Source organism: Moraxella nasicaprae, from assembly GCF_025643275.1.
In the GTDB taxonomy this organism is placed as follows: Bacteria; Pseudomonadota; Gammaproteobacteria; order Pseudomonadales; family Moraxellaceae; genus Moraxella; species Moraxella nasicaprae.
Map to the genome: position 1 here is coordinate 460920 of NZ_CP089977.1, position 115343 is coordinate 576262.

At 43.5% G+C, this 115343-nt stretch carries 125 protein-coding genes, 7 tRNA genes and 3 pseudogenes (1 of these 135 only partly in view); 76 read left to right on the plus strand and 59 right to left on the minus strand.

The features are described from left to right. Positions 1-72: 72 nt before the first annotated feature. Complete coding sequence (locus tag LU297_RS02010) at positions 73-558, minus strand: FKBP-type peptidyl-prolyl cis-trans isomerase (RefSeq protein WP_263076749.1); 486 nt, start codon at positions 556-558, stop codon at positions 73-75. A gap of 397 nt (positions 559-955) precedes the next feature. Here LU297_RS02010 and LU297_RS02015 point away from each other — a divergent pair, with 397 nt between their 5' ends. Continuing rightward, the gene (locus LU297_RS02015) at positions 956-2716 is read left to right on the plus strand and encodes a M61 family metallopeptidase (RefSeq protein ID WP_263076750.1); all 1761 of its coding nucleotides are present in this window, start codon (positions 956-958) and stop codon (positions 2714-2716) included. Positions 2717-2722: 6 nt separating this feature from the next. On the opposite strand, the gene LU297_RS02020 is transcribed toward LU297_RS02015, so the two are convergent. Together LU297_RS02020 and LU297_RS02025 are read right to left on the minus strand one after the other, a co-directional pair. Then, positions 2723-3496 (minus strand): pseudouridine synthase, encoded by a 774-nt coding sequence (locus LU297_RS02020; protein WP_263076751.1) that lies wholly within the window; start codon positions 3494-3496, stop codon positions 2723-2725. 87 nt (positions 3497-3583) lie between these two features. Continuing rightward, the gene (locus LU297_RS02025) at positions 3584-5665 is read right to left on the minus strand and encodes an OmpA family protein (RefSeq protein ID WP_263076752.1); all 2082 of its coding nucleotides are present in this window, start codon (positions 5663-5665) and stop codon (positions 3584-3586) included. A gap of 266 nt (positions 5666-5931) precedes the next feature. Between LU297_RS02025 and LU297_RS02030 the strand changes: the two genes are divergently transcribed. Beyond that, positions 5932-6537 carry a rhomboid family intramembrane serine protease gene (locus LU297_RS02030; RefSeq protein ID WP_263076753.1) on the plus strand — a complete coding sequence of 202 codons (606 nt, stop codon included), beginning with the start codon at positions 5932-5934 and terminating at the stop codon, positions 6535-6537. Positions 6538-6589: 52 nt separating this feature from the next. On the opposite strand, the gene LU297_RS02035 is transcribed toward LU297_RS02030, so the two are convergent. Beyond that, a complete protein-coding gene (locus LU297_RS02035; protein WP_263076754.1) occupies positions 6590-7651 on the minus strand; it encodes an enoyl-CoA hydratase/isomerase family protein in 1062 nt (353 codons plus the stop codon). A 176-nt stretch (positions 7652-7827) separates the two neighbouring features. Here LU297_RS02035 and yaaA point away from each other — a divergent pair, with 176 nt between their 5' ends. Further along, on the plus strand, positions 7828-8607 hold the full coding sequence (yaaA, locus tag LU297_RS02040) for a peroxide stress protein YaaA (RefSeq protein WP_263076755.1): 780 nt from the start codon (positions 7828-7830) through the stop codon (positions 8605-8607). Further along, positions 8607-9431 carry a thermonuclease family protein gene (locus LU297_RS02045; protein WP_263076756.1) on the plus strand — a complete coding sequence of 275 codons (825 nt, stop codon included), beginning with the start codon at positions 8607-8609 and terminating at the stop codon, positions 9429-9431. Before yaaA ends, LU297_RS02045 begins: the two co-directional genes overlap by 1 nt. Before the next feature lie 49 nt (positions 9432-9480). Here LU297_RS02045 and ftsH read toward each other — a convergent pair whose 3' ends face one another. Together ftsH and LU297_RS02055 are read right to left on the minus strand one after the other, a co-directional pair. Next, a complete protein-coding gene (gene ftsH, locus LU297_RS02050; protein ID WP_263076757.1) occupies positions 9481-11370 on the minus strand; it encodes an ATP-dependent zinc metalloprotease FtsH in 1890 nt (629 codons plus the stop codon). Positions 11371-11504: 134 nt separating this feature from the next. Then, the gene (locus LU297_RS02055; protein WP_263076758.1) at positions 11505-12137 is read right to left on the minus strand and encodes an RlmE family RNA methyltransferase; all 633 of its coding nucleotides are present in this window, start codon (positions 12135-12137) and stop codon (positions 11505-11507) included. A gap of 136 nt (positions 12138-12273) precedes the next feature. Here LU297_RS02055 and LU297_RS02060 point away from each other — a divergent pair, with 136 nt between their 5' ends. The 3 genes from LU297_RS02060 to LU297_RS02070 are packed head-to-tail and all read left to right on the plus strand — an operon-like array spanning position 12274 to position 13642. Then, positions 12274-12591 (plus strand): YhbY family RNA-binding protein, encoded by a 318-nt coding sequence (locus LU297_RS02060; protein ID WP_263076759.1) that lies wholly within the window; start codon positions 12274-12276, stop codon positions 12589-12591. A gap of 53 nt (positions 12592-12644) precedes the next feature. Beyond that, positions 12645-13190 (plus strand): DOMON domain-containing protein, encoded by a 546-nt coding sequence (locus LU297_RS02065; RefSeq protein WP_263076761.1) that lies wholly within the window; start codon positions 12645-12647, stop codon positions 13188-13190. 11 nt (positions 13191-13201) lie between these two features. Next, positions 13202-13642: a hypothetical protein gene (locus tag LU297_RS02070; RefSeq protein WP_263076762.1), complete on the plus strand. Its 441-nt coding sequence runs from the start codon at positions 13202-13204 to the stop codon at positions 13640-13642. Between the two features lie 65 nt (positions 13643-13707). On the opposite strand, the gene LU297_RS02075 is transcribed toward LU297_RS02070, so the two are convergent. Further along, complete coding sequence (locus LU297_RS02075) at positions 13708-14385, minus strand: CHAP domain-containing protein (protein WP_263076763.1); 678 nt, start codon at positions 14383-14385, stop codon at positions 13708-13710. A 218-nt stretch (positions 14386-14603) separates the two neighbouring features. On the opposite strand from LU297_RS02075, the gene LU297_RS02080 reads away from it, so the two are divergent. Further along, positions 14604-15113: a hypothetical protein gene (locus LU297_RS02080; RefSeq protein ID WP_263076764.1), complete on the plus strand. Its 510-nt coding sequence runs from the start codon at positions 14604-14606 to the stop codon at positions 15111-15113. A gap of 340 nt (positions 15114-15453) precedes the next feature. Here LU297_RS02080 and lpxC read toward each other — a convergent pair whose 3' ends face one another. Both lpxC and LU297_RS02090 read right to left on the minus strand, forming a co-directional pair. Next, a complete protein-coding gene (lpxC, locus tag LU297_RS02085; RefSeq protein ID WP_263076765.1) occupies positions 15454-16356 on the minus strand; it encodes a UDP-3-O-acyl-N-acetylglucosamine deacetylase in 903 nt (300 codons plus the stop codon). Between the two features lie 62 nt (positions 16357-16418). Continuing rightward, the gene (locus LU297_RS02090; protein ID WP_263076766.1) at positions 16419-16643 is read right to left on the minus strand and encodes a hypothetical protein; all 225 of its coding nucleotides are present in this window, start codon (positions 16641-16643) and stop codon (positions 16419-16421) included. Between the two features lie 29 nt (positions 16644-16672). On the opposite strand from LU297_RS02090, the gene LU297_RS02095 reads away from it, so the two are divergent. After that, positions 16673-17053 (plus strand): DUF4377 domain-containing protein, encoded by a 381-nt coding sequence (locus LU297_RS02095; RefSeq protein WP_263076767.1) that lies wholly within the window; start codon positions 16673-16675, stop codon positions 17051-17053. Positions 17054-17109: 56 nt separating this feature from the next. Here LU297_RS02095 and efp read toward each other — a convergent pair whose 3' ends face one another. Further along, complete coding sequence (gene efp / locus LU297_RS02100; RefSeq protein ID WP_263076768.1) at positions 17110-17679, minus strand: elongation factor P; 570 nt, start codon at positions 17677-17679, stop codon at positions 17110-17112. 154 nt (positions 17680-17833) lie between these two features. Between efp and epmB the strand changes: the two genes are divergently transcribed. Both epmB and LU297_RS02110 read left to right on the plus strand, forming a co-directional pair. Next, on the plus strand, positions 17834-18874 hold the full coding sequence (epmB, locus tag LU297_RS02105; RefSeq protein WP_263076769.1) for an EF-P beta-lysylation protein EpmB: 1041 nt from the start codon (positions 17834-17836) through the stop codon (positions 18872-18874). Between the two features lie 191 nt (positions 18875-19065). After that, positions 19066-19142, plus strand: a tRNA-Val gene (locus LU297_RS02110). Between the two features lie 48 nt (positions 19143-19190). On the opposite strand, the gene LU297_RS02115 is transcribed toward LU297_RS02110, so the two are convergent. Beyond that, positions 19191-19355 (minus strand): hypothetical protein, encoded by a 165-nt coding sequence (locus tag LU297_RS02115; protein ID WP_263076770.1) that lies wholly within the window; start codon positions 19353-19355, stop codon positions 19191-19193. A 466-nt stretch (positions 19356-19821) separates the two neighbouring features. Between LU297_RS02115 and LU297_RS02120 the strand changes: the two genes are divergently transcribed. From LU297_RS02120 to LU297_RS02140, 5 genes are all read left to right on the plus strand, one after another. Then, entirely contained in the window at positions 19822-19959 is a 138-nt protein-coding gene (locus LU297_RS02120) for a hypothetical protein (protein WP_263076771.1), read from the plus strand. 382 nt (positions 19960-20341) lie between these two features. Beyond that, positions 20342-20704, plus strand: coding sequence for an MliC family protein (locus LU297_RS02125; protein WP_263076772.1), 363 nt, complete (start codon positions 20342-20344; stop codon positions 20702-20704). Between the two features lie 192 nt (positions 20705-20896). Next, positions 20897-21367, plus strand: coding sequence for a hypothetical protein (locus tag LU297_RS02130; RefSeq protein WP_263076773.1), 471 nt, complete (start codon positions 20897-20899; stop codon positions 21365-21367). A gap of 14 nt (positions 21368-21381) precedes the next feature. Beyond that, on the plus strand, positions 21382-21837 hold the full coding sequence (locus tag LU297_RS02135; protein WP_263076774.1) for a DUF2799 domain-containing protein: 456 nt from the start codon (positions 21382-21384) through the stop codon (positions 21835-21837). A gap of 137 nt (positions 21838-21974) precedes the next feature. After that, entirely contained in the window at positions 21975-22364 is a 390-nt protein-coding gene (locus tag LU297_RS02140; protein ID WP_263076775.1) for a hypothetical protein, read from the plus strand. A 92-nt stretch (positions 22365-22456) separates the two neighbouring features. On the opposite strand, the gene LU297_RS02145 is transcribed toward LU297_RS02140, so the two are convergent. Beyond that, complete coding sequence (locus tag LU297_RS02145; RefSeq protein ID WP_263076776.1) at positions 22457-23104, minus strand: DedA family protein; 648 nt, start codon at positions 23102-23104, stop codon at positions 22457-22459. Positions 23105-23349: 245 nt separating this feature from the next. Here LU297_RS02145 and LU297_RS02150 point away from each other — a divergent pair, with 245 nt between their 5' ends. Continuing rightward, positions 23350-24246, plus strand: coding sequence for a LysR family transcriptional regulator (locus LU297_RS02150; protein ID WP_263076777.1), 897 nt, complete (start codon positions 23350-23352; stop codon positions 24244-24246). 61 nt (positions 24247-24307) lie between these two features. Here the strand turns inward: LU297_RS02150 and LU297_RS02155 are convergent, their stop codons facing one another. Both LU297_RS02155 and LU297_RS02160 read right to left on the minus strand, forming a co-directional pair. Next, entirely contained in the window at positions 24308-24742 is a 435-nt protein-coding gene (locus LU297_RS02155; protein ID WP_263076778.1) for an META domain-containing protein, read from the minus strand. Continuing rightward, entirely contained in the window at positions 24739-25602 is an 864-nt protein-coding gene (locus tag LU297_RS02160; RefSeq protein WP_263076779.1) for a glycosyltransferase family 2 protein, read from the minus strand. Before LU297_RS02160 ends, LU297_RS02155 begins: the two co-directional genes overlap by 4 nt. Before the next feature lie 319 nt (positions 25603-25921). On the opposite strand from LU297_RS02160, the pseudogene LU297_RS10100 reads away from it, so the two are divergent. After that, a pseudogene (locus LU297_RS10100) lies at positions 25922-27767 on the plus strand (monovalent cation:proton antiporter-2 (CPA2) family protein). 203 nt (positions 27768-27970) lie between these two features. Here the strand turns inward: LU297_RS10100 and LU297_RS02175 are convergent. After that, a complete protein-coding gene (locus tag LU297_RS02175) occupies positions 27971-29296 on the minus strand; it encodes an aldehyde dehydrogenase family protein (RefSeq protein ID WP_263076782.1) in 1326 nt (441 codons plus the stop codon). 142 nt (positions 29297-29438) lie between these two features. Here LU297_RS02175 and LU297_RS02180 point away from each other — a divergent pair, with 142 nt between their 5' ends. Then, positions 29439-30314, plus strand: coding sequence for an AraC family transcriptional regulator (locus LU297_RS02180; protein ID WP_263076783.1), 876 nt, complete (start codon positions 29439-29441; stop codon positions 30312-30314). An 83-nt stretch (positions 30315-30397) separates the two neighbouring features. Here LU297_RS02180 and LU297_RS02185 read toward each other — a convergent pair whose 3' ends face one another. Further along, positions 30398-31240, minus strand: a complete 843-nt coding sequence (locus LU297_RS02185) for an N-acyl homoserine lactonase family protein (protein ID WP_263076784.1) — start codon at positions 31238-31240, stop codon at positions 30398-30400. A 130-nt stretch (positions 31241-31370) separates the two neighbouring features. Between LU297_RS02185 and LU297_RS02190 the strand changes: the two genes are divergently transcribed. Continuing rightward, complete coding sequence (locus tag LU297_RS02190) at positions 31371-31931, plus strand: TetR/AcrR family transcriptional regulator (protein WP_263076785.1); 561 nt, start codon at positions 31371-31373, stop codon at positions 31929-31931. A 60-nt stretch (positions 31932-31991) separates the two neighbouring features. Here the strand turns inward: LU297_RS02190 and LU297_RS02195 are convergent, their stop codons facing one another. The 5 genes from LU297_RS02195 to kdsB form a co-directional block, all read right to left on the minus strand. Continuing rightward, complete coding sequence (locus LU297_RS02195) at positions 31992-32231, minus strand: hypothetical protein (protein ID WP_263076786.1); 240 nt, start codon at positions 32229-32231, stop codon at positions 31992-31994. Positions 32232-32446: 215 nt separating this feature from the next. After that, positions 32447-32860, minus strand: coding sequence for a MarR family winged helix-turn-helix transcriptional regulator (locus LU297_RS02200; protein ID WP_285894530.1), 414 nt, complete (start codon positions 32858-32860; stop codon positions 32447-32449). A gap of 82 nt (positions 32861-32942) precedes the next feature. Next, positions 32943-33767, minus strand: a complete 825-nt coding sequence (locus LU297_RS02205) for an ion transporter (protein ID WP_263076787.1) — start codon at positions 33765-33767, stop codon at positions 32943-32945. A gap of 16 nt (positions 33768-33783) precedes the next feature. Beyond that, a complete protein-coding gene (locus LU297_RS02210) occupies positions 33784-34809 on the minus strand; it encodes a DNA polymerase III subunit (RefSeq protein WP_263076788.1) in 1026 nt (341 codons plus the stop codon). Positions 34810-34817: 8 nt separating this feature from the next. Further along, a complete protein-coding gene (gene kdsB / locus LU297_RS02215) occupies positions 34818-35579 on the minus strand; it encodes a 3-deoxy-manno-octulosonate cytidylyltransferase (RefSeq protein ID WP_263076789.1) in 762 nt (253 codons plus the stop codon). 363 nt (positions 35580-35942) lie between these two features. Between kdsB and LU297_RS10040 the strand changes: the two genes are divergently transcribed. Further along, entirely contained in the window at positions 35943-36062 is a 120-nt protein-coding gene (locus LU297_RS10040) for a WG repeat-containing protein (protein WP_285894534.1), read from the plus strand. A gap of 147 nt (positions 36063-36209) precedes the next feature. Here LU297_RS10040 and lpxK read toward each other — a convergent pair whose 3' ends face one another. From lpxK to rsmG, 6 genes are read right to left on the minus strand one after another with little or no spacing between them, the layout of a single operon-like run. Then, positions 36210-37220 carry a tetraacyldisaccharide 4'-kinase gene (gene lpxK / locus LU297_RS02220; protein WP_263076790.1) on the minus strand — a complete coding sequence of 337 codons (1011 nt, stop codon included), beginning with the start codon at positions 37218-37220 and terminating at the stop codon, positions 36210-36212. A 3-nt stretch (positions 37221-37223) separates the two neighbouring features. Continuing rightward, the gene (gene msbA / locus LU297_RS02225; RefSeq protein WP_263076791.1) at positions 37224-39014 is read right to left on the minus strand and encodes a lipid A export permease/ATP-binding protein MsbA; all 1791 of its coding nucleotides are present in this window, start codon (positions 39012-39014) and stop codon (positions 37224-37226) included. Between the two features lie 11 nt (positions 39015-39025). Beyond that, entirely contained in the window at positions 39026-40000 is a 975-nt protein-coding gene (locus LU297_RS02230) for a ParB/RepB/Spo0J family partition protein (protein WP_263076792.1), read from the minus strand. A 10-nt stretch (positions 40001-40010) separates the two neighbouring features. Beyond that, complete coding sequence (locus tag LU297_RS02235) at positions 40011-40439, minus strand: hypothetical protein (protein WP_263076793.1); 429 nt, start codon at positions 40437-40439, stop codon at positions 40011-40013. 11 nt (positions 40440-40450) lie between these two features. Next, positions 40451-41233: a ParA family protein gene (locus LU297_RS02240; RefSeq protein WP_263076794.1), complete on the minus strand. Its 783-nt coding sequence runs from the start codon at positions 41231-41233 to the stop codon at positions 40451-40453. Positions 41234-41267: 34 nt separating this feature from the next. Next, positions 41268-41945: a 16S rRNA (guanine(527)-N(7))-methyltransferase RsmG gene (rsmG, locus tag LU297_RS02245; RefSeq protein ID WP_263076795.1), complete on the minus strand. Its 678-nt coding sequence runs from the start codon at positions 41943-41945 to the stop codon at positions 41268-41270. A 328-nt stretch (positions 41946-42273) separates the two neighbouring features. Here rsmG and LU297_RS02250 point away from each other — a divergent pair, with 328 nt between their 5' ends. Further along, positions 42274-44598 (plus strand): ATP-binding protein, encoded by a 2325-nt coding sequence (locus tag LU297_RS02250; protein WP_263076796.1) that lies wholly within the window; start codon positions 42274-42276, stop codon positions 44596-44598. Beyond that, positions 44585-45175, plus strand: coding sequence for a hypothetical protein (locus LU297_RS02255; protein ID WP_263076797.1), 591 nt, complete (start codon positions 44585-44587; stop codon positions 45173-45175). Before LU297_RS02250 ends, LU297_RS02255 begins: the two co-directional genes overlap by 14 nt. A gap of 14 nt (positions 45176-45189) precedes the next feature. Here LU297_RS02255 and LU297_RS02260 read toward each other — a convergent pair whose 3' ends face one another. Further along, the gene (locus tag LU297_RS02260) at positions 45190-45792 is read right to left on the minus strand and encodes a 4'-phosphopantetheinyl transferase family protein (protein ID WP_263076798.1); all 603 of its coding nucleotides are present in this window, start codon (positions 45790-45792) and stop codon (positions 45190-45192) included. Positions 45793-45991: 199 nt separating this feature from the next. On the opposite strand from LU297_RS02260, the gene nth reads away from it, so the two are divergent. Together nth and argS are read left to right on the plus strand one after the other, a co-directional pair. Then, positions 45992-46639, plus strand: a complete 648-nt coding sequence (gene nth / locus LU297_RS02265; RefSeq protein WP_263077309.1) for an endonuclease III — start codon at positions 45992-45994, stop codon at positions 46637-46639. 109 nt (positions 46640-46748) lie between these two features. Further along, the gene (gene argS / locus LU297_RS02270) at positions 46749-48476 is read left to right on the plus strand and encodes an arginine--tRNA ligase (RefSeq protein WP_263076799.1); all 1728 of its coding nucleotides are present in this window, start codon (positions 46749-46751) and stop codon (positions 48474-48476) included. Between the two features lie 76 nt (positions 48477-48552). Here argS and LU297_RS02275 read toward each other — a convergent pair whose 3' ends face one another. Beyond that, a complete protein-coding gene (locus LU297_RS02275; protein WP_263076800.1) occupies positions 48553-49395 on the minus strand; it encodes a helix-turn-helix domain-containing protein in 843 nt (280 codons plus the stop codon). A 348-nt stretch (positions 49396-49743) separates the two neighbouring features. Between LU297_RS02275 and LU297_RS02280 the strand changes: the two genes are divergently transcribed. The 4 genes from LU297_RS02280 to LU297_RS02295 all read left to right on the plus strand — a co-directional run bounded on the left by LU297_RS02280 (position 49744) and on the right by LU297_RS02295 (position 52983). Continuing rightward, entirely contained in the window at positions 49744-50607 is an 864-nt protein-coding gene (locus LU297_RS02280; RefSeq protein WP_263076801.1) for a cysteine hydrolase family protein, read from the plus strand. A gap of 241 nt (positions 50608-50848) precedes the next feature. After that, on the plus strand, positions 50849-51814 hold the full coding sequence (locus LU297_RS02285; protein ID WP_263076802.1) for an SLAC1 family transporter: 966 nt from the start codon (positions 50849-50851) through the stop codon (positions 51812-51814). Positions 51815-51929: 115 nt separating this feature from the next. Beyond that, positions 51930-52631: an AzlC family ABC transporter permease gene (locus tag LU297_RS02290; protein WP_263076803.1), complete on the plus strand. Its 702-nt coding sequence runs from the start codon at positions 51930-51932 to the stop codon at positions 52629-52631. After that, positions 52624-52983 (plus strand): AzlD domain-containing protein, encoded by a 360-nt coding sequence (locus LU297_RS02295; RefSeq protein ID WP_263076804.1) that lies wholly within the window; start codon positions 52624-52626, stop codon positions 52981-52983. The genes LU297_RS02290 and LU297_RS02295 overlap by 8 nt, the downstream gene beginning before the upstream one ends. Before the next feature lie 47 nt (positions 52984-53030). Here the strand turns inward: LU297_RS02295 and LU297_RS02300 are convergent, their stop codons facing one another. The 3 genes from LU297_RS02300 to LU297_RS02310 form a co-directional block, all read right to left on the minus strand. Continuing rightward, a complete protein-coding gene (locus LU297_RS02300; protein WP_263076805.1) occupies positions 53031-53576 on the minus strand; it encodes an NADPH-dependent FMN reductase in 546 nt (181 codons plus the stop codon). Positions 53577-53690: 114 nt separating this feature from the next. Beyond that, entirely contained in the window at positions 53691-54380 is a 690-nt protein-coding gene (locus LU297_RS02305) for a pirin family protein (protein ID WP_263076806.1), read from the minus strand. A 25-nt stretch (positions 54381-54405) separates the two neighbouring features. After that, positions 54406-54831 carry a DoxX family protein gene (locus LU297_RS02310; protein WP_263076807.1) on the minus strand — a complete coding sequence of 142 codons (426 nt, stop codon included), beginning with the start codon at positions 54829-54831 and terminating at the stop codon, positions 54406-54408. Between the two features lie 133 nt (positions 54832-54964). On the opposite strand from LU297_RS02310, the gene LU297_RS02315 reads away from it, so the two are divergent. The 22 genes from LU297_RS02315 (at position 54965) to dut (ending at position 67914) form a co-directional block, all read left to right on the plus strand. Further along, on the plus strand, positions 54965-55855 hold the full coding sequence (locus LU297_RS02315) for a LysR family transcriptional regulator (protein ID WP_263076808.1): 891 nt from the start codon (positions 54965-54967) through the stop codon (positions 55853-55855). 163 nt (positions 55856-56018) lie between these two features. Next, on the plus strand, positions 56019-56768 hold the full coding sequence (locus tag LU297_RS02320) for a YebC/PmpR family DNA-binding transcriptional regulator (protein ID WP_263076809.1): 750 nt from the start codon (positions 56019-56021) through the stop codon (positions 56766-56768). 77 nt (positions 56769-56845) lie between these two features. Continuing rightward, entirely contained in the window at positions 56846-57082 is a 237-nt protein-coding gene (locus LU297_RS02325) for a hypothetical protein (RefSeq protein ID WP_263076810.1), read from the plus strand. Next, on the plus strand, positions 57069-57440 hold the full coding sequence (locus LU297_RS02330) for a type II toxin-antitoxin system VapC family toxin (RefSeq protein WP_263076811.1): 372 nt from the start codon (positions 57069-57071) through the stop codon (positions 57438-57440). Before LU297_RS02325 ends, LU297_RS02330 begins: the two co-directional genes overlap by 14 nt. Positions 57441-57448: 8 nt before the next feature. Next, positions 57449-58990, plus strand: coding sequence for a threonine ammonia-lyase, biosynthetic (gene ilvA, locus LU297_RS02335; protein WP_263076812.1), 1542 nt, complete (start codon positions 57449-57451; stop codon positions 58988-58990). Then, positions 58987-59511 carry a GNAT family N-acetyltransferase gene (locus tag LU297_RS02340; protein WP_263076813.1) on the plus strand — a complete coding sequence of 175 codons (525 nt, stop codon included), beginning with the start codon at positions 58987-58989 and terminating at the stop codon, positions 59509-59511. Before ilvA ends, LU297_RS02340 begins: the two co-directional genes overlap by 4 nt. Beyond that, positions 59508-59912, plus strand: a complete 405-nt coding sequence (locus LU297_RS02345; RefSeq protein ID WP_263076814.1) for an ASCH domain-containing protein — start codon at positions 59508-59510, stop codon at positions 59910-59912. Before LU297_RS02340 ends, LU297_RS02345 begins: the two co-directional genes overlap by 4 nt. 38 nt (positions 59913-59950) lie before the next feature. Continuing rightward, positions 59951-60373, plus strand: coding sequence for a GNAT family N-acetyltransferase (locus tag LU297_RS02350; protein WP_263076815.1), 423 nt, complete (start codon positions 59951-59953; stop codon positions 60371-60373). A gap of 13 nt (positions 60374-60386) precedes the next feature. Then, on the plus strand, positions 60387-60791 hold the full coding sequence (locus LU297_RS02355) for an RNA-binding S4 domain-containing protein (RefSeq protein ID WP_263076816.1): 405 nt from the start codon (positions 60387-60389) through the stop codon (positions 60789-60791). A 21-nt stretch (positions 60792-60812) separates the two neighbouring features. After that, positions 60813-61262, plus strand: coding sequence for a low molecular weight protein-tyrosine-phosphatase (locus tag LU297_RS02360; protein WP_263076817.1), 450 nt, complete (start codon positions 60813-60815; stop codon positions 61260-61262). Positions 61263-61331: 69 nt separating this feature from the next. Then, complete coding sequence (gene murB / locus LU297_RS02365) at positions 61332-62390, plus strand: UDP-N-acetylmuramate dehydrogenase (RefSeq protein WP_263076818.1); 1059 nt, start codon at positions 61332-61334, stop codon at positions 62388-62390. Between the two features lie 143 nt (positions 62391-62533). Continuing rightward, positions 62534-62854 (plus strand): hypothetical protein, encoded by a 321-nt coding sequence (locus LU297_RS02370; RefSeq protein ID WP_263076819.1) that lies wholly within the window; start codon positions 62534-62536, stop codon positions 62852-62854. Then, positions 62835-63092, plus strand: coding sequence for a hypothetical protein (locus LU297_RS02375; RefSeq protein ID WP_263076820.1), 258 nt, complete (start codon positions 62835-62837; stop codon positions 63090-63092). Before LU297_RS02370 ends, LU297_RS02375 begins: the two co-directional genes overlap by 20 nt. 126 nt (positions 63093-63218) lie before the next feature. Beyond that, a complete protein-coding gene (locus tag LU297_RS02380) occupies positions 63219-63920 on the plus strand; it encodes a YdcF family protein (protein WP_263076821.1) in 702 nt (233 codons plus the stop codon). Positions 63921-64014: 94 nt separating this feature from the next. Continuing rightward, positions 64015-64105 (plus strand) — tRNA-Ser (locus LU297_RS02385). A 30-nt stretch (positions 64106-64135) separates the two neighbouring features. After that, positions 64136-64226, plus strand: a tRNA-Ser gene (locus LU297_RS02390). A gap of 53 nt (positions 64227-64279) precedes the next feature. Next, the gene (locus LU297_RS02395; protein WP_263076822.1) at positions 64280-64930 is read left to right on the plus strand and encodes a LysE/ArgO family amino acid transporter; all 651 of its coding nucleotides are present in this window, start codon (positions 64280-64282) and stop codon (positions 64928-64930) included. Between the two features lie 34 nt (positions 64931-64964). Continuing rightward, on the plus strand, positions 64965-66026 hold the full coding sequence (gene rsgA, locus LU297_RS02400; protein WP_263076823.1) for a ribosome small subunit-dependent GTPase A: 1062 nt from the start codon (positions 64965-64967) through the stop codon (positions 66024-66026). Between the two features lie 113 nt (positions 66027-66139). Continuing rightward, complete coding sequence (locus LU297_RS02405) at positions 66140-66550, plus strand: rhodanese-like domain-containing protein (protein ID WP_263076824.1); 411 nt, start codon at positions 66140-66142, stop codon at positions 66548-66550. Between the two features lie 74 nt (positions 66551-66624). Next, positions 66625-66882 carry a glutaredoxin 3 gene (gene grxC, locus LU297_RS02410; RefSeq protein WP_263076825.1) on the plus strand — a complete coding sequence of 86 codons (258 nt, stop codon included), beginning with the start codon at positions 66625-66627 and terminating at the stop codon, positions 66880-66882. A gap of 37 nt (positions 66883-66919) precedes the next feature. Then, positions 66920-67366, plus strand: a complete 447-nt coding sequence (gene secB / locus LU297_RS02415; RefSeq protein WP_263076826.1) for a protein-export chaperone SecB — start codon at positions 66920-66922, stop codon at positions 67364-67366. Positions 67367-67449: 83 nt separating this feature from the next. Continuing rightward, a complete protein-coding gene (dut, locus tag LU297_RS02420) occupies positions 67450-67914 on the plus strand; it encodes a dUTP diphosphatase (protein ID WP_263076827.1) in 465 nt (154 codons plus the stop codon). Positions 67915-67964: 50 nt separating this feature from the next. Here the strand turns inward: dut and LU297_RS02425 are convergent, their stop codons facing one another. Both LU297_RS02425 and LU297_RS02430 read right to left on the minus strand, forming a co-directional pair. Further along, the gene (locus LU297_RS02425; protein ID WP_263076828.1) at positions 67965-68960 is read right to left on the minus strand and encodes a hypothetical protein; all 996 of its coding nucleotides are present in this window, start codon (positions 68958-68960) and stop codon (positions 67965-67967) included. A 28-nt stretch (positions 68961-68988) separates the two neighbouring features. Continuing rightward, on the minus strand, positions 68989-69360 hold the full coding sequence (locus tag LU297_RS02430; protein WP_263076829.1) for an ArsC/Spx/MgsR family protein: 372 nt from the start codon (positions 69358-69360) through the stop codon (positions 68989-68991). A 112-nt stretch (positions 69361-69472) separates the two neighbouring features. Between LU297_RS02430 and leuS the strand changes: the two genes are divergently transcribed. From leuS to LU297_RS02475, 9 genes are all read left to right on the plus strand, one after another. After that, positions 69473-72097: a leucine--tRNA ligase gene (leuS, locus tag LU297_RS02435; RefSeq protein ID WP_263076830.1), complete on the plus strand. Its 2625-nt coding sequence runs from the start codon at positions 69473-69475 to the stop codon at positions 72095-72097. Continuing rightward, on the plus strand, positions 72094-72609 hold the full coding sequence (locus LU297_RS02440; RefSeq protein ID WP_263076831.1) for an LPS-assembly lipoprotein LptE: 516 nt from the start codon (positions 72094-72096) through the stop codon (positions 72607-72609). Before leuS ends, LU297_RS02440 begins: the two co-directional genes overlap by 4 nt. A 23-nt stretch (positions 72610-72632) precedes the next feature. Then, complete coding sequence (gene holA / locus LU297_RS02445; RefSeq protein WP_263076832.1) at positions 72633-73619, plus strand: DNA polymerase III subunit delta; 987 nt, start codon at positions 72633-72635, stop codon at positions 73617-73619. Positions 73620-73718: 99 nt separating this feature from the next. Continuing rightward, positions 73719-75032, plus strand: coding sequence for an efflux RND transporter periplasmic adaptor subunit (locus LU297_RS02450; RefSeq protein WP_263076833.1), 1314 nt, complete (start codon positions 73719-73721; stop codon positions 75030-75032). A 7-nt stretch (positions 75033-75039) separates the two neighbouring features. Continuing rightward, on the plus strand, positions 75040-77025 hold the full coding sequence (locus LU297_RS02455) for a MacB family efflux pump subunit (RefSeq protein WP_263076834.1): 1986 nt from the start codon (positions 75040-75042) through the stop codon (positions 77023-77025). Between the two features lie 143 nt (positions 77026-77168). Then, a tRNA-Lys gene (locus LU297_RS02460) sits at positions 77169-77244 on the plus strand. Between the two features lie 44 nt (positions 77245-77288). Beyond that, positions 77289-77364, plus strand: a tRNA-Lys gene (locus LU297_RS02465). Between the two features lie 4 nt (positions 77365-77368). Then, a tRNA-Asn gene (locus tag LU297_RS02470) sits at positions 77369-77444 on the plus strand. 126 nt (positions 77445-77570) lie between these two features. Continuing rightward, a complete protein-coding gene (locus LU297_RS02475) occupies positions 77571-77876 on the plus strand; it encodes a CopG family transcriptional regulator (protein ID WP_263076835.1) in 306 nt (101 codons plus the stop codon). 60 nt (positions 77877-77936) lie between these two features. Here the strand turns inward: LU297_RS02475 and sppA are convergent, their stop codons facing one another. From sppA to ccoN, 11 genes are all read right to left on the minus strand, one after another. After that, positions 77937-78947 (minus strand): signal peptide peptidase SppA, encoded by a 1011-nt coding sequence (gene sppA / locus LU297_RS02480; RefSeq protein ID WP_263076836.1) that lies wholly within the window; start codon positions 78945-78947, stop codon positions 77937-77939. Between the two features lie 207 nt (positions 78948-79154). Continuing rightward, entirely contained in the window at positions 79155-81608 is a 2454-nt protein-coding gene (locus tag LU297_RS02485; protein ID WP_263076837.1) for a ComEC/Rec2 family competence protein, read from the minus strand. A gap of 77 nt (positions 81609-81685) precedes the next feature. Then, a complete protein-coding gene (gene ispD / locus LU297_RS02490; protein WP_263076838.1) occupies positions 81686-82381 on the minus strand; it encodes a 2-C-methyl-D-erythritol 4-phosphate cytidylyltransferase in 696 nt (231 codons plus the stop codon). A 68-nt stretch (positions 82382-82449) separates the two neighbouring features. Next, a complete protein-coding gene (locus LU297_RS02495; RefSeq protein ID WP_263076839.1) occupies positions 82450-82836 on the minus strand; it encodes an FtsB family cell division protein in 387 nt (128 codons plus the stop codon). 14 nt (positions 82837-82850) lie between these two features. Then, positions 82851-84167, minus strand: coding sequence for a phosphopyruvate hydratase (eno, locus tag LU297_RS02500; RefSeq protein WP_263076840.1), 1317 nt, complete (start codon positions 84165-84167; stop codon positions 82851-82853). Positions 84168-84268: 101 nt separating this feature from the next. After that, positions 84269-85120, minus strand: coding sequence for a 3-deoxy-8-phosphooctulonate synthase (kdsA, locus tag LU297_RS02505; protein ID WP_263077310.1), 852 nt, complete (start codon positions 85118-85120; stop codon positions 84269-84271). A 199-nt stretch (positions 85121-85319) separates the two neighbouring features. Next, positions 85320-86951, minus strand: a complete 1632-nt coding sequence (gene pyrG, locus LU297_RS02510) for a CTP synthase (RefSeq protein ID WP_263076841.1) — start codon at positions 86949-86951, stop codon at positions 85320-85322. A 160-nt stretch (positions 86952-87111) separates the two neighbouring features. Further along, entirely contained in the window at positions 87112-88179 is a 1068-nt protein-coding gene (gene ccoP, locus LU297_RS02515) for a cytochrome-c oxidase, cbb3-type subunit III (RefSeq protein ID WP_263076842.1), read from the minus strand. Then, positions 88176-88349 carry a cbb3-type cytochrome oxidase subunit 3 gene (locus tag LU297_RS02520; protein ID WP_263076843.1) on the minus strand — a complete coding sequence of 58 codons (174 nt, stop codon included), beginning with the start codon at positions 88347-88349 and terminating at the stop codon, positions 88176-88178. The genes ccoP and LU297_RS02520 overlap by 4 nt, the downstream gene beginning before the upstream one ends. Beyond that, positions 88349-88987, minus strand: a complete 639-nt coding sequence (ccoO, locus tag LU297_RS02525) for a cytochrome-c oxidase, cbb3-type subunit II (RefSeq protein WP_263076844.1) — start codon at positions 88985-88987, stop codon at positions 88349-88351. Before ccoO ends, LU297_RS02520 begins: the two co-directional genes overlap by 1 nt. A 10-nt stretch (positions 88988-88997) precedes the next feature. Next, a complete protein-coding gene (gene ccoN, locus LU297_RS02530; protein ID WP_263076845.1) occupies positions 88998-90470 on the minus strand; it encodes a cytochrome-c oxidase, cbb3-type subunit I in 1473 nt (490 codons plus the stop codon). A gap of 581 nt (positions 90471-91051) precedes the next feature. Between ccoN and LU297_RS02535 the strand changes: the two genes are divergently transcribed. The 3 genes from LU297_RS02535 (at position 91052) to LU297_RS02545 (ending at position 93861) form a co-directional block, all read left to right on the plus strand. Beyond that, entirely contained in the window at positions 91052-91435 is a 384-nt protein-coding gene (locus LU297_RS02535) for an SCP2 sterol-binding domain-containing protein (RefSeq protein WP_263076846.1), read from the plus strand. Positions 91436-91708: 273 nt separating this feature from the next. Continuing rightward, complete coding sequence (ccoG, locus tag LU297_RS02540; protein WP_263076847.1) at positions 91709-93139, plus strand: cytochrome c oxidase accessory protein CcoG; 1431 nt, start codon at positions 91709-91711, stop codon at positions 93137-93139. A gap of 113 nt (positions 93140-93252) precedes the next feature. Next, positions 93253-93861, plus strand: a complete 609-nt coding sequence (locus tag LU297_RS02545) for a FixH family protein (RefSeq protein ID WP_263076848.1) — start codon at positions 93253-93255, stop codon at positions 93859-93861. 75 nt (positions 93862-93936) lie between these two features. On the opposite strand, the gene LU297_RS02550 is transcribed toward LU297_RS02545, so the two are convergent. From LU297_RS02550 to LU297_RS02560, 3 genes are read right to left on the minus strand one after another with little or no spacing between them, the layout of a single operon-like run. Continuing rightward, complete coding sequence (locus LU297_RS02550) at positions 93937-94911, minus strand: LysR family transcriptional regulator (protein WP_263076849.1); 975 nt, start codon at positions 94909-94911, stop codon at positions 93937-93939. 37 nt (positions 94912-94948) lie between these two features. Beyond that, complete coding sequence (locus LU297_RS02555) at positions 94949-95341, minus strand: hypothetical protein (protein WP_263076850.1); 393 nt, start codon at positions 95339-95341, stop codon at positions 94949-94951. Further along, on the minus strand, positions 95338-95838 hold the full coding sequence (locus LU297_RS02560) for a L,D-transpeptidase (RefSeq protein ID WP_263076851.1): 501 nt from the start codon (positions 95836-95838) through the stop codon (positions 95338-95340). Before LU297_RS02560 ends, LU297_RS02555 begins: the two co-directional genes overlap by 4 nt. Before the next feature lie 222 nt (positions 95839-96060). Here LU297_RS02560 and argG point away from each other — a divergent pair, with 222 nt between their 5' ends. From argG to LU297_RS02590, 6 genes are all read left to right on the plus strand, one after another. Then, a complete protein-coding gene (argG, locus tag LU297_RS02565) occupies positions 96061-97404 on the plus strand; it encodes an argininosuccinate synthase (protein ID WP_263076852.1) in 1344 nt (447 codons plus the stop codon). A gap of 142 nt (positions 97405-97546) precedes the next feature. Then, on the plus strand, positions 97547-98608 hold the full coding sequence (gene pyrC, locus LU297_RS02570; RefSeq protein WP_263076853.1) for a dihydroorotase: 1062 nt from the start codon (positions 97547-97549) through the stop codon (positions 98606-98608). After that, positions 98605-99273, plus strand: a complete 669-nt coding sequence (gene rnt / locus LU297_RS02575; RefSeq protein ID WP_263076854.1) for a ribonuclease T — start codon at positions 98605-98607, stop codon at positions 99271-99273. The genes pyrC and rnt overlap by 4 nt, the downstream gene beginning before the upstream one ends. A gap of 2 nt (positions 99274-99275) precedes the next feature. Beyond that, positions 99276-99764 carry a YajQ family cyclic di-GMP-binding protein gene (locus tag LU297_RS02580; protein WP_263076855.1) on the plus strand — a complete coding sequence of 163 codons (489 nt, stop codon included), beginning with the start codon at positions 99276-99278 and terminating at the stop codon, positions 99762-99764. 163 nt (positions 99765-99927) lie between these two features. Then, a tRNA-Glu gene (locus tag LU297_RS02585) sits at positions 99928-100003 on the plus strand. A gap of 131 nt (positions 100004-100134) precedes the next feature. Next, positions 100135-100602 carry a hypothetical protein gene (locus tag LU297_RS02590; protein WP_263076856.1) on the plus strand — a complete coding sequence of 156 codons (468 nt, stop codon included), beginning with the start codon at positions 100135-100137 and terminating at the stop codon, positions 100600-100602. A gap of 31 nt (positions 100603-100633) precedes the next feature. Here LU297_RS02590 and LU297_RS02595 read toward each other — a convergent pair whose 3' ends face one another. From LU297_RS02595 to LU297_RS02610, 4 genes are all read right to left on the minus strand, one after another. Further along, complete coding sequence (locus LU297_RS02595) at positions 100634-101668, minus strand: type I glyceraldehyde-3-phosphate dehydrogenase (protein ID WP_263076857.1); 1035 nt, start codon at positions 101666-101668, stop codon at positions 100634-100636. A gap of 3 nt (positions 101669-101671) precedes the next feature. Continuing rightward, a complete protein-coding gene (locus LU297_RS02600; protein WP_263077311.1) occupies positions 101672-103513 on the minus strand; it encodes a helix-turn-helix domain-containing protein in 1842 nt (613 codons plus the stop codon). A 158-nt stretch (positions 103514-103671) separates the two neighbouring features. Then, positions 103672-104232 (minus strand): NAD(P)H-dependent oxidoreductase, encoded by a 561-nt coding sequence (locus tag LU297_RS02605; protein ID WP_263076858.1) that lies wholly within the window; start codon positions 104230-104232, stop codon positions 103672-103674. 24 nt (positions 104233-104256) lie between these two features. Then, entirely contained in the window at positions 104257-104748 is a 492-nt protein-coding gene (locus LU297_RS02610; protein WP_263076859.1) for a nuclear transport factor 2 family protein, read from the minus strand. Positions 104749-104884: 136 nt separating this feature from the next. On the opposite strand from LU297_RS02610, the gene LU297_RS02615 reads away from it, so the two are divergent. Further along, positions 104885-105235, plus strand: coding sequence for a winged helix-turn-helix transcriptional regulator (locus tag LU297_RS02615; protein ID WP_263076860.1), 351 nt, complete (start codon positions 104885-104887; stop codon positions 105233-105235). Positions 105236-105299: 64 nt separating this feature from the next. Here LU297_RS02615 and LU297_RS02620 read toward each other — a convergent pair whose 3' ends face one another. After that, the gene (locus LU297_RS02620) at positions 105300-105959 is read right to left on the minus strand and encodes an NAD(P)H-dependent oxidoreductase (protein WP_263076861.1); all 660 of its coding nucleotides are present in this window, start codon (positions 105957-105959) and stop codon (positions 105300-105302) included. Beyond that, positions 105956-106195, minus strand: a complete 240-nt coding sequence (locus LU297_RS10105; protein WP_432806276.1) for an oxidoreductase — start codon at positions 106193-106195, stop codon at positions 105956-105958. Before LU297_RS10105 ends, LU297_RS02620 begins: the two co-directional genes overlap by 4 nt. Before the next feature lie 504 nt (positions 106196-106699). Here LU297_RS10105 and LU297_RS02625 point away from each other — a divergent pair. From LU297_RS02625 to LU297_RS02640, 4 genes and pseudogenes are all read left to right on the plus strand, one after another. Beyond that, positions 106700-107707 carry a TonB-dependent receptor plug domain-containing protein gene (locus tag LU297_RS02625; protein WP_263076862.1) on the plus strand — a complete coding sequence of 336 codons (1008 nt, stop codon included), beginning with the start codon at positions 106700-106702 and terminating at the stop codon, positions 107705-107707. Between the two features lie 18 nt (positions 107708-107725). Continuing rightward, positions 107726-108943, plus strand: a pseudogene (locus tag LU297_RS02630) (TonB-dependent receptor); the annotation flags it as partial. 71 nt (positions 108944-109014) lie between these two features. Next, positions 109015-109869, plus strand: coding sequence for an SbmA/BacA-like family transporter (locus LU297_RS02635; RefSeq protein ID WP_263076863.1), 855 nt, complete (start codon positions 109015-109017; stop codon positions 109867-109869). A 116-nt stretch (positions 109870-109985) separates the two neighbouring features. After that, entirely contained in the window at positions 109986-110876 is an 891-nt protein-coding gene (locus tag LU297_RS02640; RefSeq protein WP_263076864.1) for an ATP-binding cassette domain-containing protein, read from the plus strand. A 53-nt stretch (positions 110877-110929) separates the two neighbouring features. Here LU297_RS02640 and LU297_RS02645 read toward each other — a convergent pair. Beyond that, a pseudogene (locus LU297_RS02645) lies at positions 110930-111590 on the minus strand (IS1595 family transposase). An 83-nt stretch (positions 111591-111673) separates the two neighbouring features. Between LU297_RS02645 and LU297_RS02650 the strand changes: the two are divergent. Together LU297_RS02650 and LU297_RS02655 are read left to right on the plus strand one after the other, a co-directional pair. Then, positions 111674-112588, plus strand: coding sequence for an ATP-binding protein (locus LU297_RS02650; RefSeq protein ID WP_263076865.1), 915 nt, complete (start codon positions 111674-111676; stop codon positions 112586-112588). Beyond that, a complete protein-coding gene (locus tag LU297_RS02655) occupies positions 112575-113096 on the plus strand; it encodes a MarR family winged helix-turn-helix transcriptional regulator (protein ID WP_263076866.1) in 522 nt (173 codons plus the stop codon). The genes LU297_RS02650 and LU297_RS02655 overlap by 14 nt, the downstream gene beginning before the upstream one ends. A 214-nt stretch (positions 113097-113310) precedes the next feature. Here the strand turns inward: LU297_RS02655 and LU297_RS02660 are convergent, their stop codons facing one another. The 4 genes from LU297_RS02660 to LU297_RS02675 all read right to left on the minus strand — a co-directional run. Next, positions 113311-113865: a DUF924 family protein gene (locus tag LU297_RS02660; RefSeq protein WP_066804712.1), complete on the minus strand. Its 555-nt coding sequence runs from the start codon at positions 113863-113865 to the stop codon at positions 113311-113313. 114 nt (positions 113866-113979) lie between these two features. Then, positions 113980-114312 carry a DMT family transporter gene (locus LU297_RS02665; protein ID WP_263076867.1) on the minus strand — a complete coding sequence of 111 codons (333 nt, stop codon included), beginning with the start codon at positions 114310-114312 and terminating at the stop codon, positions 113980-113982. Positions 114313-114501: 189 nt separating this feature from the next. Further along, on the minus strand, positions 114502-115341 hold the full coding sequence (locus tag LU297_RS02670; RefSeq protein ID WP_263076868.1) for an ABC transporter six-transmembrane domain-containing protein: 840 nt from the start codon (positions 115339-115341) through the stop codon (positions 114502-114504). Continuing rightward, positions 115342-115343: a 2-nt sliver of a MarR family winged helix-turn-helix transcriptional regulator gene (locus LU297_RS02675; protein WP_263076869.1), read on the minus strand. It continues 436 nt past the right edge of the window; only 2 of the gene's 438 nt are visible here; its start codon lies beyond the right edge, outside the window — the gene reads right to left on this strand; its stop codon straddles the right edge of the window (only 2 of its three bases are visible, at positions 115342-115343).

Below are 115343 nucleotides of genomic sequence, written 5' to 3' on the forward strand. Positions count from 1 at the left end.
TTGCAAAACATCACGCTCATCATAAAAAAATCCCAAACCGCAGACGGCTTGGGATTGATTATTGGCATCAGATTAGTGATGATGACCGCCAGCACCGTGAGCATGCCCGTGAGCAATCTCATCAGCAGTTGCTGCACGCACTTCTACAATCTCAACATCAAAGGTCAGCTCAACACCAGCCAATGGGTGATTGCCGTCAACCACCACCACATCATCAGTCACATCTTTGACAGTAACTAGCATGACATGACCATCATCAGTTTGTGATTGAAACTGCATACCAACTTCAATGGTATCTACGCCTTGAAAGTTTGCACGAGGCACTTCTTGAACCGCTTCGGCAAGATATTCGCCATAAGCGTCAGCAGGTGCGATGGTGGCGACAAATTTATCGCCCGCTTGCTTGCCTTCCATTTGTTTTTCAAGACCTGGAATAATGTTGTGATGACCGTGCAAATATGCCAATGGCTCGCCACGAGATTGGTCAAGCACTTCGCCTTCGGCATTGGTCAAGGTGTAATTAAATTGTACAACGGTATCATTAGCAATGATTGTCATAAAAAATCCTTAATAAAACGCCAACCAAGCACCACGCAAACTATTTGGGTGAGCTAAATTTGGCAAAAGTTAATTTCATTATACCAAAAAAGCTGACAAAAAGGATAATAATTACAAAAAATTTGCCATAACCATCTCTTGGCTTATGGGTGCGAATTTGCTATGATGACAAAGTTTAGATGGATTTTATGCTCAACTCCATTCAAAACCAGCCAAGGTTTTTTTGTTTATGACAAACTTAAAAAACCCAACAAAAAACCGTGCCACTCTTTGACCGACTTAGAGCGAACAGTTTTTTGTCTGATTTTGAGATGAGATTAAGCATAATAAAATCTGATACAGATAATCAAAATAGCAATGACACTAACAGAAAATTATTGAATCACGCAGGTATGACATGAATTATCTCATCAATTTTCAGCGTTTTTATGAACATTTGGCAGATGTACAATGCCAATTCATCGCACCAACGGATGCACCAAAGCTATGGATGCCCACTTGGATTGCTGGCAGTTACATGATTCGTGAATTTAGTAAGCACATCACGGCAGTGTATTATCAAATTGGACAGCAAACCTTTAAGGCGAACAAAACCAACAAAAACACCTTTGAGCTGACGCACGCCAAGACAGGCGATGACATCAGAGTGCATTATGAGGTGTATTGCTATGATTTGTCAGTACGCACAGCATTCATCGACCACACTCGTATCTTTGGTAATTTTAGCTCCTTGTTGCTATTTTTGGAAAATCATCATAAAGATACAGCCAGCCTACAACTAAGCGTGCCACAGAGCTTTTTGAACCAAAATCCCGATACGCTCATCGCTTGCGGTCTGCCTCATCAAAGCAAGCAAACAGATGAAGGCATCACATACACCCTGCCTGCCCTACCTGCCTTTGATTATACCGACTATCCTTTTGAGATTGGCACACAAGTGCAGTTTGAATTTGCACCAAACAATCAAGGCAAAAATATTCGCCATCGCTTCTTTTTGGCAGGTCGCCATCACGCCAACCTGACCAGATTGCAAGCAGATTTACAAAAAATCTGCCAAACTTACATCACTTGGCTGGGCGATGTGCCATTTGATGATTATACCTTTATGACAATGGTAACAGGTAGTGATTATGGCGGTTTAGAACACCTTAATTCCACCGCCTTGGTCAGTCCACGCACCGACATGCCAGCGATGAATGAACCGCAGATACCAAGTGCTGACTACCAGCGATTCTTGGGTTTGTGCAGTCATGAATACTTCCACGCTTGGTGGGTCAAATCAGTGCGTCCTGATGTGATGATGGATAACGATTTGCAACAAGAGGGTTATACGCCACTATTATGGGTGTTTGAGGGCTTTACCTCTTATATTGATGATTTGATATTATTGGCATCTGGTGTTATTGATAAGTCAAGCTATCTAAAACTATTAGCAGCCCAAATCAATCGCTATGAACAAACAGATGGTCGCCATCATCAAAGTGTTGCTGAATCTAGTTTTGATACTTGGATTAAGCTATATCGACCTGACGAAAATTCCAGCAATCAGTCCGTCAGTTACTATAACAAAGGAGCATTGGTTGCTTTGTTGCTGGATTTGACTTTGCTAGAACAATCTGCTGGCAAATACCGCTTGTTTGATGTCATCAAAACTTTCTACGATAAAGCAAAACATGCTGGTGGTTTTTTTGGCATGACCACCCAAATCATGGGCGAAGTGGTCTCATCCATGATTGGTCAGGAAGTCTGGCAATCATTTTATGCAGACTATGTCATTGGCACAGCACCACTGCCCATCGCTGACATGCTGGCAAAAGTACACATCACCACCGACATCAGCACAACAGCCAAGCCTTGGGGTATGAGTATTGATGAAAATAAATTTGGTATAAAAATCAAACAGTTGCATAGAGATAGTGCTGGCAGTCTAGCAGGTCTTTCTGCCAATGACATCATCATCGCCATCGATGGTATCAAAGCCAGTCAGGCGGTGCTTAGTCATGCCATCACACGCCAAAATCACGATAAAAAAGCCATCACCGTACACGCATTTCGCCGTGATGAATTGATGACTTTTTATGTGGCACATAAGCCCACTCAACATCAGCAAGTCAAACTCTCAGGCGATGGTGATGCTTGGCTTAAATTTAACTTTTAGGCAGCATCACATCTTAGCGTTTGACTTTTTGTAGCGAATCACTCGACTACCCTGTCTTTTTTGCAGGGTAGTTGATGGTTTGTTGGTGTAAGCCTTTGATTGTCGGGTTGTTTTATCTTGATAAAGGGCTGATTTTTTCTGCCCAATATGTCGCTTATCATCACAAGGATTGATGCCCAACGCCAATAATTGCTCATCACTTAGGTAAAACCGACAGCTTTCGCCAACCGCCAAATTTGCCAGTGTCCAATCGCCCACTTGGGAGCGAATCAGCCTTAAACACGGCAAGCCAACTGTCGCCACCATGCGGCGAACTTGACGATTTCTACCCTCCATAATGCTGATTTTTAGCCAAGCAGTTGGAATATTGGCACGCTGCCTGATGGGTGGATTACGCTCCCATAGCTTGATGGGCAAATCTTGTTCCAAAATATGCTCCACTTTGGCTGGTAAAGTCATGCCATCTTTGAGCAACACTCCCTGTCTAAGCAGTTGTAACTGCTCATCTGTGGGCAGGTTTTCCACTTGCACCAAATAAGTTTTGGCGTGCTTTTGACTGCGTTGATTGGTGTTTTTGGCATTTGGCGGCGTGGTGATGGCATGATTTAATCCACCGTGATTTGTCAAAATTAACAAACCCTCACTATCTTTATCCAGTCTGCCAGCCACTCTAAGACTTTTGTCATCAAAAAAATCCGCCAAAGTCGCCATCGTAGCAAACTCTTTGCGAAATTGACTATGCACACCGTAAGGTTTGTTAAATAAAATCACGCTTGCCATCATTGCTCCAAAAATAAAACACCCAAACGGTCATCATACCGTCTGGGTGTGATTTTGGCAAGATATATCAATCAAGCCAATTTAGCATTATTGTACGCTAAATTCGATGCGGCGGTTCTGGAAACGACCTTCTGCGGTGTCATTGCTCGCCACAGGATTGTCAGGACCTGCACCTTTGGTGCTCAAACGGTCAGCTGCAATGCCTTTTGATACTAGGTAATCACGCACTGCTGTCGCACGAGATTCTGACAATTTTTTGTTATAAGCAGCAGAACCTTGGCTGTCTGTATGACCTGTAATCAATAGCTTCACATCAGGCAAAGCGGTCAATTTGGTCACTGCCAAATCAAGAATTTCTTTATTTTCTGCTGGAATGGCATTTGAGCTGGTTGCAAAGTTGATGATTTGCATATTCAATGCTTTTACCACATCTTCGGCAGTGGCGTTATCAGCCAAGCCAGTTAGAGCTTGTTTTGCACTCTCATTGCCTGCTTTGGCAGCAGCTTCTGGATCTAGTTGCTGTGCTGGTTGGGTGGTAGCTGGTTGAGCATTTTGAGCATCAGATGCAGGCTGAACCTCAACCACATAATCGCTTGGCAAGCCAGCCTTAGCAGTTTCTACCAATTTGGCAGCAGCAGCTGGGTCTTGGGCAGAGAATTGAACAGTCTTATCAGTCACAGTCACGGCAGCGTTTGGTGTGCCTTTAACAAAACCAACAATGTTTGCCAACTGGTCAGCAGCCATCAATTGAGTACCAAAGTTTTCTTTGGCTTCAACTTGACATACATCGCCAGCAAATAGTGAGCCAACGCTGTTTTTGATTGATGCAAGAATGCTGTCATCACCTGCTTGGGCTTGACACGCTTGCAAAGCACCAGCGGCATCAGTTGATGCGGTGAATACTGCTGGCATTTTGCCTGCTGCCATATCTGCGGCAACAGCTGGCAACTCTTCAACAGTAAAATCTGCTGGCAAGATGCCCTTAGCACCTTCAATCAGTTTGGCGGTGTCAGCAGTACTGCCTGCACCAAAACGCACCACTTTGTCAGCGATAGACAATTTCGCCTCTGGCACGCCTTTCATCAAGCCAAACAAGGCTGGCAAATGCTCGGCAGCTGGCATGGTTTCGCCATGACCTTCTGTCACGCCCAAATCTTTACAAGCATCAGTACCAAATGCGGTCGCAATCGCTGTGCTGATACTGCCAACAACGCCTTGTGAGCCGACTTTGGCATCACAGCTGGCAACTGCTTGACCTTGTGCATCAAGTTGCAAATCCAAAGTCGCTGGTGTCGCTGCAACCGCTTGGCTATCAGCTTGAGCTTCTTGGTTGGCGGTAGGAGCAGCAACTGGTGCTGGTTTCTCTTGACAGCTGCGAAGCAACAGCCACGCCAACCCACCAAAAATAATCAAACCAATGATTGGCAATAGATTTTTCAAAAATCCACCTTTTTGCTCGCCAGAAGCAGCTGTGGTGGCAGCCGTATTTACATGGGTAGCGGCTGGTTTTTGCTCGGCTTTTGGTGCAACATCAGCTTTTGGTGCAGTAGCATTAGCGGCAGCAGCTACGCCTGCGGTCGTTGCAGCGGCAGCAGCAACTGGGGCGGCTACGCTGGTCGTGCTTTGTGTGCTTGTGGTGGTGCTGTGAGCATTACCCAAGCCAGCAGCTGACTCGTCAGACTTAGCAAAACCTGAAACCAAAGTTGCACCGCCAGCCAACAGACCTGCTGGCAATAGTGAACCTGCCCATGCTGGCAATGCACCACTAAAACCTGTGATGGCTTGCTTGGCATAATCAGCCACAGAAACATTACCTGCAAATTCTTGAATTTTTGCCAAACCAGCAGGTGCTGCTGCATTCAACAATGATGATACAGATTGGGTAGGTAGATTAAATTCTTTGGCAAGTTTATCTTGCAAGTCAGCAGTTTGATTGATGGTACTACCGTTATTTAATACCGCATCAAGCAAATTTTTGCCATAATTGGCATCATCTTTTGCCAAAGATGCCAAACGCTCGGCAGCATTGCCCTTGGTTAAATGAGCCACAAAAATTGGATAAAATACAGATAACAATTTTGCTTTAACGCCTTGTTCACCTGCCACATCGCTGGTCGCTGCCAATACTTGTGGCGTGACCAATTCGCTTAATTTTTCAAATAGATTCATCATTGTTCCTAAAAAAGGTTAAATTCTCGTGCCTTACAATTCATCGACAATTTTGATGGTTTGCTGACACTGGCGACTATTTTGACTGATTTTTTATTAAGATAAAAGGGCTGGCAACAATAGATAAACAAAACTTTGGCATAATCAACAGTTTATATTCATATCGTTACAAAAAACACACACAATACGACCACGAAAGTTGGTAAAACCTTCAAAAACTGCTATACTCTTTTCATCTTATTATTATCGCCAGTGAAACCAAATATATGAGTCACACCATCGCCATTATCATCATCACCGTTCTAGTCAGTCTTGCCGCCTGGCAATCTCGCCCCTTATTTGAACGACTGATTTTTTGGTCGCCCGCCATCAAAAAAGGTCAAATCGATCGATTTTTGACGCATGGTTTTATTCATGCTGATGGCATGCACTTGCTGTTTAATATGTTTACGCTGTATTTTTTTGGGCAGGCGATAGAAATTTTTTATCTAAGTAAATTTGGTAATTTTGGCTTCATTGGTTTTTATATTGGTGCAATCATCGCTGCCATCATACCCACTTTTTTACGCCACAAAAACAACGCTCGATATTATAGCTTAGGGGCATCGGGTGCGGTATCAGCGGTATTATTTGCGTTTATTTTGTTTAAGCCATGGCAAACCCTGTACCTATTTGCTGTATTACCAATTCCTGCCATCGTCTTTGCAGTTGCCTACACGGCATATAGCATCTATGCCGACAAACGAGGGCGTGATAACATCAATCACTCCGCCCATTTGTACGGAGCTGTCTTTGGGGTAGTGGCTACGCTGATTATTGAACCAAAGCTGATTGGTCATTTTGTACAATCTTTGCTCCACCCAAATTTCTAAAACACCACAATAAAGAAAAAAGCACGAAACCATTGTTGCGTGCTTTTTTTGATTACCAAGCCACAAAATGCTCTTTGATGTGCGACTTAGGCAGGGTATCTAGGGTGTACCGCCATTTTGGCTGTTTATCTTTATCAATCAATAAAGCTCGCACCCCTTCATAAAACTCGCCATAATGACAGCAACGCACCGCCACCACCAACTCCATTGCCAACGCCTCATCAAAAGTCATGGGCTTGTCATGGAAAATCTCCCAAGCCAATGCTGCCGAAGTGGGACTACCTGCCTGATAATTTTGGATTGCCTGAGCAAGATAAGCATTGTTTTGGTACTTTTCCAAGCCAATCAAGCTGGAAAATTCTTGCAAACTTGATGCAGCCATCAACTCATCAATCAACTGTTTTTGCTCCCAAGCCCAGCCCTCGCCCAGCACACGCTCATCATGCAAAGTTGTCAAAATCCTACTGACCGTATGATGATTGGGATTTTCTTGCCAATTTGCCTGTTGTAGAGCGATGATGAGCTTATCATAATCATCACTTGCCATGGCAAAATCCGCCACACCAAGTTTAAGAGCATCTGCACCATTAAACCTTGCCCCTGTCAGACCAAAAAACAATCCCATCTTGTCAGGCATTTTTTTCAAAAAATAAGACGCTCCTGCATCAGGAAATAGCCCAATACCAATCTCAGGCATTGCCATCATGGTGCTTTGGGTAACAATGCGATGACTGGCAGGCGTTGCCAATCCCATACCACCGCCCATCACAATGCCACTTGCCCAGACGATGATGGGCTTGGCATAATGCCCAATCTGCTGGCACAAACCATATTCGTGACGAAAGAATTCCAATGCTGTCGGATTGGGGAAAATGGCAGGGTCATAGGCATGATACAGACTTCGAATGTCGCCACCAGCACAAAAAGACTTTTCCCCTTCGCCACGAATGATGATGGCAAGCAGGTCATCGTCTGTTGCCCATTGTTGTAATAGCTGACTGCTTTGTTTGACCATTTCCAAATTTTGGGCATTGAGAGATTTGGGATTGTCCAGCGTGATGACACCGATTTTTTTGCCGTGATTTAGCGTGATGTATCCTTGTTTGATACTCATTTGGCACTCCTTTTTGTCTTGATTTTTTTAGATTATACCGACTTACCCAACAAAAGACCAGCCAAAATTTGAGCGATTTTAGCCAGTCAATCATGCTGTTTGATAATCTTGGGTTGGCAATTTATCAATGTTTGCTATAATAAATCCATCATTAGTCATCAGTTGGAAAATTTATCATGTATTTCTTACTTTCCCCCGCCAAAAATCTCAACGAAAAAGACTCAGTGCCTGTTTCATTTTCATCATACAGTCAGCCAGAACTGATTGAACAAGCCATCATCTTGATGCAAGCACTCAAACGCTGTGATAGTATTGATTTACAAGAGCTGATGCACATCTCTGATAAAATCGCCCAGCTTAATGTCGCTCGCAACCAAGCGTGGAGCTATCCTTTTGGCGATAATGCCAAGCCTGCCGCTTATCTGTTCGATGGCGATGTTTATACAGGTTTGGATGCTTATCATCTAAGCAAAGATGAGATGCTATACTTAAATGAACATCTGGGCATTTTGTCAGGCTTGTATGGTTTATTAAAGCCACTGGATTTGATGCTGCCTTACCGCCTTGAAATGGGCACAAAGTTTAAAACCCAGCATGCTGACAACCTTTATCAATTTTGGGCAAATACCATCACCGACCTCATCAATGCTCGCCTGCGTGCTGGTCAATATGACACTTTGGTCAATTTAGCATCAAGCGAATATTATGGTGCGGTCAATCCAAAACTGATTGACGCAACCATCATCACGCCACGCTTTGAAGACCAAAAAAATGGTCAGTACAAAGTCATCAGTTTTTATGCCAAAAAAGCTCGTGGTCTGATGGTTAATTATGCCGCCAAGCACGGACTGACCAATCCTGACGACTTGAAAAATTTTGACAGTGAAGGTTATTATTTTTATGCCGATGGCAGTGATGAGACCAACTGGATATTTCGCCGTGATGAGCAGTGCTGATGGCAAGAAAACCGCTTAGACCACCACCTGCCAAAAGCACCCTGTCATCAACACTCAACCACATCGTGCGATGGCTGATTGGGGTGCTGTTTATTGTGTTTGGCATCACGCTGTCTGTGGTTAATCTGGGGGCGGCAGCATTGTGGCTCATTGCAGGATTGGTGCTGCTGCCACCGATGGCAAAATACTTTACCCTATCTTCCGCCAAACTTTATCTTACCAGTCTAAGTTTAATGATGGTAGGCTTGCTGGTGGCGGTGATTGATGGGGTGAATAAACAGTCAGACAAAACAGTGCTTGATACCATCCAAGAGCTTGGCACAACGCTACAAACAACAGCACCGCCCAAGAGTAGCCCAAGCAAAACAACCCAAACAAGCAATCCTAAAACCAATCACAAAACTCACAAAAATAGCATTCATTGTAGAATTGTCAAAGTATCTGATGGAGATACTGCCACTTGCCTTAGCGATGACAAAACCCAGCTTCGCATTCGCCTATGGCAAATTGATGCTCCCGAAAAAGGTCAGCCATTTGGCAATGCCGCCAAACAAGCATTGGCAGAGTTGATTTTTGACAAACAAGTGATGCTAAACATTAGCAGCACCGATAAATATGGTCGCTATGTTGGCGAGATTTTTGTCGGTCAGCAAAATGTTAATAAGCAGATGGTCAAAATTGGCATGGCTTGGGCATATCGTGAATACCTAAAAGACGATAACTATCTGCGTTTGGAACAGGATGCCAGACGACAACGCCTTGGATTATGGATTGATAAAAATCCTGTTTACCCAAGCGATTTTCGTAAACAAAAGCAAAATTAACACCATAACAAAAAACACCCTAACTTAGGGTGTTTTCTTTGTTATCCAATCAGACTGGTAGTGGTGGCGGTAGCTCATTTTGAGGAGCTTGCACCACAGGCACTTCATGCTGATATTCTTTTGGCTCTCTTGGTGTTTCGCCATTCATAATTTGCAAGAACTGCTCACGGTCAATGGTCTCCCATTTCATCAATGCTTCGACCATGGCGTGCATCTTATCATGATTCTCATCGATGAGCTGATACGCCACATCGTATTGAGCCTCTAAGATACTTCTGATTTCATCATCAACTTTTTGTTGAGTCGCCTCAGAAATCGTACGAGTGCTTCCACCTAGATAGCCACCATGTTCTTCGGCTTCATAGACCATCACGCCCATCGCATCAGACATACCATAGCGAGCTACCATAGCACGAGCCATTTTGGTGGCTCTTTCAAAGTCATTGGACGCACCTGTTGATTTGCGATTAACAAAAATCTCTTCGGCAATACGACCACCGAACAAGATGGACAGCTCATTAAGCATCTTATCTTTATAGTTGCTGACCATATCATCTTCTGGTAACTGCCAAGTCACCCCAAGTGCCCAACCTCTTGGCATGATGGTAACTTTATGGACAGGGTCTGTGCCTGGCAACAAGTGAGCCACCAATGCATGACCTGCCTCATGATAAGCAGTAGCACGACGCTCTTCCTCTTTTAGTACCATTGACTTTCTTTCAGGCCCCATGTATAGCTTGTCTTTGGCATCTTCAAAGTCATTCATGTCCACACTTGTCTTGTTGCGGCGAGCAGCAAATAAAGCCGCCTCATTAACAAGGTTGGCAAGTTGAGCTCCACTAAATCCAGGTGTACCACGAGCTAAAGCATTCACATCGACACCGATGGTCTGTGGTAGCTTTTTAAGATGTACATTAAGAATTTGCTCACGACCTTTGATGTCAGGCAGACCAACTGATACTTGGCGGTCAAAACGACCAGGACGAAGTAGTGCCTTATCCAAGACATCAACACGGTTGGTTGCGGCGATGACGATAACACCATCATTGCCCTCAAAACCGTCCATTTCAACCAGCAATTGGTTGAGTGTCTGTTCACGCTCATCGTGACCACCGCCCATGCCAGAACCACGATGACGACCAACTGCATCAATCTCATCAATAAAGATGATGCACGGAGCGTTCTTTTTGGCTTGGTCGAACATGTCACGCACACGGGACGCACCCACACCCACGAACATTTCGACAAAATCAGAACCTGAAATGGAGAAAAATGGCACCTTTGCCTCGCCTGCAATGGCTTTGGCAAGCAATGTTTTACCTGTACCAGGAGGCCCTACCATCAGCACCCCTCTTGGAATGGTTGCACCAAGTCGAGTGAATTTGGCAGGGTCTCTTAGAAAATCAACAATCTCCACCACTTCTTGCTTGGATTCTTCACAGCCAGCCACATCAGCAAAGGTCACTTTGATTTGGTCTTCTGACAGCATTTTGGCTTTTGATTTGCCAAAACTCATTGGGTTGCGACCGCCACCCATGCCAGAACCGGCACCACCGCCCATGCCTCGCATGAACAGCCAAAACAGACCAATGATTAGCAAGATTGGAAAAGCTGCAATCAACAACTGCGAGCCTAGACCTTGTTTTTGCGGTGCTGTGCCTTGCACTTCGACTTGGTGCTTACGAAGCAGTGGCATCAATTCATCATCACTGATGGCAGGACGCACCGTTTCAAAGGATTTTCCATTGACTTTCGTGCCTGTAATCTCTTCACCGTCAATGACCACATCTTTGATTTTACCTTCGGCAATTTCGCTGACAAATGCTGAATAATTCATTGAATCAGTTTCAGCATTCATGCGGTCTAGGTTGCCAAACACAGCAAACAAAATACCGAAAATCACCAGCCACAATAAAGTGGTTTTAATTCTATCACTCAAACCTTCTTATCCTTTAAGCGATACACGCTTATCTGTCGTGGACAATGTCAAATTTAATCTCATCATAGATTAACACAATTTTAGAATAAATAGGGGCAATTTTTTTTACTTTCAAGTCAATTGATGACTTTGATTTATTTAATTGCCACCCAAAACATCTCTTTGGAGCGTGGACGAGAAGCAGCAGGTTTAATACTTTTAATCTTACTAAACTGTTTTTGCATATTGGCTCTAAGTTCTTGCGAGCCTTCGCCCTGAAAAACTTTCATGATTAATGCACCGCCTTCTGGCAACACTTTTAGAGCAAAATCCACCGCAAGCTCACACAAATACATCATTCGTGGCTGATCAACCGCTGACATACCAGAGGTATTGGGTGCCATGTCTGACAACACCACATCGACCCTGCGACCACCCACCTCGTCCATGATTTGATTAAACACCTCTTCTTCTCGAAAATCCCCTTGGATAAAGGTAACATTTTCCAGCGTATCCATTGGCAAAATATCAGAAGCAATGAGCGTGCCAGTATCGCCAACCAGCTTGCCCGCCACTTGCGACCAACTACCTGGTGCAGAACCCAAATCCACAACCGTCATGCCTTTTTTAATCAAGCCTGTTTTTTCGTTGATTTCTAGCAGCTTATAAGCCGCTCTGGCACGATAACCCTCTTTTTGGGCTTTTTGGACATAAAAGTCATCGATATGTTCTTTCATCCAAGCACGGCTGGATTTGGAAAATTTTTTATTTTTAATGCGAGTTGCCATTGTGTTGATTTCTCTATCATTTGTTTAATCGATTAGTTTACCATTATTAACGACATTTTTGTAAAAATTCTGCTATAATAAAGGAGATATATGACAAATTTTTGTCCACTTTTCCAATCATTCATCTGGATATTTCATGAGCAAAAAAATAAAAATGCAAGACATTAAGGCGTTGCGTGGTATTGGTCATCGCCTAAATCCCATCGTTACTGTTGGTGCTAATGGTCTTAGCCCAACTTTACTTGAAGAGGTTTCTCGTGCCCTACACGACCACGAACTCATCAAGATTAAAATCCCAGCAGGTTCTAGCGAAGAACGCAAAGAATGTGCCGATGCCATCGCCCAAGCCACCGATTCTCAGGTCATTCATCACATTGGGCGTATGGTGCTATTGCTAAAAACCAACCCAGATGCCAACGACAAATTATCTAATTTGAGTCGTTTTGGTTTTTAAGATTTTTCATGCCCAAAAGCCGTCTTTGTGCGGCTTTTTATTGGATTGAAATGATGCTGATTAAACTAACTCCGCATTTAAACTTAACAAATCTACCCATCGTACAGACCAACATCACACATCAAGACAATCAGCTGTTGGTGTCATTTTGCATTCATCATCACGGTCTTGATTTACCCAAGTTTGATGAACGACAAAATCATAGGGCGGATTTTTTATGGGAAGAAAATTGCCTAGAACTGTTTTTATCAGATGAGCGTTTATCGCCCAGCTATGTTGAAATCAATCTAAGCCCTGATGGTCGCTATGCCATCTATCAGCTCGATGGTTATCGCACCCCAAGCACCTTGCCGCCGCCATCTACGGACAAGCTACAAGTCATCTGGAAAAATATTCAACAAAATCAATTACTTAATAATGGATTGATGATGGATAATTATGAGGTCGTGATAACTTTACCTGATGGCTTTTATCCCCATCATCTCAATCCAACCGCCATTTTATACATCGATGGACAGCCCATCTATTATGCCCATCAGCACGCCACACCAGCTGATTTTCATCAGGCTGACTGCTGGGTAAATTTGCAAAACCATTAAGGAATCTTTTGATGATAAAAAAATTCATACCAGTTACACTACTTACTATCTCTGCATTAACCAGCAATCTGGCAATGGCAAACTGGCACAACATTCCAAAAGTGCAATACCTCATGCAAAATCTTGACGATAGAGACAGTATTGTTACTAATTATGCCAATGAAGCCTTACTTGAATCCATCAATGACTCTCTTCAATACTCAGAAGGTGGTATTTGCAGTCCTTGGGATATGCTTGGTGGGGTTGATTTTGATGCAGATGCGGTCAGTTCATCAGTGGAGTTTAGTATTACTGATGAGGGCTGGGTGCGTGCCGACTATCAGGCATTTTATGATTCAGATTATAGCACCAACTATTTTGCATTTGATGATAATGACTTGATTAACGACATTTATGATGCAGATGGATACTCATTTAGGGTATCAGTGCATGAATGTATTGAAAATCTTTAATCAGCCAAACCAACACCACAAAACAAAAAACCAGACCGTCAAGTCTGGTTTTTTTATTGATGCACTTATTTGTCGTTCATCGCTAGATAAGTACCTTTGTTAGCAGAAGCATCTAAATAACGAGCATCACGCCATACACTATACCCATTATGCTGGGTATATGGGCTAAACTTTGGCTGACGAAAATCAGAAACCCACTGATTACCATCATAAATCTGAATATGACCATGTGGATTTTTTGCAGAACGGTTAAATACCGCCACATCGCCCACCTGTGGTACATAATTATTGTTGCTGATTTTTACAAAGCCAGCATTGGCAAGCGTACCATTGGCATACATATAGGCAGATGGTTGAGGGGTAAATTCATAGCCAGCAGCTTGTAAGGCACGGCGTACATACAAAGCACAGCGACCTTGTGATTTGCCGTGTGCAGCACGAGCAGCTAAGTTGGCAGCAACACTTGGGGCACTATTGCCTGTCAGTTGGGCAACGATACCAGATGATGATACAAAGTTGCTGCTAAATTGATTATTTGCAGAAGCAAAATTAGAACTGTGATTGATTTGAGAAGATTTTGTTGCACGGTTGTTTTGACTAATCAATTGATTGATTGTACTATCAATATCATTATCAACAATTGTGGCAACATAATCTGAGCTATTTGAATACGCACTTTGTGATGCACCTAATTGTGCAACGGTCAATCCAGCGACTGACATCAGCCAAAATACTCGTTTCATTTAGTTTCCTCGCACTCATAAAACCTCAACCGCAAAAGCCCCGTTGTGTCTTACTCGTGTCTGTATGGGTTGTTTTGTTTAAAGCTTGTGGACGCAACACACACTCCCTAGTGTGCTAGAAAAATCTCATCAAACATAACATTTTTCTCATTAGGCGTGATACACTTGCTCTGCGGACACCATGTCCATAGATTCTTTTCTTTTTATTAAGGTGAGATATGTCCAATTCCACAAAAACCCACAATGCTTTGGCGGTCTTTCAACAGCCTAATCATCTTGCCAGCGAAGCAGAAAAAAAAGCGGTCGGTGCTCACATTCCCAGACACATTACACAAAAGTATGAACTTTTGCAAAAACGCACACAGCAGGTTCGTCAAGCATTGACTGGCATTTTGCCAGAATCTTTGCTACTCGACTGCCATGTGGTCAATGTCTCAGAAACCGAGCTTACCGTGTCGCTTACTTCGCCAACAGCGGTCAATCATCTGCGTTATGTGATAATGAATTGTGTTCAAGCTTTGCACGCATATGATTTGTGTTTTTGTCAATTACAGCACATCAAGGTCATTTTAGCCCCTGACACACCCAAACTGGACGCTCGCCAAAATCATTCAAAAAGAATCCTAAGCGAAAACACGAAGCGGATTATAGCAGACTCTGCACGCTTTGTCACGAACGACAGCCCCTTACAACAGGCTTTGTTACGACTTGCCAGCAACAATGATTGATTTTCAGCCAATAGTAACTACATAAAATTTTTAATTATTCTACATCAATAGATTTGTAATCAGTTTATGGTTGTTTTGTAAAGTTTTGTAAACATCAAAACATACGCAAACCTGTTTTCATGCTGATTCTATCAGGCAAAATAAGTAGTTATTTATATAAAAATTATTTTAAAATCAATAAGTTATATATAAATTCTCAATCAAATTGTCCAAATGACGATAAAATTCTGTATGATTTTTAAACAAAATCAGTACACGAATGTATATTACTAATTTTTTGCTTAATAATAAAGTAAAGGCAGACTCCATAAAGAATCTGCCTTTATTAGCCATCAAAATCCTAAGCATCGACATAGACAATGGGGCAGGATTCTTTGTCATAAAATGTTACAATTTGATAACAATTTTCATCGGCAAGCACGGCACGAATCAGTGCATTATTCACAGCGTGTCCTGATTTATAAGCAGAGAATTTTGCCAAGAAAGGGTGTCCAATGACATACAAGTCCCCTACCGCATCAAGCATCTTATGACGCACAAACTCATTAGGATAACGCAGTCCTTCGGCATTAACCACCGAAGTCTCATCAAGCACCACAGCATTCTCCAAACTGCCACCCAATGCCAAATTATGCCTTCTTAGCTCTTCTAGGTCTTTTAGGAAGCCAAAAGTTCTGGCACGACCGACCTCTTTGGCAAAATTGGCAGTATTAAAATCAAGGCGAGTCTTTTGGTCTGTTGCCGCAATGGCAGCATGACTAAAATCAATCTCAAAATCCATCAAAAAGCCATCATCATAAGGTTCTAATTTTGCCCATTTATCGCCATCACGCACCTCGACTGGCTTGATGATTTTGATGAATTTTTTAAGAGCGTCCTGCTCCACAATGCCCGCTTGGTCAATCAACACCAAAAACGGTGCAGCACTGCCGTCCATGATTGGAATCTCAGCAGAATCCACCTGAATGCGTAAATTATCCAAGCCATAAGCAGCAACCGCTGATAACAAATGCTCAATCGTGCCAACTTTGGCATCGCCAGAGATGAGATTGGACGACATCAAAGTATCATGAATCGCCAATGCATTCATCGGGATATCCACACCCAAATCGGTGCGTTCAAACACGATGCCAGTATCAGCGTCCGCAGGGGCGAGCGTCAAAGTCACTTTTTGACCACTATGAATACCGATGCCTGTCGCTGTGATGGGCTGAGCAAGGGTTCGCTGATATAATTTTGTCATGATGATACTCAAATACTAGATAAGGGCATTGCCCAAATTATTACAAAATATGTCAGAATAGTTTACCATTTTTGGCAATCTTTGTCATCATATCTAACCACAGCTTTTCTAATAGTTGTGTGTTGTTTTATTGATGATTTGTGAATTTTTGATGGAAAAATCGCCTCTTTTTTCTTATTTTGATGATAATTTTTAACATAAACACAACAAAAAGTAAGAATTGGTCTTGCTTTTTGTTTCTTTTGTTCATTATAATTGATGGGTAATTTTCCTGCCAACTTTGGCATTTTTACCATCAACCGATAAGGAACATCAAATGCGTATCCATAAAATCGCCCTATCTGCCATGACCTTAGGTCTAGCTGTTGTTGCCACAGGCTGTGCAACTGTTTCTCAATCAAAGCAACCCATCGCTGCTGGTGCAGGCTTTGTGCCAAGTTTTCAGGTAGAAGTCCTGCCACAACGAGCCGCTTGCGAACGCAAAGGCTATGATGGCAATTTAGTACAAACCACCTGTGTGCAAATTCGTCATGCTGGCAGTGATGAAGTTGTACTGCTAAAAACCGCCATTCAGGGTTTTGTCGCCACCGAGGGTGTGCATTATGTGCTAGACTTACGCCAAATCCCAACACCACGCACAGATTATGCAACACAACAGCCAATCTGGGCGTTAAATAAAATCATCAGCCAACAATAATATTGGCACAAAAAAAAGACAATCTTGGTGATTGTCTTTTTTATACTCATCATACATCAGACACGAGACAAGTATTCACCTGTACGAGTATCCACTTTAACCACTTCATTTTGTTGAACAAACAATGGTACACGCACAGTTGCACCTGTTTCTAGGCGTGCTGGTTTACCACCGCCACCAGAAGTATCGCCACGCAGACCTGGGTCGGTCTCAACGATTTCTAGCTCAACAAAGTTTGGCGGTGTGACTGACAATGGAGCACCGTTAAACAAAGTGATGGTGCAAAGTGCGTTTGAGTTTTCTTTTAGCCATTGAGCCGCATCACCCATCGCTGTCTTGTCCGCTTGCATTTGCTCAAAGGTCTCTGGGTGCATGAAGTGCCAAAACTCACCATCGTTGTACAGATAGTTCATTTCGGTATCAACCACATCAGCACCTTCTAGCGTATCGCCAGATTTGAAAGTTTGTTCAAGCACTTTGCCAGTACGCAAATTGCGTAGTTTTACACGGTTAAATGCCTGACCTTTGCCTGGCTTTACATACTCATTTTCGATGATTGAGCATGGGTTGCCATCAAGCATTACTTTTAAGCCTGCTTTAAAGTCATTGGTAGAAAAACTTGCCATAAAAACACCTTTTATCAACAAAAGTACGCCAAGCCTTAAACTTGGCAATGAAAAAATGAGCCTTTATCAAAAAATACGCTATAATACACACGCAATTTTGATATAAAAACATTGCATTATATAAAGTTTCTATGATTTTTGTCAAAAAATAACCATGAATTCTTCAAAAATTTTTCACAGCCAAACTCAAAATAACCCAAACGACCCAGAAAACTGGCAAAAAGAGCTGGCCTGCGGCATTAGCGACATCGCCACATTATACCAAATGTTGGGCTTATCGTTACCAGACGATGTTCATACACCCAAAAAATTTCCCCTAAAAGTACCGACCGCTTTTGTCGCCAAAATGCAATATGGCAACGAAAACGACCCTTTATTACGACAAATTTTACCCAGCAGTCAAGAGCAACAGCTCATTGATGGTTACACCACCGACCCTTTGGCTGAAAATCATCACAACCCCATCAAGGGGCTTTTACATAAATACAAAAATCGAGTGCTTTTGACCGTCACAGGAGCGTGTGCGGTGCATTGTCGCTACTGTTTTCGTCAGCATTTTGATTATTCGGCAAACATACCCACCAAAACCGTTTGGGATGAAATCATCAATTATATCACCAATCATCAAGAGCTGACCGAAGTTTTGCTCAGCGGTGGCGACCCACTTAGTGTCAGCAATCGCAAACTGACTGATTGGTTTGGCACGCTATCAAACATCGCTCATATCAACACCATTCGGCTACACACTCGCCTGCCAGCGGTTTTGCCAAATCGCATCGATGATGCCTTACTGGATTTACTTGCCCATACCAATAAATCTGTGGTCATGGTGCTGCACATCAATCACCCCAACGAAATTGATGATGTACTCAAAGAAAAATGTCGTCTGCTTCGTCAAGCTGGCGTTACCTTGCTCAACCAGACCGTACTACTCAAAGGCATCAATGATGATGTTCAGACACTTTGCAAACTTAGCCATACGCTGTTTGAAGTAGGTATTTTACCCTATTATTTACACATTTTAGACAAGGTGCAAGGTGCGGCACATTTTGACATCAGCATCGAACAGGCGGTCGATTTGTACTGGCAATTACTCGAAAACCTGTCTGGCTATCTGGTACCAAAGCTGGTGCAAGAACTGCCCAATCGCCCTTACAAAACTCCTGTCAATATTCATCAGTCAAGATTAACATAGCAATACTGCCGTGCGATTTAACCATGTGGGCAACACCATCTGATGCAACTTGATTGGTTTATTAACAAACAAATCAACTAGGCGTGATGGTTTTTGTCCAAGATTTTTGGGCATTGGCGAATATTTTTTTGTATTTTTTACAAAAAACACTTGCAAAATACCAAAACTTTGGTAGAATAGCCATCACATTTAGGCGTATAGCTCAGTTGGTTAGAGCACCACCTTGACATGGTGGGGGTCGATGGTTCGAGTCCGTTTACGCCTACCATCTTTGAACTCCTTAAAATCAATAATTTTAAGGGGTTTTTTCTTTATCTCAAAGAAAGTTCTTACAAAATAAATACCGTTCATGTTTATGCAAACCACAACCACCGACAATACACAGCAAGATTATTAAAAAAATAACAAAGCCAAAACCCATCACATCAGCACCACACCAAATAGCCACACCATCAAGACCACCAAATTTAGCCCAAATCATCTAGGTATCATCAATAAAAATCTGTGGAACATTGTTTTATTAAAATGATTTATATATGTTAATTTTACTAAAACAATCGCACACTTTTTTCTCTTTTCAATCCTTACGGCATTGGCAAAACCTTGTAATAACTTTATTTGGCTGCTTTTCCACAAAAACTGTGGATAACTTTGTGGAAAAGTAATGATTTTTTGTTGGCAAACCCCTAATTTCAAGGCTTGACACAGAATTGTACAAAATTTGTACAATTTGTTAATAAAATAAAAATTATTGAATATCAATAACTTATAATATATTTTTCAATGATGATTGACTTTTTTAAACCAAAGATATTTTACTTAGTCGCATGTCTTTAACACCATGTTTCACGGAGAAAAACTATTTTAAAGCTGTGGATAATTTTTCAATCAATCTTAGATTATCTTTATGAACTTGGTAGATTTACCAATTCATCAATGTCAATCTTTTGATGACAATCCACTTCTTGACCTGTCCATCAGAACATCAATTATGGGTGATTTATTTGGTGGTGCATGCCCTAAATGGCTTACTCACCGCATTCATTATTGGGCAATCTGGTGGCTGTTCTGCTGTATCGTATTGAATAAAAGCACGCATATAATCATTGAGCAAAGCCAACCTGCCAGAAAATAGCCGTGTCAATGGAATATCTATCTGCATGGCACAATAAAGCTGTGCGTTATGCTTACATCAAACAAAGCAATGCTAAAAATCTGGCAAGTTTATTACATTTTTTCAACCATTTTGGCGTGCTTAGTAATACAAATGAAAACCATTGTCATTATAATCAAAAACACGCATCAATGCGTACCGCTTTATTCATATATTCATCTTTGATAATACAGTAAGGAGATTTTTGATGAAAAAATTATTCGCTCTAACCGCAGTCGCAGTCGTCGCCATCACAGGTTGTGCCAATCAAAACACCAGACACCCAGATGCACCCACATCATCATGATGGCAAAATGCACGCCCATCACCATCATGGACACCATCACAAACATCATGACAAACATGGCAAGCCACATCGCCCGCAGCACTATGCTTGTGATGCCAATGCAACCGTGCAAGCCAATTACAATCCAGACGCTGACAATGTTCAGCTTAGCGTTACCGCCCCTAGTTGGAATCTGACCAATCAAGCATTGACGCTTAACGCTGCACCAACAGCATCTGGCATGCGTTTTGTCAATGGCAATGATACAAATAGTTTTGAATGGCATGTCAAAGACCCTATCGGCATGCTGACCGTCAAGACAGGTGGACAAGAACACACGCTAAACTGCGAACTGACCGCACCAGTCAAACCAACCCAAGCAAAATCCTAAGAGTGATTGAACACCAATATGCAGGCATACACCAATGTCTGCATTTTTTATACGCAAAATCATGGAAAGATTGAATGAATATTAGGCAAAAGATACCAAATCTAAACGATTTTTTGGACATTTATTATGACAAATGGCAACCTTTGGCATTATAATACCCTTTATCTTTTTTATCATATCAGTGGTATTATTATGAAAACGATTGCTAAACTTGGCATATTGACCACCCTACTTGGTCTAAGTGCCTGCTCGACTGTCAATTTACCAGAATTGCCAAGTCTATCAAAAAAATCCACCCAAAGCTCTCTGCCAGCCATCACAGTCAAATCAGGTACACAGTCATACAGCCGTTTTGATGCTCAAACAGGTAGTGTTGCCATTGATTATGTGTGTAACGAAGGAGCGGACATCACTGCTAAGCACCAAAGTAGCGGTCAGCTGACCTTGTTGGCAAGCATTCCTAGCTGGAACATTCCAAAGCAAGAGATTGCTTTTGAGCCAGATACCACCAAATCAAACGCCAAAAATGGCAATCGCTACACCAACAAAACCAATCCAAAAAGCCTGTATGTCTGGCAAACCAAAGGCACAGATGGTGTACTAAGTGTGGTGATTGATCGTCAAACTTATCAAATTCAATGCAAGGCATTGGCGACCAAATAACACAAGGTCCATTTATGAAAAAAATCATTCTACTTGGGCTAACCGCACCATTGTTACTGTCTGCTTGTGCCACTACTCAAAGTGCCAACAAGCCTGCATTGGATTGTAACCACCTAGACTGGCAAGCCATTGGGGTGCAAGACGGTCAGGCTGGTCGTTATCCCTACGAAATCAGCCGCCATCAAAAAAGCTGTCCTGCCATCAAAATCGACAGCCAAGTCCGTGCTGACTGGGAGGCTGGTCGTACACAAGGTCTAAAACATTACTGCACCAAAGCCAATGCCTACGCCTTGGGTCAATACGGTCATCAATTAAACCAAGTTTGTCCAGAAGAAGGTTTGCTTGAAATCCAGCAATCACACGCATTGGGCTACCAGCAGTATTATCAACGCAATCAACTTAATGACTGGTTCCATCGTCCATTTTATTTATTTCCTTGGGAAGTGGATCGTCGTTATTACTATTGGTAATCGTCAATCTATTGGCAAGTGTTATCTTATGTAAATAAGATTTGCTATTTTGTATAAAAGTTTCTCGCTAACACAAATAAAGTGTTATAATGGCGGAGTAATTTACCGCAATCCATTATTATTTTTAGGATTTATTTATGAAAACTTCTCTAAAAGCCCTATTGGCAACTGCCGCTTTGGTTTCTTCTGTATCAGCCATGGCAGATGATAAAGCTGGTGCAATCAATGCTCCACATGTTGTACACCCAGAAGCCACCTACACCTGCGAAAGCGGTCAAACTGTGACCACTCAGCGTGCTCCACACCAAGACCTACGCATCACTGTTGATGGTCAAACTGAAATCTTGGAGCGTAACAAGCGTTCTTCATGGCATCTATGGAGCCATGTGCGTGGCAACAACTATCTGCGTGCTCATTACAGCAACGCTAATGGCTTTGCTTGGAGCGACAATGGCGAAACTGGTACTTTGCACTTCCCACAAGAAGGCAAAACCCTTAAAACTCGTTGCCAAATCGCTCAATCTTAATCAAAAGATGAGAAAAAAGCTCGCCGTTGGTGGGCTTTTTTTGGCAATAAAAAACACCCAACCACTGGGTATTTTTTATATCAATCATCGACTTAATGTGATGATTTTTTTAGCTTTTCTTTAATAAAGGCAATCACAACTGGCAAAATACTGATGATAATGATACCAAAAATCACATAGGTAAAATTATCCTTAATCACAGGCTGATTACCAAAAAAATAACCAAGCAAAATAAAAGAGGTAATCCACAAAAACCCACCAATGACATTATAGGCAAGGAATTTTCCATAATTCATCGTCCCAGCCCCTGCCACAAAAGGAGCAAAGGTACGAGCAAAAGGTAAAAATCTGGCAAAAATCACCGTCTTGCCACCGTGTTTGTCAAAAAAGGCTTGGGTTTTTTGCAGATGATTTTGGTTAATCCACTTAGAATTACTGGCAAATACTTTTGCCCCTGTCGCCTTACCAATATGATAATTTAGGGTATCGCCAGCCACCGCCGCCACAAATAATAACGCAATCAGCAACGCAGGATTTAACGCCCCTGTTACCGCTGCCAACGCACCTGTGGCAAACAGCAAACTATCGCCTGGCAAGAACGGCATTACCACCAGACCTGTTTCCACAAAAATAATCAAAAACAAAATGCCATAAATCCACAAACCATAAGCGGTCAAAAACTCTGCCAAATGCTTATCGATGTGTAAGATAAAGTCAAATAAAGATAAAATAATGTCCATAGCAGCTCAGCAATAATCTTGGATAATCGTCATATCCTAGCAGAAATTTACCGATTTGTAAGTTGGTTTTTTATTACACAATGTTTTGGGAAATTGATTTTAATGGGGATTTGTTTTTATTCATGGCGTTCAATGAGCATTCTAATTGAATAAAAATCAATGATTTTTTATTATGATGAAAATTTTTCACATTTATACCCAAAACAATGTTAAAATATATCATCAATCCAATCTGGGGAATAATAATGCTTGAAATTCGCCATTTGCACATGCTGAGCATTCTAAAACGGCACGGCTCGCTTGCCACGACTGCCGAAGAGATGAATCTGACCGCCTCTGCTGTTTCTCATCAGCTCAAAGAGCTTGAAAATTATTATGACATCAGTTTGGTTAATCGTCGTACTCGCCCCATCAGTTTTACACCAGCAGGTTTGCTTGTTTTACAGCTTGCCGACAGTATCTTACCCCAAGTGGCTCGCACCAAATCCGACATCAAACGGCTGGCACACGGGCAATCAGGGCGATTGCGTCTGGCAAGCGAATGCCATAGTTGTTTTGATTGGTTGATGCCAATCTTGAATGAATACCGTAAAAATTATGGTGATGTTGAGTTAGATTTTGCCACAGGTTTTGAGCCAGAGCCACACCAGATGCTCATTGATGGCGAGATTGATTTGCTCATCACTGCAAGCAACCTGCCCTTTGACAACATTCATTATCAGCCGCTATTCACCTACGAAAGCAGACTGGTACTCTCGCCTGCCCATCGTCTGGCCAGTCAAGATTTCATCAATGCCGAAGACTTGGCGGAACAGACGCTCATTGCTTATCCTGTCGAAGAACAACGGCTTGACATCATTGATAAATTCCTTGCTCCCAAAGGTATTTCTCCTGCCAAGATTCGCACCACAGAACTTACTGCAATGCTCATTCAGCTTGTCGCCAGCGAACGAGGCGTGGCAGCTCTGCCTGATTGGGTCAGTCAAGAATACGAACGCAAAGGCTGGGTAGTCTCTCGACCTTTGGGCGATGGCGTGCATTGTCAGTTGTACGCTGCCGTTCGTACGCCCAGTCGCAAACTGGACTATATGAAAGGGTTTTTGGCACTGCTCAAAAACATCAAAAAGCCCCATCGCCAATAAATACTCATCAACGGCATATCAATCCATCGGTCAATGTTATTAAGGCAGATGGATTGATGATTTATTTGGTAGGTGGTAAGCGAACAAAAGTATAGGGGCGATTTGCCAGCATTGCCGTCAGTGTCCAAGCTCCTTCTTGATACTGCATTGATAAGCCTGATTTGAGCAAGGCTACCACCAAACTATCTGCTTGCATCAGATTTGGCTGGCACGCCATTCTGGTGGAGTAAACATCATGCACTACCAGTCGCCCACCCTCAGCATGATAGTCTGCCCACACATGATTACAGCCGTTAATCAAAGCTATTGACCGCCCCACAGATAATCTTAAAGGCATGCCATCACGCCCTGTCAGACTGGGTGTTTGAATTTGCCACCCTCCCAACCAATCGGAAGCTGTCATCATGACTGGTGGATTGATTGACGCTTGTGGTGATGTGATGGTGCAACCTGTCAGCAATACGCCCATCATCAATATATAACACGCTGATTTCATGATGATTTTTTACCATCTATTTCCCAAGGCATTTGATTACCCCAACCCTCGAAGCTAGTTTTTGCCATCAACCGAACGATTGCATGGCAGATTTCCTCTGCCTGCTCTGGGGTGGCGGATACTGGCGACTTTTGATATTCCTCAAAGATGCCTGACATTTGTTTTTTGGCATCAAACAAATAATTGACACTAAATGTTCGAGTGCATACACCCTTTTTTTGCAAATCATTTAAAAATCGATATACATTTTTATCATTATGAAATCCAGTATGCCACGCAACTGCCAAAATCTTAGCCAGTGTCGTAGGGAAAAAATAGCAATTGGTGTCAATATGGTGCTTTGTTGATAGTTCATACTCATCTTTAAACACCTGACCATTAAGCTCAAATGACACATCCAGCGTTTCTGTTTGCCAGCCTGATGAATACTCCCCCAGACTTTCATAAGTGTCTGGGCAAAGAAAATTGAGATTGACATCATAAAGATTTCGCATGGCATAAGCATAATCCGCCCCGCTTGCCAGCAACGCCTGTACGCCCTGCTCCACATGGCTAGGTTCATACCAATTGTCATCGTCCAAATAACAAACGATGTCTTCTTTGACCAAAAACGGTGCAATGGCATTGATACTGCTATTTGACCAGCCGCTTGCCCCTGTATTCATTGGCAGATAAGTCGCCACCACCTCAGGGTATTTATCCAAAATCGATTTTGCCGCCACCCAAAACTGCTCGCCATCGACAAACACATAATGCTTGGCCTGATAGTGTTGATTTTTGACACTCAAAATTGCTCGTTCCAAATCATGGCGACCAATCGTTGAGGTAATGACAGCAACGGTCGGGGTTTGACTTATCATAAATAATTCCTTTGACAATTCATCTGCCAACCAAACAAATAAATGCCCTTCACTAAAAACCCAAAAAACAAACAAACCAAAATCAATGATTACTCATCATCTAAACTTTGGTATCGTGCTTTCATTGTAAAATAAACCACCGTCATTGTCTAGCAAATTCCTTAATATAAAAAAGTATTATTATAAAATTTATAAATATAATCTTATCAATCAAATTGATGAAATGCAGACCAAAAAATCAAGTATAATAACACCCTTTTTGGTCAATGATGACTTTTGTTATCATTGACCAACCAATTGATATATCTAGGAAAACACAATGTCCGACAGTGCAAACAGTATTATGAGCGTGGTTACGCTACTTGGGGCGGCGGTGATTGCCGTGCCACTTTTTAAACGCTTAAATCTTGGCTCGGTCTTGGGCTATTTGGCGGCGGGGCTTGTGATTGGTCCATTTGGCTTAAAGCTTTTTGATGACCCACAAGCCATTATCCATTTGGCGGAATGGGGCGTGGTGATGTTTTTGTTCATCATCGGACTTGAAATGAAACCTGCTCATCTGTGGTCGCTACGACACCAAATCTTTGGCTTGGGGGCGTTGCAGGTATTGACCGCCATCTGTGTTTTGACGCTCATCGGCATCGCTTTTGGGGCAAAATGGCAAGTGGCGTTTGTGGGGGCATCGGGTTTTGTCTTAACTTCCACCGCCATTGTGATGCAGGTGTTGGGCGAAAAAGGCGAGCTTGCCACACCATCAGGGCAAAAGATGGTGTCTATTTTGCTGTTTGAAGATTTGATGATTGTTCCGCTTTTGACGATTGTTGCCTTACTTGCCCCCACCGACCCCAATATGAGTGAACATCACAGCTTTGGCTATGCACTGGGTTTGGCTATACTATCGCTTGGGACGCTCGTTGTCGTTGGTAAATTTGTCCTAAATCCGATTTTTGGGATTTTGGCAAAATCAAAAGCCCGTGAGGTGATGACCGCCGCCGCCCTTTTGGTGGTGCTGGGTTCGGCAATTTTAATGGAAAAAGGCGGACTGTCCACCGCAATGGGGGGCGTTTGTCGCTGGTGTGCTTTTGTCTGAAAGTGTGTTTCGTCATCAGCTAGAAGCAGACATTGAGCCGTTTCGTGGGCTTTTGCTTGGTCTGTTTTTCTTGGGCGTGGGAATGGCACTGGATTTGTCGGTGGTCGCCCAAAATTTAGGCTGGATTGTCGCAGGCGTGTTTGCCTTGATGTTTGCCAAAGCCCTTTGTATCTTTATCGTTGCCAAAGTCGCCAAGCATTCCACAGGCGAGGCGATAGAGCGAGCGGTTTTGATGGCACAAGGGGGCGAGTTTGCTTTTGTGCTGTATTCGGCGGCGGCAAGTCAAGGGATTTTGGATAGTACCGTCCACGCCAATCTGACCGCCATTGTGGTACTGTCAATGGTTTTGACACCGCTGTTTTTAATCATTCACGACCGCTTGATTGTCCCAAGATTAAAAGACCACGCAAACCGTCGTGCCGATGATGAAATCTTAGAACACAAGCCAATCATCGTCATCGGCATGGGGCGTTTTGGGCAAATTGTGGCGGACATTTTGTTGATGAGCGGTCGTGAATTGACGATTATCGACAAAAACCCTGTGATGGTGGACGGTATGAGTGCCTATGGCGTTAAGACCCATTTTGGTGATGCCACACGCCCTGAAATGCTACACGCATTGGGGCTTGAAAATGCCAAAATGCTGATTGTCGCCATTGATGATAAGGCACAAGCGGTGCAGATTGTGCATTTTGCCAGAAGTGTCAGCCCCCATTTGACCATCATCGCACGAGCCTTTGACCGCATTCATACTTATGATTTGTACAAAGCAGGGGCAAATGAGATTATCCGTGAGACCTTTGATGGGGCGGTCAGAACAGGCAAATCCGCTCTAAAAATGAGCGGTATGGATAAGCACAAAGCCGATGAAGTGGCGGATTTATTTTTCCGCCGTGATAGGGATATGCTCATCAAAATGGTGGAGCATTACGACCCCAATGCAGGACTGTTCCAAAACAAAGCAATGCTTGATGAATCCAAAAAACACGATGAAGAAACTCGCCAGATGATACAGGCTCTCATCAATGATGAGGTGGTACTGTGGGAGAATGATGAAAGTGATGATAACGGCTAAATCCATCTAACCACAATCCAACCATAAGCCACGCTAAAACCGCTCAAAATCAATTTGAGCGGTTTTTGTCATCTGACCAGCATGGGACGATGGGAAAAGCTGATAGGTGTGATTTTTTTCAGGCAGTCTTAAAAAGTTTATTTTACCCATTTTAAAAAGAAAAACACCGCTTTCATCAAAAACGGTGCTTTCCCTGTCAATAATCAAATAATCGTGCGTTTTACCACTGATTTTTGATGACTGAATGTATAAAAACTGTGCTTGCCGTGATACGCCCCCATTCCACTGTCGCCCACACCGCCAAACGGCAGATTGGGATTGGAAAAATGAGCCAACACGCTGTTTACCACACCACCGCCAAACGAAATTTGCGACAAGGTTTTTTCAATCGCTTTTTCATCTTGGGCGAACAGATACAAAGCAAGCGGTTTGGCTCTTTGACCGACTGTTGCCAATGCCGTATCCAAATCATCAAAACCAAGCACAGGCGTGATTGAGCCAAAAATCTCTTCATTCATCACAGGGCTGTCCCACGACACTTCGTCCAGCAAAGTCATCAATATCTGCTGTTTTTCATCATCAAATGCCCCGCCTGCTACGATTTTGCCGTCCGTCAAAAAGTTTTTTAAGCGTTCATAATGGCGTGGGCTGACAATTTTTGCATAGTCGGTTTGTGCATCAGCAAAAGGATTTTCGCCGAAAGTTTGAATAAGGGCGTGATTAACCAGTTGAATAAACTCATCTTTAACCGAATTATCAATCAACACATAATCAGGGGCAATGCAGGTTTGACCGCTGTTTAACACCTTGCCAAAAATCAAAGACTGCACCGCTTCTTGTAAATTGGCACTTTTGTCCACGATAAAGGGGCTTTTGCCACCCAATTCCAGCGTAACAGGCGTTAAATGCTCGCTTGCCGATTTCATCACGATTTTACCTACCGCCACACTGCCTGTAAAAAAGATGTAATCAAATTTCTCTGCCAACAAGGCTTGGTTGGTCTCAATGCCACCCTCCACCACCGCAAAAATTTCAGTCTCAAAATAATCCGCTACCAACTTGGCAAGCAATGATGATGTGTTCGGCGTTAATTCAGACGGCTTTAAAATGGCGGTATTGCCTGCCGAAATCGCCCCAATCACAGGCGACAATGACAATTGCACAGGATAATTCCAAGGCGAAATGTTCAAAGTTACGCCAAAAGGCTCATAAATGATTTGGCTTTGATATTCGCCCTTGCCAAAAAACTGCAACTCATCAGGGCTTACCACCGTTTTAGGCTGTGCCAACTCGTGCAAATGCTCGCTCAAAATATGAATTTCGTGCAGTAGCGGAGCAATTTCAGACAAATAAGCATGTTCGGTCGGCTTGTTTAAGTCCAATTTTAAGGCTTGCAAAATCGTCTCTTGGTTTTCAGACAGCATCGCCCCCAAACGGCTTAATTGGGTCTTACGAAACTCAATGGATTTGGTCGCACCACTTTGAAAAAATTGGCGTTGAGCGTGAATAAGTGATTGAATGTGGGTCATTTTTGATAAATTCCTATGTGGTTAAAAGATGTGTTTATTATAAGTTGTTTGGCAAAACCACTTTAACACAAACCGCCAAAAAATTTGCCTAATTCTCTAAATTTTTTTATAATCAGCAAAATTATTGCCAAGCAAAACAACAATGCCACAAGAAAAATTATTACAAAAAGTATTGGATTTTTATCAAAAAAATACCCCAAAAGATACAAATTCAATGCTTGAAACGCCGATTGCCGATTTTGGTATTTTTGTTCGTCATCAAAACGAGCAAAACCACTATGCCTTGCAACAGGCTGGATTTGTTCTAATTCTCCAAAATCACAAAATCGTACAAATCGGCACAGACCGCCAATTTATCCAACAGGCAGGGCAATACGCTTGTTATTCGGTGGCAATGCCGATTGTGTCAGATTATTTTGCAACACCCAATCTGCCTTATGTTGATGTGCGTATGTATTTGGATTTGGTTTTATTACGCCAAGTGGCACAAGAATTAAAAGAAAACGGCTTTGAATTCGGGCAGATGAATGGGGAAAATGTGGCAAATGCTGGTAATGAACTTATGCAATTGTTTGTTTTATTGCTAGATTTGTTTGATAAGCCCAAAGACATCGCCATTCTTGCCCCGCCTTTAAAAAAGATGATTTATTACTATCTGCTCACGGGCAAACAAGGGGCAATGCTCTATGAAATGGTCAATCAAAACAGTCATTTAAATAAAATCACCCAAGCGGTAGATTGGCTCAAACAGCATTATAACGAACCGTTTGATGTTCATCATTTGGCAAGCCGTTTGGGTATGTCGTCCTCTGGATTTTATGCGTATTTTCGTGAATTTGTCGGCACAAGCCCTTTGCAATATCAAAAAAGCCTGCGTTTATTTGAAGCCAAACGGCTGATTTTAATCAAAAAAAAGAACCTATCGCAAATCGCTTACGAAGTGGGCTATGAAAGCGTAAGCCAATTTAGCCGTGAATACAAACGGCAATTTGGGGTAAGTCCGAGTTTGGATAAATAGGGTTTCAGGCTGCCTGAAAGGGTTATTTTGTAAAATTTAAAAAGAAAAACACCGCTTGCCTTTCAACAAGCGGTCATTTCCCCTTAATTTTTTACCACCGTAAACACCTTATTTTTCAGACGATATTCACTTTTTTCATCGTGGGCAAATTGGATAATGGTTGGCTTGCGTTTACACAATTCACGCATTTTTGCGGTGCTTTGTTGGTGCAAATGTCCGTCAATGCACACGCCGTCAATGTTACCAGCAAGCATATCTTGTTCGCTGTATGACGCATCTCCGCCAATCAAAATATCATACTCGCCCATATCCACCACTACCGCCAAATGCCCCAGCGTATGTCCTGCGGTTGGTACAAGGCGGATTTTGCCGTCTTTGGTCAATTTATGACTTTGTTCAAAACTTTCAAACGCCCCATCATTAAAGGCAATGCCATCAGGCTTAAACCAATCAGGATAGTGCATTGTTAAATAGCCGTTCATCACCGCATTTGGGGCGTTGATTGCCTGTTTTTCCATCTCACTCATCACAAATCGGCTGTTTGGAAAATGGGCAATACCACCTGCGTGGTCGCCGTGCATATGGGTCATTACCACCGTGTCAATACGCAGGGGGTCAAAGCCGTTTGCTTTTAAAATTTCGCCCACTTCTTCGTGTTTTTTGACCCCACGCCGTTCGCAAAACTGCATAAATGGGTGCCACCACGGCTGATAGCCCTTGTCATTGGCACGGCTACTCTCGCCTGTATCCACCAAAATCAACCCTTCTGGGTGTTCAATCAGCCAGCAACCAATCGGCAGTTTGGGCGACCATTTTTTATCGGTCAGCACATCAAGCACACGGGCAGGACGGGCAAAAAAGCGTGCCACTTGATGATGAATTTTGATTTGTACCCAACCTGTTGTCAGACAATGCACTTTAATCATTTTGTGTTCTCATTAAAAAATCGTGGGCATATTGTAGAAAGTGCGGTCACTTTTCACAAACATTAAAAAGCTCGTATTTGGCTGGATATGCAGATAAAATTAGAAAAATGTATGCTTATTTTGAAAAAAGATGAACGATTTAAGAGTAATCAAAACCCATCTGGCAATCCAAAGCGCTTTGATTGAATTATTAGATGAAAAGCCGTTTGAAAAAGTGCAAGTACAAGAAATCATTGAAAAAGCCTTGATTAACCGCACCACTTTTTACCGTTATTATTCGGGCAAAAGCGATTTGGTCGGCAAATTGATAAAAGAAGTGAAAGCGGAATATCAAGACCTGCTCAAAAAGCGTTTTGAAAGCGACAATTTACTGCGATTTATGCAAACTATCGGCAACCGCTTATTGGAAAAAAGACGGCTGATTTTGGCACTTTGGCAAATCAAAACCCCACGCCATCATTTGTATGACGATATGCACAGGCTGTTAAAAAACGCCTTTATCGCCCACGCCAAACGGATAACATCAGATGATAAAAATTGGGCTGAGAAAAATTGGGATTACCAAGCCCATATTTTTGCCACCATCGCCCTTGAAAGCCATAAATATTATTTTGAACAAGGCAAACTTTTGCCCATTCCACAGGTGTTTGAGGCGTGGATAGAAATGGTGCAGGTGTTAAAAAGCGTTTAGGAGTAGCTGGTAAAATACCACACACAAAAAAACACCATCAAATCGATGGTGTATATCATATTAAGGTGCGTCTGCGGCGTTTCGCTGGGCATGGTAGCGAGCCTGACCTGTACTTCTTACTTCTGCCTCGTTGTTAGACTGCAATACTGACTGGCTCTTTGATACATCTGATTCATCTTGCTGTTTGGTTACGTTCGCTGACTCTGTATCAGCAATCTGAACCGTTTCAGGTTTTGCTTGAGCAACACCAATATTGAACACCAACAAAGACATGGTGCTGATAAAAACTTTTTTCATCATTATTTATTTACCTTATTTAAAAAATTAACCACCTGATTAAGGTGTCAATTTGGATACTGTCTTTGGCATGAAACACACCTTAATCATCTTTTTGCTATTATATGAAAAAAATTTAATTTTGAACAATATTATTTTTGAAAACTTATTTTGCAAAAATGCAAACATAAAAAAATACCGCCCATCAGTACGATGAACGGTATTTTATCAGCGGTGAATTACAATAAGCGGTCGATGACCTTTTTAAACACCGCCACTTCCTCAGCTGATAAATTGATACAATGACCAATTTCACAAGGAATATGTACAGCTTGATTTTCCAAACGCTGCCCATCATCTGTCAGACTGATGACCACGCTTCGTTCGTCTTTTTGGGAGCGTTTGCGTTCTACCAAGCCCTTAGCCTGCAAGCGTTTTAGCAAAGGCGTGAGCGTACCGCTATCCAAATACAGCTTTTGCCCAATCTCGCCCACACTCTGTTCGCCAAACTCCCACAAAATAAGCATCACCAGATATTGAGGGTAAGTCAAATCCAATTTGTCCAAAAATGGCGTGTACTGGCGAATGATTTCCTTAGAAATGGCATACAACGGAAAACACAGCTGATTGGTCAGTCTTAATTGTTCATGCATCGATGATGCTCCAATAAATAATAGTGTAAAATTTAATTTTATCAAATTTTATTAGAACATATCAAGTAATTTTCATCATCATTCATAGATGTAAATCATGCCCACATCGGTCGCAAAATTTAGCATTGGTGGCGTGTCCAAATTTACCACATTTTGGGCAGGAGACAGGTTGTAACTGAGGACGCATTGTTTTGGTTAATTCAGCGGTAAAAATCCCAGTTGGCACAGCAATGATGGCATAACCTGTAATCATCACCATGCTCGCAATCGCCTGACCAAGCGGTGTTTTTGGCGACATATCGCCATAGCCCACCGTCGTTAGCGTGACCACCGCCCAATAAATCGATAATGGAATGCTGGTAAAGCCGTTTTCAGGGCCTTCGACCACATACAGCACCGCACCAAAAATCGTCACCAACAACAACAAAGATAAGAAAAAAACCGCAATTTTGTGCTGACTGGTCTTAAATGCTGCCGTCAAAAAGCCCGCCTGCTGCATATACGAACGCAAACGAAACACTCGAAACACTCGCAAAATACGCAAAATACGCACCACCAGCAGATAATGCGTTCCCATAAAAAACAGACTTAGATAGGTCGGTAATAATGCCAACAAATCCACCACACCAAAAAAACTGGTGGCATACGCCTTTCTGTTTGGGGCAGAATACAGTCGTAACACATACTCAATCGTGAACAACCCTGTAAAAATCCATTCCGCATAAGAGAAAATTCGCCCATACTGCAATCTTAAATACAGCACGCTATCTAACATCACCACCAGCACGCTGGCAATGATTGCAATCAAAATCAAGACATCAAACAGCTTGCCTGCTGGGGTGTCCGTACCCTCGATGACGACATGAATTTGCTCTTTGAGCGTTTGATTTTTTTGGAATGGTTGCATAAAAGATACTTAAATTTTATTCAAAAATGGGTTGGGTAAAGGGGGAGAATTGTGCCATCAAACGGTCGTAAGCAAATCTTTCTTGGACATTTTGACCAACGGACAGCTCAATATCATCAAGCAATGTGAATAAATCTTGTAAATAATCAAAACCAATGGACAAAGAGCCTACCTGCTCGCTCACTGATAAATCAGCATGCAAACTAGGCAATCCAAGCAATACTCGCCAAATATCCATCAGCATCGCTCTACTAAGCTGGCAAAACTGTGATAAATTCAGCACTCCTTGCCAATACTCACTGGCGGCGGTGGCGGTTCGTTGTTGGCGATATAGTGCCACAAAAGTAATCAGCCAAGTTTTGCGATGGGCAAACCACGCCTGATTTGGCAAATCCAATGCCTTTAAGACCGCACCATCACTGAGTGTCAGATAGCCATCTGCTTGTACTGCATCAAACCCCTGCCCCATCAGATACGCCATCGCCTCCTGTCTGTCAATGGGGCTTAGTGGCAGGTACTGTACACGGCTTTTGATGGTTGGTAATAACTTGGCAGGATTATCACTAATGAGTATCAAAAAAACATCATCAGGTGGCTCTTCTAGGGTTTTTAATAAAGCATTTGCTGCAGCAACGGTCAGATTTTCAGCATCATCTAGCACCACGATACGCACATTGGCGGACTTGGTCTGACAGTACACTTGCAAATTACGAATGTCATCAATCTTAATGCTTTGCGGCTCATCTTCGCTGTTTGGCATGGCAGACGCTGGCAAAACCAGCAAATCAGGGTGAGTGCCACTACTAAGCCAATGACAATCATCGCATTGCCCACAGGCGGCATCAGGCGTGCGATTTTGGCACAATAAATACGCCACCAATCGCCAAACAAACGCCCTTTTGCCAATCCCTGCCATACCTCCTGCAAGCAAGGCGTGCGATAATCGACGATTGGCAATCTGCCCGACAAGCTGCTGCCATGCCGTAGCTTGCCATGGTAAAATTGGCAAAAAATACGGCAAAGTATTGGTATGATTATCCATATCAACCATCAATAGCTAAGCAGCTCATCAAGACTCATGGCATTTAGCCGCTCCAAATCATCTTGGGTATCCACGCCAGCAGGCAAGGTGGTCTTTGCCACAGCAATGGCGATGCGTTCGCCATTTTCTAGCACCCTAAGCTGTTCTAGGCTTTCTAATTTTTCTAATACACCCTGCTCCCAACCTGTGAACGCTTTGAGCATACGCACACGATAAGCATACAAACCCAGATGTCGATAGGCGTGCTGTGGCAAGCTATCTGCTTGGGCATCTCTGTCATGCGGAATGCTGGCACGACTAAAATACAAGGCTCTGCCTGCATTATCCTTGACCACCTTCACCACCGATGAGCGATGAAACTCTTCATGATTGCTGATGGGTTCGCACAATGTTGCCATCGCACAATCTGGATTATCCACCAAAAGCTGCATGACTTGTTCAAGCAATACCGCAGGCACCAAAGGCTCATCGCCTTGCATATTGATGACAATGTCATCATCATCAAATGTCAGCAACTGTGCCACCTGAGCCAATCTATCTGTGCCTGATGGGTGATTGTCTGCGGTCATGATGACAGGAATATTGGCATTCTTGACCACTTCATAAATGCGGTCATCATCGGTTGCCACACAAACCGTATCTGCAAACGAAGCTTGCAAGGCTTTTTGTGCCGTCCACAAAATCATCGGCTTACCATGAATGTTTAACAATGGCTTGGCAGGTAAGCGAGTGGATTTGTAGCGAGCAGGAATGATGAGATGGATTTTCATAAGTATTACATTAAGCAAATAATCATGGTCTTAATTATAAAGCAAAATCTGACAAACGGAAAGGGTTGCCATCAATCTGTACATCGTTCATGGCTAAAATCATGCACATTTGATACATTCATATTTTATCATTCATCAACAATTTTTCGCCCCAAAATACTTGCAACAAAAAATCCAACCCAATCTGCACAAACCATCACCCAACATCACTCTTATCAATACAATCGCCTGTGGCTTATCAGTATGACATGCCAAGAAATAAAGGCAGTTACTACAAAGATAACAGTATGCGACAAATTGGTGATGAGTGCATGACTTGCCCAAGCAAGGCTTGCTAGGAGCTAAAAAGATAAATGAGGTTTTATTGATACAGCAGATAAGCTGATGGTCGCTGTTTGGTATGATGATGTTTGGGATTTTGATGAAAATTTGGCAAAGGTCAAACAAAGCGGTAAGGCTGGCTTTATTGACAATACAGATTAAATGATTACTCCTGTACGGTTGATGATGCTGGTATTTTGGCGAAGGTTTGTTAAACTCTGGGTTAGATGAAAAAGCCTTTTATATTGACAAAACAGGCAAATTGGTTCGATGGATTTATTAAATACAACAGGCAGACCGCCCTGTTTTTTAGTCAATGCCAAACTTTAAAAGCAACTCGTCCATCTTATCGCACACCGCCTGTGATAGCACCGACTGCACAGGCAATACCCAAACATTTTCAAAAATCGAATGAGATGTCTGTTTGGCAAGTGTGCGAAGTTTGACAGCATCTTTGCTGGTCGTTATGATGGGCAAATCAGATAAAGACACCAAATCATCAAGGGTAAAATCATGATGGTCGCCAAAGGGCTTTTTAACCACAGTAAAGTGCAAATCAGCCAAAGTCTGAAAAAATCTATCAGGATAACCAATACCGCTAACCCCATAGACCTGCTGGGTTGGTAGTGATTGACAACCACCCAAAAGCGGTACAGGCTGACTGGGTGCCAGATACATTCTCATCGTCTTATCATCATACAGATGTGTGCGTGCATCATGATAGACGACCATCGCCCCATCAAGACGAGACAATGGCTCACGCAAAAAGCCCTGCGGAAATAGCTTACCATTACCAAAACCTCGTACACCGTCCACCACAATCCACTCAGCATCACGGTGCAAGGCGTAGTGTTGCAGACCATCATCACTGATGATTAGTTGCAAATCAGGATAATGCTGTAACAGCAACTCAATGGCTTGTCCACGATTTGCCCCTACCGCCATCGGCACGCCTGTCTCGCCCACAATCAAACACGGCTCATCACCCACCGCTTGTGGCGTGCTGTCTGCCTGCACCAAAGCTGGCGTACTCTGCTTGCGTCCATAGCCACGACTAATCACCCCAACGGATATGCTTTTGGTTTGCAAATATTTGACCAAAGCGATGATGAGTGGTGTTTTACCACTACCGCCCACCGTGATGTTGCCAACGACCAGCACAGGCACAGGAGCGTGATAACTTTGTTTTTTGTGAGTCAGATATAGCGATTTGCGATACTGGCTGATACCGCCATATAAAGCAGATAAAGGCGATAATAATTTGAGCATGGGCGAGTTTTTTTGCCACGCCTGCGTGAGTGCCAATTCCAATTTTTTCATCGGTCAATCTTCTTGGTTTGTGGCATGGTTTGTCAATACTACATCAAGGTCATCGGCAAAACTGCGTTCGTACATCGTTGCATACATGCCTTGCTGTTTTAGCAGCTCTTGATGCGTTCCCATTTCGATGATGCGTCCAGCGTCCATTACCACAATACGGTCAGCATTTTCAATGGTGGAAAGTCGATGAGCAATGACAATAGTTGTGCGATTTTGCATCACTGTTTCTAAGGCTTTTTGGATATAAAATTCGCTTTCATTGTCCAATGCAGAAGTCGCCTCGTCTAAAATCAAAATCGGTGCGTCTTTTAATAATGCCCGGGCAATCGACAATCTTTGACGCTGACCACCTGATAATTGCAAGCCGTCCGCCCCAATAAAGCTATCATAACCCTTAGGTAAACGAGTGATGAAATCATGTGCATAGGCAGCTTTGGCGGCATTGACGACTTGCTCGTGTGTCTTATCGCTCAATGCACCATAGGCGATGTTGTTTGTCACCGTGTCCAAAAATAGCGTTACTTGTTGATTGACCATCGCAATTTGTTGTCTAAGGCTATCAAGTGCAATCTCGTCAATGGGTATGTCATCTATCAAAATCCGACCATCGCTGGCTTGCAAATCTCTGGTAATCAGATTGACAAGGCTGCTTTTGCCCGAACCTGACCGACCGACAATCGCAATCGTCTCGCCCGCCTTGATGTCCAAACTAAATCCATCAATGGCTCGCACACCGCCATCATAGGTTAAGCCCACATTCTCAAAACGAATGTTGCCTGCAAGCGTTGGTTTTAGACCGCCTTGATTATTTTCTTCCACTTCGTCCAATAGACCAAAAATAGAAATACCAGCAGCAAGCCCTCTTTGTAATTTGGGATTGACATCAGTCAATGCTTTGACAGGAGCACTGAGCAATCCTGCGGCAGTCAGATAAGCCACAAACTGACCTGCACTGGTATCCCCCAATATCTCAGGACGCAAAGACAGCCAAATCACAAAACACAGCCCCATCGCCATCAAAAACTGAATCAGCGGTGTGTTAATGGCAGATAATACGGTAATTTTTAAACCTTTTTCTAGGTTTTGTTTAGAGGCTTGCTCGAAGCGTTTGGATTCATAGGCTTGACCGCCGTAGTTTTTGACCACACGGTAGCCAGACACCGCCTCATTGGTGATGTGGCTGATTTCTGACATTGAATCTTGAATGCTTAATGATAGATTTGAAAATTTCTTTGAAGCCTGTCTAATCAAATAAAAAATCGGTGGTAACATCAGCATCAATATCAAAGTCAGTCGCCAACTAGTGTACAACAAAAAACCAAATAAAGAGATGACCTTGATACCGTCTTTTAGTAAGGTTGTCAATGATTCGGTGCTGGCGGCAGTTACCTGCTCCACATCAAAAATCAGCTTACTGCTTAATGCACCCGAAGGATTATTGAGATAAAAAATCGATGGCAATGTCAGCAACTTATTAAACACCTCAATTCTAAGCACATACACCAAGTTACGAGCCATCAATGCTGAATAATAATTGCCCAAAAATGAGCCAACACCACGCATAAAAAATAGCCCCAACACCAAAAATGGAAACCACAGCTTTTTGGTGGTATCATCATGGCTAATACCTTCAATGATATATTGCAATAATTTGACTGACGACACCTCTGCCGCACCGCCAATGGCAAAACCAATGACAGAAAGCAAAAATGCCCACCAAAAGGGTTTGAGGTAGGAAATCAGACGGATAAAAATGGCAACTTTATTGGTTGATGGTTGCGTGCTGGCGGTCATAAAACTACTCTTTAATGGCTTAATTTATCAATCAGCTCGCTCAGTTCATCGTGGCTATAAAAGAATATTTCCACGCTACCCTTGCCGTCTTTGCCTTGTTTTAGTTTGACGGTTGCACCCAGTGCGTCTGAAATTTGTTGGCTTAATGCCAGCACTTCATGGTCAATGATGGGAGCGATTTTTGGCTCTGGATTGATGATGGATTTGACAAGCTTTTCGGTGTCTCTGACCGTTAAGTGACCGTCAATGATTTTTTTGGCAATGATGGGTTGCTGTGCATTAGGCAAAGATAGCAAAGCACGAGCATGACCCATGTCCAATAACCCTTGCAGCATGTAATCCTTGACCGTATCGTGCAGCTGGTTTAGTCGCAACAGGTTGGTAACCGTTGCACGAGCCTTACCCACAACCGAAGCAATGGTGGCATGACTCATGCCAAATTCGGTATGAAAACGCTGCAATGCGGCCGCCTGCTCCAAAACATTCAAATCCTCTCGCTGAATGTTCTCAATCAATGCCAACGCAATGGCAATCTCATCATCAAGCACTCGCTCGATGGCAGGAATGCTATCAAGCCCAGCCAATTTGGCAGCTCGCCAACGCCGCTCGCCTGCGATGATTTCATGCGTGACGGTCTGACTGGTCTTATCTTCATCAGACAACAAGGGGCGAATGACGATTGGCTGCATCACGCCATGCTGACGGATTGAGGCAGCAAGTTCGGCAAGTGCCTCTTCTTTCATTTCTTTTCTGGGTTGGTATTTACCAGATTGCAAACGATTGGTGGCGATTTGCACCAAAGCCACTTTTTCTCCATCTTGGGTCAGCACCATGTCCGCTTGATTATCAACGATGGTCTTTTTATTGTTTGGTGTGTCGGTTTTTTTTGGGGTTAATTGCCCTTGTGCGATTTGCTTTTCTAGATTGACCTTAGAAAGCAATGCGTCCAAACCCTTATTTACTCCCAATCCTCGTTTTTTTACCATAATCGCCTTCCTAACCATTGTCATTCATTGTCTGCAAATTGCTCTTGACCGCCATGTCGCCAAAACCATATTGCCAAAACAGCTCTATTTGTTGCCATTGTGCATTATCCAAATACACATTTGGCACAAACTGGGAGGAATTATCAGCCGACACATCATCTTGCTGCGTGGTGGTTGAGTGCGTCTTTGTATCAGGCTGCCCATCAGGCTCATCGGACTGGCAAAGTATCTGACTGACATCAGCACTGTCATCACTTGACACACAGTCTGGCTCAGCCAAATCCTGCTCCTCATTGATTGACACCACCTCATCGCTCATCGACGCCAGCTCAGACTGCTCTGCCATCTGTACCGTCTGTGCCACTTGCCGACCGACTCTGATGTTGGCAAGCAATGCGTCCAGTCCACGATTACCGCCCAGTCCTCGTTTTTTTGTCATCTTATGCTACTCTATTTTGTTTGATGGGCAGATTGGGCAAGCACTTCGTTCATCAGCTGCTGATAAGCGATTGCCCCTTTGGACGATTTTTCATAAGTAAAAATCGACTGCCCAAAACTTGGTGCTTCCGCCAGACGCACATTGCGTGGAATGTAGGTTTTATAGACCAAATCGCCAAAGTGATTTTCAAGTTCATACGAGACATCATTGGCAAGCGTATTTCTATTATCAAACAAAGTACGCACCACCCCTCGAATGTGTAGTTTTGAGTTGATACTGCTTAGCTTGTCAATGGTGGCAATCAAATCCGCCACACCTTCAAGAGCGTAATATTCACACTGCATCGGAATGATGACGCCATCAGTTGCTGCAAAGGCATTGACCGTAATCAAACTTAGGCTTGGGGCACAATCCATCACGATATAGTCATAATCAAGCCTGCCCTCAGCCTGTGCCTGCATCATCGCCTCTTTGAGCAAAAATGGGGCATTTTCTACGCCCGCCAAAGACACATCAATCCCTGCCAAATCACGGTTTGCCCCGATGACATCAATGCCCACAGGCGAAGTCAAAATCGCCTCAGCAAATGGCACGCCATCAAGCAATACATCAGCCATCGTGTATTGTAGGTTGTTTTTGTCCACGCCCACGCTGGTAGTCGCATTGCCTTGTGAATCTAGGTCGATGAGCAATACTTTTTTGTGAGCAATCAAATGTAATGCCGCCGCCAAATTCACGGTCGTTGTGGTCTTGCCGACCCCACCTTTTTGGTTAGCGATTGCAATGATTTCCATAATACAAACCTTTGGATAACTTTATTTTGATGAATTATTTTTGTAAATAGACCACACAGCGACTGTCGTCAAGTTGCGGTACGCTGATGGGTTTGACGCTGATGTGCCAATCTGCCAAAGAAGCCAGCTCTTCGTCCGTTGGGTTTTTGCCCTTCATCGCATACAGCACGCCATCTTCCGCCAAACAAGGCGTGGCAAGTGCTACAAAATCCTGCAACGAAGCAAAAGCTCGTGAAGTAATGACTTGATAAGTCTTGGCAAAATCAGCGTGATGATGCTCAATGCGACTGGCGATGGGCATGATATTTTTTAGGGCAAGCTCACTTGCCAGCTGTCGAATAAAGCGGATTTTCTTTTGATTACTATCCAATGCCGACACCTGCCAATCAGGTCGCAAAATGGCAATAATCACCGATGGCAAGCCTGCCCCTGTGCCGATGTCCAACAAACGCACCCGACCACGGTCAGCCAATGGCAAATCTGGCACGATTGCCATACAGTCAAAAATGTGCTTAATCAAGGCCTCTTTTGGGTCGGTAATGGCGGTCAAATTATACGCCTTGCCCCAAAGCAGCAGCCCATCTAAATATCGTAAAATTGCCAGCACCTGCTCATCATCAATCGACAAGCCAAGCACCTGAGCTGCTTGCATGATTTGGGTGGCAAATTCATCTGCCTGCTGAGAAATCTTAGAAAATCGGACGGTTGTCATAGTGATTGCTTAGATTGGTATTTAAATCATCTATTTTAGCACGGTTTTGCAGTGTGATATAGCTTTTTTTGGCGTAATCAGATTTTTACCAAACTTTCCTTGCTGAATGCCAAAAGACCCCAATCATCGCTCACTTGATGCACCGTAAATCATCTTTGTAACCATAAGCAATCTCATCACCATTTTATCTCTTGGCTTATCCAAGATAAGCTGACAAATGTTCATTTCTCATTACTTTGTCATTCATTACCAAAAATTTTACCCTTTTTGCTTGATTTTGGGTTAAAATTGGGGCAATTTTCTCTTTATCATTCATCATCTATTGCCAATGCAAAAACTTAGTCCAGCCGACCTAAAACGCACCACCAATCCAAATCATCTGCCCAAAAATAGCCGTGCCAAACTCCCCAAGCCAGAGCTTAGTTTTGGTCAGCAGCGTGCCATCAAAGCCATCAACACCGCCCTAAACATTCGTGCCAATGGCTATCATATTTTTGCGGTCGGAGAAAATGGCTTGGGCAAACGCACCCTCATCACTCGCCTACTGACCGAACGAGCCAAATCACAAAATACACCAAACGACCTTGTCTATGTGCATAATTTTGTGGACTCTCGCCGTCCCATCGCCATCGATTTACCCACAGGTGCGGCATTTGCTTTCCAACAAAAAATCTACAAACTGTGGCAAACCGCCAAGCTTAAACTGACCGCCAAACTGCTTGGAGAGGTACATCAAAAACACATCAGCACCATCAAAGCATCGGTCAACGACACCCAAAATCAGTATTTTGATGACATCAACAAAAAAGGCAAGGCACACAACCTGTGCATTCAGCTACATCTGGACGGTCAGCCAAAATTGGTCGCCATTGATGATAAGCAAGAGATTGACCAAAAAATCTACCAAAAACTTAGCCAAGAGCTGACCCAAATTGAGCTAAAACTTGAAGACCTAGAAGACAGTCTGCATCAGCAGCTGGACGAGCTGCATCAAACTTCTGCCCTAAAAGTGCTTGAACCGCTATTTCGTCCGCTACTTAGCACCTATCAAGCCAGCCCCAAAGCCATCGCTCATCTACAAGCCATGCAGGCAGACATGGTCAAAAATGTGGCACACATCATCAATGAAGATGATAATGATTTTGTGGCGGCGGTGCTAAGCGAAGTGCCCAGTCGCTATGCGGTCAATATTCTGGTCAGTCATAAGGCAGGCAGTGGTGCTCCGATTATTTTTGAGGATTTGCCTACCCATCTAAACTTGCTTGGGCATATCGAGTACACCACCGAGCTTGGTACGGTTTTGACCGATGTGAGCATGATACGAGCGGGGGCGTTACACCGAGCCAATGGTGGCTATCTTATCCTAGAAGCCAGTAGTCTATTAGAACACCCTTATGCATGGCAAGGGCTAAAACGAGCCTTGCAGTCTAAGCAAATCAAAATATCCAGCCTAGAACAAATGCTGACCTTAACAGGTTCTTTATCGCTAGAACCTGACAGCATTGGGCTTGATGTCAAAGTTATTTTGCTTGGCGAAGCGGATTTGTATTATGAACTGCTCGAATTTGAACCAGAATTTAATGCCGTCTTTAAAATCCGTGCCGATTTTCATCATGACATCAGACGAGATGAACAAAGTGAGTTAGGCTTAGTCATCAAAATGGTGGACATGATTAAGGCATACCAACTGCCAACCTTTGACAACACCGCTTTTGCCGCCATCATCGATAAACTAAGCGAAATCGCTGATGATAAGCATAAGATTGACCTGCACGCCGACCGTCTGGCAAGTCTGCTGGTTGAATCTGCACAGCACGCCACGCAAGCAGGCAAAAGCACGGTTACCGCCACCGAAGTCGCCGCTGCCTTAGCTGACATTCACGAACGCACCAGCTATCTACAAGAGCTGTATTGGCAAGAGATTCACGGTGGGCAGCAAGTCATCAGCACCACAGGAAAAGCCGTTGGGCAAATCAATGCCTTGACCGTGATTAGCTATGCTGACAGCGAATTTGGTATGCCAGCTCGTCTAACCGCCCTAATCGCACCACGCTTTGGCCATGGCGAAATCCTAGACATCGAACGAGATGTTGAGCTTGGCGGTAGTCTGCACGCCAAAGGTATGCTGATTATGACCAATTTTCTAAGGTCTTTGTTTAGTGAATTTTATGAGTTGAATTTTAGTGCCTCACTTGCCTTTGAACAAAGCTACGCCCATATTGATGGCGATAGTGCGACTTTGGCAGAATGCTGTGCCTTATTTTCAGCACTCAGCGGTGTGCCCATCGCCCAAAATCTTGCCATTACAGGTTCAATGAATCAGCTTGGCGAAGCCCAAGCGGTCGGCGGAGTCAATGCCAAAATCGCAGGATTTTTTGATGCTTGTGTCGCCAAAGGATTGACAGGCAATCAGGGCGTGATTTTGCCACGCACCAACCTAGACCAACTCATGCTTCGAGATGATATCATCAAGGCTGTGGCACGAGGTGAGTTTACCATTCATGTCATTGATAATATTTATCAAGCCCTAGAGCTTTTGACCGACATGCCTGTCAATGACAAAAATAAAAAAGGCGACTACAAAAAAGGCACGCTGTTCTACAAAGTGGTCAAACGCCTAGCCTCATGGAAGGACAAAGATGATAAGGAATAGCCTGTGCCATTGGTGCTTATGTAGCGTACTGAGTGGCGTGCTGATTGCTCTATCATCAGGCTGTCAAGATGTTCATCACACCTCTGCCAATCATGATGGCACTCAAACCACCCATGATGAGCAATTTCACTTTATGCTCAATGATACTATCGACCAATTTGTCGCACACACTTGGCAATTTGAAAAAGGCGAAAACATAAGCAATGAATGGCTTAGCAAATTAGACGACAGAGCGATGGTAAATTTTGCTCGCCATACTGATAATCCCAATGATTTGACCGCCCCTACCCCCAATGATGATTTGGTATTTTTGGGATTTTCAGCTTATGTTGGCTGTGCCAGTGTCAATGGCGTGATTGGACTTGATAAAACAACAGCCAAGTTTTATAAAACGAATGCAGGGTATTTTGGCAACGCACCACATTGTGGCGACATCACACAAATGGAAAATGAATTGGCGTATTTTGTGGGGCGTGGCAATATTGAATATGAATTTAAAGACAATCGCTTGATATTGCGTGATGATACTCAGCAAACGCTGTATTTTAAAGCAAGCAAATATCAATCTACGCCATAATCAAATCAAGCTATTTAGTGACAACCAATGATTGGTCTATCTTTATATTCAAACGGATAGGCAATGCTGATGATGTTATCATTGATGATTTTTTGTTTAAAATAAAACTCACCAATATGATGATTGACATAGCCACTATCTTGATTGATAAAAACAGCATTTAATTGATTCAAAGGCATACGAATACCAATACCAGAGGCTTTTAATACCGCCTCTTTAATCGTCCAATAGGCAAACCATAAAGTTTTATCACAATCATTTTTTTGCCAATGATGATATTCATCTTGATGAAAATAGCGTTTTGCCAAACCATCAAAATTCACTTGACGATGAATATTTTCAATATCCACGCCAATATTCTGCACGGTCAAAGAATAAATTAAGGCATAATCACTTTGGCTGTGTGAATGATTAAAATGCAAATGGGCAATATTGGTGCAATAAGGTTTGCCATACTCATCTTTGGCAAACGCAGGTTTTGGCAAATCACAATCCCCACAAAAATCACTCAAAATTCGCTCACGATAATCTGCAAACACTCGCTTAGATACCGCCCCGTCTTGCATGATGCTGGTCAGCGGTGCATGGTGCAAATAAATCATTTTTTCAATCGACATCATCAAAAAATCACAAATACCCAAGATAATAAATTGTGCTACAATACACGCCATTTTTGATTTGTACAATATAAATTTTATCATGACTCAAAAAACCATCAAATCCAAAGCCATCAGCCTAAGCAAAAAGCCAACCGCAACAACAAAATCGCCAAAATTGGAAATCGCCAAAACTGCCGATACCCCAGCCTCTCGCCCAATGAATGCTGACAATCGCTTAAAATTTTTTGAAAAATTAAGCCAGCATATCAAAGAGCCTGTGACCGAACTTCACTACTCCAACGACTTTGAGCTGCTCATTGCGGTCATGCTTTCTGCCCAAGCCACTGATAAGAGTGTCAATATCGCCACCGATAAATTATTTAAAGTTGCCAATACGCCACAGGCAATACTGGATTTGGGGCTTGACGGTTTAAAGTCCTACATCAATTCCATCGGACTTTATAATTCAAAGGCTGCCAATGTGATGAAAACTTGTCAGGATTTGCTTGACAAGCACGGCGGACAAGTCCCACGCACCAGAAGTGAGCTGGAAGCCTTAGCAGGCGTTGGACGAAAAACCGCCAATGTGGTGCTAAATACCGCTTTTGGACAGCCTGTCATGGCGGTGGACACCCATATTTTTCGGGTGGGTAATCGCACAGGGCTTGCCACAGGCAAAACGGTGCTGGCGGTCGAAAAAGCCCTGATGAAACGCATTCCTAGTCAATATTTGGTGGACGCTCATCATTATTTGATTTTGCACGGTCGCTATACTTGTATGGCAAGAAGTCCAAAATGCGGTGCGTGCGTGGTCTTTGATGAATGTATGTTTAAAGATAAGGAAAAATGGGCAGAATTGGCATAAAGCGGTCAGCTTGACCTTGATTTTTGCTTGGTATCTTGCGATAAAAATTAACATTTTAGCCAAAAAACCGCTATAATAGATGGTTTTAGTGGATAACAAAAGGCAGCTTATGAACATTCAGCAATTACTCTCCGCTCCAATTCAACAGGCAATGATTACCGCTGGTGCAGACCAAGATGTACAAGCATTGGTTCGCCAGTCAAGCAAAGCACAATTTGGCGACTATCAAGCCAATGGCATCATGGCTGCCGCCAAAAAACTGGGGCAAAATCCTCGTGAATTTGCTCAGCAGGTGCTTAGTCATCTGGATTTGGGCGAGATGGTTGATAAGCTGGAAATTGCAGGACCGGGTTTTATCAATATTTTTCTTAATAAAGATTGGCTTGCCAAAGAAAGCCTAAATGCCGCCTTTGATGATAAATTGGGCATCAACACACACCAAAACCAAACCATCGTGGTGGATTATTCCTCGCCTAATGTCGCCAAAGAAATGCATGTAGGACATCTGCGTTCCACCATCATTGGCGATAGCGTGGTACGCACGCTTGAATTTTTGGGCAATACCGTCATTCGTGCCAACCATGTGGGTGACTGGGGTACGCAGTTTGGTATGTTGATTGCTTACCTTGAAAAAATGCAAAATGACAACGCCAGCGGCATGGATTTATCCGACATTGAAGAGTTTTATCGCCAAGCCAAAGCTGAGTTTGATAGCAATGCTGCATTTGCTGAGACTGCCCGCCAATATGTCGTCAAGCTACAAAGTGGCGATACTCATTGCCTAACCCTATGGCAAAAACTGGTGGACATCACCATGAATCAATGCCAAGCCACTTATGATAGACTCAATGTTACCCTAACCCAAGCCGATACAATGGGCGAAAGTCTGTACAACCCCATGCTACAAGGCATCGTAGATGACCTAAAAAATCAAGGACTTGCGGTCGAAGACAATGGGGCAACGGTCGTGTTCTTGGACGAATTTAAAAACAAAGAAGGCGAACCGATGGGTGTCATCATCCAAAAAAATGACGGAGGTTTTTTATACACCACCACCGACATTGCCGCCGCCACTTATCGTTGCCACACCCTAAAAGCCAACAAGGCCTATGTCTTTACTGACGCTCGCCAAAGCCAGCATATGCAACAAGCATGGCTCATCACTCGCAAGGGTAAATTTATCCCTGATGAGTTTGAGCTTAAACACTTTACCTTTGGCATGATGCTTGGTAAAGATGGCAAGCCATTCAAAACTCGTACTGGTGGCACGGTCAAACTGACCGACCTGCTAGACGAAGCGGTTGAGCGTGCCACAGCACTCATCAACCAAAAAAATCCTGATTTAAGCGAACAAGAAAAACAAGCGGTCATCGAGGCGGTTGCCATTGGAGCGGTCAAATACGCCGACCTATCGAAAAACCGCACCACCGACTATGTATTTGATTGGGATAACATGCTTTCCTTTGAGGGTAATACCGCCCCATACATGCAGTATGCCTATACTCGCATTCGCTCCATTTTTGCCAAGGCACAGATTGACCCTGCCACACTAGACGGTCAAATCATGCTGTCTGATGACAAAGAGAGAGCATTGGCGGTCAAATTATTACAATTTGAAGAGGTGCTACTGACGGTATCAGAAGATGGCCTGCCACATCTGTTATGTCAATATCTTTTTGAATTGGCTGGCATCTTTTCTAGTTTCTATGAAGCCTGCCCGATTTTGACAACCCAAGAACCGACCAAAACCAGTCGCCTACTACTTGCCAAATTAACCGCAAACACCCTACAAAAAGGACTGGATTTGCTGGGCATCAAAACGGTCGAAAAAATGTAATGACCCAACCAAAAAGCATCTTTATAAGACAATAAAGATGCTTTTTTATCATTTAGCTTGTTATGATATGAGCGTGTCAAGAGAGTATCTTCGCCTCGTTGGCATGAGTCACGCCATCAAGCCACTCGCTTGGGGTTTTTCCAATCTCTTTGACAAAAGCTCGTGTCAAAGAGGCATTATGGCTGTACCCTACTTTCTCGGCAACCAATGCCACGGATAAGCCTTTTTTTAGAAGCATTTGGGCAAGGCTAATCCGCCAAGTCGTCAAATAATCACTGGGCGACACCCCCATCACTTCCTTAAAATAGTTGCCAAACTTAGCTTTGGACATAAACACCCTATCCGACATCGTTTGCAAATCCCAATTGTTAGCAGGATTTTGATGAATATCCAGCAGCAGCGGAGCAAGAGCGGTGTCGGTCAAGCCTCTTAACAACCCCACCTTAATCAACCCTCGTGCCAAGCACTCACGCACCACCAAAATCAGCACATAGCCGCACAGATATGAGATTAACGCCTGATGACCGCATTTTGGCGACTGGCTTTCTTTGAAAATCTCTTTGGCAATCGTCATCAAATGTGGCAGTTCATCAAGCCACAGCGTCACGATTTGACTGACATCATAAATGAGCGGATTTTGAATGCCTTGACCAAAATCAAAATTGACACAAAACACCGCCAAATCCTCACTCACAGGCTCAATGCGATGCAGGCAATTTGTGGGCGAAAATAGCACACAGGGACGGTCAATGATGATGGGTGGTTGTCCTTTTTGAATCAGGCGACAACTGCCCTGATAGATAAAATGCAAATAGCCTTTATTGGGTTCATCAAACTGCCCCATACGGCACAGCAACCCCACAAAAAATAGCTCAGTACGGAAGGAAAATTGGGTAAATAAATGGGTTAAAGCGTCCATAAGCAAACTTTAATTATTGGCAATAAGAATTATTCGGTATTGTTAATTGAGTATACTTTTCTAGAAAACCGTTCGTGGTGAGCTTGTCGAACCGCCACTGTTTTCCTAGACTTCGACAAGCTCAGTCCGAACGGAAAACCTTAAAATCTATCTTTATTTAACAATACCAATTATTCTAACAAAAACCGCCCATAGCAACAACCAAATTGCATTTTGGTTAAATCATCGATGTGATTGGTTAAATCGATGAAAAAATAAGTCGGTATAATACGCACCAAGTTTGATGAATTTGATTTATCAAATGATTGATGTTAAATAAAATTGTATATTCAATAATAAGGTATCATTATGTCAGAACAAACCTTTAATCCAGAACAAGAAAACATCGATACTTCTCGCCGTAGTGCGATTGGTGCAGGTGCAAAAATTGCCATGAGTGCAGGCGTGCTAGGAGCGATGGGTCTAAGCAGCATTGCCAATGCCGCCACCAAACCAGCTGCGGTTCAAGAGCCAAAGAAAAGCCCTTATGCTGAGCCTGAGCAGTATGGTCTTGAACGCCCTGGTATGAAAATTGACCCAAAGCGAGTGGCGTTGGTCATCGTTGACCCACAAAACGACTTTTTAAGCCCAAATGGCGTGATGTGGGGCGTGCTAAAAGATAGTATCATTGAAAACAACACCGTTGAAAACATTGAAAGTCTATTTAAGGCTGCCAAAGCGGTGGATATGCCCGTCATCGTCTCGCCCCACTATTATTACCCAACCGACCACCAATGGGAGTTTATGGCACCAGGTGAAAACTTTATGCACAAAACCAATATGTTTGCTCGCAAAAGTGCATACAGCATGGACGGTTTCGAAGGCTCTGGGGCGGACTTTGTGGAACGCTATAAGCCTTATATTTTTGACGGCAAAACCACCATCTGTTCACCACACAAAATCTTTGGCCCTGAAACCAGCGATGTGGTGTTACAGCTTAGAAAACGCAAAATTGACCAAGTGATTTTGGCAGGCATGGCAGCCAACTTGTGCATTGAGTCGCACTTGCGTGAGCTTGTAGAACAAGGCTTTGAAGTTACTGTGGTTAAAGATGCCACCGCAGGACCTCGTATTCCAGAAGGCGATGGTTATTTGGCGGCTTTGGTAAACTTCCGTCTGATTGCCAACGACTTGTGGACAACTGAACAAGCCGTGAAAAACATGGGTGCATAATCCCCATCAATAACTATCCAAGCCGTCTTTTGTATCATTTGGCAAAAGACGGTTTTGGCGTTGGTAAAATCCAATAAAAACAATGATGGTCAATCAAACTTAAAATACACCACACTGGTTTTTTATTCATAATAAAACCAGTAACCGTCTTTCGATGGAGCTTAGACGAACAATTTGGGTGTTTTTTGAAGTTAATTGACGATAAGATACAGACTTTCTAATAAAAAAATAATGGCATACCATGAACACCGATAAACTGATATTTTTAAATAAAACACCTTTGTCAGCCTCATTTTTTGCTATGCCACTTGGTCTTGGGGCGTTTGCTTTGGCTTGGCATCACGCCAGTCAGATTACCAATGTTGCCGACACCATCAGTCATGTGCTTGGCGGACTGGCGATGGCTTTTTGGTTATTATTTTTAGGATTATACCTACATAAAGCCATCAATCATCGCAAACATTGGCTTGATGAACTACATTGTCCTGTTCGCTTTGCCTTTGTGGTGCTGATTTTTGTCAGCGGTATGATTATGGGTGAGCTTTTGATGATTTGGCAATATGAATTATTGGGCAAATCATTGATTTATCTATCCATCATTTTGCAGCTTTTGTATGGCACTTGGCGGATTGCGACGCTCTGGCAAGGCGAAGAATTTAAGCAACAATCCACCCTACCGCCGTTTTATTTACCAGCCGTTGCCAGTAACTTTACCAGTGCCAGTGCGTTAAGTTTGCTTGGACTGGGTGACTGGGCGATGCTGTTTTTTGGGGCGGGCATGATTGCTTGGCTGATGTTTGAGCCTGTGCTACTACAACATCTTCGCACCCAAGAAATCCCCACTAAACTGCGAGCCACTTTTGGTATCATTCTTGCCCCTGCCTTTGTTGGTGCTAATGCCTACATCGCTGTCACAGGGCAAGTGGATATGGTTGCCAAAATGCTGATTGGTTATGGCATTTTGCAACTGCTGTTTTTGGCAAGGTTATTTACTTGGATTTTAAAGGCAGGCGTTGGGGCAAGTTTGTGGAGCTTTTCGTTTGGCTTAGCATCGATGGCAAATATCGGTATCAGTTTATACCAACACCACACCCTATCATCGTTGGGTGTGGCGATGTTTATCATTGCCAATATTGCTGCCGTTGCCTTGCTTGCTTTGACCACGCTCAGATTGGTTCAGGGTAGATATTTCGGCATTACAGCTTAATAGCATGACCAATAGGGTAATTTTTTGGTACAATACGCCTCATCAACCAGTCATGGCAGATGAGGCGTTGCTCCACAAGCCTGATTGATTATTGTTAAATTATCACTGGATAAACATGGCTACCGAACAAAAAATTGCTTTTCTTCAAGGCTGTCAATCCGCCATACCAATCTCGCTGGGCTATATCCCTGTTGCCATCGCCTTTGGCATGACCACCACCTCAGCAGGACTGCCCGAATGGGTGGTGATTGCCATGAGTTTACTGATTTATGCTGGGGCAAGCCAATTTCTCTTATTTGCCTCCATCATGAGTGGTGCTAGTGTCATGGCTGTGGTTGGACTATGTGCCTTGCTCGACAGTCGCCATTTGTTGTACGCCCCTTTGATGAAACGACATCTTAAATCGGGTCAAGGCATGGTTTGGATAGCACCACTCATCACCGATGAAGTATTCGCCACCGCCATGACCAAACTTGATACCGTCACCCACCAAAAACCTTGGCTGGCTGGGCTGGCGATTATTTCTTGGGTATCTTGGTGGGGTGGCACACTGCTTGGCGTGTATGGCGGTAAATTATTAGCCAATTATCCTTTGATGAGTGCCATGATGAATTTTGCTTTTTTGGCGTTATTTGTCTCACTCTCAACACACCTTATCATCAAAGAATCCAAATTTTATCCTGCTTTTATCGGTGCGGTGGTTGTTGCCTTGCTGTGTATTTGGCTGGGACTGGACGAACCTGCATTGTTGATTGCCAGCTTTTTTGGCATCATCATTCATCTACTCATCAATCAATTTAAAAAACCAAATGTTTAATCAAGCCAATCTATCCACACTCATCGCAGCGGTCGTCTCTATGATTATTTTGACCGCCTTATCTCGCATTCTTCCTTTCTTTTTGCCCAACAACTCTCCCATCATACGATTTTTTACCAAAGAAAATTCGCCCTTAGCTCCTTTGGGCGGTACAATCATCATCACCATGACCGTATTGCTGGCAGTGCCATTTTTCCAAAAATCCAGCGAGCATAGCCCTCTACTTGCTGTCATCACAGGCATGCTTGCCACCATGATTGCCACTCATCGACGCATGAATACAGGCATTTGTGTCATCATTGGCATGCTTGGATTTTTATGTGGATTTTTTCTCAATCAGTTTTTGCCATAAAAAAACACCGCCAATCAAGCGGTGTTTTTTTGTGGACAATCAGCCCATTAGAACTTAGCAACAAACTCGGCATAAGCATTGATAAAGCCTTGCAATGTGCCTTTGGCTTGCTCACTCACCAATTCGCCAGACTCATCGAATGCCCCTGCAAAAATCCCGCCAATGCTTGCAGCAAACGGAGCAACAGGCATATTGATATAAGTCCCTGCCGCCACGGTGCGAAGTGCGTCCACCGCACGGTTGCTACCACCTGCATTGACGCTGACAAGCCCCAAAGGTTTGCCAATCCACAGGCTTTGCCCTGCTGGACGGCTGACCACATCAATGGCATTTTTAATCATCGCTGAATAGCTGCCATTATGCTCTGGCGTTACCCAAATCACCGCATCGGCTGATTTGACCGCTTCACGCACACGGGTATAGGCTGGTACATCTTGCTCGTCCAAATCACGGTCATACACAGGCAAATCGCCAATTTCTACAATGTTTAATTGCAAAGAACTTGGGGCGATTTTTTGCAAATGCTTGACCGCCAAATGGTTAAAAGAAGTTTTGCTGGCAGAGCCAATCAATACAGCAACTTGTTTTGTCATCACTTTTCTCTCTAAATAAAAAATTTAAAAAAACATCACTAGCAGGCGTATGACATACGCCCAATGTCTGGCTATTATAGCACATTTTAACGATAATAATTCTCAATCATTGAATTATCTTAAATCAAAGAGTAAAAATTCACTATCATCATTTGCCATCACATTCAAGGCGGTCTCTTCACTCAATGCCACGCCATCGCCCTGTGCGACCGCTTCGCCATTAACAGTAAATTCGCCTTTGACGACTTGAAGCCAGTAGTTACGATTTTTGTCCAAGTCAATGATTTGACTGCTATTTTTGGCAAGTTGATAACGCCACAGCTTCATGTCTTGATAAATCTTAAATGAGCCATCATCAGCGTTGGGCGATAAAATCAGCGTACCGCCCTGCTTGTCAGCAAAGACTTTTTGGTCGTATCGTGGCGTAATGCCAAGCTCATTGGGCTCAATCCAGATTTGCAAAAGATGTAGCGTCTCATCATCGCTAGGGTTAAACTCCGAATGCGTAACCCCCGTGCCAGCCGACATAATCTGAAACTCGTCTGCCGAAAAGTCTTTGACATTACCCATGCTGTCTTTATGGGCGATTTTGCCTTGTAATACATAGGTCAAAATCTCCATATCTTTGTGCGGGTGCGTGCCAAAACCCATCGTGGGTGCAACCTTATCTTCGTTAATCACTCGCAAATCGGAAAAACCCATAAAGCGTGGGTCATAATAATTGGCAAATGAAAAAGAGTGTTTGGCTTGTAGCCAGCCATGGTCAGCATGACCTCTTTCATCAGATTTTCTAATATAAATCATAATATTATCTCACTATATCATTCACTTATTTGTTTTTGTTAAACGCATTATCCAAAGAAATTTTGCCAGCACCTGTTACCCAAAGCAGCAAGAACACCATGCAAAATAATGCAGCCGCCTCGCCTTGATTGCCGATTGGATTAAAAATCATGGCATTGGGCAAGGCGTGAAAAACAAAATAAGCCACCGCCATCATGCCAGCCAATAAAAACGCCACAGGACGAGTAAACAGACCGACCATCAACAAAACACCACCGATAATCTCCAATAAACCACCAATACCAAACACAGAAAATAGCGGTACAGCACCATTGCCATCAGTCATCGAAATGGGAAATTCAAAGAATTTTGCCGTGCCATGCAATAAAAACATATAGCCAGTCGCCAGACGCACCACCAGTAGCAAATAAGGGCTAAGCGTGTGAGCGAGCTTTTCAAAAGTCTGATTCATCATATTCCTCAAAAATTGGTCAGCACTTGATATTTAGTGCCAAATTCGTCAAAGATGTGCGTATTATAATTGTTTTTAAAATTGCAACAAGGTACAATAATACAATATTATTTTGCAAAAATAGAAAGATACCATGCACGACATCAGTCTTGACGACATTCGCCTATTTGTGGCGGTGGTACAATCAGGCAGTCTAACCCAAGCCTCCGAATTAACAGGCGTGCCTGTCTCTCGCCTATCTAGACGACTGACCGCCTTAGAAAACTCACTTGGCACCAAGCTCATCAATCGTGGCAAAAAAGGCGTCAGCTTGCATGAGACAGGCGAATCGTTTTTTGCTCATGCTCAGACCATGCTCCATTATGCCCAAAATGCCATCAGTAGCATCGACCAAAATCTACAAACCCCCACAGGTCTCCTAAAAATCTCATTGCCCATTGATGTGGTTGGATTGATTTCTCCTGCCATTGGCGAATTTTTAAATCAATACCCAAAAGTATCCCTAGAAATTTGGCGTACTCAACAAAAAATCAACATGATTCAAGATGGTATTGATATTGCCATCAGAGCAGGTACAATTGATAATGAAAATGTCGTTGCCAAAACCCTGACAACCTTAGAATTTGGGGTGTACGCCAGCCCTGATTATCTGGCTAAGCATGGCACGCCCACCACGCCCAATGAGCTGTATCAACATCAGACCATCGCCCAAATGCTGTCTTTGCCTTGGCTGTTTAGCCAAAAAGACCATCAAATCAGTATCACGCCCCAGCCTTTTGTGGCGGTCAATGACTTCATGCTGGCGTGTGAGTTGATTGCCCAAGGCATCGGCATCGGTGTACTGCCAGATGCTCTTGCCAAACACGACAACCTTGTGCCATTGTTGGACGATTGGCGACTGCCCAGCACGCCTTTATCGGTGATTTATTATAAAAATCGTGGCGGTGTGGCAACGGTCAGAAGTTTTGTTGACTGGCTATGTCAAAAGTTTAGGCATAGTCAAAACTGGCAGATTGGTGTATAATGAGCAGTATTTTTTCATCAACTTCCTGCAATGCTTGTTTTTTTATTTGCCCAAATTGACTTGGGTCGATAAAAACAGCAACCCTTGATGGTTTTTTGGGCGATTTTTGACGCTCAAATGCAGGTGGTTTAAAATTTCATCTCAAACAAAAGACAGGTGCATTATGGCAGGTCATAGTAAGTGGGCGAATATCAAACATCGCAAAGCCAAACAAGATGCCGCAAAGGGCAAAATTTTTACCAAAATTATCCGTGAAATCGTTTCAGCCAGTAAAGGCGGAGACCCAGACCCAGCCAACAACCCACGCCTTAGAGCCGTGCTAGAAAAAGCCAATGCTGCCAACATGACCAAAGATGTCATCAAACGAGCCATTGAGCGTGGTCAAGGCGGTGGCGAGGGCGACAATGTCCAAGAAATCACCTACGAGGGCTATGGCGTAGGCGGTGTGGCGGTGATTGTTGAGACGATGACCGACAATGTAAACCGTACCGTAGGCGAGGTTCGCCATGCGTTTAGCAAGCACGGTGGCAATCTGGGTACATCAGGTTCGGTGGCGTATCTGTTTACCAAGCGAGGCGAGATTGTCTTTAATGATGTATCTCTTGAAGACAAAGTGATGGAAGTTGCCCTAGAAGCAGGGGCGAGCGACATTGAAAATGATGGCGAGAGTCTACTTGTGATTACCGAGCCAAACGACTTTGGGGCGGTGGTGGACGCTTTGGCAAATGCTGGCTTAAAGGCGGATACTATGGAAGTTACAATGTCGCCAAGCACCACAGCCGACATTGATAATATTGATGATGCCCAAAAAGTGCTAAAAATGATTGATATGCTAGAAGATTTGGACGATGTCCAAGAAGTCTATACCAATGTCAATTTTAGCGATGAAGTGATGGCACAATTAGATGCTTGATTTGTTGTGGTTATGATAAATTGGCTATGATAAATCAAATTGTCATAGCCAATTTTTGTTTTTAAAAGGAGCAATCAATGATTGTGTTAGACTTACCCCAAGAAACCATTCAAGTGATTGAACAAGTGGCTCAAAAAAATGGGCAAAGCATTCAAGATTTTATTACCATTAGTGCTTATGAAAAAGCCTTACAATCTTTTGCCAAGCCAAAAGACGTGATGTTATTGACCGACTTTATTAAGGGCAAAAAATTACAGGGCTTTCAAGGTGATCCAGTGGCAGTCCAAAGGGCAATGCGTGATGAGTGGAACTAGCTATTTGTTGGACACTTGCTTTATTTTGGGTTTGTACAATGGTAATGTAGATGCACTTGCCAAAATGGCTGGCGTCAATTTAAATGAATGTACGGTAAGTATCATTAATGAAATTGAACTTTTAGGTTATCAGAATATTAACTCTACTGATGAGCAAGAGTTGAAAGAACTTTTAAATCATCTGACGATTTTAGGGCTTGATACTGCTGTTAAATCTAAAACCATCGAACTAAGGAAACGCCATAAAATCAAATTGCCAGATGCCATTGTATTGGCAACCGCATTAACGCACAATGTAGAATTATTAAGCCTTGATACAGGTTTGATGAATAAATACCAACAAGAAATTTACGCTTAGGAAATATGATGACAACCCCCCTACTTCACGCCATTTTACAATCTACCGTCTATGATGTCGCTCATCGCACACCCTTAGAAAAAGCCCATAAATTATCGGCTCGCTTTAATAACGACATTCGCCTAAAACGAGAGGATTTACAGCCTGTATTTAGCTTCAAACTGCGTGGGGCGTACAACAAAATCAGCCAGCTTACAGATGACGAAAAAGAGGCAGGGGTGATTTGTGCTTCTGCTGGCAACCACGCACAGGGCGTGGCATTTTCAGCACACAAATTGGGGCTAAAAAATTTGATTGTGATGCCCAAAACCACCCCAGACATCAAGGTGCAAGCGGTCAAAAACTTGGGCGGTACGGTGCATTTGCACGGCGATAGCTTTGATGAAGCCAACCGCTTTGCCATTGACAAGGCACAGAGTGAGGGTATGACCTACATCGCCCCTTATGACGATGAAAAAGTCATCGCAGGACAAGGCACGGTGGGGCTTGAAATCAGCCAAGACTGGCGTGAGGTGGATTATGTCTTTGTGGCGTGTGGGGGCGGTGGGCTACTTGCAGGCGTGGCAGGGTTTTTGGGGGCGATTGCACCACACATCAAGGTGATTGCCGTTGAGCCAGAGGGGGCGGCGTGCCTAAAAGCGGCGTTCGAGGTCGGCAAGCCTGTCAAACTGCCCCAAGTGTCACTCTTTGCGGACGGTGTGGCAGTCGCCCAAATTGGTCAAAAGCCCTTTGAAGTCATCACAATGCCCAAATCAGACGGCACAGGGGCGGTGGTTGAAAAAGAAGTGATTACCTGCAATAACGATGAGATTTGTGCGGCGATTAAGGATATTTTTGAAGAAAATCGCTCTATTGTGGAGACGGCTGGGGCTTTGGCGGTCGCTGGTCTTAAAAAATATATCAAAATCAATAAGTTAAAAGGTAAAAACTGCATTGCCATCATCTCAGGGGCAAACATTAACTTTGACCGCCTAAGATATGTTGCCGAACGCACCGAAATTGGCGAAAATAAAGAGGCGATTTTTGCGGTGGAGCTACCCGAACAAACAGGGGCGTTTTTGGACTTTTGTCGCACGCTACAAGGTCGCAATATTACCGAATTTAACTACCGCTTAGACAGCACAAACCCAAGCGTTGCCCAAGTGTTTGTCGGCATTGGCTTAAAAGATGGTCAGAGTGAACGCACCACCATTATGGACAATCTGGGCAAAGGGGGCTACACCGCCTTTGACTTAACCGATGATGAAGTTGCCAAAACACACATTCGCTATTTGATTGGCGGACACGGCAGACTAGGCGATGAAAAGCTGTTTCGTGTGATGTTCCCAGAACGCCCCAACGCCTTATTAAACTTTTTGGAAAAATTGGGACAAGATTTTAATGTAACCTTGTTTCACTATCGCAATCACGGAGCGGCAGAAGGGCGAGTATTGGTGGGGCTGCAAGCCAGTGCTGGCTCATCACGGCAGATTGTGGACGCTTTAAATGACATTGGTTATTTTTGTGAAGATTTGACGGATAATGTGGGGTATGGGGTGTTTTTGAAATGACCCTAAGCTTTAAAAAACCAACGCTTGATGACAAACAGGCGGTACTCACCTTTAAAAACGCCTATTTAGCACATTATGATGAAACTGGCATTCACGGCGGAGCAGAATTGGCTTGCTTTGATGAGACCAATTTTGATAAATGGCTAGATTATGTCAATGCCCCTGTTGGCACAAATTTATTTGGTTACGATAAAGTGGTTGATGATACTTTTATTATCTATCAAGACAATCAGGTGGTGGGTATTGTCAATATTCGCTATGAATTAACTGAATTTTTATTAAAAATCGGTGGTCATATTGGTTATAGCACGCACCCAGACTTTCAAGGGCAAGGTATTGCCAAAAATGCCCTTGCCTTTGGCTTATCAGTCCTAAAAGATAAAAAAATTGATAAAGCCCTAATTACTTGTGATGATAAAAATATTGGCTCATCAAAAGTCATTGAATCTAATGGCGGTATTTTGGAAAATATACTGCCCTTTAATGATAAAATGATTAGACGCTATTGGATTATACTATGATAACACTTGATACGATAGACATAAATACCCTGCCCCATTGGTCATTTGGCGACAGTCCCGAAATGGCGGACGAACTTGTCCAGCTTGTATTAAACGGCAAAAAAACCTTAACTTGTACTGCTCTAATTTGGCATTTAGAAGAAAATGACAAAACTTTGGTTGGTGGATTTGAAGTCATCACAGACGGCAGGGACACGCCAAAATGCATGGTACAGCTCACCGCCCAATTTATCAAAAATTTTGATGAAGTTGATGAGGATTTGGCAAGAAAAGAAGGTGAAGGCGATTTGTCATTAGCGTATTGGCGAGCTGCCCATCAAGAATTTTTTGAACGCTATGGCGTATTTGATGAAAAGATGGGTTTGTTATTTACAGAATTTAAAGTCGTTAAGGCGTTATGATAACATTAAGATTTTATCAAAAATCGGATAATTCGGATTTGAATTATTTATTAAATGACGAACAGGCAGAATTTACTGCTTTGCCAAATTATTGGTTTGATGACAATCGCCAAACCTCTTATAAAATCGTTATTTGTGACAACCATCAGCCGATTGGCTTTTTTGTGCTTGATGATGGCGATGATAAGTTTGATTATACCGATGACAAAAGTGCTTTATTATTGCGGTCAATGTCCATCAATCCAAACTTTCAAGGTAAGGGCTATGGCGAATTGGCATTGTTAAATTTAAATGAATTTATTGATACACAGCAAATCTCTTCTAATAAGATTGTACTTGGGGTAAATCATAAAAACATTGCCGCCCAAAAACTCTATAAAAAAGTAGGATTTATAAAAAGTGAAAGAACTTATATGGGTATTAAAGGCTTGCAATATGTCTATGAATTAAATTTATATTAAATTGGAAAATGCAATGAGTGAAAAAGAATCTTTATTAAAAGTGCGAGCCGACAAATGGCTATGGGCGGCACGCTTTTTTAAAACTCGCACCCTTGCCAAAGAAGCGATAGAGAGTGGCAAAGTGCAAATGAACGGCTCAAAAATCAAAGTTAGTAAAGAACTACAAGTAGGCGACACCTTGTCCATTCGTCAAGGACACGCCACTCGCCTAGAAGAAAAAGTGGTGGTCATCAAAGCCTTATCCGACAACAGGGGCAATGCCACCATCGCCCAAACTTTGTACGAAGAGACTGCCGAAAGCCTTGCCAATCGTGAGTTTATGAAAGAACAACGAAAACTTGATAATTTGGCTCGCCCCGATACCAAGCCCAACAAAAAAGAACGCAGGGATTTGGCAAAATTTAGAGAAAATTTTTAAAATAATTATTAGGAAAAAATGATGAACTTACCAAAATCTGTGTTATTGGTCTGTCTTGGTAATATTTGTAGAAGTCCATCTGCCGAAAGTGTGATGAGAAAACTTAGCCAAAATCAAGGGCTTGATATTAGTTTTGATTCGGCAGGTACGGCAAATTATCATACCAATGAAGCTCCTGACCCCCGAGCGATAAAGGTAGGCAAAAGTTTGGGTTATGATTTATCCACACTACGGGCAAGGCAAGTTGTCAAAGAAGATTTTTATCGTTTTGATGTGATTTTGGCGATGGACGAGAATAATTTGACAAATCTGCAAAAATTACAGCCATCAGATGGCACAGCTCGCCTAGCATTATTTGATCCGACAGGGCAAGCGGTGGCTGACCCGTATTATGGCAATGACATAGACTTTGAACAGATGTTTGCCCATATTGAGCAGGTGGTTAATGCTCGCCTAGATGCTTGGCGATGATGAGTGTTTACACGCTACTCATAACTGGCTATAATAATCAGTATTAGCCCATCATACCGATACCTATCTATGTCAGACACTCATCAAATTCATCACAACTACGACTTATCCAAGCACAATACGATGGCTTTAAGCTGTATTGCAGACACAGCCATTATTTTGCATGATGAGGCGGCATTACCCACGCTTGACTTGACATCTTTTTTTGTCCTGTCTGGCGGTAGCAATGTGCTACTACCCAGTCGTCTGCACACCACCGTGCTACTACCAAGAATGATGGGCATCAAGACAGTATCCGAAGATGACAAACAAATCATTCTCAGCGTCAAAGCAGGAGAAGATTGGCACAAGCTGGTCACTCACTGTGTCCATCAAGGCTGGTATGGATTAGAAAATCTTGCCCTCATTCCTGGTTTGGCAGGAGCGGCACCTGTTCAAAACATTGGAGCCTATGGGGTTCAGCTTGAAGATGTGCTGGTGTCGGTGCGTGCATTCGATTGGCAAACTCGCAGTTTTGTCACCCTAAGCCGTGATGACTGCCACTTTGCCTATCGTCATAGTATTTTTAAGGACAATCCAGAGCGATATTTGATTGTTGCCATTGACATCTGTTTGCACAAAGACCCAACTCGCTATAACAGCAGCTATGGCGATTTACACGCTTATGCCCAAAAACTTGCTGATGAGCAAGCTCGCCCCATCACGCCTGCCGATGTGTATCAAGCAGTCATCGCCATTCGCCAAAGCAAATTGCCCGACCCCAAAGTGCTGGCAAATTGTGGCTCGTTCTTTCAAAACCCCATCATCGCCACCGCTCAATACAACACCCTAAAAGAGCAATACCCCACTCTGCCAAACTATCTGGTTGATGACGAGCATGTCAAAGTACCCGCAGGCTGGCTCATCGACCAAGCAGGGCTAAAAGGCTTGGGTGTTGCCCCCATCTTGACCCATCAAAAGCAGGCACTTGTCCTAACCAATCACGCCCCACAAGTCGCCACCCAAGCCGACATCAAGACCGCCCAAACTTTCATCATCGACACCGTGTTTGACAAATTTGGCATTCGCTTGGTGCGTGAACCTGTCTGGGTGCGTGAAAATGGGCAAATTGGCGAGAATCAGTCTTGATTTTAGCAATAGTATAGCAATAAAATCACAACAATATAGATACAATATAACGCTTGACTGCCCAAAAAATAATCAGCATGCTGACGATGCAGAAGACGGCATTTCTGCATATTTGTTAAACACCATGTAAAACAGGAGTTGCTATGTTTAATAAATTTGTCATGTTGTCTGCCATGCTTATATTGGCTTTTGGTGTACAAAACACATCGGCATACCATAGTGAAGTTAGTTCATACTTTAAGGAAATAGACTTTCAAAACAAATCTAGGGAATTGCAAGAAGTCAAAGCAAGGATAAAAGAGCTTGAAGAAAGAGAAGTTCGTACTTGGCAGCGCGATCACTGTCGTGGTCGCTGGTGTCGCCAAATTCCACCCACGCAGGAATTTAAGCACATCAATAAACACGACTTTGAACATGAAAAAGCAAACACTCAGGAGATAAGCCATGACAGCACAGAACCTTAATACAAGAAAAGGGGTAAGCTGGCTATATGTCATCGTCGCTACGCTATCCATCTTAGTGGTGTGTCTGATTTACTGGAATTATTCTTTGACCCGACAACTGGTAATCGCAGAAGATCAAATTGAGATGAATCGACTGCAACAGCGTATCACACAGTTGGAGCAAAATTACGAGCTCAACCAGCTTGCCAAAACGCAAGACCAGCTAAAACAGCAACTGTTGGCACAAGACAATCGCTAATTTTAACAAATACCGTCTCAATCTGAGGCGGTATTTTTTGATGACAAGTCTGCAAAAAATGTTATAATCACTTTCATTCTTGAAACACCCTGTGGTCATTTGTGCATTTTGCCAGTAGATTTTCCAATGACAAACAAACGACTTATGCAGCTATTTTTGACCGCCATCATCATTGGTATTGTCATCATCATTTGTGTCATCACACCGATTTTTTCTCGCCTATCGGTGTGGCTACTTGATGGTATTGCACATCAGCCACGACCACAAACTCCGCCACAGCTCATCGTATTGCTGGGTGGTGGTCTTACCAAAAATCAACAACAAACCATCATACTCAATCATTACAGCCAAAGTCGTGCTGATACCGCCAATACACTACAACAACAAAGTAAATTGGCAATTTTGACCAGCGGTGTTGAGTCGCCTTGGCTGGGCGATTATCTAAGCAAAACCAACCCAAATGCCGTCATCATCGCCGAAAACGCCAGCATGAATACCTGCGAAAATGCCAGATTTACCGCCAAATTGCTCGCTCATCACGAACTACCAACCAGTGTTTATCTGATTACAGATGCTTATCATATGGCTCGTGCCAGACGACAATTTGCCCAAGTTGGTATTAGCACCACCCCTTACGCCGCTCCACTTGCTGTCGGTCAAAATTGGCTAAGCCCCAAGACCAACCTGACGCACTCTCGCCGTGCCTTGTACGAAATTGTCGCACTGATTCGAGACATCTATTCGCCACAAGATGACTGTCGCACGATGGACGAAATCAGCATCGAAGAAATCAGCACGCCCAGACGGCAACCGCAGATATTTTTCTAAAATTGGTATTTTACCCAAACATTTATAGAAAATTTGATAAAAAATCACAAAATCACTTGCAATTATCCAAATTTTGGTTATAATACCGCTCATTGGAAGCTTGGCAGAGCGGTTGAATGCACCGGTCTTGAAAACCGGCGTGGGTTTGTAGCCCACCGAGAGTTCGAATCTCTCAGCTTCCGCCATCTATTTTTACCAATTATTGTACCGCTTTTGGAAGCTTGGCAGAGCGGTTGAATGCACCGGTCTTGAAAACCGGCGTGGGTTTGTAGCCCACCGAGAGTTCGAATCTCTCAGCTTCCGCCATCATTACCGCCCCGACCATGGTTTGGGCGGTTTTTATTCGACCAAAATCCCCTATGTATAGTATTCTTCTTCCTCAGCTGATTCAAGGCTTCATGGTTTCTGGTGGTTTAATCATTGCCATTGGTGCTCAAAATGCCTATGTCTTAAAGCAAGGTTTGCTAAAAAACCACATCTTTTGGGTGTCGCTGACTTGTTTTGTGTGCGATGCTTTGTTGCTAAGTTTGGGCGTGCTGGGTTTTGGCTCATTGATTAGCCAAAATATCATCGCTACTTTGCTTCTGGCAGGATTGGGTGGTTTGTTTTTGCTTGTATATGGCTATCGTGCGATGCGTGCCGCCTTGCGTGGTGGCGAATCACTCAGTCTTGATGATCAGCACCATCAGCAAGGACTGCTTGCCACCATTGGGACAACTTTGGCATTAACCTTGCTAAACCCTCATGTCTATATCGACACCATCATGATTGTTGGCGGTGTGGCAGGCACGCTTAGTTTTGAACAAAAGCTGGCGTTTTTGCTTGGTGCTTGGCTAAGCTCAGGCATTTGGTTTTTTGGCTTAGGCTATGGGGCAAGACTACTGATTCCACTATTTAAAAAACCCAGCACTTGGCGACTGCTTGACGGCATCATTGCCATCATCATGTGGCTCATTGCTGGCAGTCTGTTTCTGTATGCTTATCGGCTTTATGCTGGCACAATCGCATGATTTGTGTTAAAGTGTTTTTATTTGACCATTAGCCATGACTTTGATTCGCCGCCGAAAACTGACCAAACGCCAAACCAGACAGATAGAGCAAAATCAAGAACAAATCCAAGATGACGACACACTTGCCACAGGCGTGATTGTATCGCATTTTGGCAAACAGCTCGATGTGCAAATCACTACCCTGCCCAGCGTGCTACCCAATGATGACGAGCTGGTCGTGGGGGCGATTTGGCGATGTCATGCTCGCACCAATCTGCCCATGCTGACCACAGGCGATACGGTCAAATTTAGCTTAGATTTGACCGCACGACTTGGGCGTATTGAATTTTTGGGCGAAAGGCACACGCTCATCACCAGACCAGACCGCTACAACAAAGTCAAGCCTGTTGCTGCCAATGTTGATATGCTGGTCATCGTCTTTGCTCCCTTGCCCAAGCCAGCAGTTAATCTGATTGACCGCTATTTACTCATCGCACGACTCAATGGCGTACAGCCTTTATTGGTGCTTAATAAGTCTGATTTATTAGACCAGCACCCAGATGTCAACCAAATTATCCAAGAATATCAAGAACTTGGCAACTCCTACGGCTTTGATGTCATCATCACATCTAGCACCAATCAAGATAATTTATCCACTTTGGCAACTCATATTGATGGCAAACTATCCATCTTTGCAGGGCAATCTGGTGTGGGTAAATCAAGCCTCATCAACACCATCTTACCCACCGCCAATCAATCCACCAATGTCATCTCGGCAGGTTCGCAGCTGGGTCAGCACACCACGACCACCAGTCGCCTATTGCCTTACGACCCCAGCGATTTGGGCAAGGGCGGCATCATTGACACACCTGGCATTCGTGAATATGGCATCTGGCACCTATCAGCAGACGACATTCTGGCAGGATTTGATGAATTATCAGCACTGATTGGCGAGTGTCAATTTCGAGATTGCAATCACGCTCAAAACGCCAAAGGCTGTGCCATGTGGGCTGCCGCCAATGCAGGCAAAGTGCTACCCAGACGGATTGAGAGCTTAACCAGCCTGATTGAGGAGGCCAAAAATGGCACATCTGCCGCCAAACCCTCTGCAAAATAGTCATGGCAGTAAAATGAGTGCAATTTACCACATTTAGCAGTATAATAACTGCCTTAACCAACCGTTTTTTTATATTTTCTTGGCTTTATCCAAGAAGCAATGGAGTAATAACATTGGAACGCTGGATTGAATTTATTGGCAATCACCCTTTTTTATTTGGCTTATTGGCGGTTTTGCTGATTGCATTTTTTGCCATCGAGACCAAACGCAGTGGCAAGAAAGTGCCACCCAGCGAAGTTGGGCTGTTGGTCAATAATCATAACGCTCGCATCATCGATATTCGCCCTGCCGCCAAATTTGCCACAGGTCACATCACAGGCAGTCAAAATATCCCCTTTACTGAGCTAAAAAATCACCTGACAACCCTACAAGCCATCGAAGTACCAGTCATCATTGTCTGTGATATGGGCATTCAGGCAGGAGCGGCGGTACAACTAATCAATCGCCCCAATGTCATGCGACTAGAAGGCGGTATCGCCAATTATCAAGCAGCAGGTCTGCCTTTGGTGGGTGCAAAAAAATAAGTTGCCCCACTTGAAAAAATCAACGGCAAACACCATATCCATATCACTATCGCCCCAAACACACAGGAATAGTCATGAAAGAAGTAACCATCTACACCAAAGCGACCTGCCCATATTGCATCAATGCCAAATTGCTACTACAAAACAAAGGCGTGATGTTTAATGAAATCGGCATTTTGAACATTTCAGACGAAGAAAGAGCTCAACTATCTGCTAAAACCAACGGTTATCGCACCGTGCCACAGATTTTTATTGGCGATACTTTCATCGGTGGTTTTGACCAACTTAACAAACTTAACCAAGAAGGCAAATTGGACGCAATGCTTGCCTGATTTTCCCATTTTTATTCATTTTTACAAGGATTGACCCATGTCAGAAGAACTACAACCTCAGCTTGGTCTTGAACGCATCTATACCAAAGACATCTCTTTTGAGGTGCCAAGCGTTGATGTATTTACCAAACAATGGCAACCAGAAACAGACATCAACATCTCTGCCAGCGTTGCCGACCTTGGCGAAGACTATAAAGAAGTAACATTAAGTGTTAGCGTTACTGCCAAGCTAGAAGACAGCGTGGCATTTGTTGCAGAAGTGCAGCAAGCAGGTATTTTCCTACTAAAAAATATCCCAGAAGCGGATATGGACCACTTGCTACAAGCCTACTGCCCGAACATTTTGTTCCCTTATGCTCGTGAAGTCATCAGCGACATCGTTTCTCGTGGTAGCTTCCCGCAGTTATTGCTTGCTCCTGTCAATTTTGAACAGGCTTATATCCAAAGCCAACTAGAAGCACAAGCAAATCAGGCAGACGCTTAATTTTTTTATAAGTCATCAAAGCAGCTCGATTAGTCGGGCTGTTTTTATCAACGGCAGACAAGCAACATCATCACGGAACCCCTATGAACTATGTGCAACTAAAAATCCTAAACCCAAAAATCGGCACAAACCCTGACTTCCCCCTGCCAACTCGTGCTACCGAAGGCAGTGCTGGCATTGACTTGCGTGCGTGCATTGATGAGCCTGTTACCATCAAAGCTGGCGAAACCAAGCTCATCGGCACAGGACTTGCCATCTACATCAAAGACCCTAATTTTGTTGGGCTGATTTTCCCTCGCTCAGGGCTTGGACATAAGCACGGCATCGTGCTTGGCAATTTGACAGGTGTCATTGATGCAGACTATCAAGGCGAATTGATGGTCAGCCTATGGAATCGTGGGCAAGAAGATTTTGTGCTAAATCCTGCTGAACGCATGGCTCAATATGTGGTTGTGCCTGTGGCGCGTCCAGATTTTGAGATTGTCACAGAATTTGATGACGCAAGCCAGCGAGGTGCTGGTGGATTTGGCTCATCAGGTCGCCAATAACACCGCCAAACCAATCATCAAAAATCCCCCATTATCAGGGGGATTATCAATCAATGTTTGACCGTCTTGACTTCCTGATATTCTGTGTCAGCACCATCAAATTGATAAGTGGCACTATAATCAATTTCGGTCAAGTACGGCTGTTCATCTAAATACTCAACCTCTGTTCCTTGTACACGCACGATAATCGGATAATAATCCAGCTTGGGATTGCTATCATCAATCCGCTCAATCACAGCCACGCTCTCAAAAGCAAATTCTTGGTCGCTGTCTGACGCATAGATAGTGCCACTAAGACCAATCTCTGCCGCAACACCTAAGTCCTCAATCTTATCATCGCTGACCGCAATCACTCGAAAATAATCCGAGCTAACACCTGTGGCTGTATAGCCCCATTTATAAATCATACCCATACGGTTTTTGCCAATGGGCTGCCAATCCTGTCTATCAGCGTGATGAAACAAAGCAGCACGCCCATAAGAACCTGCCGCCTCTTGATAACTTTGTCTGGCAAGCAGACCAAAACCGCCATCAGTCAATGATTTAAATAGCACAAAATCCACGCCTGCGGCACTAGGATGATACGCTTTTTGTAGCTGCCACTCGCCTGTTTCCTCTGATTGCTCAATGGGCAATCGCTCAATCATCGCCAAATAGCGTTCTTCGCCTTGTGCGTTGGTCAATGGAGAAATCTCACGAAACACCGCCAAATAGCGATTTTGACCATCGTCCACACCCATCGTGATGGCATCAGCAAGCTCATATTCATCAATCTCATCAGCATTTGGATAATATTCAAAATACTGATTTTGATAAATCACATCAAAAATATCTTCTGCTGCCAAACTATCCACCACCGACAATATCTTGGCTGGTGGACGCTGAACGACTGGCTGGGTGATTTGCCCTGATGTCTGCTGCTCGATGAATTTATCAGGTAAACTGGTTGCTTTTTGCGTCGTGGTTGTATTGGCTTGACTTTCTTGTGATTGACCGCACGCTGTCAAAAGACAGCCCATAAAAAGCATTAAATACCATTTTTTCATCAATTATCCTTCATCATCGGTAACAAAATCATTTGCTGGCAAATACTTCTTGGTACAGGTTTTCATCAAAGCCAATCAAAGCAATCGCTTCATTATGATGCTCGCCTGTGATGATTGGGCGTTTTAGCACGCTTTGGTTGGATTTGACAATTTGATAAACCGCAGACAAGTCATCACTTGCCAGCATTGCTTTTGTCTCATCGTCAAATTTACGATAAGTTGTGCCTTGTTTATTGATGACTTTATCGCCAAACAGCCCTACAAATCGCTCAAAATCAGCCTGACTTAGCACCGATTTTTTATAATCAAAAAATTCATAAGCAATGCCACGCTCACCCAAAAAATCAAAGGCTTTTTTCATGGTGTTGCAATTTTTGATGCCATAGACGGTGATGGTCATTTTTTTATCCTTTTTACGGTTAATGGAATGAAAATTATAACAAAATCCGTGAATTTTAGGTATAATAATGAGTTTATATTCTTTTGATTTTTATAATTTGGAACTTTGACCGATGACAAGCATTAGCCTAGATAATTACGATTTTGCCAGCATTGAACGCAAGCTACAAGCCCAATGGGAGGCTGACAAGCGTTATCACACCAATAACGAACCAACCGACAAACCCACTCGCTATATGCTGTCGATGTTCCCCTATCCTAGTGGCAAACTGCACATGGGTCATGTTCGCAACTATGCCATCACTGATGTGCTAAGCCGTTATTATCGCCTAAAAGGCTATGAAGTCATGCAACCGATGGGCTGGGACGCTTTTGGTCTGCCTGCTGAAAATGCCGCCATCGCCAATCAGGTCGCTCCTGCCAAATGGACTTATCAAAACATCGAACACATGAAAGGACAACTAAAATCTTTGGGTCTGTCTGTCGATTGGTCTCGTGAATTTGCAACTTGCTCGCCTGAATATTATCGCTGGGAACAATGGCTGTTTTTACAGCTGTACAAAAAAGGCTTGGTGTACAAAAAACTTGCCACCGTCAATTGGGACCCTGTGGATAACACCGTTCTTGCCAATGAACAGGTTGTCGATGGTCGTGGCTGGCGTTCGGGAGCTCTTGTCGAAAAACGAGACATTCCGATGTATTATTTTAAAATCACCGAATATGCTGACGAATTGCTTGAAGAACTCAAAAACCTTGAAGGTCATTGGCCAAAACAAGTGCTATCCATGCAGCACAACTGGATTGGTAAAAGTCATGGCATGGAGCTGGATTTTAGCTATCAGATTGGCGAGAATACCGATGTCCTTAGAGTGTTTACGACTCGCCCTGATACGGTAATGGGGGTCAGCTATTTGGCAGTCGCCGCAGAGCATCCATTGGCTCAATATGCTGCTAAGCACAATCCTGACATTGCCCAATTTTGTGCCGAATGCAAACAAGGCTCAGTAGCAGAAGCTGACCTTGCCAAAGCTGAAAAAGTTGGTATGGACACAGGGCTGTTTGCCAAGCACCCCATTACAGGTGCTGATGTACCTGTTTGGGTTGCCAACTATGTACTGATGAGCTATGGCTCAGGTGCGGTCATGGGTGTGCCAGCTCACGATGAGCGAGATTTTGAATTTGCCAATAAATACGGTCTTGCCATCACACAAGTGATTGACTTTAAAGACAAAACAGGTCAATACGATGATAAAGTATGGCAAGATTGGTATGGCGATAAAGAATCAGGTTTTTGTATCAATTCTGGCGTGCTAGATGCTCTATCCTCAAAAGATGCCACCAAAAAAGTAGGCGAATTGGTCGCTCAATCAGGTTTGGGTCAAGCCACCACACAGTATCGCCTGCGTGATTGGGGCGTGTCTCGCCAACGCTATTGGGGTTGCCCAATCCCAATGATTAACTGCGAATACTGTGGCACTGTGCCTGTTGATGAGGCTGATTTGCCTGTGGTATTGCCGACCAATGTCATTCCAGATGGTCGTGGCAATCCTTTGAAAAATATGCCAGAATTCGTCAATACCCTTTGTCCAAAATGCGGTCAGCCAGCCGAGCGAGAGACGGATACATTTGACACCTTTGTAGAGTCCAGTTGGTATGCCCAGCGTTTTACCAGTCCAACAGACGACACACAGATGATTACTCGTGCCGCTGCCGATAAATGGCTGGCAGTCGATCAGTATGTGGGCGGTGTTGAACATGCTGTGCTACATTTGCTTTATGCTCGTTTCTTCCACAAAGTGATGCGTGATGAAGGCTTGGTTGGTGGCAATGAACCTTTTGCCAATCTACTGGCTCAGGGTATGGTGCTGGCTGGTACTTTCTATCGTGAAAATGGCGATGGTAGCAAGACCTACTATTTCCCACACGAGGTCGATGTACAAGGTCAAACCGCCACTCTAAAAGCAGACGGTCAGCCTGTCGTCATTGGCAAAATCGAAAAAATGAGTAAGTCAAAAAATAACGGTGTCGATCCACAAGAAATCATCGAGCAATACGGTGCAGATACGGTGCGACTATACACGCTGTTTACCGCCCCTGCCGACCAAACGCTTGAATGGTCGGATTCTGCCCTAAAAGGTCCACATAATTTCATTAAAAAAGTCTGGCGTACTGTCAGCGAACATCTAAGTGCCATCGATGGTCTTGATGACACCAAACTCATCATCAACAAAGACAATCTAAGCAAAGTCGCCAAAGACTTACGCCGTAAAACACATGAAACCATCGCCAAGATTGATGCATCTTTGGGTGAGCACTTGGCACTTAACACACCAGTTTCTGCCTTGATGGAATTGTGCAACGAGATTGCCAGCTTTGACATCAATGACGAACAAGACTTGGCAGTTCGTCATGAGGCCATCATTGCACTACTTACCCTGCTATCGCCTTATGCACCACATGTGGGCGAGCATTTGTTGGCAGCCATGGGCATCGATGTGGTTAATGCCACTTTCCCAACGCTTGATGAAACCGCTTTGGTGAATGACACCATCACCATGGTGGTACAAATCAATGGCAAAGTGCGTGGCAAAATGGAAATCGCCGCAGGTTCAGACAACGCAACCATCATCGCTACCGCCAAAGAACTTGAAGGCATTGATAAATTCTTGACAGGCGAAATCAAAAAAGAAATCGTTGTACCAAACAAACTGGTCAGCTTTGTGGTGGCAGGTGCATGATGCGATTGGCAACCTTGATTTTGGCTGGTATGCTGGCAGGTAGTGCATTAACCCTATCTGCCTGCGGTTATCAACTTCGTGGCACACAGGTACATAGCAGCAAACTTCCTGTGGCACACGCCCAAGCACAAATCATCAGCGAAGACAACCCGCTTGGGCATGCAGTTCGCCAAAAACTCATCGACCGCCTAACTTTGATGGGGGTTGATGGTGATGATGGTAATGCAAGCAACAAAATTCAAATTAAGAATTTGCGTTATCGTCGTTATGAGCTGGTGGGGGTCTTGACCGAAGTTCGCTTACTGCTGATGGCTGATGTTCATTATCAAATCATGCAAAATGGACAAATGGTCGAAATTATCAAACCTGTTCAAGTTGAAAAAAGCTATCAGTTCAACGAGGCAGATGTTGCCACCAGCGACCAGCAAGGCGAGCAAAATCAACGCTGGCTACAAGACAGCCTGACCGAACGCATCGCCGAGCAGTATTACAGTTTGGGCATCACCCAATAATGCAAAAACGATTTTTGGCGGTGATGAATGAATTACAATCGACATCACGCCCAAACGGTCTATGGCTGGCACACAGTGATGAGCCACTGGTATTACAATGGCTCATCGATGCCTGTCGCCCCATTTGGCAGCAGCAGCAACAAATCATCAAACGCATTGAGCTTAGTAGCAGTAAAGACTGGCTTGATGCGATTGGTCAGCTCAATGCCCTATCATTATTTGACGAGCATCACTCCATCATTGTCTCTGGTAAGCACAAACCAGACGATAAAACCCTAGCCCACTTGGCACAATTTGCCCAATCTGCCAACGATGGACAAAATTCCAGTCATCTACTTTGGCTACTTCCCAAGCAAGATAAAAAATCTCAACACACCAAAGCCTTTACCTTATTCGCCAATGCAGGTCTCATCATCGATGCCAATGTCTATACAGAGTCCGACCGCCAAGCATTACTGGCTTGGCAGGCAGATAAATTAGGTTTAACACTAGATACTGATGCTTGGCAATTACTATTATCTCACACCCAAAACGACCTTTTGACCGCTCATCAAAACCTGTGGCGACTGTCTTTATCGGGCGACTTGCTCATCACAGCCCAAAAGCTGGCTGATGGCATGACTGATGGCGGTTTATTTACCGTGTTTGATTTATCTGACGCTCTACTGCAACAGCACCTACCACAAGCCCTAAAAATCCTGCAACACCTGCGTGATACCGATGTCGCCCTAAGCATGGTGTTGTGGGTCATCGCCAAAGATATTAAGATTTTGGCTCAGCTTCAACAAGGGGCAAATCCAACCACTTTGGGCATTTGGCGAGACAAAATAGCCAGCTATCAACGACTTGCCAGACAATATCCGCCCGCCACGCTCAATCTTTGGCTGGCGTATGTATATCACATCGATAAAAGTATTAAGGGCTTAGGGATTGATGATGGCTGGCGAACACTTCATGATTTGCTATGGCTGATTTGCACAGGTCGAACACCTCTTGCCATCACTCATTGATTACAAAACTACAACAAAAAATCTCTCATCTTTTATCATTCCTCATACAAAAATTGCTATGATTATTAGTTCAATTTTTTTATCATTAGTAGGTTGGGTATGAATTATAAGACAACCAGCACGATTAAATTTCGCCATCTAAAATGGCTGATATTTGCCATCATCATTGGTATTTTGGCATTTTTTGCCTATCGACAACTCAATCCCACGCCTACTGCTCCCACCTATCTGACTGGCACGGTGGAAACGGGCTCAATCGAAAATAGCGTGATGGCCTCTGGCAAAATCGAAGCAATCTCAACAGTCGATGTTGGGGCTCAGGTATCGGGCGAAATTACCAAGCTGTATGTGGAAGTTGGCGACCAAGTCAAAAAAGGCGATTTGATTGCTCAGATTAGCCAAGTTAATCAAAAAAACATCGTCGCCAATAATGAAGCCAGCCTACAACAAGCCCAAGCCAGCCTTGCCCAAGCCGAAGGTGAACTTGCCAGCAAACAAGGCGATGTCATCGTGGCAGCTGCCAACATCGAAACCAAAGAAGCAGAACTTTCCAAAGCCCAAGCCAGTTTTGATAGACTAAAAGGTCTGATTGAGATTAACGCCATCAGCCAAGAAGAATATGACAATGCTCGCTCAGCGGTTGCGGTCGCAAAAGCTGCGGTATCATCTGCCAAAGCCAATCATAGCAACGCCCTGATTGCCGTACAAAATGCCAAAACCGCCATCGCAAGTCAGCAAGCAGCTATCGTTAAAGCCCAAAATGATGTTCACACCGCCCAAGAAGATTTGAGCCATACCATCATTCGAGCCCCTATTGATGGCACGGTCATCAGCGTCAGCCAAAAGCAAGGCACAACCGTCAATGCCAATCAATCTGCCCCAACCATTGTCACGCTCGCCGACCTCAACCGTGTGCGTATCAATGCCCAAATCTCAGAAGCAGATGTGGTCAAGATTGATGCTCATTTTCCCATTAAGTTTAACATCATTGGTAATCCAGAACAAAAATTTGATGCCAGTCTAAGCGGTATCGAACCTGCCCCAAAAACCGTCAGTGGCAGCAATGATGATGCGGCTGTCTATTATATTGCTTATGCCTATGTCGATAATCCTGATGGTAAGTTTCGCATTGACATGACGACACAGGTTAACATCATCATCAACCAAGCTAAAAATACACTCATCATTCCCTCCTCTGCCATTATTGAAAAAGAGGGCAAGAACTGGGTTCGCGTCAAAGGCGATGATGGTTTTGCCAAAGAAATCCCCGTGCAAGTTGGTATCAATAATCGTGTCAATGCCCAGATTTTATCAGGTCTAAAACAAGGCGACACCATCATCTTGGGCGAAGCGAATGCTGATGAGAAAAAAGAAAAATCCAATAATCGTGGCAATCGCCCACCGATGATGTAGGCTAGACATGACAAGCATTGTACCCAAAAAACCCTTGATACAGTTAAGCAACCTAACTCGTGATTTTCAGGCAGGCGAAAGCAGTGTGCGGATTTTGCATAGCATTGATTTGACGCTGTATCAAGGCGAAATGGTCGCCATCATCGGTCAGTCAGGTTCTGGCAAATCCACCTTGATGAATATTTTGGGCTGTTTGGATAAAGCCAGCAGCGGTAGCTATCACATCTACGGTCGCCCTGTTGATCACATGGATGCTCAAGAGCTTGCCAAACTTCGCCGTGAGCATTTTGGTTTTATCTTTCAGCGATATCATCTGCTTGGCGACATCAATGCCAAAGACAATGTCATCATTCCAGCCGTCTATGCTGGCATGGATAAAACATACCGAGAACAACGAGCTGGCGACTTGCTAGACAGCTTGGGATTGGGCGACAAACAAAACAATCGCCCAAACCAGCTTTCTGGTGGTCAGCAGCAGCGTGTCTCCATCGCTCGTGCCTTGATGAATGGTGGCGACATCATTTTGGCAGACGAACCCACAGGGGCATTAGACAGTCGTTCTGGCATTGAGGTGATGAATATTTTGCATGGTCTAAAAGAGGCGGGTCACACCATCATTATGGTCACTCACGACCCAAAACTTGCCGCCCAAGCTCAGCGAGTCATTGAGCTAAAAGACGGTCATATCATCGCTGATTATTATACCCAGCATCTGACCGATGACACCAAGCCTGTCACGCTTGCCAACACCACCAAACATGACAACAAGAACACTCTGTTTGGTTTTTTTGACCGTCTCAAAGAAGCGTTTAAGATGTCGATTTATGCCATGAAAGCCCATAAAATGCGAACGCTTTTAACCATGCTGGGTATCATCATTGGCATCGCCTCAGTGGTCTCTGTGGTGGGTCTTGGACAAGGTTCACAACAAAAAATTCTCGCTGACATCAACCAATTAGGCACCAACACCATCACCGTCATTGACGGCTATCCTTTTGGCGACCCACGCCGTCGTTTTGGCTACGACAATCTGACCAATAGTGATGCCCAAGCGGTTGCCGCACAGCCTTATGCCAAAAGCGTCAGCCCACAAGTAGATAGCTCTGTCACCGCTCGCTACAAAAATATCGAGACCACCGCCAGCGTCAATGGCGTGGGCAAAGACTATCTACTGGTTACAGGCGAAAAATTAGCCATGGGGCAAAGCTTTACCGCTCAAAGTATTGATGCCTTAACCCAAGACATCATTCTTGATTATAACGCCTATCAGACTTTTTTTGAGGGCAAAGGCAATCCCATCGGTCAAGTCATTATGGTTGGCAAAGTGCCAGGACAAGTCATTGGTGTGCTTGCCAAAAAGGAAACCAATTTTGGTCGGCAAACCAACACACCTCAGCTTTATATGCCCTACACCAGCGTCATGCGTCGCATCTTGGGGACGAGTTATTTAGATAGATTTGTGGTGCTGATTGATGAAGACACCCCCTCTGATGTTGCCGAAAATGCCATCAAAGAACTGATAACCGCACGGCATGGCACAGATGATTTTAACATCATGAATACCGACTCCATTCGCCAAACTGTGGAGTCCACCACCAAAACCATGACCCTGCTCATCTCATCCATCGCCATCATCTCGCTCATTGTTGGCGGTATTGGTGTGATGAACATCATGCTGGTCTCAGTCACTGAACGCACCAGTGAAATCGGTGTGCGTATGGCGGTCGGTGCTAGACAATCAGACATCATGCAGCAGTTTTTGATAGAAGCGGTGCTGGTGTGTGTCTTAGGTGGGGCATTGGGCGTGGCGACTGCGTTTGGTATTGGTGGTCTCATCAATCATTTTGGCGGTCAAAATTTTGGCGTGGTGTACTCGCCACTATCCATCATCTCTGCTTTTGTTTGCTCCACGCTGATTGGTGTTATTTTTGGATTTTTACCTGCCAAAAATGCTGCTAAACTCAATCCTGTGGACGCTCTTAATCGCAATTAACCCCAAAAAATTGGAATTTTTTACCTAAAAAAAATATTTTTTAAAAAAATTCCAATTTTTTTGCAAAAAACACTTGCAATTAAAAATTATCTGCGTATAATATGCACCACATTAGCGATACAGCTTATGCTGTTTTGATGAATGGGTCGTTAGCTCAGTTGGTAGAGCAGTTGACTTTTAATCAATTGGTCGCAGGTTCGAATCCTGCACGACCCACCATTTATCCTAATGTTTACCGAAGATTAAGCTTCATTGCTTAATACGGGTCGTTAGCTCAGTTGGTAGAGCAGTTGACTTTTAATCAATTGGTCGCAGGTTCGAATCCTGCACGACCCACCACCATTCCCCAATAGCTCAGTCGGTAGAGCATCGGACTGTTAATCCGTGTGTCCCTGGTTCGAGCCCAGGTTGGGGAGCCAAATTCAAAAAAGCCCTTAGTTTTTCTAAGGGCTTTTTTATTTAAGAAATAAACTCGCTAAAATTTGAGCTTATCTGTTTGCCGTGCTATAATTTGTCAAAATACACAAAAATAGGAAGTTAGCACAATGATTCCACCACGCCTAAAAAACAAGATTCTCAATCAACCGCAAACAACCATGCGACCTGTTCATCTACGCTTATCAGAAGAAATCATCGGTCACCTAGAAGATACCGCCAAAGCACATGGTTTTAGTCGCATTCAAGGGTTGATTCGTCTGTACATTCGTCAAGGCTTGGATAAAGATAATTGTAATTATAGCCTTGCAGATGATGTGTTATTCATCGAAAAACTCTGCAAAAAAGGGGTCAGTCGAAAAATCATCGAAGAAGCCCTTAATGATGTCAATAAAGTCTGCGACTTGGACAAATAACTCAAAAAAAAACGCACCGAATTTGGTGCGTTTTTTGTTATTGTATCAACCGCTGATACATCACTGGATTTTTGCTTGTTCTGCTTGGCTAAGGCTTAGCTGCACACCTTGACCCAGTCCTTTGCCAATCTGCACGCCCAATCTATCAAAAATCTGATTCATTGGGTCTTTGTAGGTATAATTCACCTCTGGCAAATCAAGCTGTTTTTTTAGTTGGTGCATGCCACCCAAACGGTCAGCCAGCCCCAAATCAACCGCCTGTCTGCCCGTCCAAATCAATCCGCTAAATAGCTGATTTTCCTCAGGATTTTTTAATTTCTTACCACGACCCTGCTTGACTGAATTGATGAAATCTTGATGAGTGGCATCAAGCAATGCTTGAATGTGTGCTTTTTCTTTTTCTGTCATTGGGCGAGATGAGCTTAAAATATCTTTATACTCGCCTGCTGTCATGGTAACATCACGAACACCGACTTTTTTCATCAACTCTTCGACATTATAGCCAGACATGATGACACCAATCGAACCGACCAAGCTGGACGGATTCGCCCAAATCTCATCAGCGGCTGACGCAATATAATACGCCCCTGACGCACCAATATCCTCTATCACGGCATACAGTTTTTTGTCTGGATTTTCTTTGCGTAAATCCATCATCGCTTCCCAGATTTCATCTGACTGCACAGGGGAACCGCCTGGCGAGTTGATGACCAATGCCACCGATTTGGCGTTAGGATTGTCAAAGGCTTCGCTCAATGCCTCGCTCACCTCAAAAGCACTCACGCCCTCACGAGCATTACCACCAATCACACCATTGACCTCCACGACTGCCAAATGCGGACTGCCCATACCAGCTTTATCAACCGAAGCAGAATCACTGCACGCTCTGGTCAATAGCACCGCCAATATTAGCCACACCGCCAGCGTGATGATTCGCAAAATCACACCCCAACGGCGAGAGGTTTTTTGTTCTTCAATGCTGGCAAGTAGTGTTTTTTCGATGAGTTGCCACTCTCGCCCACCTAAGGCTTGTGGTGGATTTTCTTTATTTGGATTAGGTGGCCACGCCATAATAATTTTCCTTATAAAACAACTTAGATGATTATCCAGTATTGATTCAGCAAGCACACCCAAAAAAAGAATTTAGCCCATCAAATCATCATGATTTTTCTTGAATTTTGACAAAGTCAAGACTTGATACCTCTTAGGGTGCTTGCAGACAACTGTCCGAATATTCTACCTAAAAGCATTTTAGACCACAACCAAAAAATCAGCCCATCAATGTAAAACTTTTTGGGGTTGATATTGCTGTAAAATCTGTTCATTTTCAATCACATAGGGCGATGACAGCCAGATTTTTTGATGATTGGTAAAACCTTCAAAGACCTGATGGGCATCTGGGCATAATCGCTGCCACAACTCCCACGCCATTGGTTTGGCAGCACTCATCATCAGCTGCGTCCCACCAGCTGGCTCTGACAAATCGCTCATTTGCTCCATGTCCATCATCTTTAATGGTTGGTTGGCGATGATTTGCAGTTCACAATCCCATACATTTTCATCATCAATCTGTCGCCAGCCAGTCAAAGCTTGAATCTGCAAACCCTCGCCCTGCCAATGCAAACCTGCAATGCAAGGCTGATGATACACCTCACCTGACTGATGACGACCCGCCTGCCAATAACGATGAATGGCAAACTGTTCGTGCAAAGCGTCCACCATTGGTATGAATAACGGGCTTGCCGTCTGCACAATCACACCATCAAGACGATAAATACCCTGCCGTTTTAGTGCGTGAATCACACCATCAATGTGTCTTTGTCCAAGTTTTTTTGCCCCAAAATCCGCCAAAACCAGCCATCGATACTGATGATTTTGCTGACGGTATTGTAGTAATTTTTGGCTAACCTTAGGGTCGTGGCTGGCTAGATTTTCCAGTACAAATTCATCTTGCCACTCCTGCTGATAAGATAATAATATCATCGCAAGCATGGGCAAAACCAGCATCGATTTGGGTAAAACTTTGGGCAATAAAAGCAAAACCACCATCATCATGGCAAAAACAATGCCCAAAAAACCAAAAGGTGCGTACAGCCAAACCCCTAAGCCACCCAAATGAGTAGATAAACCAATCTCCAACAGCCAATGCAACGCCAACAATAGCCAAAAACTTATTTGCCATAGCATCTGTGCCAATGCTGGCAATAGCACATAAACAAGTCCTGCCAGCAGATTGATTGGCACAATCAATAAGCCAAAAAAACTGATGGCAAATAAATTGACAAACAACCCCCAGATTGACACCTTACCAAACAGCAAGATGGACAACGGCATCATCATCAAAAACAGCCAAAACTGTAATCGACACAATCGCCAAAATTGCCCCAACCAACGCCTTGCCACAGGCTCTTCTTGGGCAAGCATTTCTTCTGCCATCTGATGTCGCATCAAAATCAATACCGCCACAAACGATAGCCAAAATCCAGCCTGCCACACCACAAAGGGGTCTAGCCAAATCATCAGCACCGCCACTGATAATAAAATCGTCACCTGTTTTATAGGCAAAACAAACAATCGAGCCAGCCACATCGCCATCAACATATACACCGTACGCACAGCAGGCACATCAAACCCTGTAAACATTGCATACAGCATACCTGCACCCATCATTATTAACAGACGAATCTGCCAACGGCTGATGGTTTGATAACAATGCGGGCATAAATAATCCATCACTTTGGTTGCAAGCATCGCCAATACCACCGCCAAAAACAATACATGCGTGCCTGAAATCGCCAGCAAATGCGAAATTCCAGCCAGTTGGTATAACTCTTTGGTACTTTTGTCGATTAACGCCCTATCTCCTGTCAAAAGGCTTAAATTGACCGCTTTGACCTGCTGACTTTGCAAATCAAGCGTCTGCCATTCTTGATAGAAATGTTCTCGAAAATGTTGTCTTAATCTTTGTAGTGATAGTGAAATCGACCCATCATCAAAATCCTCAATCTGCCCTACTGACAATAGGCGAGCATTGGCGTGTATGTGCCGAGATTTGAGCCATTTTGTTTGGTCAAAAGCTGCCGATTGTTCAGATAAAGGTGTGATGAGCAGTTGTACCGTAGCGGTCTTGCCAGCGTTGAGCTGCTGCAAATATTGAATACTGTCTTTATCAAAATCACCAAAATTAGGCTGTACACTCATCAGCACTCTGATGCCGTTTAGGTGTGATAAATCGGCTGGGGTATCGATTGGGGCGATGGTATTTTCATCATAAAAAGGATTGGGTAGTTTTAGGCTCTTGCTTGTGCTAACGACGGGTTTTACCTCGCTTAAAGTGGCCACCTGACGATATGCCGTGCCAGCAATCTCATCATAAACGCCATCGCCTATCTCATCAAGATGTACGGTTGCACTCACCAAATATCGCCTGTCAGGACTTTGCGTCTTAAAACTGGCATCAGCACTCATGACACGCACCACAAATAGGCAAATCAGTACGCCATAGCCAACCCATATACCTAGCTTAGCCAGCCGATGTGCGAATTTGTGATGATAATTCAATGATTTGATGCCAATAATGACGACACTCATCATCAAAAAAACCACATTCATCAACAAAAAAGCATCATCATCGGTCAAAAGAGCAATCAACCAATCATCGAACACAACTTCGTCTGACACGCCCAGCACCATGAGCGTCATCGCCATGATACACGCATACAACCAAATCATTGACAACCCTTCCTTGATGAAATGAATATGATAAACATCCTAACAATCATCACTGATACGCAAAACTGATGTTCTATTTAAACATCAAGAAAATAGCGTGCCAATATCGCCTCAATCAACACCAAATCATCGGCGTAGGTTAGTTTCATGTTCATTTTAGACCCTTGAATGATGGCAACTGGCTTGCCCATCTGTTCTAATGCACTGGCTTCATCAGTGATGGATAGATTGTGCTGCTGCACAAAATCAAGCACCTGTTCCAAAACTTGTAGGCGAAACATCTGTGGCGTTAATGCCTGCCATAGATGCTCACGGTCAATGGTGCGAACAATATGATTGTCTTGGGCAAATTTGAGCGTATCCACCACAGGACTTGCCAAAATCACGCCCTGTGCATCGCCAGTATAATGGAGTATGTTTTGCAAATCCTGCATGGGCAGACAGGGTCTGGCAGCATCGTGAATCAATACCCAATCATCATCTTTTGCTCCACGGGCACGAATGGCACGAACCCCAGCCCAAACAGACTGCCATCGCTCACGACCGCCAGTCGTTCGATGAATGCTACTCCAAAATTCTAAGGGTGTCTTGTCAATAAAATCATCGTCAGCCGCCAAAACCAGCGTCAAATCCAGCACATCTGGGGTGTTTAGCCTTGCTACGCTGTGTGCCAAAATGCTTTTGCCCAGCACTTGTTGATACTGTTTGGGTATCTGACCACCAAAACGACTGCCACTCCCTGCCGCCACAATTAAACCATAAATCTGCTGCATAAATTACCATCTTGATTAAAATAGACAAAACGCCAACCTAAGTCAGATTGGCGTTTTGTGATGTTTGGTCATTCAGGGACAAAATCCACACTCTCTACCGTTTCCTCCACCGTTTCGGGCAGCTGCCGAGAATAGACAATGGGTGCATTAGAAAGCTGGATAAAGACTTCGCCTGATTTTATCAGCCCCAAATCCAATCGTGCATGCTCTTCGATGGCGGACAGTCCTGATTTTAAATCATAGATGTCTGCCACCAAAATATCATTGGCATACGATTGTTCTTCGTTGAGCTTTTGCTGTTTATCGACCGCCAATTGCAGTTTTTCCAAATTGGCATGACCGTATTCGCCATACCAATATTGGCGTTGTAGCAAAACCAAGACCACTGTTGCTACGATGATGGCAACCAGATAGCCTTTGTTTGTTTTTAATTCACGAATCACAGTATTTGCCACAACGCATTCCAAAATTAGCCACGCAAGCCGATGAACTCTTCACGCCCACGATAAGCGGCACGCACTTGTTGTTCGATGCGTAGTAGTTGATTATATTTGGCAACACGGTCGCTACGGCATAGCGAACCTGTCTTGATTTGACCTGCTGCTGTACCTACTGCCAAATCTGCAATGGTTGAGTCTTCGGTCTCGCCAGAACGATGGCTGATGACAGTGGCATAGCCATTTTGCTTTGCCAAATAGATGGCGTCTAGGGTTTCTGACAAAGTACCAATTTGGTTAAACTTAATCAAAATGGCATTGGCGATTTGCTTATCAATACCTTCTTGTAGAATTTTTGGATTGGTCACAAACAAATCATCGCCAACCAGCTGTACTTTATTGCCAAGCTGACGAGTCAAATACGCCCAACCTTCCCAGTCGCTCTCATCTAAACCATCTTCGATAGAGATGATTGGATACTGGCGAACCAAATTCGTCAAATAATCACTAAATCCTTGGCTATCAAAGGCTTTGTTGCCCTCGCCTGCCAATACATATTGACCGTTTTTATAAAATTCGCTTGATGCACAGTCCAATGCCAAGAAAATATCCTGACCTGCTTTATAGCCAGCTTTTTCAATGGCTTGCATAATCACCGTGATGGCCTCTTCGTTAGAGCGAAGATTTGGGGCAAAGCCACCCTCATCACCCACCGCAGTATTTAGACCTTGTGATTTTAGGACAGATTTTAGACTGTGAAACACTTCTGTACCAGCACGCAATGCTTCTGAGAACGAAGTAAAACCCACAGGCTCAATCATAAATTCTTGAATATCGACCGTATTGTCTGCGTGTACACCGCCATTTAGGATATTCATCATTGGCACAGGCATTGTCAATGAAGTCTGACCACGCAAGTTGGCAATGTATTGATGCAGTGGCAATGATTGCAGCTGAGCCGCTGCACGAGCTGCCGCCAATGAAACAGCAAGCATTGCATTTGCACCCAAATTGCCCTTATTTTCGCTGCCATCAAGCTCGATTAGGATATTGTCAATCTCTTGTTGCTGAGTCACATCTTTATCAAGCAATGCACTGCGAATTTGGCTATTGGCATTAGCAACTGCTTTTTTGACACCTTTGCCCAAATAGCGACTTTGGTCACCATCACGCAATTCTAAGGCTTCACGAGAACCTGTCGATGCACCAGATGGAGCGGCAGCACGACCGCAAATACCATTTGCCAAAATAACATCGGCTTCAATGGTTGGATTGCCACGAGAGTCCAAAATTTCTCGTGCAACGATGTCTTTAATCTCAACCGCAGTTTCATGATGTTCAGCGTACATATTCTATCCTTTTTTGACGATTAAAATACCAAGTAAACCACTTGGCTTGTTAAAAACAGTCCTATTATAACATATTTCATGCCAGACATTCAAAGTTTGGCTTAGTGTGTATCCAGTACAGCAAAACCCTTAACCAAATCATCAAGCTGTTTTAACTGGGTCAAGAATGGTTCAAGCTGGTCAAGGCGTAACGCACAAGGACCATCACATTTTGCCTTGTCAGGGTCTGGGTGAGCTTCCAAGAATAAGCCTGCCAACCCTGTCGCCATGCCTGCACGAGCCAAAGTCGTGATTTGGGCTCGTCTACCACCAGCACTGTCGCTTCTTGCACCTGGTTCTTGCAAGGCGTGCGTGACATCAAAAAATACTGGCACATTCATTGCTTTCATCGTATCAAAGCCCAACATATCCACAACCAGATTATTGTAGCCAAATGCCGAGCCACGCTCACACAAAATCACTTGGTCATTGCCAGCTTCTAGACATTTATTGATGATGTGACGCATTTCATGTGGTGCCAAAAATTGAGCTTTTTTGACATTGATGACCGCACCTGTGCGAGCGATGGCACTAACCAAGTCGGTTTGTCTGGATAAAAAAGCTGGAATTTGTAGCACATCAGCCACTTTGGCAACGGGTGCAGCTTGATATGGCTCATGCACATCGGTGATGATTGGCACATGATAAGTTTCTTTAATATCATTTAGCCAAGTCAATCCCGTTTCTAGGCTTGGGCCACGAAACGAATGCAAACTTGAACGGTTTGCTTTATCAAAACTTGCCTTAAACACATAGCCTATGCCCAAACGCTGACAAATATCAATGTAGCGTTCAGCAATCTCAAAAGCCAATTCTCGACTTTCAAGAACATTCATACCGCCAAACAAAACAAAGGGTTTGTCATTAGCAATCTCAATGCCTGCGACATTAACCACCGATTTGGCAACAGTCATCGCTTGTGTCATCGCTGTCTTCCTATAAATTTAAATGAAATAAGTTGATGGCTATTATAACGCTTATTATGGTAAAAATACATGAAAATTACCGTCAAAATTTATAAAAATTGTTCGCATTCAGCCAGCATTTGGCAAGCCTTGCATCAAATAAAAAAGCGACGGCATGACACCATCGCTTTTTGGCGGCTGATTTGATTTATTTAGCCTGTCTGTCCATTGCCGCTCGGATAAAGCTGTTGAACAATGGGTGTCCGCCTCGTGGCGAACTGGTAAATTCTGGGTGATATTGCACCGCCACAAACCAAGGGTGTGTGTCAATCTCTACCGCCTCAACCAAATGTTGCTTGGCAGAATAGCCAGAAATCTTCATGCCAGCCGCTTCTAACGCCTCGATATAACGATTGTTCATCTCATAGCGATGGCGATGGCGTTCGGTAATGTTGGTTGCTCCGTAGATTTTTGCCAAACGAGAACCTGCCACCAGTTCAGCTTCCTGAGCCCCAAGTCGCATTGTACCACCCAAATCCGAATCATCAGAACGCAGCTGCAATTCGCCTTTTTCATCAAACCATTCGGTAATCAAACCGATGATTGGCTCGGCAGTTTTGCGATCAAACTCGGTAGAGTTGGCAGACAGACCCAGCACATTGCGAGCGTATTCGATGACGGCAAGCTGCATGCCCAGACAGATACCCAAGTACGGCACGCCATTTTCACGAGCATGGCGAATGGCTTTCATCTTGCCCAAAGTACCTCGTTCGCCAAATCCACCTGGCACCAAAATAGCATCTGCTTTGGCAACCTGTGCCAGCAAAGTATCATCGGTTTCTAGTTTTTCGGCATCGATATAGTCAATGACCACTTTGGTTTTATTTTGGATACCTGCATGCAACAAGGCTTCATTGACTGATTTATAGGCATCAGGCAATTCGACATATTTGCCAACCATGGCAACAACAATCTCGCCTTTTGAATTAAACAAATCGTCAAGTACCTTATCCCAATCTGACAAATCTGCCTCAGGAGCAGTAATGCCAAATCGCTCACAAATCAAATCGTCCAAATCTTGTTCATAGAATCGGCGTGGAATCTGATAAATACTTCTGGCATCTTCACATAAGATGACCGCACGAGCCTCAACATTGGTGAATAAAGCAATTTTTTGGCGATTGTCTTCTGAAATTGGCTGTTCTGAACGACAAATCAACACATCAGGTTGCAATCCAATAGAACGCAATTCTTTGACCGAATGCTGAGTTGGTTTGGTTTTTGATTCGCCAGCAGAAGCAATATAAGGCACTAAGGTTAAGTGCATTAACATGGCGCGATTACGACCCAGCTCCACTTGTAGCTGACGCACCGCCTCCATGAATGGCAGGCTTTCGATGTCGCCAACCGTACCACCAATCTCAATGATGGCAATATCATAGCCTTCGCCACTGGCAAGGATTTTGTGCTTGATTTCGTCAGTGATGTGCGGAATCACTTGTACTGTACCGCCCAAATAATCGCCACGGCGTTCTTTGGCAAGTACCGTTTGATAGATGCGACCACTGGTAAAGTTATTCGCCTTGCTCATCTTAGAGCGGCGTAAGAATCGCTCATAATAACCCAAATCCAAGTCCGTCTCCGCACCATCTTCGGTCACGAACACTTCCCCGTGTTGGAATGGGCTCATTGTGCCAGGGTCAACATTGATATAAGGATCCATTTTGGTCATGGTGACTTTAAGACCACGAGCCTCCAAAACGGCTGCTAAGGACGCGGCAGCGATGCCTTTACCTAGTGAGGACACCACGCCGCCAGTTACAAAGATAAACTTAGTCATAATCATTCATCGGTTACTGGTAAAATAGAATTTTACTAAAATCTGCACAAAAAATATAGTGGGTAACTAAAAAAAATTGTATCGCAACACCAGGTTACCCAAAGAACATCAAATCTCCATAAAAAAGAGCCGCTGACTGCGACTCTTTTTTGTGGGCTGATTATTGTTCAGCATTTTGAGACAAGGAGCGAACATACGCTGCAAGTAGCATGACGCGTTCGTTGCCCAGTTTGGTTTGCCATTCAGGCATCACACCAGAACGACCGTGACGAATGGTGGTTTGGATAGTATCTCTATCGCCACCAAATAGCCAGATGTCATCGGTTAGATTTGGTGCAACACCAACCTGACCTTTGCCCTCAGAACCGTGACATACCACGCAAGTGCCGTCAAAGATGGCCTTACCTTGTGCAACTTTGGCAGCATCAAGTTCATAGCCTTGCTGATTACCAGAAAGATTTAGCACATATTCAGCCGCTGCACGAACGCCAGCTTCGTTTAGCTTATTGGTTTTTGCGTCTGGCATCGCACCTTGACGACCGTTATGAATGGTCAGTAGAATATTTTCTGCTTCACCACCATACAGCCAATCGTTGTCCGTCAAGTCAGGATAGCCTGTTGCACCTTTGGCGTTTGTGCCGTGACACAACGCACAGTTTTGTAGGAACAGACGGTTACCGATTTTTTGAGCTTCTGGGTCGGCAGCCAATTTATCAACAAACGGTGCAAGCAGTTTGACTTGGTCATCAATTTTGGCTTGCAATTCTGCATTCTCTTCACCAGATTTGCGTTGTGATTGCAGTTCATTTAATTTTGCCAAGATGGCGGTTGCTTCGCTAGCACCTGCATTTGACAAAATATTTTGCTCAAAGTTTTCAGTAAAAACTTTATTGTTTGCTTGTAGTTGGCTGTTTAGCTCATTTGCCGAAGTCCAAGGCACTTGTTCGCCATCGACTTCAACTGTTGTGACACCTTTCCAAGCATTTGGTTGGATTGCAGGGAATAGCACAAAATAGCCCAAACCCCAAATCAGCGTACCAAAGAAAATCACCAACCACCATTTTGGCAATGGCTTGTCGTATTCTTTGATACCATCGTAACTATGTCCAGTCGTCTCATCTTCATCTAGGACTGGCTTGGATTTTAGCGTCCACATCAATACGCCAAAGATAAATAACCAACAGGCGAGTGACAAGACAGTAATCCAAGAACTCCAAAAAAAGCTCATTGTGTATCCTTAGTGCGTTGATGAGCAGAAAAATCTGAATCATCTAACGCAAGTTGTGCATCTTCTTCAAAGCGTTTTTTATTTTTTGGGGAATATGCCCACCAAGCGATGCCGATAAAAGCAATGAATGCTGCCACGGTCGCAATACTATGTAAAACGCCCCAATTCATTAGCGTTGACCTTGCATTGCAATACCCAGTTGTTGTAGGTATGCAACCAATGCATCTAGTTCTGTCGCACCTTGCACTTGGTCAGGAGCGGCTTCGATGTCCGCCTCAGTATATGGCAAGCCAAAACGCTCTTTGAACACACGCATTTTTTGTTGAACCTTCTCACCATTAACTTCATTGGTTGCCAGCCATGGATAAGACGGCATCACAGAGTCAGGTACAACCGAGCGAGGATTGATTAGATGGTCAATGTGCCATTGGTCAGAATAACGACCGCCCACACGAGCAAGGTCAGGACCTGTACGCTTTGAACCCCATAAGAATGGGTGGTCCCAAGATGATTCTGCGGCACGGCTGTAAGGTCCATAACGCTCCACCTCAGCACGAAGTGGGCGAACCATCTGTGTATGGCATACATGGCAGCCTTCACGAATGTAAATATCACGACCTTCTAGCTCTAACGCCGTCCAAGGACGCATGTTTGGCAAAGGCTTATTCACACCACCTTCTTCGGCAACAGTTTCATCATAAATCAATGGTACAATTTCAACCAAAGTTGCAAAACTGATGGCAATGACGATAAAGATAACAAGTAAACCTGTGTTTTTCTCTACAATTTCATGCGAAAATTTTGACATCGTTTACCCCTTATGCTTGAACAGTTTCTACGGTGTCATTGCCAGTAACTGGCTCAACCTCTGCGGCGATGCTTGGCATTTTGATGGTTTTATAGACATTATAAGCCATGACAAACATACCAGCCACATATAGACCACCACCCAATGCACGAACCACATAAGGCCAGTGTGATACCACAACTGTCTGAATAAAGTCGTAAGCCAAAGTACCATCTGGGTTAGTAGCACGCCACATCATACCCTGAGTGATGCCAGAAATCCACAAGGCAACAATGTACAATACCGTACCTGTGGTCGCCAACCAAAAATGCAGCGTGATTAGGTTGGTTGAATACATTCTTGCTTTATTGTAGATGCGTGGCAATAGCACATAGATAGAACCAATGGTAATCATACCAACCCAACCCAATGCACCTGAATGCACATGACCAACTGTCCAGTCAGTGTTATGGCTGATGGCATTGACCGCCTTGATAGATAACATCGGACCTTCAAAGGTACTCATCGCATAGAATGACAACGCAACAATCAAGAAACGAATGATTGGGTCAGTACGAAGTTTATCCCAGCTACCTGATAGGGTTAGAACACCGTTAATCATACCACCCCAAGATGGAGCAAATAGAATTAGCGAGAATACCATACCCAATGACTGCGTCCAGTCAGGCAATGCTGAGTAATGTAGATGGTGTCCACCTGCCCACATATATGAAGCAATCAATGCCCAAAAGTGAACGATTGACAGGCGATATGAATAAACAGGACGACCAACTTGCACAGGAATGAAGTAATACATCATACCAAGGAATGCTGCTGTCAAATAAAAACCAACCGCATTATGACCGTACCACCATTGAACCATTGCGTCTGTCGCACCACCATACAGTGAGTATGATTTAAAGGCATCAACTGGCACTGCCATGTTGTTCACAATGTGCAATAAAGCAATCGTGATGATGAATGCAGCAAAGAACCAGTTAGCCACATAAATATGCGAGGTTTGACGCTTGATGATTGTACCAAAGAAAACAATAGCATAAGCCACCCACACCAAAGCAATGGCGATGTCAATCGGCCATTCTAGTTCGGCATATTCTTTGGCAGAAGTAAAGCCTAATGGCAAAGTGATTACCGCAGCCACAATGATTGCCTGCCAGCCCCAGAAAGTAAACCACGCCAAATAAGGGGCGAACAATCTGGTCTTACAAGTACGCTGAACGATATAATAAGAGGTTGCAAAAAGTGCTGAACCACCAAATGCAAAAATCACCGCATTCGTGTGCAGTGGTCTTAAACGACCAAAAGACAGCCAAGCTGTATCAAAATTCAACGCTGGCCACGCCAGTTGCGATGCAATAAATACACCCACCGACATACCAACAATACCCCAAAATACCGCCATGATGGCAAACAATCTCACCAAAGTGATTTCGTATTCATGGTCAGCAGAAAGCGGGGCAACTACTGATTTATATAGACTCATTGGATATTTTCCTGTGCAGCCTGATTTTTTTGTGTCATGCGTGTGACAGTTCATCAACGCACGATTTAGATATTTGTGTGCTTATTGTAACGCAAAGTTTGGCAAATATCATTAAGAAGGCAAGCAAAAATGAAAAAATCCTTAATTTTTCTAAGGAATATCGGCAAAACTGCTCAAATAACGATAAGCTACCCTTAAAAATGGTGTGATTTTGGCGATATATTTCGCTTGCTATGCTCAAAATGAGTGCTTGGCTTGCGTTTTGTGATACAAAAAACCTTGTATCAAAGGATATCCATACTCATACTAAGGTATTGATGGAAGTTTTCACCTTTTATTATACAACACAATTGTAATTTTTGGGGATATTTTGTAAAAATATTGAAATTTTTTGGCAATATTTGATATTTTTTGGGCATATTTACCATCATTGATTGGATACAAAGACCGATTTTCCCAATTTTTGTGGGTATTTTGCCCAACTTTTAATCATTTATCAAAATTCATACAAAGCATTCGGTATTTTATGAGCAAATGTTTTATAATAATGATACTTTATTTTTATTCACGAGATATTTTTTATGAACAAATTTCTAAGCCAATCATGGTTTGATGCGGTCGCCACACTCAATCAAGAAGCTGGCGAACTTAACCTACCACCAACTCTTGCCAACCTAATCCTAAATGCCAAAATCACAGGCGACAATCCTGTTGAACTACACCTAAATGCAGGTAAAATCATGCAAGACACCAACCCCAATGCCGCCAGTACCATCAGCATTGATGAAGCCACTTTGGGTCGTATCATCGAGACAGGCGATGTCAATATTGCCATCGAAGCCTTTATGATGGGTCAAATTCGCATCGATGGCGACATGACACAAGTGATGGCTCTACAATCAACCAAGCCCAGCCAAGAACAAAAAGCATTGTACAAACAAATCAAAGCAATGACCGAATTTTAATCCAAGCGATGAGTTTGCCCAATTTGCATTAAATTGGGCTTTTTTATACACGATTTTTTAATGATTGGGCTTTGTTTTTCCATCATGGCATATACTTATGCCAAAATATAGTTTGCTTTTATTGATTTAATCGTAAATACCTACAAAATAAAATACAAAATCCTTACAAAAAATGATAATATAAGCAAACAAACATCACCGCTTAACTTATATCAAGCTGTCAAACACCAACCCCGCCAAGCATACAAACTGCTTTTAGCCAAGGTTATGATTATGTCAGAACAAGAAAAACCAAAGAAAAAACGCCCCGCTCCTGAAAAAATCATTCCCCATTCCAAAGACATGGACGCCACCAAAAAGCGTGTCCACCCAAGATTTGTCACTGGTAAATACCAAAATATTCGTGTGATTAGCATGTATGCCATCTTTGTGGCATTTTTGATTGCTCCATGGATTCGTTGGAATGGTCGTCAGGCAATTTTATTTAATGTGGTTGAACCAAAGTTTTATATCTTTGGGGCGACTTTCATGCCACAAGATTTTTATTTCTTTGCCTTTGTGTTCATCATTGCCGCTCTTTTGCTATTTATGGTGACTGTCTATGCAGGGCGAGTGTGGTGTGGCTATGCTTGCCCACAAACCATCTATGTGCATCTGTATCAGCACATCGAAAAGTGGATTATTGGTGATCGTAACAAACGCCTCAAATTTGACAAAGCCCCTTGGAATGCCGAAAAAATCATCAAAACAGTGTTGGTACACGCCATCTGGGGTGTCATTTCTGCCATCACCGCTTTGACATTCATCGCTTTTATCGTTGGGACGGATTATCTATTTTTTAATGGCTCAACCCCATTTTTTATGGGTTGGGGTAAAATGACTTGGGTATTCTTCTTGCTCATCACTTTCGTCACCCAAACCAACGGTGGCTATATGCGTGAACAGATGTGTGTACATCTTTGTCCGTATGGTCGTTTCCAAAGCGTGATGTTTGATAAAGACACTTTGATTGTCTCTTATGATTATGAGCGAGGCGAACCTCGTGGTGCTCGCAAAAAAGGAGCGGTCGCTGAGGGTTATGGCGACTGCGTGGACTGCACCATGTGTGTGCAAGTCTGCCCAACAGGCATTGACATTCGTGATGGTTTGCAGGTGGAATGTATCCAATGTGCCGCCTGTATCGATGCGTGTAATGAAATCATGGATAAAGTTGGCTATGCTCGTGGTCTAATTCGCTACACCACCGAACGCCAATTGGTCGAAAAACAAAAAACCAAAATCATCGGCTGGCGTATCTTTGCCTACATTGCTGTGCTGGGAGCGTGTTTTGTGGCGGCAACTTTGGTTGCTGTGGGACGCTCACCGCTTGAAATGGAAATTCGTCATGACCGTAAACAATTAACCAAAATCAATCGTGACGGCTTGGTCGAAAATAGCTATGTGCTAAAAATCGTCAATAAAACAGACGAGCGTCAAATTTATCAAGTTCGCTTAGAGAATGCGACAGGCATGACCTTAAAAGCTCGTTTCAAAGAATTACCATTGCAGGCCAACGAACCTTATGATTTGCCAGTCAGCATCTACGGTGACCCAAAGGTCATCAAAGAAGGACATACGCCAATCACCATCACAGTGTATAGCAAAGATGGCAAATACAACAGTCAAGCCCAAGATGTGTTCATCTATGAGCCTAAGAAAAAATAACCATCAATTCATTCAAACCAAATGATTGATTTGGTTGGTTGATTTTGGGTTTTATGCACAGCTCCATTATGCTACAATGGAGCTGTTTTTATGAGCAACATTGAGCTTGTGCTATGCCATCACCCAACAAAAAAGAAAATATTTGGTACAAAAACTACATGGTGCTGATTTTTGTCATCGGATTGCCTGTTTTTGTCATCATCGTTTGTCTATTTTTTATCTTTTATTCAATCAAAATCCAAGACTCCACCGTTCGAGATGATTGGTACATGGACGGCAAAACCTTATATCAAGATGCCAGTCGAGACCAGCTAAGCTACGATTTAGACTTATCTGGCATCATGCGTTTTGATGGTAAAACGGTACGATTTGAACTGCGTTACCCTGCCGAAAGCCTAGCCAGCGGTAAGCTCAAAGATGGCTCGCCACTAGCTTATCCCAAGCAATTATCCGTTCGCATTTCGCACGCCACCGACATCAACAAAGATAAGGATTTTGTCATCACGCACACCAAAGACAATCTCTATCAAGGCACGGTGGAGCTTGACAACACGCCAGCCAAATATTATCTGCAAGTCAGTCATGACCAGCAGCCAAATTGGCGACTGATTCAGACCCAAAAATTACCCGCTGCCAATATTTCATTTCAGCCCTTATCCAGCTTTGCTGAAAGTCGCTCTGCCCTGCCCGACCAGAAAGATAAGCGAGCCAGTCACAAATAGTAAATATCACGCCATCAAAAAAGCTGTTTTTTACAAAACGGCTTTTTGCTTAGTCATATCAACACACAATCACACTTAGGTTGAGACTGCATTGGCTTTTTCTTCCTCCAAAATCACCTGTCGTGCCACATGCAAAATCAGCTGTCTAAGCCAGCGATGAGCAGGGTGATGCTGCAATAGCGGTGACCAAGCCATTGTTAGCTCAAATTCTGGAATAAAAAATGGCGGGTCTTTGACAACGATTTGAGGGTTGTTATCCGCCTGCAACTTGGCAACTCTGGTGGGCAATGTCGCCACCAAATCTTTGTTGGCGATGAGCATGGCAGGCATTTGGTAATGTCTGGTAAAAACACTGATTTGGCGTTTTTGTCCCAAACGGTGCAGAGCTTGGTCGATTGAACCTAAGCCACCTGATTTTTCAGGATTAACCCCAAAACCCACACCCATGCCTGTCTTGGAGACCCAAACATGCTGAGCCTTTAAGTAATTTTTTAGGTTAAAACGATTGACATAGGGGCTATCTGCCGATAACAAACAGCTAAAAGTATCTCGCCACACTAAGACCTGATGGAAACTTTGGGGAATTTCATTAAATCGGTTAATCGCCAAATCCACTCGCCCCTGCTCCATATCACGATACGACACATCAGACGGGGTTAGAAAGTCCAAGATGACATTAGGTGCTTCACTGCGTAACGCCTTAACCAGACGAGGCACCAAAGTTGCCTCAGCATAGTCTGAGGTCATGATTCGAAACACTCGTGAGGTGCTATAAGGACGAAACTCCGTGCGTGGTTCTAGCAGGGTATTGATGTCTGCCAAAACCTCACGAATGCGAGGTTGTAGCTCAAATGCTCTATCGGTTGGGGTCATGCCCTCTGATGAACGCACAAGCAGCGGGTCATTAAACAAAGAACGCAAACGGCGTAAAATATTACTCATTGCAGGCTGAGTAATTCCCAGTTGTTCAGCCGCACGAGTGACATTCTTTTCACGCAATAATACATCTAGATAAAATAATAAATTTAAATCCACTTTTTGTAAGTTCATAATCAATCCTACGCATGATGATGTGGCATGATAATGCTCAATCCAACCAAGTTAGCTGGTCTTGATGAACCGCCAACACGCCTGTCATCGCTTGATAATGCTCAATGATTTGTGTCATTGGTCTGTCCATCTTTGGCTTAATGGCGATGGCATTGATGTGCTTATATGTATAAATCACCACATCGCCACGATGTTCAATGGCTGATGATAGCTTTGATGTGACATCAGATGATTTGTCCAAAAAAATCAATAGATTGCCTGTATATTTGGCAGCATCTTGGGCAACCTGTGGTGCGTACTGCAAGGCATTATCCGCAGGCTTGGCAAGGCTTTTGACCAAGCCAACTTGCTGGCAAGCAGATAATATCAGACATAAAAACGCACATAACGCATATTTTGGCATTTTATATTTAATAATCTGCATGTTCATACAATCAGCACCGTCATTCCCACATCGACTTGCTCATACAGCCAAACAATATCGTCATTACGCATTCGCACACAGCCATGTGACAACGGCACGCCCATCGGCTCGCTGTCTGGCGTGCCATGAATATAGATGTAGCGAGATTTGCTATCGACACACACACCATCAGCATCATTGCCTTGATTAACACCCTCTTCACAGCCATCAAGCCACAAAATTCGACCCAAAATCCAATCTCTATCAGGAAATGATTTGCCTAATTGTTCATCATACAGCTCGCCTGTAAACTTGCGTGCCACAAACACAGCATTGGCAGGTAAATCATCGCCAAACTTTTGGGCAATACGATGTTTGCCAAGTGGCGTACAACCCGAACCCTCCATTTGACCTGTGCCATTTTTGGCAGTAGAGACCGCAAAACTTCTTAGCAAGGAATCGTCTTGGTACAAAGATAAGGTTTGTTGCTTGGTATCAACCAGTAAATATGTGGAATGTGCCATAATGAAATGATAAACATTTTTTAAATTGATAATACCAATAGTATAGCAAAGCTGGGTTTATTTTTGTGCAAAAGATTGGATAATTTTCATCAATTTTTCATTCATGCCAATCACTCATCTTAAAAGAATAAATTTTTTGCCATTTTTGGCGACAAAATCCCCACAATTCATCACAAAATTGCTATAATCAAAGCAATATCAGCATCAATCAGAGAATTTTGTATGAGCAACGCAACCATCTTACAGCACCTACCAACAGGTCAAAAAGTTGGCATCGCCTTTTCAGGCGGTCTGGATACTTCTGCCGCCCTACTTTGGATGAAACAAAAAGGGGCATTACCTTATGCCTACACCGCCAATCTGGGTCAGCCTGACGAAGATGATTATCATGCCATTCCCGCCAAGGCCAAGCAATACGGAGCGATTGAGGCACGCTTGATTGATTGCCGATTGCAACTTGCCTTGGAGGGCATCGCTGCCATACAGTGCGGTGCATTTCATGTCACCACAGGCGGTATGCCATATTTTAATACCACACCACTAGGTCGTGCAGTCACAGGCACGATGTTGGTTACCGCCATGCGTGAGGACGATGTCAATATTTGGGGAGATGGCTCAACCTATAAAGGTAATGACATTGAGCGTTTTTATCGCTACGGTCTGCTTGCCAATCCAGCATTGAAGATTTACAAACCTTGGCTGGACCAGACATTCATTGATGAGCTGGGTGGTCGTGCGGAGATGAGTCAGTTTCTGATTGACAACGGCTTTGATTATAAGATGAGTAAAGAAAAGGCTTATTCTACCGACTCTAATATGCTGGGTGCAACACACGAAGCCAAAGACTTGGAATTTTTGAACGCCAGTCATAAGATTGTTGAGCCAATCATGGGTGTGCGTTATTGGGACGAGGCAGTCAAGATTGATGCCGAAGAAGTCAGCGTTACTTTTGAAGAGGGTGTGCCTGTTGCCATCAACGGTGAGCGTCTTGATAACCCTGTGGATTTAATCTTAAAAGCCAACGAAATCGGTGGTCGTCATGGACTTGGCATGACCGACCAAATCGAAAACCGCATCATCGAAGCCAAATCTCGTGGTATCTATGAAGCCCCTGGTATGGCACTATTGCACATTGCTTATGAGCGTCTGGTTACAGGCATTCATAACGAAGACACCATCGAACAATACCGCATCAACGGTCTGCGTCTGGGTCGCTTGCTGTATCAAGGTCGTTGGTTTGACTCTCAGGCTCTCATGCTTCGTGAAACCGCCCAACGCTGGGTAGCTCGTGCCATCACAGGTACTGTGACGCTAGAATTACGCCGTGGCAATGATTATAGTATCCTTAACACCGAATCGCCAAATCTGACCTACGAGCCAGAACGCCTGTCGATGGAGAAAGTCGAAGATGCAGCATTTACGCCACTTGACCGTATCGGACAGCTGACCATGCGTAATCTTGACATCACAGATACTCGCCAAAAATTGGGTCTGTATGCCAAATCAGGTCTATTAGGATTGGGTGCAGGTAACGCTGTGCCGCAGCTTGACCAACAATCTAAATGATTGATGATACTTCCCAATCTTATTGATGTTTGGGAAGTTTTTTCATGATGATGGCTGGCTTGACATCACGACTGATTAAGCCAAGCCTTGATTATAACCCAACAGCATATTTGTTAATTTTTTATTTGATGGTAATACAAAAATGACCACAAGCATCACCCTAATCCAGCCTGATGATTGGCACATTCATCTGCGAGATGGGCAGGCTTTACAAACCACCGTACCACACGCTGCCAGCAGTTTTAATCGTGTGATTTGTATGCCAAATCTTGTACCTCCTGTCAAAACCACTCTTGATGCCATCGCCTACCGTGAGCGGATTTTGACCGCATTGGCAAACAGCACGCTGAGCGAGGAGCGAAAGGCAAGTTTTGACCCTCGCATGGTCTTATATCTGACCGACCATACCAGCCCCAAGGAGATTGAACAAGCCAAAAATTCTGGCGTGGTGCAGGCGGTCAAACTCTACCCTGCTGGGGCAACCACCAATTCAGCAGATGGTGTCACAGATATTTTGGGGCGTGCAAGCGTCTTTGAAGCCATGCAAAAACACGGCATTCCATTGCTGGTGCATGGCGAGGTAACGCATGCTGATGTGGATATTTTTGACCGTGAAAAACGATTTTTGGACGAAATTTTATCCATCATCATCAAAAATTTCCCCAAGCTTCGCATTGTGATGGAGCATATCACCACTGGTGATGCTGTCGATTTTTGTTTGGCACAAGGCGAGCATATCGGAGCGACCATCACGCCACAGCATCTGCTATTTAACCGCAATCACATGCTGGTGGGCGGTGTCAAACCTCACTTTTATTGCCTACCCATCTTAAAACGAGCTGACCACCAACAACGCCTGTTGGAGGCTGCTACCTCTGGCAATCCTAAGTTTTTCTTAGGAACGGACTCCGCTCCACATGCCACTCACACCAAAGAGAGTGCCTGCGGCTGTGCAGGGTGCTACTCCGCTCCGCATGCCCTACCCTTATATGCCACCGCCTTTGAGAGTATGAACGCTCTTGATAAGTTGGAAAATTTTGCAAGCCGTTTTGGGGCAAAATTCTATGGTCTGCCTGTCAATACCAGCACCATCACTTTGGTTAAGCAGGAACAAACCATCGTCCAAAGCTATGATTATTTGGATAATAAGAGTTTAACGCCACTTTTGGCAGGGCAAACCTTAGCATGGCGAGTAGATGAATGATGGATGAACAAAAACCAACCATTGCCAATCGTTTTCGAGGCTTTTTGCCTGTGGTGGTCGATGTGGAGACAGCAGGTTTTAATGCCAAAACAGACGCTCTGCTTGAAATCGCTTGCGTACCCATCTTGATGAACGATGAGGGTAAGTTATATCAGGGCGAGCCTCTGAACGCCCATATCGAGCCATTTGTTGGGGCAAATCTTGAACCTGCCGCTCTAAAATTCACAGGCATCAACCCTGACAGCCCCATTCGTAAAGCCATCAGCGAAGACGAAAAAGTCGCCCTTAGACGCATTTTTAAGGCACTAAAAACCCTAAAAAAACAGCATGAATGTCGCCAATGTATTCTGGTAGGGCATAATGCTCATTTTGATTTGGGTTTTTTGAATGCTGCCATTGAACGCACCAATTCAAAAAACCACTCGCCCTTTCATGCGTTTAGCGTGCTAGACACCGCAAGCCTATCCGCCCTTGCCTATGGACATACGGTACTGGCTCGCACCTGCATCATGGCAGGCATTGACTTTGATAACAGTCATGCTCACTCAGCTCTTTATGATACCCAAAAAACCGCTGAATTATTTTGTAAAATTTTTAATGAATTGCCAATGCTGCCTGTATTGCAGGCACATGATTGCCAATCGGACAACCAGCAAGGAGAATAACAATGCCATCATTTGACATCGTTTCAGAACTTAATGTTCAAGAAGTGCGTAACGCCATCGGCAACACCGACAAAGAGATTGCCACTCGTTTTGATTTTAAAGGCAGTGACATCACGGTCGAGCTAAACGAAAAAGCCAAAACCGTCACCATCACTTGCGACAACGAGCTACAAGCAGACAATGTCTATGCCATTTTTGAAAAACAGCTCATCAAACGAGGTGTGGATTTGCAATCACTCGACCCCCAAGACAAAGCCCAATCAGGCAAACACACCAAACAAATCATCAACCTAAAAGATGGGCTAGACTCAGACACCGCCAAAAAAATCAGCAAAGCCATCAAAGAAAGCGATTTAAAGGTTTCGGCAAGTATTCAAGGCGACAAAATCCGTGTTTCTGATAAGAAAAAAGACAATCTACAAGCGTGCATGGCATTTTTAAAAGAAAAATCTTTTGGCGTGCCATTGCAATTTAACAATTTTAAAGACTAAAATTCCTTTAAAATCAATACATTGTAGATTATTTTTAAAATTTAGCATAAAATTGCTTGACGCTCATCAATAATTTGCTATAATAACGCCACTTTTGAGAGATACGGTGAAAGCGTTCAAAAGTTGGTAAAGCGACTTAGATGGTCAGTTTTGCAAGTCCTGTGCTCCATTCGTCTAGAGGCCTAGGACACCGCCCTTTCACGGCGGTAACAGGGGTTCGAATCCCCTATGGAGTGCCAATATTCTAAAAAACACGCTAAGAGAATTCTTGGCGTGTTTTTTATTTTTACAAAAATTCACTGATGAGATTGTTTTTTTGAAATTTTATGCAATAATAAACAAACCAATCAACTAAATATTAAGGATTAAGATGAATACCACCATTAAAGCCGTCCTGTGTGGAGCATTGGTCATTTATTCGGGCAATGCCCTTGCCGAATCATCAAACAGCACCGCCGCCGCCAAAATCGCTGTGGTGAAAAAAGTGATGGCAAATGTCCACAATGACAACTTGATTAAATATGCCAGCAGATCATTAAGATCCGTAATGACACTCAACTATAAATTGGAAAATCAACTACAAGAGGCAATCTGTATTGATGGTCATATCGCGGGTACAGATTTTTCAGTTAGTCATATACGAAAAACCGCGAAATATAAAGCCTTATCAAATGGCGATATTGCAGTAAGTTTTAAGGGCTATCCTTCATCTTCTACACAAACCGTTTACTTTACACTTATTCAAGAAAATGGTCGTTATGTGATTGATGATTATTATCAAGCCGAATGGGATAGCACTTTTAAACAAGAGTTGCAGTCTTGCTTAGCAGAATTTTAAATTATCCACCACCCATTATTGGGTGGTTTTTTTATCGCTGGGCGAGCAGTTGGCACATATCCAGCAAGCGGTTGGCATAGCCCCATTCATTATCGTACCATGCATATACTTTGAATAAGCTGCCAGATTGCATCGTCTGCTGTCCATCAATAATGAGCGAGCGAGCATCGCCAATAAAATCGCTGGACACCAAAGGCTCATCAGTATAACCCATCACGCCTGCCAGTTTGCCATAGCTGGCGGATTTGAGTGTGTCTTGTAGCTGCACCAATGAAGGCTGATTGATAAAACTGATGGCAAGGTCAATGGCTGCCACATTGATGGTCGGCACTCGGATAGAATGCCCATTGATTTTACCCTTCATCTGTGGCAATACTCGCTCGGTGGCATTGATGCTGCTTGAAGTGGTCGGTATGATGTTGTGACTGCCCGCTCTGGCTCGTCTTAGGTCTCGATGAGCTTGGTCAAGCACACTTTGGTCGGCGGTCAAGGCATGAATCTCTGTCATCATCGCACAGTCAATGCCATATTTTTCATCAAGCAAGGACAATAACGGCACTAATGCCTGCGTGGTGCAAGACACTCCTGAGATGATGGGTAGCTTTCTAGATAGTATCTCATCATTCACACCCACCACCACACTGGCATCTACTTCATCAAATGGAGCCGCACCAATGATGACCTGTTTTGCTCCTGCCGCCAAGTGCAAACTGGCATCTTGATATGAGCGAAACTTACCCGTGCATTCTAACACCAAATCCACGCCAAGCTCTTTCCACGGCAGACAGTCGGGATTGGCTTGATGAAGCATGGTAATACGCTTTTGTCCATCGCTTGTGGATAAGCACAAATCATCTGCATCAATATTGGCTGACACACCAAGCTTATCAAGCCTGCCGTGCGTGCTGTCAAATTTAAATAAATGCAGCAACACCTCACTGTCCGCCACATCATTGATGGCAACAATCTGCACATCAGCAAACTGCTGAGCATGGCTAAGATACGCTCTTAGCAGATTTCTGCCAATCCGCCCAAAACCATTGATGGCAATACGCAATGCTGACATGGGTTAGCCCTCCTTATCGGCTTGTTGGCTGGATTTATCAATGAACACCAACGCCAGCCTGATTTGATTGTAGCTATACACTTCACGCAGCTCTTCAAATATCGGTCTTAGCCTGATTCCTTCGATGAACTCGCCTTGTGCGTCAAGTTTTTCAAACGCCTCTTTCACCGCATCAACGATGCTCTGCTCTGGGCGTATTGCTGAATAATCAAGCTGTGGCATCTTGGCAACAATCTTATCTAGATGTCCGATGATGGTAGATTCAGCATAGGCTCTTTTTTGTGCGATTTGACTGATGCTAAGACCCTCTTTGACCAAGGATAAAGTTTCACGCACGCCATCATGAAATCCATCGTGATGTTGTTGTTCTTGCTGTCGTTTTTGATGTGTTTGCTTGACGATGATTTGTTCATTTAAAGAGATTTTCTTGACATCATCAAGACCACCGCAGACTTTAATGAAGGCTTGATGAATGTCCGTCACTGTCTTGTCGTCCAATGCCAAAAACTGCTGTTCTTGTTCATCAGAAAGTTCAAGCAGTCGCCTATCCACCCTTTGCACCCACTCATCTAACAATAAACTTTTGGTATTTAATCCCAGCAGTTTTAGACCGTCCAATGATTTTAGACGAGACAATGCCACATAGCCTTGCCCCATTTCAAAGGTTTTGGATAAATCAATTTCAGCAGCGTCTAAGGTCATGCCCTGTGATTTATGAATGGTGATTGCCCACGCCAAACAAAGTGGCACTTGGCTTAAACTTGCCAAAACACCACCGTCAGCGTCCTCGATGGTCCAGTCTTCTGGCGTTGCATTGACCTCACCACCATTATTGAGGCGTACCACAGGATAGGCAGAGGCAGGAATGTCACTACTGCCATCATATTTTTGACCGCCAGCCCCAACAAAATACGCCACCACGCCCATCGTGCCATTATAAACACCCAAGTTTGGCATATTTTTGACAAACATGACTTTGGCACCGACTTTTAGAGTCAGCTCTTGCGGTGCTCGCACGCCTTTTAAAAGCATTTCTATCAAGGCTTTGTCGCCAGACACCACCGCTTTAAAGCACACGCTTTTGCCCGACAAAGTAACCAGCTCATCATCATTGATGCGATCCACATCGATGTTATGCGTGTACAATCTGGTGCGATGTGCCTGCACTTGGTTATTTTGTGTGGCTTTAAGCCTATCAATCGCTGCCCAGCTGACCGTCTGACTACGAATCTGATTTAGAATATCAGTCAGGCTTAGCTCATCTTGATTGGCACGGCTGTCATCTTGGCGATGTTGCTCGCTCAAATAACAAATTTGAAAATTGCAGTCAATCCACGCCTTAGACATAAAAGCGTATTTTTCTTTGGAAGTCTCGCCTTTTTCGCCCACAGGTGGCAACTGAAAAAAGTCACCAGAAAACACCACTTGCAAACCACCAAATGGTAAGTTTGGGTCAATAAAATGTCGCAAAACCGCATCGATGGTATCAACTTGTTTGAGATGAAGCATTGAGATTTCATCGACAATCAGCACTCTGGTATTTTTGAGTTTATCAACAAAACCATCTTTCTCTTTTAGTCTTGATAAATTGATTTTTTCAATGTCATTTTGAATACCGATGCCTGACCACGAATGAATCGTTACACCGCCCATGTGTGTAGCAGCAATGCCTGTGCTGGCAGTAATGGCAATCGGAACTTGGCGTGCTTTTAGATAATTGATGTACTGATTTAGCACATAGGTTTTGCCTGCCCCTGCCTGCCCTGTCAAAAAAACATTCTGCCCTGTTTTTAGGATTGCCAATGCGGTTGATTGTTTCATAGTTTTATCAAAATCATTTGAAATACAAACTAACTAGCATAGCATATTTTGATGATTTTATGGCAATTTTTGGGCAATTAGTTGTTTAAAAATCACCAATAAAGCCTCAATAACAATCCGCCAAATTATTTTTAATAAAAAACACCGCTTGAATGCCTCAAACGGTGTTTTATCATTTAAAATCAAAGTAATGCTTCTAATTTTTCAATCAAAGTGTTGCTATGATTTTTGGCATTATTTTGTAATTGTGCCAAATGCTCATCATTATGCACGCCTTGTATATACAAAGCCCCATACAAAGGATACACGCCCTGCCAGTCAAAACCTGCATAAAGTGCAGAATGCTTAACAGGTTTGACCAAATCATCAATGGTCGCCACAATCTGCCCATTGTAGGTATTTTCGCCTGAGCCTGTGGTGGTAGAAACAAGAAATTTTTTGCCGTGCAGTTTATCACCACCCTCACCATAGGCAAAGCCATACAGCCACACATCGTCCAGCCATTTTTTTAAAATGGCAGGGGTATTAAACCAAAAGGTGGGGTATTGTAGTAGCACCACATCCGCCCCAATCAAGGCGTCCTGCTCTGCCTTAACATCAATTTGATAATCAGGGTATAAATCAGACAGACGGCGAACGCTGATTTTATCGCCAAAATGGTTTTGCAATTCATTTAATATCAGCTTGTTGCTGACCGAAGTATTTAAATCTTGGTGGGCAGAAATAACCAAAATATTGGACATAAAAACTCCTTATCAATCAATAAATTAAAACATCGAACGCCCGCTCACGGTTTTTTCGGGTACGGCTTGAATGGTATCCCAATGCTCAACGATTTTGCCGTTGTCGTCAAAACGGAAAATATCCACCACCGCTTCGCCCCTATCATTTTCATCAAGCTGGCTATGAACGTGCAACACCACCAAATCACCTTCGGCAATCACACGGTGGATTTTGGCAGACGATTTGGGGTGCTGTTTTAAAAATGGCACAAAAGCATCAATAAAGGCTTGACCACCGTCCCCTACGGTTGGATTGTGTTGCAAATAGGTATCTCCCACATATTTGGCTGTGGCTTCGGCAACTTTGTGCTGATTAAATGCCATTTCATAAAATGCAATGGCATTGGCTTTGTTGCGTTCGGTTTTGCTTTGTGCGGTAGATACGCTGGCTTTGGCTGGATTGGCGACATTAGACACCGTCTGACAGCCTGTCAAAGCCACGTTTGCCACTAGGACAGATAGGATAAGTTTTTTCATTTTGTCTCCACAATGATGAATATTGATTTTTAAGCTGATGAAAGGTATTATACCCCCTTAATTTAAATATAGAAGTACTTACAAATTTGTAAGTATAAAATTATTTTTTAACCAGTTGATTTTCAAGGGTTTATCAATGAGAGACTTTGACAAAGGACGAGTATTGTCCAAAGATTGTCCCAGCCGTTTGATTTTAAATCACTTAACCAGCCGTTGGGGCGTGCTTGTGATGATTGTGCTACTTGACGGTACAAAGCGGTTTAGTGAGATTCGCCGTGAAATTGAAGGCGTGAGTGAACGAATGTTATCGGAGACTTTAAAGCAATTAGAGAAAGATGGCATGCTGATTCGCAAATCCTACAACACCGTGCCACCGCATACCGATTATACTTTGACCGAATATGGGCGGCAGGCAGCACAAAAAATTGATGCGTTGGTGGATTGGCTTGAAAATAATCTCAATGGTATTTTGGCGAGCCAAGGTTAAGTTTTTTTGACAGCCTAAGACAATAAAAAAACACCGCTTGAATGCCTCAAACGGTGTTTTTATTTTATTCCACAAATTTCACCACTTCATCAAAGGCTTTGCGTGCCTTTGGCTTGATGTCTTTATCACGATAGCCAAAAGTTACCATCACCGACACCGCCCACTCGGCAGGGTCAAACAAGCCTTCATTTGCCAAGATGTCATTGACTTCTTTGTAGGCAAAACCTTCAATCGGACAAGAATCAATACCCATCATCGCCGCCCCCGTCATCATATTGGCAAGGGCGATGTAAGTTTGTTTGCTTGCCCAATCGTATAGACTGCGATCATTCTCCAAAATGGCAATGTCTTCTGTTTGGAATTTTTTGTACACCGCCAACGCTTTTTCACGAGCCTCGCCAGTTAAGCCCCGCCTGTCCATAATCTGCCCAAAATAAGGCGTGTCATAGCGGGCGTTTTTCTTTGCCAAAATCGCCACAATATGACTTGAAGTTTCCATCGTGGGAATACCCCAGCAGTAAGGTTTTAATTTTTGGCGTAAATTGGCATTTTGCAATACCAAAAATTGCCAAGGCTCAGAGCCTACCGAGCTTGGGGAGAGTCGCCCCATTTCCAAAATGGCGTGAAAATCGTCATCACTGATTTTCTTATTGCCATCGTACGAGCGAGTGGAGGCACGGTAATGAAATGCGTTTAAAATATCGTCTTTGTTGAAAAAGGTCATAAAATGCTCCAAAATTGGGTAAAAGCGGTTGAAATTTGTTTATTATACCTTGGTTTAGATATTGTGAAAAATTGAGAATTTTGATGATTGGGTATTATTAAAAATGATAATTGGGATTTTTGGGCTGCTTGAAAAGTTGTTTGGTGCAGTTCAATGATATCAAAACCTGCCTCCACCGCTCGTTTGACTAAATCGGCAAAGGCTTGTACCAAATCCTTGACTTCGGCTGTGTCAATTCTCTTGGTGTGATGAGATTTTGCCTAGCATACCAGCTCGCCATAGTGGATAGCATTTGGGGCGACGGCGTTTGGTGTGCATTGGGCCACTCTTTGTACTGGCACTCAAGATGTTGGGTGGTCAGTGAGGGTGTGGACTGCGATAGCCCCGCTTTTGTGATGAAAGTGGGGTTTTTGATATTTTGGATAAATGATTTGAATAAGTTATTTAAATTCAACTTTTATTGACGAAATGATAGATACTATTTATAATATTTTGATAATCATTATTAAATCGTATGCGGTGTGATTGTGTGAAAATCGCCAAAAAATGCCAAGGGTATTTTTTAGATTGGATTTAGTGGTTTGTATTGCACTGTCTTGCGGGCTATATTTGATTCGCTGTTTGGCGAATTTTTTATTGTATAGCGATGGTGTGGGCGTGCTTTGTTTGGAAATTGAGCGACAAGCCATAGCTAAGCCGGCATACGCTCGTATGTCCCTATCAATCTTGAGTAAATACTTATGTCTAACTTTATCACCAAAACACTGACAACCAAACCTTGGCTTAAATCCTTTTGGGTGTCGCCACTAGCCTTGTCTATCTCTGCAATCAGCTATGCTGATACCCATACCGAGACTGCGGCTCTTGATAGCAGCCCAGTAGTGGATTTGGGCGAATTGACCATTACCGCCACTCGTGCCAATACCAAGCTCAATGAATCTGCCCAAAAGGTGCTTATCATTGACAGGCAGACCATAGATAACCAGCTGTTGGCGGGCGATGATATGTCGCAAGCACTGTTTAAACTGATTCCCGGCTACGCACCACCGACAGGGAATATGGGGTCGGTGTCCGAGAGTTTTCGTGGGCGGGAAGTGTTATTTATGATTGATGGCGTGCCACAGTCCAATCCTTTAAGAGACGGTAGCCGTGAGAACCGCACCATTGATTTGTCTATGGTGGAGCGGATAGAGGTCATCTATGGGGCAAGCTCTGAGCACGGCTTGGGGGCGACAGGTGGTATCATCAACTTTATTACCAAAAAGAATCGTGGCGATGGTCTAAAGCAGAGCCTAAGCATCGGTGTCAATACTGCCAAAAACTTTGAAGGCGAGGGCTTGGGCGGTGATGTGCGTTATCAGGCGAGCTTTGGTGGCGAAAAACTGGACGGACTTGTGGCACTCAAATATGGCAAGGAAGGTATGTACTATGGGGCTGATGACCGCCTTGTCGGCACTTATGGCAATCAAGGCGATGTGATGAATGCCAGTCATTATGATGTGTTAGCGAAAGTCGGCTATGCCTTTGATGACAACAAACGCCTAAGTGCCAGCGTCAATCATTATTTTTTGGAAGGCTCACAAGAATATGTCAATGACAGCAGCCAAAGAAACCGTGCCATAAAACGCACCGATACCAGCGTCAAGCGGACAGGTGCACCCGACGGGCTAGACCCGTATAATAAGGTGCTAACCGCCAATGTTGTTTATCAAGACGATGATTTTTTGAGCGGACGACTGACAGCATAGGGCTATTACCAAGACTTTACTGCTCGTTATGGTTCTAATGCTGCTGCCAATTATCAAGACCCAGCACTTGCCCCTGTGGGTCAGCTCATTGACCAGTCGCAAATTGAATCTCAAAAGCTTGGTCTAAAAACCACCTACAATAAAGACAATCTCTGGCAGGACAGACTGTCCTTGACCGCAGGGCTTGATGTGCTTCAAGACGATACCGAACAGCGACTCATTCGCTACAACCGTTCGTGGACGCCAAAGATGAGCTATCAGAATCTGGCTCCCTTTGCACAGGCAAGGCTAAGCTTAACAGAGCGTCTGTCTTTGAATGCAGGTGTGAGATACGAATACGGCAAGCTTTCGGTTGATGATTATTATACGCTAGCAGGCTATACCCGTGCCAACAGCTTTGGTGCGCGTCGCTACACCCCAACCTTTGTCCAAGGCGGTGAGGTGTCGTTTGACAAGGCATTGCCAAGTGCAGGCTTGACATTTGACCTAACGCCCAAGCTACAAGCTTTTGCCAGCTACTCTCAAGGTCTGGGTATGCCTGATGTTGGGGGTGCCTTAAGAGCGATTACGGCACTCAATCAAAGCGTGGAGAACATTGAGCTGTCGCCCATTGTTACCGACAATATGGAGGCAGGACTAAGATTTTCTGGCGAAAAACTGACAGCGGACTTGAGTGTGTATCAATCTAAATCAGACTTGGGTTCTACCTTAGAATATGTGCCTGCTGTGCAAGGCTATCGTGCCGTGCGTAGCGAGACGGATATTAAGGGTGGAGAAGTGTCCTTGGGTTACCGCCCAAACAAAAGCCACCATTTCACAGCAAGCTTTGCCCACACCCAAGGCAAATACGATGCCAATAACAATGGCGTGATGGTGGATATGCCTGCTCGCAACATTAGCCCCAACAAGCTATCTTTGGGCTATACGCACACCTTAGCCAACCAAGGCAGTATGAGCCTGACCGCTACTCATCTGTTTGACCGCAAGTATCCCGATATTGCCGCAGGTGTTCAGTCAAAATTTGATGGCTATACGCTCGTGGATTTTGGCTATCGTCAGCCTGTGTCGCACCGCTTTGGTAAGGGTGTGATTGGCTTTGGGGTTAATAATCTTTTGAACACCGACTACCAGAACTTTATCAGCCAGACCGTTTTGGTGGACGATAGAAGTGATACCACTCGCTATTCTAGTGGGCGTGGACGCAATTATAACCTAAGCTATACCTTTGAATTTTAATCCTAGCAAGAACCGTTTGTGCCACAAGCGGTTCTTTATTGTGTGCATAGCCAAAAACGGTGTAATCTTTTATGAATTGGCAAAGTGAGTTGAGCGGTTCTGGACTTTGGTTTGTTCAGGCCTTTTTTTGGTCGTGCCTTATCTTGTGGCTAAGTGGGGCGATACTGATTACGCAGACTAAGATTGGACGAAAGTTTTGGCAGATTACCAAGCCTTGTCTAAGCCTTGCAAGTACTTTTAAGACCTTGCTGATGGTTGGGCTGCTGGTGGCTTTTGTGCTGCTAGAAGTGCGTATCAGTGTACTCAATACCTTTTTTTATAAGGGATTGTATGATGCCTTGCAAGAGATGGATTGGCAGGCTTTTTGGTTTTTTGCACTTATCAATGCTGGCATTGTTGCACTTAGAGTAATCCAAGAGATTGTGGACAGTTTTTTGGGGCAGAAATTTGAAATTCATTGGCTAGAAAAACTAAACGCCCACCTCTTGACCCGCTGGCTTAGTAACCACAACTACTACCGCTTACAGAATGCCTTTAATAGCAATCTATCGGTTGGTAATGAACGCACACTTGATAACATAGACCAAAGGATAGAACAGGACGCGACCGCCTTTATTTCAGATACGGTAGCACTGGTCAGAGGTATGATGAATTCGGTGCTGTCATCCATTGAATTCACACTGATTCTGTGGCAGCTGTCTGGGGTGCTGGTGCTGCTTGGGCTTAGTATTCCAAAAGGGGTGGTGTTTTTGCTTTATGTCTTTATTCTTATCGCCACGGTGATGTCTATGTGGATTGGTAAGCCTTTGATTCGTCTGAATTTTAATAAAGAAAAAAACACGGCGACTATCGTTATGCACTCATTCAAGTTCGTAACCATAGCGAAAGCATTGCCTTTTATCAAGGCGAACAACAAGAAAAAATAACTTTAACGCAGCGATTTTCGGCAATTATCAAGAACCGCTGGGCAATCATCAAACAATCCTTAATGCTTGATGGTTTTAACTCTGGCGTCACTCAGCTATCCAAACTGTTGCCGATTATGCTGCAAGCGCCCCGTTTTTTTGCAGGCGAGATTAAGCTTGGTGATGTGCATCAGACGGTGCAGTCCTTTAATCGTTTGATGACTGCCTTGTCCTTTTTCCGCCTGTTTTATGAGCAGTTTACGCTGTATCAGGCAAGGATAAACCGCTTACAGAGCTTTTTGCAGGCGATAGATGAGCTGGATAACAAACAGCCCAACCACACGCAACCAAATAATCCAACAGATACGCCAGCACCGACCATCAGTGCTACCACCCCACAAGAGCAGTCGGCACAGCTTTGCTTAAACCAAGTAGGGCTAACCAAAGTAGAGGGCGGACTGCTGTTTTCCCCTGTCAGTGTCTCGCTTGGTCGTGGCGATAGGTTACTGATAATGGGTGAGTCAGGCATTGGCAAAAGTAGCCTACTCCGTGCGATTGCAGGCTTATATCCCTTGCCGATGGTGGGGGCGATTGACATTGCGATGGGTCTTAAGCTTTGGTTTGTGCCGCAGCGAAGTTATACGCCACAGGGGAGTTTGCGTGCGGTGGTTTGTTATCCTGTCTTGCAGGCAGATGATGACACGCTAATCAGGCTAATGTGCCTGTGTGGGCTGGATAATTTCGTCCACCGCCTTGATGAAGTGGCAGATTGGCAGCACATTCTATCCCCTGGTCAGATACATCGGATTGGCTTTGTGCGAATCTTATTGGTTGCCCCTGATGTGGTGTTCTTGGACGAGGCGACTTCTGCATTGGACGAGCAGAATGAACGCCGAATGTATGAGCTATTAAACTGCCATCTACCCCACGCCATCATCGTGAGTGTGGGGCATGGAAGTACTTTGATTGACTATCATAACCGCCAGCTGTGTCTGGTCAGTGAGAACAAGTCGTTCTATCAGCCTTAGGCTTGTTAAGTTAAAAAATGCTTGGCTCTAGACCATCAAAATTTAAAAAAATCTCACTTAATCAAGCTCCATAAATGGCGTTGCAACTCATCAACATCTTTGTTCCAACGCCATTCACATTCTTTTAAGCGTAGGTCAAAGTTGGCAGCAACACCGTTAAATTTAGCAAGTCGTCTTTTGCTAAAACTCCAAAAGCTCTCAATGTCGTTAATATGACACTTGCCGTGAGCAAATTCATTGTTACCGTGATTTACTCTAAAATGCTTGTCATAACCCATATCAACAAGCCCATTATAACCACGAAAGCCTCAGAGTATATCACACTTTGAATATCAACTTCACCAAGTATCACAGCTTGTAAGGTTGCTTTGGTGCAGTCTGGTACAATTTTTAGTATAAACTTGCTTTGTCTCTTTCAAAGATACCAAAAACCGGTTGTTTTAATGTGCCACGACCTCTTTTGAGTTTACCGTGAAAGCCTTGTTGGTGCTTTGCTCTAAAATAGCTTTCATCCAGTTCAATTTCACCATATAATAAGCGTTTTGGTTGGTTTGATGCTCATAGATTTTTTGTCTAAAAATACCAAACCAATGATTGATTGTGTTGCAGTTTAATTCAAGCAAAAGTGCTGTTCTTGTTGCGTCTATGTCAATACAAAAGCATTTTATGATTTTCTTTTAGTTTATAGACACTTAACTTACTGTTATATTTCATATTTCTGGTCTAGCATAGGTTGGGTTGCTAGTCTAGAGCCTATTTTAATATCAAGACAAATTATCGTTTTTGGAAGCCACACCATGACTCAGATTCCCCACGCAGATGCACTGCTCATTGAACTACAAAAACTCACCCAAGCCGTTGAACGCCTTGCTAAATCGCAAGAAACTGATTTATCAGTTCTAGACACTGCTATTGCCTTTCGCTTTGAAAAAGATGGTACACAAGCGTATTTTATGCCTATCCACAAACCCAATTTGATTGATTTTGACAGCTTGTGCAATATTGACAGCCAGCTTGACAAAGTACGCAAAAACACTGAAGCCTTTGCTCACGGCTTTTTAGCAAATAATGTGCTTTTGACAGGAGCAAGAGGGACAGGCAAATCGTCTATCGTTAAAGCCTGCCTAAAATCTTTTGCCCACTTAGGGTTACGCTTGATTGAGCTGGACAAAAAATACTTAGATGACCTCCCCAAAATCGTTACGATGCTCCAAAACCGCACTGACAAATATCTGATTTTTTGTGATGATTTGGCATTTGAAGCAGGTGATGCCAGTTATGCCACCCTCAAAACGGTACTGGACGGCTCACTATCAGCAGGGGCGGACAACACCTTGATTTATGCCACTTCTAACCGTAAGCAGATGGTGGTAGAGTACAGCCGTGATAACAATGAATTGTACACAGACAACAACGGCGAACTTCGCCACAGTGATACCATTGAACAAAAAACCTCTCTGGCTGACCGCTTTGGTCTGCACATTCATTTTTATGGGTTTAGCCAAGACGAATATCTAAACACGGTGCAGTTTTGGCTTGACCATTATGGCTGGCAAAAAAGCCAAGATTGGGAAAGCGTTCGCCTACTGGCTTTGCAATACGCCACCCAACAAGGCAATCGCTCTGGACGCATTGCTAATCAATTTGCCAAAATGACGGTTGGTCAAGAACAATTACGCTTAAAAATAGGACAAAATAATGAACCTATCTGATATTGATGGCTTGATGCTCGATAAGGTGGATATGATTTTGGCTCAATGGCAACGCCAGCATGATGATTTACCTTTGCAAGCGATGGGCATTTTAGGACGATTAAAACGCTGTGTCTCCCTGTTGGACAATATGCTTTTGACACAATTTGATGCCTTTGACTTAAATTATGGCGAATTTGATGTTTTGGCAGCCCTAAGACGGTCAGGTGAGCCATACACACTCACGCCGACCCAGTTGTATTCTACTTTGATGATTAGCTCAGGTACCATCACTAACCGCCTAAAACATTTACAAAATAAAGAGTTAATAAAGCGTCTGCCCAATCCTGATGATAACCGAAGTCTTCTGGTACAACTGACTGATGAGGGTAAGATATTGGTAGATAAAGTGTTTTTTGTGCATATTACAGGTGAAAAAGATTTGCTTGCTGATATGCCTGATGAGGTGTTACAGGGGCTGGATAAAGGATTAAGAGAGCTATTATCGCAATTAGAACGCCAAATTTAGAATACCCAATTTGGATAGGCTGGTTTTTTTAAACACAAAGAAAGCATCACTTGCTTATTTCACATAATCCAAGCGATGCTTACCAAGCTAATGCCCACCCATTTTAGACAGCGTATTCATCATTATCACCTCTGCCAAAATAAGCCCTATGCTCGCAATTCCCCAAAAATCCACCTTTTCGCCAAACACCACCTACCCCAAACAGCATTTATCATCAAAACCCCGAATGGCTTTTTAAAAATTCCAGCTCATCAGGAGTGCTATCTCGTCCCAGTACGGCATTTCGGTGCGGATAGCGTCCAAAACGGTCAATAATGGCTTTGTGCTGCAATTCAAAATCAAGGGCTTTGGGATTGCCCAGTGCCTCAAACAACGCCACCGCCTTGTGATGAATGTCGGCACTTTCGCTGTGCATCAACGGCATCAGCATAAAATGACGCTCGCTTGGGTTTAGGCTGGCAAAATCAGGCTGGTTGATGGCTTCTTGGGCAAGCACCAAAGCGGTCAAATCATAAGCAAAAGCCTCTTTGCTTTGGCGGTGTAGGTTGCGTGAGAACTGGTCTAAAACGATGATTTCGGCAAGCCGCCCTTGCAAAGTCGTCCGCCAATGATACAGCTCGCCCTCTATTGCCTTTGTCCAAGTCTCATAAAATTGTTGAGAAATGGTGCGGTCAAAGTCATCATTTTGCACAAACCAAAAGGCTTGATTGTCCTGATGAAACCAAAAATCCAAAATGTCGTTTGGGGCAACAGCATAAGAGTGCGACATACAAAACCTTACTAACGGATTGATATTGTGAGGTATTATAACACGGCTGATGGTTTTGGTTTTTAAAAATTTAAGAAAAAAACCGCTTAAACATTCCTGCAAGCGGTATTTATCCTAATGCCCGCCCATTTTAGACAGCGTATTCATCATAATCACCCCTGCCAAAATCAGAGCGATGCTTGCCATTCCCCAAAAATCCACCTTTTCGCCAAACACCACCACGCCAACAATTGCCGTCAAAACAAGCCCGACACCAGACCAAATTGCATACGCCATTCCAAGCGGAATGGATTTTAAGGTCAAGGACAAACAATAAAACGCCAAAGCAAATCCCACCACCACACCGATTGACGGTAAGGGTTTGGTAAAGCCTTGTGAGAGTTTAATCATTGTTGAACCAAACACTTCACTACAAATGGCAATCGCCAATAAAATAGACCAGTGCATAAAATGCTCCTAAAATAAAAATAAATATCAGGTATTGTTAAATAAAGATAGATTTTAAGGTTTTCCGTTCGGACTGAGCTTGTCGAAGTCTAGGAAAACCGTTATGGTTCGACAAGCTCACCACGAACGGTTTTCTAGAAAAGTATACTCAATTAACAATACCAAATATCATACAGCGTTTTAAAAAAATTAAACCGCCACTCTTTGCCCAATGTCTTTTAATTCAGAAAATTTCTCTACCAATCTTGGCATATCATCAAGACTCATTGCAAAGCCCCACAAATAAGTCATCACGGCATAAATATGCCCTGCTTGTACTGACTTTTTTGACAAGATAAATAAAGTCGCCCCAAATAATATCGCCAATGTTAATCCAATCATTAAATAAGAAAAGGCTTCACGATTGGAAATGGCAATACGAATTTTGGATAATACATCATAATGCTTGATTAAATGATGATGTTTATTTTGTTCAATCACATTGACTTCATTTTCAAGGCGGTTATTGAGTTTAAAATAAAGTTTATCATTTTGCCGACTATAATTTGGCAATATCAAAATAAACACAAACAAAATAAATAGGGCAATCATTCCAGAATAAAATTCAAGCATTAACAGCATCACCACCGAACCAATAATATTAAATAAAGCCGTGATTAAAATCGGCAAATGCTCCTCAAAAAATGCCACAAACTGCCGTGCCATCACAGCGTGGGCAGTGGCTGAGGTATTGCCTTTTTGTTTTTCACTAATAATGGCTTTACTCGCCAAATCAGCGTAAATTTTTACAAAGGCACGAGTATCCACTGCACGGCGTGCCGAACCCACAGACCATATCACAAAGACCATTAAGGCATACACCAAAGCGTGCCAAGTTTGCTGATTTAATACCGCATTGACCGCAAAACTGCCCACCAATGGATATAATAAAAACAACATATTTTCTAATGCCACTAAGCCAAAAGTTGCCGATAATTTTCTTTTATTGTTTAAGGCAATATTTTTTAGAGTATGAATTGCTGTATTCATTT

Bases quoted from the DNA above. Each gene is read 5' to 3' on its own strand.
- LU297_RS02010 (WP_263076749.1), bottom strand. From the start codon at position 558: ATGACAATCATTGCTAATGATACCGTTGTACAATTTAATTACACCTTG.
- LU297_RS02015 (WP_263076750.1), top strand. From the start codon at position 956: ATGAATTATCTCATCAATTTTCAGCGTTTTTATGAACATTTGGCAGAT.
- LU297_RS02020 (WP_263076751.1), bottom strand. From the start codon at position 3,496: ATGGCAAGCGTGATTTTATTTAACAAACCTTACGGTGTGCATAGTCAA.
- LU297_RS02025 (WP_263076752.1), bottom strand. From the start codon at position 5,665: ATGAATCTATTTGAAAAATTAAGCGAATTGGTCACGCCACAAGTATTG.
- LU297_RS02030 (WP_263076753.1), top strand. From the start codon at position 5,932: ATGAGTCACACCATCGCCATTATCATCATCACCGTTCTAGTCAGTCTT.
- LU297_RS02035 (WP_263076754.1), bottom strand. From the start codon at position 7,651: ATGAGTATCAAACAAGGATACATCACGCTAAATCACGGCAAAAAAATC.
- yaaA (WP_263076755.1), top strand. From the start codon at position 7,828: ATGTATTTCTTACTTTCCCCCGCCAAAAATCTCAACGAAAAAGACTCA.
- LU297_RS02045 (WP_263076756.1), top strand. From the start codon at position 8,607: ATGGCAAGAAAACCGCTTAGACCACCACCTGCCAAAAGCACCCTGTCA.
- LU297_RS02055 (WP_263076758.1), bottom strand. From the start codon at position 12,137: ATGGCAACTCGCATTAAAAATAAAAAATTTTCCAAATCCAGCCGTGCT.
- LU297_RS02060 (WP_263076759.1), top strand. From the start codon at position 12,274: ATGAGCAAAAAAATAAAAATGCAAGACATTAAGGCGTTGCGTGGTATT.
- LU297_RS02065 (WP_263076761.1), top strand. From the start codon at position 12,645: ATGCTGATTAAACTAACTCCGCATTTAAACTTAACAAATCTACCCATC.
- LU297_RS02070 (WP_263076762.1), top strand. From the start codon at position 13,202: ATGATAAAAAAATTCATACCAGTTACACTACTTACTATCTCTGCATTA.
- LU297_RS02075 (WP_263076763.1), bottom strand. From the start codon at position 14,385: ATGAAACGAGTATTTTGGCTGATGTCAGTCGCTGGATTGACCGTTGCA.
- LU297_RS02080 (WP_263076764.1), top strand. From the start codon at position 14,604: ATGTCCAATTCCACAAAAACCCACAATGCTTTGGCGGTCTTTCAACAG.
- lpxC (WP_263076765.1), bottom strand. From the start codon at position 16,356: ATGACAAAATTATATCAGCGAACCCTTGCTCAGCCCATCACAGCGACA.
- LU297_RS02090 (WP_263076766.1), bottom strand. From the start codon at position 16,643: ATGCCAAAGTTGGCAGGAAAATTACCCATCAATTATAATGAACAAAAG.
- LU297_RS02095 (WP_263076767.1), top strand. From the start codon at position 16,673: ATGCGTATCCATAAAATCGCCCTATCTGCCATGACCTTAGGTCTAGCT.
- efp (WP_263076768.1), bottom strand. From the start codon at position 17,679: ATGGCAAGTTTTTCTACCAATGACTTTAAAGCAGGCTTAAAAGTAATG.
- epmB (WP_263076769.1), top strand. From the start codon at position 17,834: ATGAATTCTTCAAAAATTTTTCACAGCCAAACTCAAAATAACCCAAAC.
- LU297_RS02115 (WP_263076770.1), bottom strand. From the start codon at position 19,355: ATGATTTGGGCTAAATTTGGTGGTCTTGATGGTGTGGCTATTTGGTGT.
- LU297_RS02125 (WP_263076772.1), top strand. From the start codon at position 20,342: ATGCACGCCCATCACCATCATGGACACCATCACAAACATCATGACAAA.
- LU297_RS02130 (WP_263076773.1), top strand. From the start codon at position 20,897: ATGAAAACGATTGCTAAACTTGGCATATTGACCACCCTACTTGGTCTA.
- LU297_RS02135 (WP_263076774.1), top strand. From the start codon at position 21,382: ATGAAAAAAATCATTCTACTTGGGCTAACCGCACCATTGTTACTGTCT.
- LU297_RS02140 (WP_263076775.1), top strand. From the start codon at position 21,975: ATGAAAACTTCTCTAAAAGCCCTATTGGCAACTGCCGCTTTGGTTTCT.
- LU297_RS02145 (WP_263076776.1), bottom strand. From the start codon at position 23,104: ATGGACATTATTTTATCTTTATTTGACTTTATCTTACACATCGATAAG.
- LU297_RS02150 (WP_263076777.1), top strand. From the start codon at position 23,350: ATGCTTGAAATTCGCCATTTGCACATGCTGAGCATTCTAAAACGGCAC.
- LU297_RS02155 (WP_263076778.1), bottom strand. From the start codon at position 24,742: ATGAAATCAGCGTGTTATATATTGATGATGGGCGTATTGCTGACAGGT.
- LU297_RS02160 (WP_263076779.1), bottom strand. From the start codon at position 25,602: ATGATAAGTCAAACCCCGACCGTTGCTGTCATTACCTCAACGATTGGT.
- LU297_RS02175 (WP_263076782.1), bottom strand. From the start codon at position 29,296: ATGACCCACATTCAATCACTTATTCACGCTCAACGCCAATTTTTTCAA.
- LU297_RS02180 (WP_263076783.1), top strand. From the start codon at position 29,439: ATGCCACAAGAAAAATTATTACAAAAAGTATTGGATTTTTATCAAAAA.
- LU297_RS02185 (WP_263076784.1), bottom strand. From the start codon at position 31,240: ATGATTAAAGTGCATTGTCTGACAACAGGTTGGGTACAAATCAAAATT.
- LU297_RS02190 (WP_263076785.1), top strand. From the start codon at position 31,371: ATGAACGATTTAAGAGTAATCAAAACCCATCTGGCAATCCAAAGCGCT.
- LU297_RS02195 (WP_263076786.1), bottom strand. From the start codon at position 32,231: ATGATGAAAAAAGTTTTTATCAGCACCATGTCTTTGTTGGTGTTCAAT.
- LU297_RS02200 (WP_285894530.1), bottom strand. From the start codon at position 32,860: ATGCATGAACAATTAAGACTGACCAATCAGCTGTGTTTTCCGTTGTAT.
- LU297_RS02205 (WP_263076787.1), bottom strand. From the start codon at position 33,767: ATGCAACCATTCCAAAAAAATCAAACGCTCAAAGAGCAAATTCATGTC.
- LU297_RS02210 (WP_263076788.1), bottom strand. From the start codon at position 34,809: ATGGATAATCATACCAATACTTTGCCGTATTTTTTGCCAATTTTACCA.
- kdsB (WP_263076789.1), bottom strand. From the start codon at position 35,579: ATGAAAATCCATCTCATCATTCCTGCTCGCTACAAATCCACTCGCTTA.
- lpxK (WP_263076790.1), bottom strand. From the start codon at position 37,220: ATGAAAAAATTGGAATTGGCACTCACGCAGGCGTGGCAAAAAAACTCG.
- msbA (WP_263076791.1), bottom strand. From the start codon at position 39,014: ATGACCGCCAGCACGCAACCATCAACCAATAAAGTTGCCATTTTTATC.
- LU297_RS02230 (WP_263076792.1), bottom strand. From the start codon at position 40,000: ATGGTAAAAAAACGAGGATTGGGAGTAAATAAGGGTTTGGACGCATTG.
- LU297_RS02235 (WP_263076793.1), bottom strand. From the start codon at position 40,439: ATGACAAAAAAACGAGGACTGGGCGGTAATCGTGGACTGGACGCATTG.
- LU297_RS02240 (WP_263076794.1), bottom strand. From the start codon at position 41,233: ATGGAAATCATTGCAATCGCTAACCAAAAAGGTGGGGTCGGCAAGACC.
- rsmG (WP_263076795.1), bottom strand. From the start codon at position 41,945: ATGACAACCGTCCGATTTTCTAAGATTTCTCAGCAGGCAGATGAATTT.
- LU297_RS02250 (WP_263076796.1), top strand. From the start codon at position 42,274: ATGCAAAAACTTAGTCCAGCCGACCTAAAACGCACCACCAATCCAAAT.
- LU297_RS02255 (WP_263076797.1), top strand. From the start codon at position 44,585: ATGATAAGGAATAGCCTGTGCCATTGGTGCTTATGTAGCGTACTGAGT.
- LU297_RS02260 (WP_263076798.1), bottom strand. From the start codon at position 45,792: ATGTCGATTGAAAAAATGATTTATTTGCACCATGCACCGCTGACCAGC.
- nth (WP_263077309.1), top strand. From the start codon at position 45,992: ATGAATGCTGACAATCGCTTAAAATTTTTTGAAAAATTAAGCCAGCAT.
- argS (WP_263076799.1), top strand. From the start codon at position 46,749: ATGAACATTCAGCAATTACTCTCCGCTCCAATTCAACAGGCAATGATT.
- LU297_RS02275 (WP_263076800.1), bottom strand. From the start codon at position 49,395: ATGGACGCTTTAACCCATTTATTTACCCAATTTTCCTTCCGTACTGAG.
- LU297_RS02280 (WP_263076801.1), top strand. From the start codon at position 49,744: ATGTCAGAACAAACCTTTAATCCAGAACAAGAAAACATCGATACTTCT.
- LU297_RS02285 (WP_263076802.1), top strand. From the start codon at position 50,849: ATGAACACCGATAAACTGATATTTTTAAATAAAACACCTTTGTCAGCC.
- LU297_RS02290 (WP_263076803.1), top strand. From the start codon at position 51,930: ATGGCTACCGAACAAAAAATTGCTTTTCTTCAAGGCTGTCAATCCGCC.
- LU297_RS02295 (WP_263076804.1), top strand. From the start codon at position 52,624: ATGTTTAATCAAGCCAATCTATCCACACTCATCGCAGCGGTCGTCTCT.
- LU297_RS02300 (WP_263076805.1), bottom strand. From the start codon at position 53,576: ATGACAAAACAAGTTGCTGTATTGATTGGCTCTGCCAGCAAAACTTCT.
- LU297_RS02305 (WP_263076806.1), bottom strand. From the start codon at position 54,380: ATGATTTATATTAGAAAATCTGATGAAAGAGGTCATGCTGACCATGGC.
- LU297_RS02310 (WP_263076807.1), bottom strand. From the start codon at position 54,831: ATGAATCAGACTTTTGAAAAGCTCGCTCACACGCTTAGCCCTTATTTG.
- LU297_RS02315 (WP_263076808.1), top strand. From the start codon at position 54,965: ATGCACGACATCAGTCTTGACGACATTCGCCTATTTGTGGCGGTGGTA.
- LU297_RS02320 (WP_263076809.1), top strand. From the start codon at position 56,019: ATGGCAGGTCATAGTAAGTGGGCGAATATCAAACATCGCAAAGCCAAA.
- LU297_RS02325 (WP_263076810.1), top strand. From the start codon at position 56,846: ATGATTGTGTTAGACTTACCCCAAGAAACCATTCAAGTGATTGAACAA.
- LU297_RS02330 (WP_263076811.1), top strand. From the start codon at position 57,069: ATGAGTGGAACTAGCTATTTGTTGGACACTTGCTTTATTTTGGGTTTG.
- ilvA (WP_263076812.1), top strand. From the start codon at position 57,449: ATGACAACCCCCCTACTTCACGCCATTTTACAATCTACCGTCTATGAT.
- LU297_RS02340 (WP_263076813.1), top strand. From the start codon at position 58,987: ATGACCCTAAGCTTTAAAAAACCAACGCTTGATGACAAACAGGCGGTA.
- LU297_RS02345 (WP_263076814.1), top strand. From the start codon at position 59,508: ATGATAACACTTGATACGATAGACATAAATACCCTGCCCCATTGGTCA.
- LU297_RS02355 (WP_263076816.1), top strand. From the start codon at position 60,387: ATGAGTGAAAAAGAATCTTTATTAAAAGTGCGAGCCGACAAATGGCTA.
- LU297_RS02360 (WP_263076817.1), top strand. From the start codon at position 60,813: ATGAACTTACCAAAATCTGTGTTATTGGTCTGTCTTGGTAATATTTGT.
- murB (WP_263076818.1), top strand. From the start codon at position 61,332: ATGTCAGACACTCATCAAATTCATCACAACTACGACTTATCCAAGCAC.
- LU297_RS02370 (WP_263076819.1), top strand. From the start codon at position 62,534: ATGTTTAATAAATTTGTCATGTTGTCTGCCATGCTTATATTGGCTTTT.
- LU297_RS02375 (WP_263076820.1), top strand. From the start codon at position 62,835: ATGACAGCACAGAACCTTAATACAAGAAAAGGGGTAAGCTGGCTATAT.
- LU297_RS02380 (WP_263076821.1), top strand. From the start codon at position 63,219: ATGACAAACAAACGACTTATGCAGCTATTTTTGACCGCCATCATCATT.
- LU297_RS02395 (WP_263076822.1), top strand. From the start codon at position 64,280: ATGTATAGTATTCTTCTTCCTCAGCTGATTCAAGGCTTCATGGTTTCT.
- rsgA (WP_263076823.1), top strand. From the start codon at position 64,965: ATGACTTTGATTCGCCGCCGAAAACTGACCAAACGCCAAACCAGACAG.
- grxC (WP_263076825.1), top strand. From the start codon at position 66,625: ATGAAAGAAGTAACCATCTACACCAAAGCGACCTGCCCATATTGCATC.
- secB (WP_263076826.1), top strand. From the start codon at position 66,920: ATGTCAGAAGAACTACAACCTCAGCTTGGTCTTGAACGCATCTATACC.
- dut (WP_263076827.1), top strand. From the start codon at position 67,450: ATGAACTATGTGCAACTAAAAATCCTAAACCCAAAAATCGGCACAAAC.
- LU297_RS02425 (WP_263076828.1), bottom strand. From the start codon at position 68,960: ATGAAAAAATGGTATTTAATGCTTTTTATGGGCTGTCTTTTGACAGCG.
- LU297_RS02430 (WP_263076829.1), bottom strand. From the start codon at position 69,360: ATGACCATCACCGTCTATGGCATCAAAAATTGCAACACCATGAAAAAA.
- leuS (WP_263076830.1), top strand. From the start codon at position 69,473: ATGACAAGCATTAGCCTAGATAATTACGATTTTGCCAGCATTGAACGC.
- LU297_RS02440 (WP_263076831.1), top strand. From the start codon at position 72,094: ATGATGCGATTGGCAACCTTGATTTTGGCTGGTATGCTGGCAGGTAGT.
- holA (WP_263076832.1), top strand. From the start codon at position 72,633: ATGAATGAATTACAATCGACATCACGCCCAAACGGTCTATGGCTGGCA.
- LU297_RS02450 (WP_263076833.1), top strand. From the start codon at position 73,719: ATGAATTATAAGACAACCAGCACGATTAAATTTCGCCATCTAAAATGG.
- LU297_RS02455 (WP_263076834.1), top strand. From the start codon at position 75,040: ATGACAAGCATTGTACCCAAAAAACCCTTGATACAGTTAAGCAACCTA.
- LU297_RS02475 (WP_263076835.1), top strand. From the start codon at position 77,571: ATGATTCCACCACGCCTAAAAAACAAGATTCTCAATCAACCGCAAACA.
- sppA (WP_263076836.1), bottom strand. From the start codon at position 78,947: ATGGCGTGGCCACCTAATCCAAATAAAGAAAATCCACCACAAGCCTTA.
- LU297_RS02485 (WP_263076837.1), bottom strand. From the start codon at position 81,608: ATGATTTGGTTGTATGCGTGTATCATGGCGATGACGCTCATGGTGCTG.
- ispD (WP_263076838.1), bottom strand. From the start codon at position 82,381: ATGCAGCAGATTTATGGTTTAATTGTGGCGGCAGGGAGTGGCAGTCGT.
- eno (WP_263076840.1), bottom strand. From the start codon at position 84,167: ATGTACGCTGAACATCATGAAACTGCGGTTGAGATTAAAGACATCGTT.
- kdsA (WP_263077310.1), bottom strand. From the start codon at position 85,120: ATGACTGTTGCCAAATCGGTGGTTAATGTCGCAGGCATTGAGATTGCT.
- pyrG (WP_263076841.1), bottom strand. From the start codon at position 86,951: ATGACTAAGTTTATCTTTGTAACTGGCGGCGTGGTGTCCTCACTAGGT.
- ccoP (WP_263076842.1), bottom strand. From the start codon at position 88,179: ATGAGCTTTTTTTGGAGTTCTTGGATTACTGTCTTGTCACTCGCCTGT.
- LU297_RS02520 (WP_263076843.1), bottom strand. From the start codon at position 88,349: ATGAATTGGGGCGTTTTACATAGTATTGCGACCGTGGCAGCATTCATT.
- ccoO (WP_263076844.1), bottom strand. From the start codon at position 88,987: ATGTCAAAATTTTCGCATGAAATTGTAGAGAAAAACACAGGTTTACTT.
- ccoN (WP_263076845.1), bottom strand. From the start codon at position 90,470: ATGAGTCTATATAAATCAGTAGTTGCCCCGCTTTCTGCTGACCATGAA.
- LU297_RS02535 (WP_263076846.1), top strand. From the start codon at position 91,052: ATGAACAAATTTCTAAGCCAATCATGGTTTGATGCGGTCGCCACACTC.
- ccoG (WP_263076847.1), top strand. From the start codon at position 91,709: ATGTCAGAACAAGAAAAACCAAAGAAAAAACGCCCCGCTCCTGAAAAA.
- LU297_RS02545 (WP_263076848.1), top strand. From the start codon at position 93,253: ATGCCATCACCCAACAAAAAAGAAAATATTTGGTACAAAAACTACATG.
- LU297_RS02550 (WP_263076849.1), bottom strand. From the start codon at position 94,911: ATGAACTTACAAAAAGTGGATTTAAATTTATTATTTTATCTAGATGTA.
- LU297_RS02555 (WP_263076850.1), bottom strand. From the start codon at position 95,341: ATGAACATGCAGATTATTAAATATAAAATGCCAAAATATGCGTTATGT.
- LU297_RS02560 (WP_263076851.1), bottom strand. From the start codon at position 95,838: ATGGCACATTCCACATATTTACTGGTTGATACCAAGCAACAAACCTTA.
- argG (WP_263076852.1), top strand. From the start codon at position 96,061: ATGAGCAACGCAACCATCTTACAGCACCTACCAACAGGTCAAAAAGTT.
- pyrC (WP_263076853.1), top strand. From the start codon at position 97,547: ATGACCACAAGCATCACCCTAATCCAGCCTGATGATTGGCACATTCAT.
- rnt (WP_263076854.1), top strand. From the start codon at position 98,605: ATGATGGATGAACAAAAACCAACCATTGCCAATCGTTTTCGAGGCTTT.
- LU297_RS02580 (WP_263076855.1), top strand. From the start codon at position 99,276: ATGCCATCATTTGACATCGTTTCAGAACTTAATGTTCAAGAAGTGCGT.
- LU297_RS02590 (WP_263076856.1), top strand. From the start codon at position 100,135: ATGAATACCACCATTAAAGCCGTCCTGTGTGGAGCATTGGTCATTTAT.
- LU297_RS02595 (WP_263076857.1), bottom strand. From the start codon at position 101,668: ATGTCAGCATTGCGTATTGCCATCAATGGTTTTGGGCGGATTGGCAGA.
- LU297_RS02605 (WP_263076858.1), bottom strand. From the start codon at position 104,232: ATGTCCAATATTTTGGTTATTTCTGCCCACCAAGATTTAAATACTTCG.
- LU297_RS02610 (WP_263076859.1), bottom strand. From the start codon at position 104,748: ATGAAAAAACTTATCCTATCTGTCCTAGTGGCAAACGTGGCTTTGACA.
- LU297_RS02615 (WP_263076860.1), top strand. From the start codon at position 104,885: ATGAGAGACTTTGACAAAGGACGAGTATTGTCCAAAGATTGTCCCAGC.
- LU297_RS02620 (WP_263076861.1), bottom strand. From the start codon at position 105,959: ATGACCTTTTTCAACAAAGACGATATTTTAAACGCATTTCATTACCGT.
- LU297_RS02625 (WP_263076862.1), top strand. From the start codon at position 106,700: ATGTCTAACTTTATCACCAAAACACTGACAACCAAACCTTGGCTTAAA.
- LU297_RS02635 (WP_263076863.1), top strand. From the start codon at position 109,015: ATGAATTGGCAAAGTGAGTTGAGCGGTTCTGGACTTTGGTTTGTTCAG.
- LU297_RS02640 (WP_263076864.1), top strand. From the start codon at position 109,986: ATGCTGCAAGCGCCCCGTTTTTTTGCAGGCGAGATTAAGCTTGGTGAT.
- LU297_RS02650 (WP_263076865.1), top strand. From the start codon at position 111,674: ATGACTCAGATTCCCCACGCAGATGCACTGCTCATTGAACTACAAAAA.
- LU297_RS02655 (WP_263076866.1), top strand. From the start codon at position 112,575: ATGAACCTATCTGATATTGATGGCTTGATGCTCGATAAGGTGGATATG.
- LU297_RS02660 (WP_066804712.1), bottom strand. From the start codon at position 113,865: ATGTCGCACTCTTATGCTGTTGCCCCAAACGACATTTTGGATTTTTGG.
- LU297_RS02665 (WP_263076867.1), bottom strand. From the start codon at position 114,312: ATGCACTGGTCTATTTTATTGGCGATTGCCATTTGTAGTGAAGTGTTT.
- LU297_RS02670 (WP_263076868.1), bottom strand. From the start codon at position 115,341: ATGAATACAGCAATTCATACTCTAAAAAATATTGCCTTAAACAATAAA.